This is a genomic window from Streptomyces sp. NPDC001093, assembly GCF_040298985.1.
Taxonomy (GTDB): Bacteria; Actinomycetota; Actinomycetes; order Streptomycetales; family Streptomycetaceae; genus Streptomyces.
Window position 1 is genome coordinate 57,672 of sequence record NZ_JBEPBF010000007.1, and the last position, 85,700, is coordinate 143,371.

The following is an 85,700-nucleotide window of genomic DNA, read 5'->3' on the forward strand; positions in this document are numbered from 1 at the left end:
CAAGGGCGCGAAGTCGTCCTCTTCGACGGCGAGTTGGAGACTGCGCCAGCGCCACAGCTGGGCGATCCCGTGCAGATTGGCCCACAGGGCGCCCGCGACCCGTCGGGCGTCGGCCCCGGGCCGGACCTCGCCGACGAGCCCGGTGAGCACGCGGAACAGGGGAAGACTCGTCTCCCGCAACCCCAGGTGCCCGCTTTCCAGCAGATCATGGCGGAACATCAGCTCGTACATGCCGGGGTTGTCGAGGGCGAACTCCAGATACGTCCGCGCCAGCGCCGTCACCCGCGCGCGCGGACCGGCGGAGCCGGGTGTGAGCGTCGCCCGGACCCGCTCGGCCAGGTCGGCGAAGCCCCGGCGCGCGATGGCCGACAGCAGTTCCAGATGGGTGGGGAAGTAGCGGCGCGGGGCCCCGTGCGAGACGCCGGCGCGCCGGGCGATCTCCCGCAGGGTCAGCGCCTGCAGCCCCTCGACGGCCAGCAGCTCCACACCCGCGTCGATCAGACGCTCCCGCAACCCGAGGTCGGACTCAGTCATAGACAGTGTCTACCAGGTTCCCGTAGACACTGTCTACCGCCAGCTCGGAACGCGGGAATGCGCTCGGAGTGCGGGAATGCCGCCACGGCTCCGGCGAGTTGACCCTGTCATGAGCGAAGACCCCACCTTGGACCCCACGCAGGACGCGCTGCTCGCACTGCTCGCCGAGGGCGACGCCGGCGTCCTGGTCACCCTCAAACGCGACGGCCGCCCCCAGTTGTCCAACGTCAACCACGCCTACTATCCCGGCGAGCGCGTCATCCGGATCTCCGTCACCGACGACCGCGCCAAGGCCCGCAACCTGCGCCGCGACCCCCGCGCCTCCTACCACGTCACCAGCGCCGACCGCTGGGCGTACACCGTCGCCGAGGGCACGGCCGAACTCTCCCCGGTCGCGCAGGACCCGCACGACGACACCGTCGAGGAACTGATCCGCCTGTACCGGGACGTCCAGGGCGAGCATCCGGACTGGGACGACTACCGGGCGGCGATGGTCCGCGACCGCCGTCTGGTGGTGCGGCTGCACGTCGACCGGGCGTACGGTATCCCGAAGCGCTGACCCGCCCCGGTTCCCGGCTACGACGCGCCGGCGGTCCGCGTCTCGATCGCTCGCAGTACGGCGACCATGTCCTCGTCGCCGTACCCCTGGGCCACCGTCTCCTCGAACAGGGTGTGGCACACGTCGAGGAGCGGTGAGGCCAGGTGCGCCCTGCGGGCCGCCTCGGCGATGAGCCGGTTGTTCTTCAGGACGTCCAGCGCGGCCGCCTGCACCGCGAAGTCCCGGTCGAACAGCTTGGGCGCCTTCATCCGGGAGACGCCGCTGGCCATGGGGCCCGCGTCCAGGACGTCCAGGAAGAGCCGCCGGTCCAGGCCCTGGCGCTCGGCGAAGTGGTACGCCTCGGTCAGCCCGGTCACCAGGGTGATCAGGAAGAGGTTCACGGACAGCTTCATCAGCAGCGCACCGGGGGCGGGTCCGCACACGAACGTCTCCCGGCACAACGGCGCGAGCAGCGGCCGTACGGTGTCCACGGCCTCCCGCTCCCCGGCGAGCATGGCCACCAGCCGACCCTCCTCCGCCGGGACCCGCGAACCGGAGACGGGTGCCTCGACATAGCGGCCGCCGGCGGCGCGGATGTCGGACTCCAGGGCGTGGGAGTACTCGGGGGAGGTGGTGCCCATGTGGACGACCGTGCGCCCGGCGACCCGGGCCGACAGGGCGGGGGTGCCCCGGCCGAGGACGGCGTCGACCGCGGCCTCGTCGGCGAGCATCAGCAGCACGACGTCCGCCTTGGCGAACACCTCGTCGGCGTCCGCGGCGACCGTGGCGCCGGCCGCGCGCAGGGATGCGGTGCGTTCGGGGGTCCGGTTCCAGACCACCAGGGGAGTGCCGGCGGACACCAGGCGCTGTGCCATGGGCCGGCCCATCACTCCCAGACCGATGAAACCGACGTTCACGGCGACCGTCCCTCACTCGGCTTGCCGACTATGACCGCTGTCATAGTAGCCGTCGTTATGACGCCGGTCATAGGGTGGGAGTGGGCAAGGATCGGGAGGCCGGCAAATGGGTGAGTCGCGACATGGGCCGCGGGAGCGGATGGTCTTCAGCGCGGCTCAGCTCATACGGCGCGACGGGGTCGCCGCGACCGGCATGCGGGAGGTCGCCGCGCACGCGGGCGCACCGCGCGGCTCGCTCCAGCACTACTTCCCGGGCGGAAAGGAACAGCTGGTCAACGAGGCGGTCGGCTGGGCCGGCCGGTATGCGGGCAAGCGCATCGCGCGGTTCCTCGAGGGGCTGGAGGAGCCGACGCCGAGCGGTCTGTTCGCGGCGATGGTCGCCCAGTGGACCGACGAGTACGCGGCGCGCGGCTTCGCGGCGGGCTGCCCGGTCGCCGCCGCCACCGTCGACTGCGTCTCGGCCGACGGCTCGACCCGCGAGGCCGTGGCCGCCGCGTTCACTACCTGGCGGACCCCCCTCGCCGAGGCCCTGACCGGCATGGGCGTCCCCGCGGCGCGTGCCGAGTCCCTGGCCACGCTGATGATCAGCACCCTGGAGGGCGCGATCCTGATGTCCCGCGCAGAACAGGACGCACGCCCGCTGACCACAGCCGTAACCGAACTCGGGCCCCTGCTCGACGGGGCGGTGACCCCGGCGGGGTGAGCGCGACGGGGGTTACTGGCCGGGTGAGCGCGACAGGGGCGAACGGTCCCGGTGGGCGCGGCCGGGGGGGAGTGCGACGGTGGCCATCGGTGCCGGTGAGCGTGGGCGGGGTGGCGGGTTGTGGGCGGTCGGCACGACGGGGAGTGGCTGCGGTGGAAGCTCGTGCCGGGGAATGCGGCCGGTTGCACCCGGGTGCTGCGCCGACTGGGGCGAGTGTGGCCCTTTTGGCGGGGCGGCGCCGGTGGTCGGTGCGGTCGGCGTGACCGCGGCAGGTGCCGCCGGAGCGGCAGGACAGCGGGTGCACCCGGTCTGGCCAGGCGGCGGGCGCGGCCGGTGTGGCAGGGCGGCGGTGGCGGTCCGGTGCGGGTCCTGTGGTCGGTGCGGCAGGACACCGCGTGCGGTCGGCTCGGTGGATGCGGTGGATGCGGTGGATGCGGTGGATGCGGCGGGCGTGCGGTGGCTCGCGTGCGGTCGGTGCTTGTGTGGTCTCGTCCGCCGCACTAGCCTCCGCGCGTGATCAACGGTGCACATGTGGTGCTCTACAGCCGGGACGCGGAGGCGGACCGGGCCTTTCTGCGGGATGTCCTCGGCTGGGCGCACGTCGACGCGGGCCACGGATGGCTGATCTTCCAGGCTCCGCCCACCGAGGTGGCCTGTCACCCCACCGACGGCGAACCCGCGCACGAACTGATGCTGATGTGCGACGACCTCGACGCCACGCGGCGCCAACTCGCCGAGCACGGCGTGGAGTTCACCCGCCCGGTGGAGGAAGCCCGCTGGGGCCGGGTGACCGCCCTGCGCCTGCCGGGCGGCGGCGAACTCGCCCTGTACGAGCCGCGCCATCCGCAGCCGTAGCGGCCCCCGGTCCCTAAGCCGCTCACCTCAGGCCGTGACCCGCTCGGCCCCCGCCGGCTGCCGCCCCTCGCGCTCCCCGAGCAGTTCCGTGGGAACCCGGTGCGTCTCACGGGCGGTGAGCGCGGCCAGGGTCGGCGGGAGGCACAGCGCCGCCGTGAACAGGGCCACCGCCGACCAGTCATCGCCGCCCGGACCGGCGATCTCGGCGGCGAAGGTGACCGCGAACCCAGCCACCGCGAAGCCGATCTGCGTGCCGATGGCCACGCCCGACAGTCGCACCCGGGTCGCGAACATCTCGCCGTAGAAGGCGGGCCACACACCGTTCGCGGCGCTGTAGACGAGCCCGAAGGCGACGACACCGAGGATCAGGGTCAGCGGGCGCGAGCCCGTGGAGATCGCCCACAGATAGCCGGCCATCGCGGCCGCGCTGCCCACCGCGCCGACCAGGAACACCGGCCGGCGCCCGATCCGGTCCGAGAGGGTGGCCCACAGCGGGATCACGGCCAGCGCGGCGAGGTTGGCCAGAGCCCCCACCCACAGCATGAACGTACGGGACATCCCGACCCGGTCACTGGTGGCGTACGCCAGCGCCCACACCGTGAAGATCGTGCTGACCGAGGCGATGAGGGCGCCCGCGATCACCCGGAGCACATCCGCCCAGTGCTCACGCAGCAGCACCGCGAGCGGCAGCCGGACCACGCCCTCGGTCGCCGCCTGCCGGGCGAAGGCCGGGGTCTCGCGCAGCCGGCGCCGGATGACGTAACCGGTGACGGCGACCACCACGCTCAGCCAGAACGGCACCCGCCAGCCCCACGACAGCAGTTGGTCCTCGGGAAGCCTGGACACGGGGACGAAGACGAGCGTGGCGACGAGCTGGCCGCCCTGGGTGCCGCTGAGCGTGAAGCTGGTGAAGAACCCGCGCCGGCCCGGCGGCGCGTGCTCCAGGCTCATGGAACTCGCGCTCGCCTGCTCGCCGGCCGCCGATATGCCCTGCAGCACGCGGCACAGCACGAGCAGCACCGGGGCGAGCGAGCCGGCCTGGGCACGCGTGGGCAGACAGCCGATCAGGAAGGTCGACAGACCCATCAGGATCAGCGTGAACACCATGATCTTCTTGCGGCCGAGCCGGTCGCCGACGTGCCCGAGGACCAGCGCGCCGAGCGGCCGGGCGGCGTAGGCGACGCCGAAGGTGGCGAGCGACAGCAGGGTCGCGGTCGCCGGGTCGGAGGAGTCGAAGAACACCTTCGGGAAGATCAGTGCGGCGGCGCTGCCGTAGACGAAGAAGTCGTAGTACTCCAGCGCGCTGCCGATCCAGGCGGCCGTCGCCGCCTTCCAGGGCTGGCCGGGAGGGGCGTCGGCGGCGGGCGCGGGGGAGGGGACGGACACGGCGGTGCTCCTTCGGGGGGACTCCACCCTGCGGAAGGGCGGAGTGAGCGACGAGGGGAGGGAGCGGGCGAGGGGCCGGAGCGCGGCTGCTAATTAACCCACTGGATAGTTAGTCGTGGTGGGTGGGATGTTGCGCCGGTGTTTCCCCACTGTCAAGAGTCCGAACGACGGTCCGTGCGAGGGCGTGGGCCGGCCGGGGTCAGCCGGCCGCGCGCTCCGCCGTCAGGTAGGCGATCACCATGTCGCCGAGCATGCTCCGGTAGTGCTCCCGCTGGGCGGGGTCCACCAGGTCCCGGCCGAACAGGGCGCCGAAGGTGTGCCGGTTGGCGACCCGGAAGAAGCAGAACGAGCTGATCATCGCGTGCAGGTCGACCGCGTCGACGTCGGCCGTGAACAGCCCCGACTCCTGCCCCGCGGTGAGGATCCGGCGGATCACCTCCAGCGCCGGGGAACCGATCTTCCCGAGCTTCTCGGAGGCCGCGATGTGCTCGGCGCCGTGGATGTTCTCGATGCTGACCAGGCGGATGAAGTCCGGGTGCCGCTCATGGTGGTCGAAGGTCAGCTCGGCCAGGCGCCGGATCGCGGCGACCGGGTCCAGGTGCTCGACGTCCAGCTCCTGCTCGGCCTCGCGGATCACCCCGTACGCCCGCTCCAGCACGGCCGTGAACAGCTGCTCCTTGCCGCCGAAGTAGTAGTAGATCATCCGCTTGGTGGTGCGGGTGCGGGCCGCTATCTCGTCGACCCGCGCGCCGTCGTAGCCGGCCCGCGCGAACTCCTGCGTGGCCACGTCGAGGATCTCGGCCCGGGTGCGGGCCGCGTCGCGCACCCGTCCCCCGGGTCGTACGGGTTCTTCGACGCTGGTCATCGCTGTCCTTCGGGCCGGTGGACGCCTGGGCGGCGGGCTCGCTGTGTGCGTGCCGGTGATTGTAGAAGCAGGGGCCCCGAAGTCGCCCGGCTCTTCCCCACGGCCCCCTCGGCTGATATAGCTAACGTACTGGTTCGTACATTAGTGCCGCCTCGGGAGGGCCGCATGGCCAAGGACGCGTATCTCGTCGGGCTGATCGGGGCCGGCATCGGCCCCTCGCTCAGCCCCGCCCTGCACCACCGGGAGGCGGACCGGCAGGGCCTGCGCTACCTCTACCGGCTCCTCGACATCGACGTCCTCGGCCGGGCGCCGGAGACGGTCGGCGACCTGGTCCGCGCCGCCCGCGACCTCGGCTACGACGGGCTGAACATCACCCACCCCTGCAAGCAGCTGGTCCTCGACCACCTCGACGCCCTCGACCCGCGGGCCGAGGCGCTCGGCGCGGTCAACACCGTGGTCTTCGCCGACGGCCGGGCCGTCGGCCACAACACCGACGTGACCGGTTTCGCCGCCTCCTTCGCGCGCGGCCTGCCGGACGCCCCGCTGGAGCGGGTCGTGCAGCTCGGCGCGGGCGGCGCGGGCGCGGCCGTCGCACACGCGGTGCTCACCCTGGGCGCCGGGCGGGTCACCGTCGTCGACGCGCTGCCCGAGCGGGCCGCCGCGCTCGCGGACTCGCTGGTGCGGCACTTCGGCCCCGGCCGGGCGGGAGCGGCCACGGCCGACCGGCTTCCGGCGCTGCTCGGTGAGGCCCGCGGCTGTGGGGGGCTCGTCCATGCCACGCCCACCGGTATGGCGGCGCATCCCGGACTGCCCCTGCCCGCCGAGCTGTTGCATCCCGGTCTGTGGGTCGCGGAGGTCGTCTACCGGCCGCTTCGGACCGAGCTGCTGCGGGTCGCTCACGCGCGTGGCTGCGCCGTCCTGGCCGGGGGCGGGATGGCCGTGTTCCAGGCCGCCGACGCGTTCCGGCTGATCACGGGGCGGTCGCCGGACGGTGGGCGGATGCTGGCCGACTTCGAGGAACTGGTGGGCGTCGAGCGCTCGGGGAGCGCCGTCGGATGACGAGGAGCACCGGCATGCACACGTCCATGGCCACCGTCTCCCTGAGCGGCACCCTCACCGAGAAGCTCGCCGCCGTCGCGCGGGCCGGGTTCGGCGGGGTGGAAATCTTCGAGAACGATCTCCTCGCCTGCCCGCTCGCCCCCGAGGAGATCCGCGCGCGCTGCGCCGACCTCGGGCTGAGCATCGATCTGTACCAGCCGATGCGGGACATCGAGGGCGTGCCCGACGAGGTCTTCGTGCACAATCTGCGGCGCGCCCGGCACAAGTTCGAGCTGATGAACCGGCTCGGCGCCGACACCGTCCTCGTGTGCTCCAGTGTGTCGCCCAACGCCGTGGACGACGACGCGCGAGCGGCCGGTCAACTCGCCCAACTGGCTGATCTCGCCGGGGAGTTCGGCATACGAGTGGCGTACGAGGCGCTCGCCTGGGGGCGGCACGTGAACACCTACGGGCACGCCTGGCGGATCGTCGAGGCCGCCGACCACCCGGCGCTCGGCGTCTGCCTGGACAGTTTCCACATCCTCTCCCGAGGCTCGGAACCGGAGGACCTCGAGGGAATCGCGGACATCCCCGGCGAGAAGATCTTCTTCCTGCAGCTCGCCGACGCCCCGCTGCTCGCGATGGACGTACTGCAGTGGAGCCGCCACTACCGCTGTTTCCCCGGACAGGGCGGCTTCGACGTCACCGGGCTGCTGCGGCGCGTCCTCGCCGCCGGGTACCGCGGGCCGCTGTCCCTGGAGGTCTTCAACGACGTCTTCCGGCAGGCCGACGCCGGCCCCACCGCCGTCGACGCCCACCGCTCCCTGCTCCTGCTGCGCGAGGCCGCCGGCGCCGCCGAACTGCCGCCGCCCGTCGTGCCCACCGGGGTGGCCTTCGCCGAACTCCTCACCCCGGACGCCGAACCCGTCACCGCGCTGCTGACCGCGCTCGGCTTCACCCGCGCCGCCCGGCACCGCGGCAAGCCCGTCGACCTGTGGCAGCGCGGCGAAGCCCGCCTCCTGGTCAACACCGCCGCCACCGCCCGCCGCGACGGCACCCGGCTCGCCGCGATCGGCCTGGAGTCCCCGGACCCCGCCGCTGCCGCCCGCCGCGCCGAAGCCCTGCTCGCCCCCGTCCTGCCCCGCCGGCGCGCCCCCGGGGACGCCCCGCTCGACGCCGTCGCGGCCCCCGACGGCACGGAACTGTTCTTCTGCGCCACCGGCGACCCCGAACTGCCCGACTGGCGGGCCGACTTCGCCGACCTGCCGGACACCCCGGCGCCCTCCGCGATGCGCATCGACCACCTCGCCCTCACCCAGCCCTGGCACCACTTCGACGAGGCCACGCTCTTCCACCGCAGCGTCCTCGGCCTCACCGCCCAGGAGAGCGTCGACGTCGCCGACCCCTACGGCCTGATGCGCAGCCGCGCCGTCACCAACGCCGACGGGAGCGTCCGTATCGCCCTCGGCGTCGGCGCGGCACCCACGGACGACACCGTGCACGCGGCCCACATCGCGCTGGCCACCGACGACGTGGTCGCCGCGGCCCGCGCCTTCCGCGCCGCGGGCGGCCGGCTGCTGCCCGTGCCGGCCAACTACCACGACGACCTCGCCGCCCGGTACGACCTCGCCGACGACGAGTTGGAGACCTACCGGGCTCTCGGCATCCTGTACGACCGGGACGCGGGCGGCGCCTTCCGGCACTGCTACACCGAGACGGTCGGCCGGGTCTTCTTCGAACTCGTCCAACGCGATGACGGCTACCGTGGTTACGGCGCCGCGAACGCCCCGGTCCGTCTGGCGGCCCAACACGCGGGACGATTCTTGCGCTGATCCGACCAGGCTCTTACCAGGTCCCCGGCAGGGGTGAGAGACCGGTGAGACCTCCACCGGGTTCAGCTCCGCTTCAGGTTCCGTACATCTCCGGGCGCGGATACTCCGCAAGATCCGGTATGCGCGCTGCGCCCGGATCACTCCGTTTCCGGGAGCCTGAAAGGCCGTCCATGCTGAGCACCCCCACCGAGTCGGCGGTCCGTGACGACGGGCCGACGTCCGTCGCTCCGCCCCGCCCGCGCGCCAGCCGGTACGAGCGTCCCGCGCTGCTCGCCATAGCCGCGCTCGCTGCCCTGTTGTCCCTGTGGGGCCTCAACCACAGCTCGTACCACGGTTTCTACGCCGCCGCGGTGCGCAGCATGACGGACAACCCGGTCGCGTTCTTCTACGGCTCCTTCGACCCGGGCAACACCCTCACCATCGACAAGCTGCCCGGATTCCTGTGGCCGCAGGCCCTGTCGGCGCTGGTTCTCGGTTTCCACCCGTGGGCGCTGGTCCTGCCGCAGGCGCTCGAAGGGGTGGCCTCGGTGGTCCTGCTCCACGTGCTGGTGCGCCGCTGGGCGGGCGTGCCGGCCGGGCTGCTGGCGGCCGCCTTCCTCGCCCTCACCCCGGTGATCGTCGGGCTCGGACGCTCCGTCACCGAGGACGCGCCGTTCGTCCTGCTGCTGATGCTGGCCGCCGAGGCCGCCTGGCGGGCGACCGAGCGGGGCCGGCTGGGCCCGCTGCTGCTCGCCGGCTTCTGGGTCGGCGTGGCCTTCCAGTGCAAGATGCTGGAGGCCTGGGCGGTGCTGCCCGCACTCACCGCCCTCTACCTCGTCGCCGCTCCGGTGAGCCTGCGCCGCCGGCTGCGCGACCTCGCTGCGGCCGCCGCCGTGATGTTCGCCGTGTCGGTGTCGTGGATGCTGGTGGCCGCCCTCACCCCGGGCTCCGACCGCCCGTGGCTCGACGGCACCACCGACAACTCGCCCTTCGGCCTGGTCGTCGGCTACAACTTCCTGACCCGCTTCCACGGGGTCGGCATCGACGCGGCCGGCGCCGGCAGTGTCGCGCCCAACGCGAGTCTGCGGGCCGCCGGGACGGGTCCCGGCATGGGCGACAGCGTCTGGAAGATGTTCAGCCCCGGGCTCGCCACCCAGACGGGCTGGCTCTACCCGCTGGCGGCACTCGGACTCGTCGGCGGCGCGCTGGCCCTGTGGCGGCGGCGTGCGCCCCGCACCGACCGCGTGCTCGCGGGCCAGGTGCTGTGGGGGGTCTGGCTGGCCACGTTCTTCCTCGTCTTCAGTTTCGGCAGCGTGACCGGACACACCTACTACATGGGTGTGGTCGCGGTGCCCCTCGCCGCGTTCTCCGCCGCCGGTGTCGTACGGGCCTGGCGGGCGGGACTGCGGGGCGGCCGACGGGCCTGGGTGCTGCCGGCGGCGCTGGCCGGGAACGCCGCCTGGTGCGTGGCGCTGACCCTGTGGTACCCGCACTTCCTGCCGTGGTCGGCTCCGACCGCCACCGCCCTCGCCGTCGTCGCGCTGGTGCTGACCGCGCTGCGCCGCCGTCCGCGTGCCGTCAGCGCCGGTCTGGCCCTGGGCCTGGCCGCGGCCCTGCTCGTGCCCGCCACCTGGTCGGCGTCGGCGATGTCGTTGCGCTACAACCAGCCTGGTTCCCTGGCCCGAGTCGGCCCCACCAACCACCGGCAGGGCAACCCGCTGGCGAAGCTCACCCCCGCCCAGCGGCGGCTGCTGGCCTACCTCACCGCCCACCGGGCCGGCGCCGAGTACCTGGCCGCGGTCCCCGGCTGGTGGGCGGCCGCGCCCTATGTCATCTCGGCCGACGCGCGCATCCTGCCGATGGGCGGCTTCACCGGAAGGGTCCCGTACCCCACGGCCGCCCGCTTCCACCAGCTGATCGACTCCGGCCGGCTGCGTTACGTCGTGCTGCCCGGCAGCGATGCCCGGGCCGCCCGCCGGCACCGGCCGAGCACCCTCGTCGGCCGGCTGGAGCGGTGGACCGTGGGGCACTGCACCCAGGTTCCGGCCATCGCGTACGGCTCCCGGGACGCGACGCATCTCCTCTACGACTGCGGCCCGGCCCACCAGAGGTGAACCGGGCCGCGGACGACGGGGCGTGCGGACGAAGAGCCGTTACGGCCGTCTGTTCCACTCGGCGATCACGGGCCGCCCGTGCTCGGTCGACAGCCGGCTGACCGTGCCCGTGGCCAGCTGGAACAGCCGGCCCTCGGCCGGCGGCAGGCCCAGCCGGCGGGCGGTGAGCACGCGCAGGAAGTGGGCGTGGGCGACGAGGACCACGTCCCCCTCGGCCAGGGCCGGGGACAGCCGGGCCAGCACCCGGTCGGCTCGGGCGCCGACCTGCTCGGGCGACTCGCCCGGGTGCCCCTCGCGGCCCGGCGGCACACCGTCGGTCCACAGGTCCCAGTCGGGGCGCGTCCGGTGGATGTCGACCGTGGTGACACCCTCGTAGCCGCCGTAGTCCCACTCGTGCAGGTCGGGGTCGGGCACGGCCCCGACGAGGCCCGCCAGTTCGGCGGTGCGCAACGCGCGGCCCAGCGGGCTGGAGAGCGCGAGAGCGTGGGTCCGGCCGGTGAGGAGCGGGGCGAGGGACTTGGCCTGTTGCTCGCCGTCCTCGGTCAGGGGCAGGTCGGTCCAGCTGGTGTGCTGTCCCGACCGGCTCCACTCCGTCTCACCGTGGCGGACCAGCAGAAGGTCCCCCACGGCGGGTCAGTCCTTCTTCTCGACCGCGTGGCCGCCGAACTGGTTGCGCAGCGCCGCGATCATCTTCATCTGCGGCGAGTCGTCCTGCCGGGAGGCGAACCGGGCGAACAGGGAGGCGGTGATCGCGGGCAGTGGTACGGCGTTGTCGATGGCCGCCTCGACGGTCCAGCGGCCCTCGCCGGAGTCCTCCGCGTAGCCGCGCAGCTTCTCCAGGTGCTCGTCCTCGTCCAGGGCGTTGACCGCGAGGTCCAGCAGCCAGGAACGGATGACGGTGCCCTCCTGCCAGGAGCGGAACACCTCGCGGACGTTCTCCACCGAGTGCACCTTCTCCAGCAGCTCCCAGCCCTCGGCGTAGGCCTGCATCATGGCGTACTCGATGCCGTTGTGGACCATCTTGGAGAAGTGCCCGGCGCCGACCCGGCCCGCGTGGACATAGCCGTACGGACCGTCCGGCTTGAGCGCCTCGAAGACCGGCTTCAGCGGCTCCACGTGCTGCGCGTCGCCGCCGACCATGAGGGCGTAGCCGTTCTCCAGGCCCCACACACCGCCGGAGACCCCGGCGTCGACGAAGCCGATGCCCTTGATGCCGAGGGCGGCGGCGTGCTTCTCGTCGTCCGTCCAGCGGGAGTTGCCGCCGTCGATCACCGTGTCGCCGGCCTCCAGCAGGTCGCCGAGCTCGTCGATGACGGTCTGCGTGGCGGTGCCGGCCGGGACCATCACCCACACATGGCGGGGCGCGTCCAGCTTCTCGACCAGTTCGGCGAGGGACTTGACGTCGGAGACCTCGGGGTTGCGGTCGTAGCCGATGACGGTGTGGCCGGCGCGGCGGATCCGCTCGCGCATGTTGCCGCCCATCTTGCCGAGACCGATGAGACCGAGCTGCATGATCAGTTCACTTCCTGAGCGTTCTTGAGAGTGCGGTAGGCGGCGACGAGGGCTGTGGTGGACGGGTCGAGACCGGGCACGTCGGCGCCCTCGGTGAGGGCGGGTTCGACCCGCTTGGCGAGGACCTTGCCCAGCTCCACGCCCCACTGGTCGAAGGAGTCGATGTGCCACACCGCGCCCTGCACGAACACCTTGTGCTCGTAGAGGGCGATCAGCTGGCCGAGCACGGACGGGGTCAGCGAGCCTGCGAGGATCGTGGTGGTGGGGTGGCCGCCGCGGAAGGTGCGGTGGGTGACCTGCTCCTCCGGCACGCCCTCCGCGCGGACCTCCTCGGCACTCTTGCCGAAGGCCAGCGCCTGGGTCTGGGCGAAGAAGTTGGCCATCAACAGGTCGTGCTGCGCCTTGAGTTCACCGCTCAGCTCGCCGACGGGCCGGGCGAAGCCGATGAAGTCCGCCGGGATCAGCTTGGTGCCCTGGTGGATCAGCTGGTAGTAGGCGTGCTGCCCGTTGGTGCCCGGCGTGCCCCACACGACCGGCCCGGTCTGCCACTCCACCGGCCGCCCGTCGCGCTGCACCGACTTGCCGTTGGACTCCATGTCCAGCTGCTGGAGGTAGGCGGTGAACTTCGACAGGTAGTGGCTGTACGGCAGCACCGCGTGCGACTGGGCGTCGTGGAAGTTGCCGTACCAGATGCCCAGCAGGCCCAGCAGCAACGGGGCGTTGGCCTCGGCCGGCGCGGTGCGGAAGTGGTCGTCGACCAGCCGGAAGCCGTCGAGCATCTCCCGGAACCGGTCGGGGCCGATCGCGATCATCAGGGACAGGCCGATCGCGGAGTCGTACGAGTACCGGCCGCCGACCCAGTCCCAGAACTCGAACATGTTGTCCGGGTCGATGCCGAACCCGGTCACCTTCTCGGTGTTCGTGGACAGCGCCACGAAGTGCCGGGCCACGGCCTTCTCGTCGCCCTCGAAGGCCTTCAGCAGCCAGGAGCGCGCCGAGGTCGCGTTGGTGATCGTCTCGATCGTCGTGAACGTCTTGGACGCGACGATGAACAGGGTCTCCGTCGGGTCCAGGTCGCGGGTGGCCTCGTGCAGGTCGGCGCCGTCGACGTTCGACACGAACCGGAACGTCAACTCCCGTGCGGTGTACGGCCGCAGCACCTCGTAGGCCATCGCCGGGCCGAGGTCGGAGCCGCCGATGCCGATGTTGACGACGTTCCTGATGCGCCGGCCGGTGTGGCCGGTCCACTCGCCCGAGCGGACCTTGCCGGCGAAGTCGGCCATCTTGTCGAGGACGGCGTGCACCTTCGGGACGACGTTCTCGCCGTCGACCTCGATCACCGCCTCCCGAGGGGCGCGCAGCGCGGTGTGCAGCACGGCCCGGTTCTCGGTGACGTTGATCTTCTCGCCGCGGAACATGGCGTCCCTGAGCGCGAACACGCCGGTGGCGGTGGCGAGTTCCTGCAGCAGGGCCAGGGTCTCGTCGGTGATCAGATGCTTGCTGTAGTCGATGTACAGGTCGCCGACCCGTACCACGTACCGCTCGGCGCGGCCGGGGTCCGCCGCGAACAGCTCGCGCAGGTGCGGCTGCCCCTCGGCGCGGTGGTCGGCGAGGGCCGTCCACTCGGGCCGGTTGGTGAGCTTCGGGAACTCGGACTGGGCCATCTCAGGCGTTCTCCTTGGCGGCCTCGCCCTTGAGGGCGATGGCGTACATCTCGTCGGCGTCGAGGCGGCGCAGCTCCTCGGCGATGAGTTCGGAGGTGGGGCGGACCTTCAGGGCCAGGGTGCGCGGCGGCTGGCCGGGCAGGGACAGCGTGGCGAGGGGGCCCTCGGGGCGGTCGATGCGGATCTCACCGTTCTGGGTGCCCAGCCGCACGGCGGTGACGACCGGTCCGGCGGTGACCACGCGCTCCACGGACACCCGCAGCCGGGCCTCCAGCCAGCGGGCCAGCAGCTCGGCGCTGGGGTTGTTGGCCTCGGCCTCGACGGCCGCCGACGTGATCCGCACGCGCGCCTGGTCCAGGGCGGCGGCCAGCATCGACCGCCACAGGGTGAGCCGGGTCCAGGCGAGGTCGGTGTCGCCGGGGGCGTAGTTGCGGGCGCGGGTCTCCAGGACCTCCATCGGCCGCTCGAACGCGTACAGGTCGGTGATCCTGCGCTGCGCGAGCGCACCGAGCGGGTCCTCGGAGGGGGTGTCGGGGGCGTCCACCGGCCACCACACGACGACGGGCGCGTCCGGCAGCAGCAGGGGCAGCACGACCGAGTCGGCGTGGTCGGACACCTCGCCGTAGGTGCGCAGCACGACCGTCTCGCCGGTGCCGGCCTCGGAGCCCACCCGGACCTCGGCGTCCAGCCGCGAGTGGGTGCGGTCGCGCAGGGTGCGGACGTGCCGCTTGATGACGACCAGGGTCCGCATGGGGTGCTCGTGCGAGGCGTCCTCGGCGGCCTTGATCGAGTCGTAGGCGTTCTCCTCGTCCGTGACGATGACCATCGTCAGGACCATGCCCACGGCCGGGGTGCCGATGGCGCGGCGGCCCTGCACCAGCGCCTTGTTGATCTTGCTTGCCGTGGTGTCGGTCAGGTCGATCTTCATGGCCTGCGCCAGCTCCGTCCGTCTCGTGCGAGCATCTCGTCCGCTTCCCTCGGTCCCCAGCTGCCCGACGCGTACTGCGCCGGCCGGCCGTGCGCCGCCCAGTACTCCTCGATCGGGTCGAGGATCTTCCAGGACTCTTCCACTTCCTGGTGACGGGGGAACAAATTCGCGTCGCCGAGCAGCACGTCCAGGATGAGCCGCTCGTACGCCTCCGGGCTGGACTCGGTGAACGACTCGCCGTAGGCGAAGTCCATCGACACGTCCCGGATCTCCATCGAGGTGCCGGGCACCTTCGAGCCGAACCGCACGGTCATGCCCTCGTCCGGCTGGACGCGGATCACGATCGCGTTCTGCCCGAGTTCCTCGGTGGCGGTGGAGTCGAAGGGGGAGTGCGGGGCCCGCTTGAACACCACCGCGATCTCGGTGACCCGGCGGCCGAGCCGCTTGCCGGTGCGCAGGTAGAAGGGGATGCCCGCCCAGCGGCGGTTGTCGATGCCCAGCTTGATCGCGGCGAAGGTGTCGGTCTTCGACTTCGGGTCGATGCCCTCCTCCTCGAGGTAGCCGACGACCTTCTCGCCGCCCTGCCAGCCGCCCGCGTACTGCGCCCGCACGGTGTGCCTGCCGAGGTCCTCCGGCAGCCGCACCGACTTGAGCACCTTCAGCTTCTCGGTGAGCAGCGCCTCCGCGTCGAACGCGATCGGCTCCTCCATGGCGGTGAGCGCCATCAGCTGCAGCAGGTGGTTCTGGATGACGTCACGGGCGGCGCCGATGCCGTCGTAGTAGCCGGCCCGGCCGCCGATGCCGATGTCCTCGGCCATCGTGATCTGCACGTGGTCGACGTAACTGCGGTTCCAGATCGGCTCGTACATCTGGTTGGCGAAGCGCAGCGCCAGGATGTTCTGGACGGTCTCCTTGCCGAGGTAGTGGTCGATGCGGAACACCTGGTCCGGCTCGAACACCTCGTGCACGATCGCGTTGAGCTCGCGGGCGCTGGCCAGGTCGTGGCCGAACGGCTTCTCGATGACCGCGCGCCGCCAGGAACCCTTCGGCGGGCTCGCCAGGCCGTGCTTCTTCAGCTGCTGCACGACCTTCGGGAAGAACTTCGGCGGCACCGAGAGGTAGAACGCGAAGTTGCCGCCGGTGCCGCGGGAGGCGTCCAGCTCCTCCACGGCGTTCTTCAGCTGCTTGAACGCGGTGTCGTCGTCGAAGTCGCCGGGGATGAACCGCATGCCCTCGGCGAGCTGCTGCCACACCTCCTCGCGGAACGGGGTGCGGGCGTGCTCCTTCACGGCGTCGTGCACGAGCTCCGCGAAGTCCTGGTCCTCCCACTCCCGGCGGGCGAACCCGACGAGGGAGAAGCCCGGGGGCAGCAGGCCGCGGTTGGCGAGGTCGTACACGGCCGGCATCAGCTTCTTGCGGGACAGGTCACCGGTCACACCGAAGATGACCAGGCCGGAAGGACCGGCGATGCGGGGGAGACGGCGGTCGCGGGTGTCCCGCAGCGCGTTCTCCCAGTCGGCGGCCGGGGCCACCGGGACCTGCACCGCCTCGGGTGCGGGCGCCTGCGGTGCGGGCGCCTCGGCCGTGGGGGCGTTCTCGGTCATCGGGCGTCAACTCCCTTGCTCTTCAGGGACGTGGCCACGGCGTCCAGCAGTTCCTGCCAGGCCGCGTCGAACTTGGCGACGCCCTCGTCCTCCAGCTGCTGGACGACCTCGTCGTAGGAGATGCCCAGCCGCTCCACGGCGGCCAGGTCGGCGTGAGCCTGTGCGTAGCCGCCGGTCACCGTGTCGCCGGTGATCTCGCCGTGGTCGGCGACGGCGTTCAGGGTGGCCTCGGGCATCGTGTTGACGGTGCCCGGCGCGACCAGCTCGTCCACGTACAGGGTGTCCTTGTAGGCGGGGTCCTTCACACCGGTGGAGGCCCACAGCGGACGCTGCCTGTTGGCCCTGTCCCCGGCGAGCGCGACCCAGCGGTCGGAGGCGAAGACCTCCTCGTACGCCTCGTAGGCGAGGCGGGCGTTGGCGAGGGCCGCGCGGCCCTTGAGGGCCAGGGCCTCGTCGGTGCCGAGGGCGGTCAGCCGCTTGTCGATCTCGGAGTCCACGCGGGAGACGAAGAAGGACGCCACCGAGTGGATCGTGGCGAGGTCGATGCCGCGCTCGCGGGCCTTCTCCAGGCCGGCCAGGTAGGCGGCCATGACCTCGCGGTAGCGCTCCAGCGAGAAGATCAGGGTCACGTTGACGCTGATGCCCAGCCCGATGACCTCGGTGATCGCCGGCAGGCCCGCCCTCGTGGCCGGGATCTTGATCATCACGTTGGGGCGGTCGACCAGCCAGAAGAGCTGCTTGGCCTCGGCGACGGTCGCCGCCGTGTCGTGCGCCAGGCGCGGGTCGACCTCGATGGAGACCCGGCCGTCCCGGCCGCCGGAGGCGTCGTACACCTCGCGCAGGATGTCGGCGGCGTCGCGCACGTCGGCGGTCGTCATCATCCGCACCGCCTCGTCCACGGTCACACCGCGTACGGCGAGGTCGGTGAGCTGCTCCTCGTAGCCCTCGCCGGAGCCGATGGCGGCCTGGAAGATCGAGGGGTTCGTGGTGACACCGACGGCGCTTCCGCTCGCCACCAGCTCGGCGAGGCTGCCCGAGGTGATCCGCTTCCGCGACAGGTCGTCGAGCCAGATCGACACGCCCTCGTCGGCGAGGCGCTTGAGGGCTCCCGGGGTCGCGATTGCTTCGGTCACAGTGATCGTTCTTCTTTCGGGTCGTATCGGGCGTCGGTGTCAGGCGCGCGCGGCGGCGAGCGACTCGCGGGCCGCCGCGGCGACGTTCTCGGGGGTGAAGCCGAACTCGGCGAACAGGGTGCCGGCGTCCGCGGAGGCGCCGAAGTGCTCGAGGGAGACGATCCGGCCGGCGTCGCCCACGTACCGGTACCAGGTCAGACCGATCCCGGCCTCCACGGCGACGCGCGCCTTCACGGCCGGCGGCAGCACCCGCTCGCGGTATTCGCGCGACTGCTCCTCGAACCACTCCACGGACGGCATCGACACCACGCGCGTGCCGATGCCCTCGGCCTCAAGACGTTCGCGTGCGGCCACGGCCAGCTGCACCTCGGAGCCCGTCGCGATGATGATCACCTCCGGGACCTGGGTCGAGGACTCGCGCAGCACATAGCCGCCCTTGGCCGCGTCCTCGTTCGGCGCGTACACCGGCACGCCCTGGCGGGTGAGCGCGAGCCCGTGCGGGGCGGGGTTCACGGCGTGCCTCTTCAGGATCTCGGCCCAGGCCACGGCGGTCTCGTTGGCGTCGGCCGGGCGGACGACGTTCAGGCCCGGGATCGCGCGCAGCGAGGCCAGGTGCTCGACCGGCTGGTGGGTGGGTCCGTCCTCGCCGAGGCCGATGGAGTCGTGCGTCCACACGTACGTCACCGGCAGCTGCATCAGCGCCGCCATGCGGACGGCGTTGCGCATGTAGTCGGAGAACACCAGGAAGGTGCCGCCGTAGATCCGGGTGTTGCCGTGCAGGGCGATGCCGTTCATCTCCGCGGCCATGGAGAACTCGCGGATGCCGAAGTGCACGGTACGGCCGTACGGGTCGGCCTCGGGCAGCGGGTTGCCCTCAGGCAGGAAGGAGCTGGTCCTGTCGATGGTGGTGTTGTTGGACCCGGCGAGGTCGGCGGAGCCGCCCCACAGCTCGGGGAGGACGGGGCCGAGCGCCTGCAGCACCTTGCCGGAGGCGGCGCGGGTCGCGACCGACTTGCCCTCCTCGAACACCGGCAGCGCGTCCTGCCAGCCCTCGGGCAGCTCGCCCTTGCTGACCCGGTCGAACAGCTCGGCCCGCTCCGGCTGTGCGGCGCGCCACTCGGCGATCCGCTTGTCCCAGGCGGCGTGCGCCTCGGCGCCCCGGTCCAGGGCCCGCCGGGTGTGCTTCAGGACCTCGTCCTCGACCTGGAAGGTCTGCTCCGGGTCGAAGCCGAGGACGCGCTTGGTCGCGGCGATCTCCTCCTCGCCGAGCGCGGAGCCGTGGGAGGCCTCGGTGTTCTGCGCGTTCGGGGCGGGCCAGGCGATGATCGTGCGCATCGCGATGATCGAGGGCCGCTCGGTCTCGGCCTGCGCGGCCTTCAGCGCCGCGTACAGGGCGGGGACGTCGACGTCGCCGTCGGCGGTGGGCTCGATGCGCTGGGTGTGCCAGCCGTAGGCCTCGTACCGCTTGAGGACGTCCTCGGAGAAGGCGGTGGCGGTGTCGCCCTCGATGGAGATGTGGTTGTCGTCGTAGAGGAAGACCAGGTTGCCGAGCTTCTGGTGACCGGCGAGCGAGGAGGCCTCGGCGGAGATGCCCTCCTCCAGGTCGCCGTCGGAGACGATCGCCCAGACGGTGTGGTCGAACGGGGAGGTGCCGGCGGGGGCCTGCGGGTCGAACAGGCCGCGCTCGTAACGGGCCGCCATCGCCATGCCGACGGCGTTGGCGACGCCCTGGCCGAGCGGGCCGGTGGTGGTCTCGACGCCCGCGGTGTGCCCGTACTCGGGGTGCCCCGGCGTCTTGGAGCCGTGCGTGCGGAACGCCTTGAGGTCGTCCAGCTCCAGCTCGTACCCGGAGAGGAACAGCTGCGTGTACAGGGTCAGCGAGGTGTGGCCGGGGGAGAGCACGAAACGGTCCCGGCCGGCCCACTCGGGATCGGCGGGATCGTGACGCATCACCTTCTGAAAGATCGTGTACGCGGCAGGTGCCAGGCTCATCGCCGTGCCCGGGTGGCCGTTCCCCACCTTCTGCACCGCATCGGCCGCCAGCAGACGGGCGGTGTCAACGGCACGCCGGTCGAGGTCGGTCCACTCGAAGCCGTCGGAAGTCTGCGTGGTCATCTTCAAGAAGTCCTCGTTCAGTGCGGAAGTGCTGGCCTGACGCGTTCAAACTTAAAAGTCTGACTTTTTCGAGGGAAGGTCGGGGTGTGTCAGCCTGTGGTGAATCTGGGACAGTGATCGCGCGACAGGGACGGCACGAAGAGGACATGGCTGACAGAACGCCCCAAGGCGAGGGATCAGGTGCGGACGGCGAGGGCATCAAGACCTTCCCCTTCCCGGCCGAACTGGCCGTCGGCGGCGTCGGCATGCAGATCGGCCCCATGGGCACCGACCGGACCTGGCACGCCGACGCCCCCCTGCACCGCGTTCACCGCATCGACTTCCACGTCGTCATGCTGTTCACCGACGGCCCCGTACGGCACATGGTCGACTTCGCCGAGTACGAGGCCGGCGCCGGCGATCTGCTGTGGATCCGCCCCGGGCAGGTCCACCGCTTCTCCCGCGAGGACGTGTACCGCGGAACCGTGCTCACCATGCAGCCCGGCTTCCTGCCGCGCGCCACCGTCGAGGCCACCGGCCTGTACCGCTACGACCTCCCGCCCCTGCTGCACCCCGACCCGGACCGGCTCGCCGCGCTCCAGGCATCCCTCGACCAGCTGCGCCGCGAGTACGAGGACACCGCCACGCTCCCGCTGAGCCTGCACACCGCCGTCCTCCGCCACACCCTGACCGCGTTCCTGCTGCGCCTCGCCCACCTCGCGGCCAGTTCCGCGGAGGCCGACCGGCAAACGACGGACAGCACCTTCACCCGCTTCCGGGACGCCGTCGAGCAGGGCTTCGCCACCAACCACAGCGTCAGCGCCTACGCCGACGCCCTCGGCTACTCCCGCCGCACCCTCGTCCGCGCCGTCCGCGCGGCCACCGGCGAGACGCCCAAGGGCTTCATCGACAAACGCGTCGTCCTGGAGGCCAAGCGCCTCCTCGCCCACACCGACCTGCCGATCGGCCGCGTCGGGGCGGCCGTGGGTTTCCCCGACGCGGCGAACTTCACCAAGTTCTTCCATCTGCACGCCGGGCAGACACCGGTCGCGTTCCGGGCGGAACTGCGCAGTCCATGACGTGGCGGCACTTTGGTGGTGCTGTGTCACGTCTGTGACAGGGAATGGGTGAATCCGGCGAAAACGATCAATAAGTTCGATCGGGCAAGACGCCGATTCTCATGGCCCCCGCACACGAGGAGACAGGCGACCTGCGGTTCACACCCCCTACGACTCTTCACCAAGGAGACCCGCATGTCGACATGGAAGACGCCCCGCCGCGCTGTCGTTCGCGCCCTCACCGGCGCTCTTCTGACGGCCGCTCTGGTGGCGCCCGCCGCAACCGCCCTCGCCGCCACACCGGCCGCACACCGGTCCGGGGTCACGGTGACGGCCGCATCCGTGACGGCGTCGCCCTGGCGCACCGTGAAGCTGGTGGACGGCAGCACCGGGAAGATCTACAGGCTCGGGGCCCATCACTACCGCATGGAGATCGTCTACCGGGGTGCTGTCTACGCCAGGCTGGAGGCGAACCGGCACGACGCCGGCGTGGACGCCAACGACATGTTCGTCGTGCTCACCTTCGACGGGCAGGTCCACTCCTGGATCGGCGGCGCCCACCTGGGTCCGGGTACCTTCCGGCTCCCCGACGGTTCGACCGCCAAGGTCACGCGGCTGGGGGACCGCTCACGCGCGCAGATCGTCCACCGGGGCAAGGTCTACGCCACGCTGGAGGCGAAGCAGCACGACGCCGGCCTGGACGCCAACGGCATGTTCGTGGTGCTCACCTTCGACGGGCAGATCAGCGCGTCCATCCGGTGACGAGCCGGGGGTCGGCCCCATGAGCGCGGGCCGACCCCCGTTCGCCGGGTGATCAGTGCCCGAAGTCGAACCAGTTGACGTTCACGAAGTCGGACGGCTGGCCGCTGCTGAAGGTCAGATAGACGTCGTGGGTGCCGGTCACGGAGCTGATGTTGGCCGGAACCGTCTTCCATGTCTGCCAGCCCCCGGTGTTGCCGATGGCGAAGCTGCCGATGGGGGCGTTGCCACGGCTGTCCAGGCGCACCTCGACCAGTCCGCTGACGCCGTCGGCCGCGCCGCTCGCCACCCGGGCGTAGAACTGCGTGGCCGGTGTCGAACCGAAGTTCACGCCCTTGTACAGCGCCCAGTCGCCGTTCGCGATCCAGCCGATGTCCTGGCCGCCGCCGGTGTCGGTGGTGGTCTCGGTGCTGATGCCGGACTGGCCGTCGTAGGACTCGGCCTGGACGGCGCTATAGGCGTCGCGGTTGCCGGGCGGCGGGGGAGTGGTGCCGCCGCCGGTGCCCGAGGACTGCAGGACCTGCACGTAGTCGACGACCATCGGGTGGCCGGGCTCCGTGGCGCCGGTCGGGCCGCCGCCGAAGGCACCGGGGAAGCCGCCGCCCATGGCCACGTTCAGGATGACGAAGAAGCCGTGGTTCGTGGCGTTGGCCCAGGTGGTCGCGTCCATCTGGTTCGCCGTGACCGTCTGGTAGTTGACGCCGTCGACGTAGAAGCGGATCGCCTCCGGGCTCACCGAGCGGTCCCACTCCATCGTGTAGGTGTGGAAGCCCGACTGGCAGGTGGTGTTGGGGCACGCCGTGGAGTTGCCGAGGCCCGAGGTCTCGTTGCAGGGGCCGCCCGGGTTGGTGCCGCAGTGCATGGTGGCCCAGGTCTTGTTCAGGCCCTGGACGTTCTCCATGATGTCCAGCTCGCCGACGCTCGGCCAGTTCTGGTAGTTGCCGCGGAACGGCGCGCCCAGCATCCAGAAGGCGGGCCAGTAGCCGGCGGCCGCGTTCCCGGTGACGTCGGGCATCTGGATGCGGGCCTCCACGCGCAGCTTGCCGCCGGCCGGGGGCTGGAAGTCGGTCCGGGTGGTCTCGATGCGGCCGGAGGTCCAGTTGCCGGAGGCGTCGCGGCGCGGGGTGATGAGCAGGTCGCCGCTGCCGTCGAGGGCGACGTTGTTCGTGCTGGAGGTCATCGACTCGACCTCGCCGGTGCCCCAGTTGCCGGCTCCGCCCGGATACGAAGTCCCGGTGTCGTACTGCCAGTTGGAGGTGTTGACGCCGGAGCCCGCAGCGCCGTCGAAGTCGTCCAGGAAGACCTGGGTCCAGCCCGAGGGAGGGGCGGGGGCGGTGGCGCCGGCGGGTGCGGTGGCGGCCGTGGCGAGCGCCGCCGCCAGGCCGAGTGTGGCGACGGCGGCGACGAACGCGCGCCGCAGGGGGCGGGGTCTGGGTATGCCGGAGGTATCGCTCATGGGGGGCCTCTCGGTGGGTACGGGGAGTGTGCGGGGCGGGGTGAGAGCGCTCCCACACTGATTCTGAGAGCGCTCTCAAGGTGCCGCCAATGTGCTCCCCGCCCCTGCGGTCGTCAAGATGTGAAACAAAGAAAGTCGTTGATCCGCAGGGGAGTTCAGGGGGTGAAGCCGCCCGTACCGGCTCAGACCGCGCTGCCCGCCCTCCGGTCGGCCCAGGACGGGTTCCATCCGTTGAGCCCGCCAGGGCCGCCGCGGCGGGTGCCGCGCCGAGCGCGGCGAGCAGACCGCGCCGGGACCATCCCCGCGGCTGCCGTCCGGACCGGTCCGCTATGTGCGGCACTGACACGACACGCCTTCCTGAGTTCTCCCGACGGTGCCCGGCATCCTGCGAGGCTTGTCTGGGATGCTCCTCATCCGGGAGGTGCAGGTGTTCTTCGGCGGACGGGTGTGAACGGCACTCCGCCTGCCCACGTGATCCGGCCCGCCTACGTCGTGCCGCCCGCCCCCGTCATCCTGACCGCCGCTCCGGCCGCCAGCCCAGCGCCCGCGAGATCCCCCGGGCCGCCAGCCGTACCGCCGGGGCCAGCGCCGGAACCTGGGCGCCCGCCCGCGGCACGACCACCGACACCGCCGCCACCACGTCCCCGCCCGGCCCGTGCACCGCCGCCGCCACCGACAGCGCGTCCTCGGTCACCTGACGCTCACTCACCGCCGCACCGGAACGGCGCACTTCGGCGAGGGTGCGGCGCAACCGCCGCGGATCGGTGATCGTGTACGGCGTGAAGGCGGCCAGCGGCCCGGTGCAGTACTCCTCCTGCAGGTCCGGGCCGGCGTGGGCGAGGAGGACGAGCCCGACGCCGGTGGCGTGCAACGGCCAGCGCGCACCGACCCGGATGTGCACGCCCACCGCCGAACGGCCCGACAGCCACTCGATGTAGACGACCTCCGTGCCGTCCCGCACGGCCAACTGCACGTTCTCGTGCGTCGCCTCGTACAGGTCCTCCAGATACGGCAGCGCCAGCTGCCTGAGGCCCAGGCCGCGCGGTGCGAGCGCGGCCACCTCCCACAGCCGCAGCCCCACGTGGTACGTCCCGGACGCATCGCGCTCCAGCGCGCCCCACGCGGTCAGGGCTCCCGCCAGCCGGTGCGCGGTGGTCAGGCTGAGCCCGGCCCGGCGGCTGATGTCCGTCAGGGACAGGGCGGGGTGCTCGTGGTCGAACGCGGCGAGCACGGCGAGCAGCCGCTCGGCCGCGGACCGCTCGCTCACGCAGCACCTCACCCGGTCGCCGTACGTCGTGGCCCGGATCGTAACCGACGCCGTCGGCTCCGGGCGGGCGGGCGCCGCCCGGTCACGTCGGTCACGGATCCTCCGGCGTGGTCAGTGCGTCATGAAGGAGGTGACGGGCAGGGGCCGGGAGACGATCCGGACGTCGCCGAGGCGTCCGTGCAGGATCTGGTCGATCTTGTCGGCGTACTCGTAGCCGCCGAGCAGCCAGGGGCGCCCGGACGAGGCGATGCCGATCGCGGGGGCGTGCGGGTTGCGCGCCACGGGGCAGCCCTGGACGTACATGATCGTGTGCCGGCCGTCGTTGACCACGGCCAGGTGCCACCAGGTCTCGCGGGCGGTCTCGTCGCCCCAGTTGGTGGCGAGCCGCTGCTGGTTGAGCGGGTGCACCGCCCACTGCGGGCCCGGGCCGTCGGAGAGGGACAGCGTGGCCAGCGGTTCGTCCGGGTCGTCCGTGACCGTGCCCACGGAGCCGTTGCGGCCGGTGCGGCTCACGAGACCGGACCAGGCGTTGTGCGAGGCGTCCCAGTCGGCGGGCAGCCAGTAGAACGCCTCGATGGTGTAGCCGTGCTCGAAGGTGGCCGAGTTGAGCGGGGCGCCGTCGACCGTCCGCAGATACGCGCCCTTCAGCGGCGACTTGTAGCCCTGGAACTCCAGGCTGCCGTGGCCCGGCTGGTCGGGGTGGTGGTCCGCCGACCAGCCGAGCGTGCCGCCGCCCACCGAGACCACGGTGAGGTCGTTGCCACGGCCGGAGAGGTCGCGGACGGTGCCGGAGACGGGCGACTCGAAACGCCAGTAGGCGACCGTGCCCGGTATCAGCATCTTCGACGCCGGCCGCGCCGGGCGGGCCGGCACCGGATCGAAGCCGGAGAAGCGGGCGGCGAAGTCGATCTCCACCGAGAAGCGGTCCGCGTCGCCGCTGAGCTCGATCTCCTGCCGCTCCAGCTCGTTGAGGCCCTTCCTGGCCCGGCCGAGGATCCACGGCGAGACCGTTTCCACGTCGATGACGTTCCGGTCCAGGTCGAAGTGGTAGAGGCGGATCATCGCCGCACCGCCGAAGTAGCGGTTCTGGTAGTTCGTGAGGTGCAGATGCACCTCGTTGCCGGCGGCGTTCTTGCGGGTCGCGCGGCCGGCGGGCCAGTAGTGGCCGTTCAGGGTCAGGAAGATCTGGTCGTGGTCCTCGATCAGCTGGTCCCACAGCTGCTGCCCGTAGGCCGACAACTGCTCGTCCCCGACGACCAGTTCGTGCGTGGTGAGCACGACCGGCGTCCTCGGGTGCCGGGCGAGCACGTCCTTCGCCCAGGCGTACCCCTGTGCCGACAGCCGCCAGTCCAGTGCGAGCACCATCCACTCGCGGCCGCCGGCCTTGAACAGGTGGTAGGTGTTGTAGCCGTCCGGAGAGGCGCCCCCGAACGTCGGCTTGTCCCGGAAGCGCCGCGGCCCGAAGGTGTCCAGGTACGGCGTCGAGCCGCGCTGGTCGTCCGTGGCCGACCTGATGTCGTGGTTGCCGGCCAGCACGCTGTAGCCGACGCCCCGGCGGTCCAGGATCCCGAACGCCTCGCCGATCGCGGCGAACTCGTCCTCGGCGCCGTTCTGGGTGAGGTCGCCGAGGTGGGTCAGGAAGACGATGTTGTCGTCCTCGCCGTGCTCCAGGAGATAGCGCAGCGAGGCTTCCAGCGGCGCCGGGTAGATGCTCGGGCCGTCGAACAGGTACTGGGTGTCGGGCATCACCGCGAGCGTGAACCGGCGGCTGTCCGCGTCCGGCCGCCGGCCGCCCCGCTCGGCCGCCTCGGCGACGCCCGGAACCGCAAGGGCCGGTACGGTGGCCCCGGCCGTGGCCGCAGCGCCGAGCAGCGCGGTGGCCCTGAGGAAGCTCCGTCGTCCGGCACCGGCCTGCACGGCCTCGCCCTGGCTGTGGTCATGCGACGTACACACGTGTGCTCCGTGAGGGTGAGAGGTTTTGCGGGGGAGTCGTGCCGGGGGGAGAGGGGGCCAGGGAGTTACGGAAGGACGGGCTCGTGGTGCGCCGGCGCGACCTTCCGTACGAGGGCGTCGAGCCTCGGCTCGTCGTCGGCGGGCGGCCGGGCCAGGGTGAGCACCGGCGCCGCCGCCCGCAGGCGGATCCGCGGCGCGCACACCTCGGTACCGCGCGGCACCGACGGCTCGGCCTCGGCCGTCACCACCCGCAGCGTCAGCCACGCCTCACCGCCGTCCTCCAGCAGGGTGAAGGGCAGTGGTACGGCCGCCGTCTCGCCGGGCCGCAGATCGGGCAGCTCGGCCGGAGCGGTCAGGGTGGGGCCGTGGGTCGGCGCCAGCTCCCAGGTCGCCGCCAGCCCGGCAAGACCCGGGAAACGCCGGTGGTTGGCGACGACGATCCCCTCGTGCCGGTAGCACCGGATGCGGACCGGTGCCTCGATCTCCCGACGGTGGTGCGGGCCTGGCTGCGGGATGCGGTCGCTGCGGAGGGGAAAGACCACCACTTCGGCCCCTTGGGCCTCGACCGCCTCGTCCGCCCCGTCCGCGGTGGATGGGCTGTCGTGGTCACCGCCGTACGCCCGGCGCCGGCCGGGTGCCGTGACACCGTTGTCGTACCGCCCGGCACCCGCGCGCCCGGCCCGTCTTCCGTCGCTCACGCGCCGCAGGATTGCGTGGCCCCAGAACTCCCGGATGAAGCCGCCCTGAAGGCCCGGCGTGGACTGGGTGGCCGCCCAGTGGTCCGCGCGCTCGGAAATGATGGGATGCCGGTGGACCCGGCCACCACCCGGTCCACCCTCCAGGGGCCGGGGCCGAGGTGGCCGTGGCGGGAGTTCGGGGAAGGGTGCAGACGTGAAACTGACGATTCTGGGCGGCGGCGGGTTCCGGGTGCCGCTCGTCCACGGTGCGCTGCTGACCGACCACGCCGAAGGGCGGGTCACCGAGGTCGTCCTGCACGACCTGGACGAGCACCGGCTGCGTGCGGTGACGCGTGTCCTGGCCGAACAGGCCGCCGGCGTCCCCGACGCGCCCCGCGTCACCGCCACCACCGGCCTCGACGAGGCGCTCGCCGGCGCCGACTTCGTCTTCTCCGCGATCCGCGTCGGCGGCCTGCAGGGCCGGGCGGACGACGAGCGCGTGGCGCTCGCCGAGGGCGTGCTCGGCCAGGAGACCGTGGGCGCGGGCGGCATCGCCTACGGTCTGCGGACGGTGCCCGTCGCCGTCGACATCGCCCGGCGCGTGGCCCGCCTCGCCCCGGACGCCTGGGTCATCAACTTCACCAATCCGGCCGGCCTGGTCACGGAGGCCATGTCCCGGCACCTCGGCGACCGCGTCATCGGCATCTGCGACTCGCCCGTCGGCCTCGGCCGCCGCATCGCCCGCGTCCTCGGTGCCGACCCGCAGGAGGCCCTCGTCGACTACGTCGGCCTCAACCACCTCGGCTGGGTGCGCGGCCTGCGGGTCGCCGGACGCGACGAGCTGCCGCGCCTGCTCGCCGACCCCGCCCTGCTCGGTTCCTTCGAGGAGGGCAGGCTGTTCGGCGCCGACTGGCTGCAGTCGCTCGGTGCGATCCCCAACGAGTATCTGCACTACTACTACTTCAACCGGGAGGCCGTGCGCGCCTACCAGCGGGCCGGGCAGACCCGGGGCGCCTTCCTGCGCGACCAGCAGGCCCGTTTCTACACGGAGGCCCTGCGCACCGACCGGTCCGCGCTGGAGGTGTGGGACCGCACGCGCGCCGAGCGGGAGGCCACCTACATGGCCGAGAACCGGGAGAGCGCCGGCGCGGGCGAGCGCGAGGCCGAGGACCTGTCCGGCGGCTACGAGAAGGTCGCGCTCGCCCTGATGCGGGCCGTCGCCCGCGACGAGCCGACCACACTGATCCTCAACGTGCGCAACGGAGACTCGCTCTCCGTGCTCGACGGCGACGCCGTGATCGAGGTCCCCTGCCGGGTCGACGCGGGCGGCGCCCACCCGGTCGCCGTCGCCCCGCTGCCCGATCACGCCACCGGACTGGTCTGCTCGGTGAAGGCCGTCGAGCGGGAGGTGCTCGCCGCCGCCGAGTCGGGTTCCCGGCAGGCGGCCGTGAAGGCGTTCGCGCTGCATCCGCTGGTCGATTCGGTCAACGTGGCCCGCAGGCTGGTCGAGGGCTACCTCGAGGTCCATCCTGGCCTGGCGTACCTTAAGTGAGCAGTCGGTAAGCGCTTTCCCTCGTTTCGCTCGCCGCTCCCTCCTGGAGATCTCCATGCACGACGAACGCCGCAGGATCGAGGACCGCGTCGAACGCCTCCACAGCCAGCGCATCAAGCCCGCGATCTACGCGGCACGTGTCCCCCTGGAGGTGGAGGCCTGGCAGGCCCCGGGGGAACCGGTCTCCTTCGAGGAGGCCGCGGCCGCCCCGTACACACCGTTCACGACGAACACCCCCCTGGGGTCCGCCCTGGGGGACGACCTGGTTCCGGATGCGTGGCCGGGTCCCCGCCGAGTGGGCCGGGCGGCGGGTGGAGTCGGTCATCGACCTCGGGTTCGTCGGCGACTGGCCCGGCAACCAGGCCGAGGCGCTCGTCCACCGCACCGACGGCACCCCGCTGAAGGCGGTCAACCCGCTCAACCAGTACGTGCCGGTCGCCCACCCGGCGGCGGGCGGCGAGGTGGTCGAGTACCTGGTGGAGGCGGCCTCCAACCCGGACATCCTGGCCAACGGCTTCGCCGGACCGACGCCGCTCGGCGATGTACGGACGGCGGGCGACCGCCCGCTGTACACCTTCCGCCGCGCCGACCTCGCCGTCCTGGACGAACAGGTCTGGCACCTCGACCTCGACCTCCAGGTGCTGCGCGAACTGATGCTGGAGCTCGGCGAGCACGAACCGCGCCGGCACGAGATCATGCACGCCCTCGACCGCGCCATGGACCTGCTCGACCTGGACGACATCTCCGCCTCGGCCCCCGCGGTACGGGAGTCCCTGCGCCCGGCGCTGGCCAGGCCCGCCCACGCCAGCGCGCACATCCTCTCCGGCGTCGGCCACGCGCACATCGACACCGCCTGGCTGTGGCCGATCCGTGAGACCAGGCGCAAGACGTCCCGGACCTTCGCCAACGTCACCGCGCTCGCCGACGAGTACGAGGAGTTCGTGTTCGCCTGCTCCCAGGCCCAGCAGTACGAGTGGGTGCGCGAGCACTACCCGCACGTGTGGGAGCGGATCAAGAAGTCGGTGGCGAAGGGCCAGTGGGCGCCGGTCGGCGGGATGTGGGTGGAGGCCGACGGCAACCTGCCCGGCGGCGAGGCCCTGGCCCGCCAACTGGTCCACGGCAAACGGTTCTTCATGGAGCACTTCGGCATCGAGACCAAGGGTGTCTGGCTGCCGGACTCCTTCGGCTACACCGCGGCCTACCCCCAGCTGGCCAGGCTCGCCGGCAACGAGTGGTTCCTCACCCAGAAGATCTCCTGGAACCAGACCAACGCCTTCCCCCACCACACCTTCTGGTGGGAGGGCATCGACGGCACCCGGATCTTCACCCACTTCCCGCCCATCGACACCTACAACGCCCGCTTCAGCGGCGCCGAGATGGCCCGGGCGGTCCGCAACTACGCCGAGAAGGGCGGCGCCACCCGCTCCCTCGCCCCCTTCGGCTGGGGCGACGGCGGAGGCGGCCCCACCCGCGAGATCATGGAACGCGCCCGCCGCCTGAAGGACCTGGAGGGCTCCGCCAGGGTCGAGATCGAACACCCCGACGCGTTCTTCGCCAAGGCCCGCGAGGAGTACCCGGACGCCCCGGTCTGGGCGGGCGAGCTGTACCTGGAGCTGCACCGCGCCACCTACACCACCCAGGCCCGCACCAAGCAGGGCAACCGCCGCTGCGAACACCTGCTGCGCGAGGCCGAGTTGTGGGCCACGACGGCCGCCCTGCACGCACCCGGCTACGCCTACCCGTACGAGAAGCTCGACCGCCTGTGGAAGACGGTCCTGCTGCACCAGTTCCACGACATCCTGCCCGGCTCGTCCATCGCCTGGGTGCACCGCGAGGCCGAGGCCGAATACGCCCGCGTGGCCGGGGAGCTGACGGCGCTCACGGGCGAGGCGATCGCCGCCCTGGGCACCGGCGGGCCCCGCGTGTTCAACACCGCCCCCCGCGACCGCGCCGAGGTGGTCCGCACCCCCGAGGGCGCACCGATGTACGTAGAGGTGCCCGCGAACGGCTCCGCGTCCCTCACGCCCGCCGAACCCCCGCACCCGGTCACGGTCGAGGGGCGCACCCTGGACAACGGGATCGTCCGGGTAGAGGTGGCCGCAGACGGCACACTGTCGTCCGTACGCGATCTACGGGCCGGCCGCGAAGTCCTCGCCGGCCCGGGCAACCTGCTCCGCCTCCACACGGACCTGCCCAACTGCTGGGACGCCTGGGACATCGACAAGCACTACCGGAACCGCTACACCGACCTGCTGGAACCCGACTCGGTCACCGTGGTCGAGGAGGACGCCCTGGCGGGCGCGATCCGGGTGGTCCGCTCCTTCGGCAAGGGCTCCCGCATCACCCAGACGATCACCGTCCGCGCGGGAAGCGCCCGCATCGACATCGAGACGGACCTCGACTGGCACGAGACGGAGAAGATCCTCAAGGCGGGTTTCCCCGTCGATCTGCGCGCCCCGCACTCCTCCGCCGAGATCCAGTTCGGCCACGTCCAGCGGCCCACCCACACCAACACCAGCTGGGAGGCCGCCCGTTTCGAGGTCTCCGGCCACCGCTGGGTGCACATCGCCGAAACCGGTTACGGCGTCGCCGTCATCAACGACTCCACCTACGGCCACGACGTCTCCCGCACCGTCCGCGAGGACGGGGGCACGACCACCACGGTCCGCCTCAGCCTGGTCCGCGCCCCGCGCGTCCCCGACCCCGAGGCGGACCAGGGCCGGCACCGCTTCACCTACGCCCTGCTGCCCGGCGCGAGCATCGAGGACGCGGTCGCCGAGGGCCACGCCCTCAACCTGCCGCTGCGAGTGGCCGATTCGGCGGGCGAGCCCGGGCCGGTGGTCTCCACCCAGGGCGAGGGCGTGACCGTGGAGGCGGTCAAGCTCGCCGACGACGGCTCCGGGGACGTGGTGGTCCGGCTGTACGAGTCCCGGGGCGGCCGGGCCGCCGGGGTGCTGCGCACCGGGTTCCCGCTGGCCGGAGCCGACGTCACCGACCTGCTGGAACGCCCGCTCGGCCCGGCCGAGGCCGACGGGAACGCCGTACCCCTGCACCTGCGCCCGTTCGAGGTGCGCACCCTGCGCCTGGCCGTGGGGCGCTGAGACGGCACGCGGCGCAGGGCCACTCCGCCGAGCGGCCCTGCGCCGTATCGCAAGCGACCGTCAGCCGGTGAACCCGGCCGTGATCGAGGTGAACTGCCAGGTGTTCTGGCTGATGCCGGAGCAGTTGCTCACCACGCCGCCGCCCGCGCACGGCCGGTCGCGGTTGACCGACCAGAAGGCGAGCCGCGCGATGTGGTGGGAGTTCGCCCAGTCGCGGATCTGGGTCCAGATCGCCGGGGTGGTCGTCTCCTGCTGGTCCGACAGGCCGTTCATGCCCGAGATGCCGATGTGGGCGTAGGCGGTCGCGTCGTCCCAGCCGAAGGTCGACTTCAGCTTGGCCTTCAGGCCCTCCGCGGCGTTGACGGTGTTGCCGTACATGTCCGAGCCGCCGCCGAAGTCGAACGGCATGATGGTGAACACGTCGATGTTCGCGCCGAGCGACTGCGCCTGCTCGATCAGCCGGTTTCCGTAGTACGTCGGCCCGGTGGTCGAGGTGCCGAAGGTGACGAGGGTCCTCAGGCCGGGGTTGTCGGCCTTGACCGTCTTCAGCGCGGTGAGGATCTTCGCCTGCACGGCCTCGTTCTCGAACTCGTCGGTGTTCTCGATGTCCATGTCGACGGCCTTCAGGCCGTAGGCGTCGATCACCTTCTGGATGGCGCCGGCGAGCGCGGCCGCGGAGGAGCAGTTGGCGCCGAGCTTGCTGCCCTGCCAGCCCCCGAAGGACGGTACGACATCACCGCCGGCGGACCGGACGGCGTTGATCGCGCTCTGGTCGGCGCCGCCGGTGAGCGGCCGACTGCCGTCCCAGGCCGGGGTGCAGCCGCCGGAGTCCAGCACGAACGCCATGGTGAACGACTTGATCCCGGTAGCGCTCATCACCGTCGCCGGGCTCGGGGGATCGCCCCAGCCCTCGTACAGATACGGCGCGGCCTGCGTGAACCCGGTGCCGCCGCCGCTGCCCGCGTTCGTGGTCACGGAGACGGCGTTGGAGGCGGCCGAGACGTTCCCGGCCGCGTCGTGCGCCTTCACCGTGAAGGTGTACGACGTGCTGGGCGAGAGCCCGCTGACCGTGGCGGACGTGCCGGAGACGGTCAGCACCTGGTTGGCGCCGCTGTAGATGTCGTAACCGGTCACTCCCACGTTGTCCGTGGCGGCGTTCCACGACAGCGAGACGCTGGACGACGTCTTGCCGGTGGAGGTCAGGCCCGTCGGCGCGGTCGGCGCCTGTGTGTCCCCGCCGCCCCCGCCGCCGCCCGGGCCGTCCAGGCCGATGTCGTCGGCCCAGTAGGTGCCCTGGGCGTACCAGCCGTGGACATAGATGGTGGCGCTGGTCTGTGAGGCACCGGTGGTGAACGAGACACTGAGCGGGCTGTACGCCGTCGGCGAGGTCGTCCAGGTCGAGGCGCCGCCGTTCACGCCCAGGTACACATAGCTGCCGCGTACCCAGCCGCTGAGGGTGTACGTCGTGTTCGGCTGGACGGCGACGGTCTGGCTGCACTGCGCGTCGTCGCTGTCGGTCACCGCGCCCTGCAGCGCCTTCGAGCCGCTGTGCACGGGGGAGGAGACGACCGAGCCGAGATTGCCGGTGCAGGTCCAGGGGGAGAGGCCGCCGGACTCGAAGCCGGGGTTGGTGAGGATGTTGGCCGCCTGAGCGGTACCCGGAAGGGCGATGGCCCCGCCGACCGCGAGGGCGACGGAACCGAGGAGAGCGAGAAGCCGACGTCTGTGACGTCCGAGTGGATTGCGCACGCGATCTCCCTGTGGGGATGGGGTGTTCGGGAGTGCACGGCTGTGCGGAGGTGCGCCCATGAATTTGGTATGGACCAATCCGGCTGTCAAGGACGGCGGCAGAATTGGTCCATACCGACGGCCTAGAGCGGCAGGACCTCCACCGCCGAAGCCGCCTGCGCGGGCACCACCGGAAGGGCGATCTCCGCCTCCCTCTGCCGCGGAAGCGCCGCAGGCACAGGCAGCAGCGATCGCGGCCCCGAGACCACCGTGTAGTCCTGCCCCAGGAACGGCGGCTCGATCACCCCGGGATCCTCACCCAGAGCCAACTGCACGGCGGCCCAGGGCACGTTCACCCCGCACAAGGACACCTGGTGCAGGCCCCCGGAGGGCCTCGTGTTGACATCCAGCAGCACCGGCCGGTCGCCGAGCATGCGGAACTGGATGTTGGACAGGTGGTGCAGCCCGAAGCCCTCCGCGATCAGCCGGGCCGGCTCCAGCCACCGCTCGTCGAGCGTGAAGCCCCTGCGGCGGCCGTTCTTGGTGCGGCCCACCGCGAACCGCAGCCGGTTGTCGGGCCCGGTCAGGCAGTCGACCGACACCTCGGGCTGCTCCAGGCGCGGCATCACCAGCCAGTCCACCGGCCGCCCGGACCGCCGCAGCGCCTCGAGGACCAGGTCGAGCTGGACGTACGGGCCCGGGAACCCCTCGAGATGGGCGAGCGAGAACGGGGCGCGGGTGATCACCCGGAAGCCGACCCCGCCGGCACCGGCGGCCGGTTTGAAGCACGCCTTGTGCCCGGCCGCCTCCAACTCCTCCACGGCGGCGAGGAGTTCCTCGGCCGTGCGTACCCGCCACCACGGCGGCACCGGGACGCCCACCGAGCGGACCGCCTCGTACGCGGTCGCCTTGTCCTCGAACACGGCCACCGCCTCGGGCGTCGGCGCCAGCAGGGCCGTACCCGCCGCCGCGAACTCCGCACGGTGCCGCACGATCGCCGCCTGGTGCAGCCGGGGCACGAACACGTCGATGCCGCGCCGGGCGCACTGGTCGAGCGCGTACTCGACGTAGGCGGCCGGGGACAGGCCCTCCGGTTCCAGGTCGGCGGTGTCGGCGGCGGCCAGGACGGGGGAGTCGGGGTCTGCGTGCGTGGCATGGATCTCCACCGCGCGATCGCTGGGATTTCTGCGCAGCTGATCCATGAAGAACACGTTCTCCGCGTACGTGCGGTTGAGCCAGACGCGTACGCGAGAGAGCATGCAGGCCGCCTTTCACGGTTTTCGGGCAGGGCTCAGCGGCCCGTGCCCGGGCAGGAGGGAGGAAGGGACACCAAACAACCCCTGCGAAAAGGGAGGTTGGGGTGATGGTGTCGGGGCGATCATACGGCTTTCAAGAGCCCGCGCGTGCAACGCGGATGTTACGGATTTCCGGGACCCGTCCAGGAGGCTCGCCGGTCCCTTCCGGCCGGCTTCCGGCCCGCTGCCGGACCCCCGTGACACGGCGGCCGGGGATCCTCTTGTCTGGTTGTCCGGGAATGTGATCTCGTGGTCCCGGCGGAGGAAGATCGGAAGGGGTGTCGGGTGGAGTCTGTGGCCGGGGCCGGGCAGCTGCTGGCCATCAGCGACCTGCACATCGGCTATCCGGAGAACCGCGCCCTGGTCGAGGACATGCGGCCCGCCGGTGACGAGGACTGGCTGATCGTGGCCGGGGACATCGCCGAGACGGTGGCCGACATCCGGTGGACCCTGGAGCAGCTCGCCGGCCGTTTCCGCAAGGTGCTGTGGGTCCCCGGCAACCACGAACTGTGGACGCACCCGAAGGATCCGGTCACCCTGCGCGGCGTCGCCCGCTACGAGCACCTGGTCGGCCTGTGCCGCGAGCTGGGCGTCGTCACCCCCGAGGACCCCTACCCGGTGTGGCACGGCCCCGGCGGCCCGGTGGTCGTCGCCCCGCTGTTCCTGCTCTACGACTACTCGTTCCTGCCGCCCGGCTGCGCCACCAAGGCCGAGGGCCTGGCCTACGCCGAGAGCACGGGCGTGGTCTGCAACGACGAGTACCTGCTGCACCCCGATCCCTACCCGACCCGTGACGCCTGGTGCAGGGCGCGGGTCGCCGAGACCGAGCGCAGGCTCGCCGAGCTGCCCCCGGACCTGCCGGTCGTACCGGTCAACCACTATCCGCTGCACCGGCATCCCACCGAGGTGCTGTGGTACCCGGAGTTCGCCATGTGGTGCGGCACCCTGCTGACCGCCGACTGGCACCGCCGGTTCCGCGTGGCGACCATGGTCTACGGCCATCTGCACATCCCGCGCACCACCTGGCACGACGGAGTCCGCTTCGAGGAGGTCTCCGTAGGATATCCCCGTGAATGGCGCAAGCGCCCGGAGCCGCCGGGACGGCTGCGCCGCATCCTGCCGATGGAGGTCGGAACCGGTGATCGAGGAGCTGCTCCCGGAGTCGGTCGTGGCCGTGGAGGCACACGGTGACGACCCGCTGTGGGACGCCCCGCTCCACCCCGGGGAGGAAGCGCTCGTCGCACGGGCCCTGACCAAGCGCCGCCGCGAGTTCGCCGCCGCACGCGGCTGTGCCCGGCGCGCCATGGAGAAGCTCGGCGTGCCCGCGCAGTCCGTCCTCAGAGGCGAGCGGGGCGCGCCGCGCTGGCCGGCCGGCCTGATCGGCAGCATCACCCACTGCGAAGGCTACTGCGCCGCCGCGCTGGCCCGGGCCGGCGATCTGGCCTCCCTCGGCATCGACGCCGAACCGCACGGGCCGCTCCCGGAGGAGGTCCGCCCAGCCGTCCACCTGCCCGCCGAGGCCGAGCGGTTCGCCCGGCTCTCGGACCGGCGGCCCGGCGTGCACTGGGACACGATCCTGTTCAGCGCCAAGGAGTCCGTCTACAAGGCGTGGTTCCCCCTGGCCCGCACCTGGCTGGACTTCTCCGAGGCCGACATCTTCCTCGACCCCGGCCCCGGCGACGAGCCGCACGGTACCCTGCGTGCCGAACTCCTCGTCCCCGGGCCCCGGGTCGGCGGCCGCCGGGTCCAGGTCTTCGACGGCCGGTGGGCCGTACGCGACGGAGTGGTCACCACCGCCGTGGTCGTCCCGCACTCCTGAGCCCCGGCGGCGGCGCGCAGCGCCCGGCCCGCTCAGGCCGGCGGGCACCAGTCGCGCAGCAGCCGGAAGAACCGCTCCTCGTTGCCCGTGAGGCCCGCGCGCTCCAGGGCCTGTTCCGCCTCGGCCAGCACGACGGGCGGCACCACGGCGGGCCGGCCGCCGTCCGGTGGCCCGTCGAAGACGGCGCGCACGGTGTGCAACAACCGCAGATAGGCCTGTACGGCGGTGCGCTCACGGTCGGTCAGTACGGCGGTGGGCATCGGTCGGCTCTCCCCGAGTAGGCGTCACGGTCGCGCGCGCTGCGGCGCACCTCTCCAGCTTGCCGCCCACCACTGACAACGCCGTCCGGCCGCGTCCCGGTTCGCCCGCTCAGCCGAGGCCGAATCCTTTCACCCCTGCGCCGCACGGCGGCCCCGGGCCCATCCTGTGGCCCGGACCGGCGTCAGCCCTGCGGTCCCGGATACCCCAGGGACGCTTCGATGCGCCCGGCCACGTCGTCGCGCTGCACCGGGCCGCGCAGAGCCGAACCTGCGAGCCAGGTGCGGCACTTGCTGGCCAGCAGCAGACCGAAGGTCTCGGCGTCCCGCTCCTCGGCGAGGTCGAAACGGGTCCGGGCCGCGACGCGCTGCACCGTGGCCTGGAGGGCCTCCTGGTCGGTGTCGTCGTGCAGCAGCCGCGTGGCCACGCCCACGCCGTCGACGTGGTGTCCGCGGTGGTCGGCCTGCATGTGCCACAGTTCGTGGCCCAGGATCACCAACTGGTGGTCCGGCGCGGTGCGTTCCTCCACGACGACGAGATCGCGGTCGGTCAGGTCCAGCCACAGGCCGCTCGCCGTGCCCGTCGGGAAGGCGGCGGCACGGAAGTGCACCGGGCGGCCCCGGCGGCGGCTCATCGCCTCGCACAGCGCGCCGTACAGCTCCCGCGGCGGCACCGGCGCGGGCAGCGCAAGACCGCCCACCAGCTCGTTGCACAGCCGGCGCATGTCCCTGCCGATGCCCACAGTCCTCCCCCGGCTCACGACTCGGGCCGTTTGACGCTCTCCAGGAGCATGTCGAGCCACTCCGCGACCTTGTCCCGGTGCTGGTCGGTGGGCAACTGCGCGGCCCGCCAGGCTATTCCGCGCACCCCGTGGTCCTGCAGCAGCCGCTCCAGCGGATCCTCCTCGGCCCCGGCGGCGGCCCGCTCCCGGTCGGCGAGCTTCGTCAGCAGCTCCTGCTCGGTGCGCTGCAGCGCGCCCGCCAGCGCCTCGGGGTCCTCCGCGGTGAGGAAGCCGGCGTGCACCCGGAAGAAACGCTGCAACGCGTCGCAGTGCTCCATGGTCGGCCGCCGGTCGCCGTTGATGAGGGCGCCGGCCTGCTGCCGGGACATGCCCGCGCCGTCGGCGATCTCCTGCTGGGTGTACTTGCGGCCGTTGGGTTTCAGCCGGGTGCGCCGCAACAGGTCCAGGCGCTGCAGAAAGCGGGCCTGTACGTCCGGTTCGCCGGCGGGCCGGCCGGTGAGCAGGGCCTTGACCACCGGCTCCGGGACCCCGCAGGCCACGGAGAGCCGCCCGATGTCGAAGACCTCGGCGCGTGCCACGCCGAGCCGGTCGGCGAGTGCGGTGACGCGGGCGACGACGGCCGGCAGCTGGGCGGTCGCCGTGGCGCCCGGATCCTCGTAGCCATCCGTCACCGACAGAACTCCTACGTCTCTCGAGGGCTTCAGATGCGTCCGTGCTTCTGACGAGCGATCGCCGTGGACTTCCCGGAGACTAGCGGGTGTCTCGAACTCACATCCAGGTGTCGCCACAACTGTGGCGAATTTCAGCCGTCAACGAGCACAAAATGCCACGATAGTTGACACGGTCTTGTCGCGGGCCGCAGGATCACAGGGCCGCGTGAAGGCCGCAGAGGCAAGAGGGGTGACCTCCCGATGGCGCATCAGGCAGGAGGGCAGCGGCCGGCACCGCGGCCCGTCCCCGAGACCTTCGAGACCCAGGCGTATCTCCAGGACTACGCCCTACTGCTGGAGTCCCTCGCTTGCCCGTCCCTGGTCGTCGACCACCGCTGGGACGTCGTCATGGCCAACGGCGCGTTCGAGTCACTTTTCCGTGGCATGCGCCGGCAGGCGACGGCCATGCCCGGGGACAACTTCCTGCGGTTCGTCCTGTTCCATCCGGACGCGGCCGACGTCCTCGGCGAGCACGAACAGGGCTGGTGCCTGCCGATGCTGGCCCACTTCAAGGCCGCCCTCGAGGCATACGGTCACGATCACGAACTCCAGGCCGTCCGCCGGGACATCGCCCAGGACCCGCTCATGGAGGCCGCCTACCGCCAGGGCCTGCCGCACTGGATCCACGCCGTCGGCGAGCGCGCGACCCGGCTCGACGGGGCCGTCCGGCTGCTGCTCCACCCCGACCCGCGGCGCGGCCCCATCGAGTGCCGCATCGTCGAGGAGACACCGGAGGTCCTGCGCGACCTCGGCTACCGGCGCCTTTCGATGGTCCTGCGGGAGAACCGCCGGCCCGCCGCACCGGCCCGCCGTCCGCGCCGGTCCCGGGGCGCGGCGGCCCGTCTGACGGTCGTCCCGGCCCCCGAGAACTGACCCGGCACCGCCGGCGTTCAGGTCGCCGGCGGCGCCGGGTCGAAAGTGCCTACGGCCCCGCATCCAGGCTTGAGGCATTCTTACGCAAGCCGCTTGCATGACTTGCGCTAGGCTTGCGCACATGACACGACGACTTGCGGAAGTGGCGAAGAAGGTCGGCGTCAGCGAAGCGACCGTCAGCCGGGTGCTCAACGGCAAACCCGGGGTCTCCGACGCGACCCGGCAGGCGGTGCTGACGGCGCTGGACGTCCTCGGTTACGAGCGCCCCACCCAGCTGCGCGGCGAACGCGCCCGGCTCGTCGGCCTGGTGCTGCCGGAGCTGCAGAACCCCATCTTCCCGGCGTTCGCCGAGGTCATCGGTGGCGCGCTGGCCCAGCTCGGCCTCACCCCGGTGCTGTGCACACAGACCAAGGGCGGCGTCTCGGAGGCGGACTACGTCGAACTGCTGCTGCAGCAGCAGGTCTCCGGCGTCGTCTTCGCCGGCGGCCTCTACGCGCAGGCGGACGCCCCGCACGACCACTACCGGCTGCTCGCCGAGCGCAACATCCCCGTCGTGCTGGTCAACGCGGCCATCGAACACCTCGGCTTCCCGGGCGTGTCCTGTGACGACGCCGTCGCCGTCGAGCAGGCGTGGCGGCATCTGGCCTCGCTCGGCCACGAGCGCATCGGGCTGGTCCTCGGCCCCGGTGACCACGTGCCCTCGGCGCGCAAACTGGCCGCCGCGCGGGCGATCGCCGGAGACCTGCCGGAGGAGTTCGTCGCCCGGGCCATCTTCTCCATCGAGGGCGGTCACGCCGCCGCGTCCCGGCTGATCGACCGGGGTGTCACCGGCATCATCTGCGCCAGCGACCCGCTCGCGCTCGGCGCGGTCAGGGCCGCACGCCGCAAGGGGTACGGCGTGCCGGGGCGGATCTCGGTCGTCGGCTACGACGACTCGGCGTTCATGAACTGCACCGAGCCCCCGCTCACCACCGTCCGCCAGCCCATCGAGGCCATGGGGCGCGCGGCCGTCGAGTTGCTGAACGCGCAGATCGGCGGCACCGCCGTACCCGCCGAGGAGCTGCTGTTCGAGCCCGAGCTGGTGGTGCGCGGATCCACTGCGCAAGCCCCGCGCGACTGAGTTCCTGGCCGGGATCTCGAAGATCCACGACTCTGTCAAACAATTGCAGACTTCGCGCGACATCTTGCGTTCCGATGTCGGCGGTGCTTGAGTGTGCGGCGCCCACCGCTCCTGCCATGAGTTCCATCAGGGGGTCCACCGATGACAAGCACCGGGTTCCGCCGTACCTTCGTCGCGATCGGCGTCTGTTCCTCGCTCGCCCTGGCCGCCACCGCCTGCGGGTCGGGTGGCGGCGACTCGGCGAGCGGCAAGACCCGCATCACCGTCAACTGCGAACCGCCGAAAAGCGCCAAGGTCGACCGGACGTTCTTCGAGGAGGACCTCGCCTCCTTCGCGAAGCAGAACCCGGACACCGACGTCGTCGCGCACGACGCCTTCCCCTGCCAGGACCCGAAGACCTTCGACGCCAAGCTCGCCGGCGGTCAGATGGAGGACGTCTTCTACACGTACTTCACCGACGCCAGGCACGTCGTGGACATAGGCCAGGCGGCCGATCTCACGCCGTACCTGAAGGAGTTGAAGTCCTACGGCACCCTCCAGAAGCAGCTGCGGGACATCTACACCGTGGACGGAAAGGTCTACGGCATCCCGCGCACCGGATACAGCATGGGGTTGATCTACAACCGCAAGCTCTTCCAGAAGGCCGGCCTCGACCCGGACAAGCCCCCCGCCACCTGGGACGAGGTCCGCGCCGACGCCAAGAAGATCGCCGCCCTCGGAGGCGGCACCGTCGGGTACGCCGACTACAGCGCCCAGAACCAGGGCGGCTGGCACTTCACCGCCGAGCTGTACTCACAAGGAGGCGACGTCGTCGGCGCCGACGGCAAGAAGGCCACCATCGACACCCCCGAGGGCCACGCCGTCCTGCAGAACCTGCACGACATGCGGTGGACCGACGCCTCCATGGGCAGCAAGCAGCTCCTCGTCATCAACGACGTGCAGCAGATGATGGGGTCGGGCAAGCTCGGCATGTATCTCTCCGCCCCCGACAACATCCCGATCCTGGTCAAGGAGAAGGGCGCGAACTACGACGACATCGCCATCGGCCCGATGCCCGGCGGCAAGGCCACGCTCATCGGCGGCGACGGCTACATGTTCAACAAGCACGACACGCCCGCCCAGATCCGGGCCGGCCTGAAATGGCTCGACCACATGTTCCTCACCCCCGGATCGGGCTTCCTCGGCGACTACGCCCGCGCCAAGCAGCACGACGCCCCGGTCGGCCTGCCCGAGCCGCGTCTGTTCACCGGCGCCGCCGACGCCAAGGACCAGCAGGTCAAGAAGGCCAACGCCAATGTCCCGGTGGAGAACTACCAGGCCTTCCTCGACGGCAACCAGCAGCTGACGATGAAGATCGAGCCGCCCGACGCCCAGCAGATCTACTCCGTCCTCGACTCGGCCGTCTCCGCCGTCCTCACCAACAAGGACGCCGACATCGACCAGCTCCTCAAGGACGCGTCCGGCAAGATCGACGGCATCCTGGCCCGGAGCTGACCGCCATGACGAAGACGGCCGAACGGCGGCCCGTGACGAAGGCCGCCGTCCACCCGGTCCCGGCGCCGCCCCCGGCAGGGGGCCGCAGGCGGCGCCGCCTCCTCGACCAGGCCCGCGCCTACGCCTTCCTGCTCGGCGGCCTGGTCTGCTTCGCCCTGTTCTCCTGGTACCCGGCGATCCGCGCGGTCGTCATCGCCTTCCAGAAGTACACGCCGGGCTCGAGGCCCGAGTGGGTCGGCACCGCCAACTTCACCCGCGTCCTGCACGACCCCGAGTTCAGCGCGGCCTGGCGCAACACCCTCACCTTCACCCTGCTGGCCCTGCTGATCGGCTTCGCGATCCCCTTCCTCCTCGCCCTCGTTCTCAACGAACTCCGGCACGCCAAGGCGTTCTTCCGGGTGGTCGTCTATCTGCCGGTGATGATCCCGCCGGTGGTCAGCGCCCTGCTGTGGAAGTGGTTCTACGACCCCGGAGCCGGCCTCGCCAACGAGGCGCTGCGCTTCCTGCACCTGCCGACGTCCAACTGGTCCAACGGCACCGACACCGCCCTGGTCTCCCTGGTGATCGTGGCCACCTGGGCCAACATGGGCGGCACCGTCCTCATCTACCTCGCCGCCCTCCAGTCCATCCCGGGCGAGCTGTACGAGGCCGCCGAACTGGATGGCGCCACCCTGCGCCAGCGCGTCCGCCACGTCACGGTCCCGCAGACCCGGTTCGTGATCCTGATGCTGATGCTCCTTCAGATCATCGCCACCATGCAGGTGTTCACCGAGCCGTTCGTCATCACCGGCGGCGGCCCGGAGAACGCCACGGTGACCGTGCTCTACCTCATCTACAAGTACGCCTTCCTCTACGACGACTTCGGCGGCGCCTGCGCCCTCAGCGTCATGCTCCTGGTCCTGCTCGGCGTCTTCTCCGCCGTCTACCTGCGGTTCACCCGCACCGAGGGGGACGGCGCATGAGCACCCGCACCCTGGTCTCCCCGGCCGCCCTCGCCCGCCCGCGCGGCAAGGCGGTCTACTGGACGGTGTTCACGGCCGTCGTCGTCCTCTTCGCGCTCGCGTTCCTCTTCCCGGTCTACTGGATGGTGACCGGCGCGATGAAGTCCCCGGACGAGGTGGCCCGGACCCCGCCGACGCTGATCCCCGAGCACTGGCATCTCGGCGGTTACACCGACGCCTGGGACCTGATGCAGCTGCCGCAGCACCTGTGGAACACGGTGGTGCAGGCGGCCGGCGCCTGGGCGTTCCAGCTGGTGTTCTGCACGGCCGCCGCCTACGCCCTGTCCAAGCTGAGACCGGCCTTCGGCAAGGTGATCCTGGGCGGCATCCTGGCCACCCTCATGGTCCCGGCGCAGGCCCTGGTCGTACCGAAGTACCTCACGGTCGCCGACCTGCCGCTGATCCACACCAGCCTGCTCAACGACCCCCTCGGCATCTGGCTGCCGGCCGTCGCCAACGCCTTCAACCTCTATCTGCTCAAACGGTTCTTCGACCAGCTGCCGCGCGATGTGCTGGAAGCCGCCGAGATCGACGGCGCCGGCAGGCTGCGCATCCTGTGGTCGGTGGTGCTGCCCATGTCCCGGCCGGTGCTCGGCGTGGTGTCGATCTTCGCGCTGGTCGCCGTCTGGCAGGACTTCCTGTGGCCGCTGATGGTCTTCTCCGACACCGACAAGCAGCCCATCAGCGTGGCCCTGGTCCAGCTGTCGCAGAACATCCAGCTCACCGTGCTCATCGCCGCGATGGTGATCGCCAGCATCCCGATGGTGGCGCTGTTCCTCGTCTTCCAGCGGCACATCATCGCCGGGATCAGCGCGGGCAGCACCAAGGGCTGACGCGCCGCACCGCCTCACCGAAGGCGCCGCACCGCCTCACAGAAAGGTCAAGCTCCGTGGGACAGCCCACCCATGCCCTGAAGGACCGCGACTGGTGGCGCTCGGCCGTCATCTACCAGGTGTACGTCCGCAGCTTCGCGGACGGCGACGGCGACGGCACCGGTGACCTCGCGGGCGTCCGCGCCCGGCTGCCGTACCTCGCCGAACTCGGCGTGGACGCCCTGTGGTTCACCCCCTGGTACCTGTCGCCGCTGAAGGACGGCGGCTACGACGTCGCCGACTACCGGACCATCGACCCGGCCTTCGGCACCCTCGCCGAGGCGGAGAAGCTCATCGCGGAAGCACGAGAGCTGGGCATCCGGACCATCGTCGACATCGTGCCCAACCACGTCTCCGACCAGCACCCCTGGTTCCGCGCCGCGCTCGCCGCCGGGCCCGGCAGCCCGGAACGCGAGCTGTTCCACTTCCGCCCCGGACGTGGCGCACACGGCGAACTCCCGCCCAACGACTGGCCGTCGCAGTTCGTCGGCTCCACCGAACCGGTGTGGACCCGCCTGCCCGACGGCGACTGGTACCTGCACCTGTTCACACCCGAGCAACCGGACCTCAACTGGGCCCACCCGGCGGTCCGCCAGGAGCACGAGGACATCCTGCGGTTCTGGTTCGAGCGGGGCGCCGCCGGCGTCCGCATCGACTCCGCCGCCCTGCTCGCCAAGGACCCGGCCCTGCCCGACCTCGCCTCCCACCCCGACCCGCACCCCTTCGTCGACCGCGACGAACTCCACGACGTCTACCGTTCCTGGCGGCGGGTTGCGGACGAGTACGACGGCGTCTTCGTCGGCGAGGTCTGGCTCCCCGACCCCGAACGCTTCGCCCGCTACCTGCGCCCCGACGAACTCCACACCGCCTTCAACTTCTCCTTCCTGTCCTGCCCCTGGGACCCCGGCCGGCTGCGCGCCTCGATCGACACCACCCTCGCCGAGCACGCCCCCGTCGGCGCCCCGGCCACCTGGGTGCTGTGCAACCACGACGTCACGCGCACGGTCACCCGCTACGGCCGCGAGGACACCGGGTTCGACTTCGCCGCCAAGGCCTTCGGCACGCCGACCGACCTGGCGCTCGGGACCCGGCGGGCCCGCGCGGCCGCCCTGCTGTCGCTGGCCCTGCCCGGCGCGGTGTACCTCTACCAGGGGGAGGAGCTGGGGCTGCCGGAGGCCGGGATACCGGTCGAGCGGATACAGGACCCGATGTACTTCCGGTCGCAGGGAGCCGACCCCGGCCGGGACGGCTGCCGGGTACCGCTGCCGTGGGCCGCCGACATGCCGTACGCGGGGTTCGGTTCACAGCAGGAGCCGTGGCTGCCGCAGCCGGTCGACTGGAGCTCGTACGCGGTCGACCGGCAACAGCGTGACCCGGACTCCATGCTCACCCTCTACCGCCAGGCCATCGCGGCCCGCCCCCTCTTCGGCGGCGGCCCGCTGACCTGGCTGCCCACCCCCGGCGGCGTCCTCGCCTTCACCCGCGCCGAGGCCATGACCTGCATGGTCAACCTCGCGCCCACCCCTGCCGAGCTTCCCCGACACTCCCACCTCATGCTCGCCAGCGGCCCGTTGGACGACAAGGGCCGACTGCCGCAGGACACGGCGGTCTGGCTGCGGAGCTGAGCCGCCGACGCACCGCGCCATCCCCCCACCCCCACTCCGAAGGGATCAGCACATGCCAAGCATCACGGTCAGATCTGTCAGGAGCATGCCAGTCATTGCGGTCGCTGTGGCTCTCGCCGCCGGCATGCTCGTCGCCGTCGCGCCCGCCGCCCACGCGGCCGCCGGCGCCGCCCTCCCCTTCACCTCGGTGGAGGCGGAGTCGGCGACCACCACCGGCACCAGGATCGGCCCCGACTACACCCAGGGCACGCTCGCCTCCGAGGCCTCGGGACGGCAGGCCGTGCGCCTCACCTCCGGACAGCGCGTCGAGTTCACGGCGCCCCAGGCCGCCAACGCCGTGAACCTCGCCTACAGCGTCCCCGACGGCCAGTCCGGCACGCTCAACGTGTACGTCAACGGGGTCAGGCTCGCGAAGACCCTGACCGTCACCTCCCGGTACTCCTACATCGACACCGGCTGGATCCCCGGCGCCAAGCAGCATCACTTCTTCGACGACGCGCGCCTGATGCTCGGCCAGAACATCCAGGCGGGCGACAAGGTCGCCTTCGAGTCGACCGGCACCCAGGTCACCGTCGACGTGGCCGACTTCGAGCAGGTCGCCGCGCCCGCCGCCCAGCCCGCCGGCTCGGTGTCCGTGGTCTCCAAGGGCGCCGACCCCAGCGGCAACGGCGACTCCACCCAGGCCTTCCGCGACGCCATCGCCGCCGCCCAGGGCGGAACGGTGTGGATCCCACCGGGGGACTACAGGATCACCTCGTCCCTCAGCGGAGTGCAGAACGTGACGCTCCAGGGCGCCGGCAGCTGGTACTCGGTGGTGCACACCTCCCGGTTCATCGACCAGTCCAGCTCCTCCGGAAACGTCCACATCAAGGACTTCGCGGTCATCGGCGAGGTCACCGAGCGCGTCGACTCCAGTCCCGACAACTTCGTCAACGGCTCCCTCGGCCCGAACTCCTCCGTCTCCGGCATGTGGATCCAGCACATGAAGTGCGGCATGTGGCTGATGGGCAACGACGACAACCTGGTGGTGGAGAACAACCGCATCCTCGACACCACCGCCGACGGCATCAACCTCAACGGCACCGCCAGGGGCGTCGTCGTCCGCGACAACTTCCTGCGCAACCAGGGTGACGACGCGCTCGCCATGTGGTCGCTGTACTCGCCGGACACCGACTCCAGCTTCGAGAACAACACGATCTCGCAGCCCAACCTCGCCAACGGCATCGCGATCTACGGCGGCACCGACATCTCGGTGAAGAACAACCTGATCTCCGACACCAACGCCCTCGGCAGCGGTATCGCGATCTCCGACCAGAAGTTCATGGACCCCTTCTCTCCGTTGTCGGGCACCATCACGGTCGACGGCAACACGCTGGTGCGCACCGGCGCGATGAACCCCAACTGGAACCATCCGATGGGCGCGCTGCGCGTCGACTCCTACGACAGCGCGATCGACGCCACCGTGAACATCACGAACACCACGATCACCGACAGCCCCTACAGCGCCTTCGAGTTCGTCTCCGGCGGCGGACACGGCTACCCGGTCCGGAACGTCAACGTGACGGGCGCGACCGTGCGGAACACCGGGACGGTCGTCGTCCAGGCCGAGGCGCAGGGCGCGGCCACCTTCAGGAACGTCACCGCCACCCAGGTCGGCGCCGCCGGCATCTACAACTGCCCCTATCCGGCGAACTCCGGCTCGTTCACGCTCACCGACGGCGGCGGCAACTCCGGCTGGTCGAGCACCTGGTCGGACTGCTCCACCTGGCCCCAGCCCGGCCAGGGCAACCCCGACCCCGACCCGAACCGCAACCTGGCCAAGGGCCGGCCGGCCTCCGCGACCGGCTCCCAGGACGTCTACACGCCCGGCAAGGCGGTCGACGGTGACGCGAGCTCCTACTGGGAGTCCACCAACAACGCCTTCCCGCAGTCCTGGACGGTCGACCTCGGCTCGTCCTACGCCGTACGCCGCCTGGTGCTGAAGCTGCCGCCGTCCTCGGCCTGGGGTGCCCGCACCCAGACCATCACCGTGCTCGGCAGCACCGACGGCTCCACCTATTCCACCGTCGTCGGCGCGCAGGGCTACCGCTTCGACCCGGCCACCGGCAACACGGCCACCGTGTCCCTGCCGAGCAGCACGAACCTGCGGTACCTCCGCCTCACCGTCAGCGCCAACACGGGCTGGCCCGCCGGGCAGTTCAGTGAGGTGGAGGCGTACCTGACGTCCTGATCCAGGACCGGGTCACAGATCCAGCACCAGACGGGCGCCCCGGCACCGGGACACGCAGATCATCATCGTGTCGCCCGCCGACCGCTCCTCCTCGGTGAGGACCGAGTCCCGGTGGTCCGGGGCGCCCTCCAGCACATCGGTCTCGCAGGTGCCGCACGTCCCCTCCGTGCAGGAGTACAGCACCTCGACCCCGGCGCCGCGCACGGCGTCCAGCACGGACACCTCCGGCGGCACGGTGAGGGTCCGGCCGCTGCGGGCGAGCACGACCTCGAACTCCTCAGGGCCGCCTGCCGGTTGCTCCTTCGGCCGGAACCGCTCCACCCGCAGCACCCCGGCCGGGCAGCGCCCCTCGACGGCGTCCAGCAGGGGCCCAGGACCGCAGCAGTACACCAGGGTGCCCGCGGGCAGGTCGTCCAGCGCCGGGCCCAGGTCCAGCAGGCCGGTCTCGTCCTGCGGGGCGAGGGTCACCCGGTCGCCGTAGCGTGTCAGCTCGCCCGTGAAGGCCATGGACGAGCGGGTGCGTCCGCCGTAGAGCAGCGTCCAGTCGGCGCCCGCCCGTTCGGCCGCCGCGAGCATCGGCAGGATCGGGGTGATGCCGATACCGCCGGCGATGAACCGGTAGCGGGGCGCGGGCTCCAGCCGGAAGCGGTTGCGCGGCCCGCGCACCCGTACCTTGGTGCCCTCGCCGACCTGCTCATGCACCTGGGCCGACCCTCCCCGCCCGGCGGGTTCGCGCAGCACCGCGATCCGCCACGCCGACCGGTCCGCCGGATCCCCGCACAGCGAGTACTGCCGCTCCAGCCCCGGCCCGAGCAGCAGATCCACATGGGCGCCGGGTTCCCAGCCGGGCAGCTCACGGCCGAGCGGATCCCGCAAGGTCAGGGCAAGCACTCCTGTGGCGGCGAACTCCCTTGCGGTTACGGTGAGTTCGAGTTCGGTCATCGTACGGCCGCTTCGCTGTCGTGCCCTTCGGGATGCCGGGGCATCCACTCCCGGATCCCGGGGCTCACCGGACCTCCTCGACGGGCTTGTCGCCCTCCTCGACCAGACGGGCCAGGATGCGGCGCGCGGCCAGACCGCCGGTGTCGATGTCGATGCTCAGCTCCTGGTAGCCGGTGCGCTCGGTGCCGAGGGTGCGCTGCAGCAGATTGAGCGCGTCCACGTCCTGCATGACGACGGTGTGGTTGTTGGCCCGCAGGAACTCGGTGACCTCGGCGTCCTCGGTCGCCCAGTCCCGGGACACCGCCCAGAAGTCGTACACCGTGCCGTCGGCCGACGGCGTGATCGCGTAGGTGATCTCGGTGTGGAAGCCCTGCGGGTCGCTGCCGTCCGGCTCCGGTACGACGCCCACCGGGGCGATCCGGCTGTGCAGCAGATACAGGCAGGGCGCGTGGTACTCGACGTCCTGCCAGCGGGTGATCCGGCCCTCGATGCCGGTCGAACGGGCGTAGAACGAGGGGCACTCGGCGTCGTCCATGTGCCGGCTCACCCGGACCACGCCCGCGCCCTGGTCCACCTCGGTGGTGATGGGGGTCTCGGCGACCTCGGGGGTGCCGATGTAACCGCCGTGCAGATACGTCTCGTGGGACAGGTCGAGGAGGTTGTCGACGAGCAGGCCGTAGTCGGCGTCGATCGGCTCCATGCCGCGCACGGTGGTCCAGCCGGGGGAGTCCAGGTGCCGGGCCCGGGGGATGGTCTGCGGGTCGGCGAGTGCCGGGTCGCCGATCCACACCCAGATGAGCGAGTCCTGTTCCACCACCGGGTAGGAGGCGACGCGTGCCGTGCGCGGGATGCGTTTCTGGCCCGGTACGTACACGCAGGCGCCGGTGCGGTCGTAGGTGAAACCGTGGTAACCGCAGACGATCCGGTCGCCGTCCAGGCCGCTCGAGGAGAGCGGGTAGCGGCGGTGGACGCACCGGTCGTGCAGGGCGACCGGGGTGCCGTTCTCCTCGGCGCGGTAGAGGACGAGCGGCTCACCGAGGATCGTCCGGCCGAGCAACTCGCGCCCGATCTCCTCGCCGTAGGCGGCGACGTACCACTGGTTCCGCGCGAAAGCGGTCATGTGCGGCATGGCTGCGGCTCCCGTCTGTGGGTGGTGGCCACATCGTCGGGAGGCGCCGCGCGCCGCACAATGCCGGCTTCCGCCTGACGGAAGCCTTCTTCGACGGCGCTGAGCTCCAGGCCCGCCCGGGTCGTCCGTGTGTGGCCGATTCGGCACCACACGGACCGCCGACCTTCACACGGGCGCCACCAGACCCTTCCCTGACGTTTGTTGCTCTTGGAACACTCGCTCCGCGCAGATTCCGTCATTCGAGCGGCATCACGTACGTCAGGACGAGAGGACCCTCAGACCCATGGCCGAAGTCAACCGGCGCCGTTTCCTCCAACTCGCGGGCGCCACCACGGCGTTCACCGCGCTGTCCAGCAGCATCCAGCGCGCCGCCGCCCTGCCCGCGCTGCATCGCACCGGGACGGTCAAGGACGTCGAGCACATCGTCGTCCTCATGCAGGAGAACCGTTCCTTCGACCACTACTTCGGCACGCTCCGCGGCGTCCGCGGCTTCGGCGACCCCCGTTCCGTCTCCCAGAACGGCAAGTCCGTCTGGAAGCAGTCCGACGGCACCAAGGACATCCTGCCCTTCCACCCGGACGCCGACGACCTGGGCCTCGCGTTCATCCAGGACCTCCCGCACGGCTGGCAGGACACGCACGCCGCCTTCAACGGGGGCAAGTACGACAAGTGGGTGCCGGCCAAGGGCACCACGACCATGGCGCACCTGACCCGCGACGACATACCGTTCCACTACGCCCTCGCGGACGCCTTCACCATCTGCGACGCCTACCACTGCTCGTTCATGGGCTCGACCGACCCGAACCGCTACTACATGTGGACCGGGTACGTCGGCAACGACGGCCAGGGCGGCGGCCCGGTGCTCGGCAACGACGAGAAGGGCTACGGCTGGACGACGTACCCCGAGCGCCTGGAGAAGGCCGGGGTCTCCTGGAAGATCTACCAGGACGTCGGCGACGGCCTCGACGCGAACGGCGGCTGGGGCTGGATCCAGGACGCCTACCGCGGCAACTACGGCGACAACGCCCTGCTGTACTTCAACCAGTACCGCGACGCCAAGCCCGGCGACCCGCTGTACGACAAGGCCCGCACCGGCACCGACGCACGCAAGGGGGAGGGCTTCTTCGACCAGCTGAAGGCCGACGTCAAGGCGGGCAGGCTGCCGCAGGTCTCCTACGTCGTCGCCCCCGAGGCCTTCACCGAGCACCCCAACTGGCCCGCCAACTACGGCGCCTGGTACGTCTCGCAGGTCCTCGACGCCCTCACCTCCAACCCCGAGGTCTGGGGCAGGACCGCGCTGTTCATCACCTACGACGAGAACGACGGCTTCTTCGACCACGTCATACCGCCCTTCCCGCCGGCCTCCGGCGCCCAGGGCAAGTCGACCGTGGACCCCTCCCTCGACCTGTACAAGGGCGACGCGAGCCACGTCGCCGGCCCGTACGGGCTCGGCCAGCGGGTGCCGATGCTGGTCGTCTCCCCGTGGAGCAAGGGCGGTTACGTCTGCTCCGAGACCTTCGACCACACCTCGATCATCCGGTTCATCGAGCGCCGCTTCGGTGTACAGGAGCCGAACATCTCCCCCTGGCGCCGCGCCGTCGTCGGCGACCTGACCAGCGCCTTCGACTTCTCCCGCAAGGACACCAAGCCGGTCGCGCTGCCGTCCACGGCCGCCTATGAGCCGCCGGACCACAACCGGCACCCCGACTACGTGCCCAAGCCCCCCGCCCGCCCCGCCCTGCCCAAGCAGGAGCGCGGCCACCGGCCCACCCGTCCGCTGAAGTACGTCCCGGTGGTGGACGGTTCCGCGGACACCGCGGCCGGTACCCTCACGCTCACGTTCGCCTCGGGGGCACACGCGGGCGCCTCCTTCCTGGTGACCTCCGGCAACCGCACCGACGGCCCCTGGACCTACACCACCGCCGCCGGCAAGTCCCTGACCGACACCTGGAACTCGGCCTACTCCGGCGGTGTGCACGACCTCGCCGTGCACGGCCCCAACGGGTTCCTCCGCGTCTTCAAGGGCAGGGGCAAGGCCGCGGGACCGGAGGCGACCGCGCGGCACGTGGGCGACGACCTGGAACTCACCTTCACCAACAAGGCGTCCGGCACGGTGAAGCTGAAGGTCGTGAGCGGTTATGGCGGGGCCCCGGCGACGGTGACCGTACGGCCCGGCGCGACCGTGAAGCACACCGTGGACCTCACGGCGAGCAAGCGCTGGTACGACGTGACGGTCACCTGCGACGCCGACCCGGCCTTCCTGCGCGGCTTCGCCGGCCACGTCGAGAACGGTCACCCCGGCGTCAGCGACCCGGCGATCGCCGCGGAGTGAACGGGCGATGAACACCGCTCCGTGCGGACTGGTCAGGTACCGGTCATATCAGGGTAGTGTGCCCCGGTGACCACGCAATCGAACACTCCGGCAGGCTGGTACCCGGATCCGCACGGAGCACCGCAGACGCTCCGCTACTGGGACGGCGCGCAGTGGACCCAGCACACCAACCCGGCACAGCAGCCCGCCGGTCAGGTTCCGCAGCAGCAGGCCGTCCCCCAGCAGCAGGCCGCTCCGCAGCAGTTCGGGGCCCCGCAGGCGCAGGCCGTCGACCCCAAGGTGCAGCGCCAGGTGCAGCAGCAGGCCGGGGTCGCGGCCGGCGGTCCCGGCGGCGGCACCCTCTTCACCGAGCCGGTCCTGGTCGTGAACCAGAAGGCCAAGCTGATCGAGGTGACCAACGAGTACAAGGTCATGGATCAGAACGGCCGGGACATCGGCTCGGTCACCGAGGTCGGGCAGGGCGTACTGCGGAAGATCTTCCGCTTCGTCTCCAACTGGGACCAGTTCCTGACCCACAAGCTGGAGATCCGCGACGCCTACGGCCAGCCGCAGCTGCTGCTGACCCGGCCCGCGAAGATCTTCAAGTCCCGGGTGATCGTGACGCGGCCGGACGGCTCGCCCGTCGGTGAGATCGTCCAGCAGAACATGATCGGGAAGATCAACTTCGCGATGAACGCGAACGGCCAGCAGGTCGGCGCGATCAAGGCGGAGAACTGGCGGGCGTGGAACTTCGCGATCGTCGACCACGCGGACAACGAGGTCGCCCGGATCACCAAGACCTGGGAGGGCCTCGCCAAGACGCTCTTCACGACCGCGGACAACTATGTCCTGCAGATCCACTACCAGCTGCCCGAGCCACTGCTGAGCCTCGTGTTGGCGACGGCCCTGACCGTCGACACCGCCCTCAAGCAGGACTCGCGGGGCTGGAACTGAACAGGGCCCCGACGGGGGAGAAGAGGCACGGGGAGCACGGCAACGGCGGCCGGTGCGCGCGAGGTTCGCGGGCACCGGCCGCCGCTGTGTGTCCTCACAGTGCCGTGAGCTGTCCGGGCTGTTCCGGCTGCCGCGGCACCAGGGCCGGTTCGGCGGTCGCCGTACCGGGCCGCAGAGCCAGTACGGCGGCCATGGGACGGTCGTGGTCCTCGGGCACCGGCCCGGGCGTGACCCGGGTGAGCAGGACCACGCCCCAGGAGGCCAGGCCCGCTCCGGCGAGGGCCAGCAGCACGCCGGCCGGGCCGCCCTGGAGGCCCTGGCCGAGCAAGGTGAGGCCGATGACCGCGGCGGCCACCGGGTTGGCGAGGGTGACCACGGCCAGCGGCGCGCCGAGGCCGCCGCGGTAGGCGGTCTGGGACAGCAGAAGCCCGCCGACGGCGAACGCGGCGACGAGTACGGCGACCACGAGGACCTCCGTGCTCAGGACCGGGGCCGTGCGGTCCGTGGCCGCCACGGTCACCGTCTGGGTCAGCGCCGAGGCGACACCGGAGGCGAAGCCGGACGCCGTGGCGTGCCGGAGGCCCGGCCGGGCGCCGGGCCAGGAGAGCACGCCGATCGCGGCGGCGGTCGTACCGGCGACGGCCAGTGCCTCGGTCAGCGACAGCACCCGCGCGGGCGCCGGACCGGAGGCGGTGACGAGCAGCGCGGCGAGCCCGAGCAGCGTCAGCGCCGTACCGCGCCACTCCACCGCGCTGACCCGGCGCCCGGCCGCCCGCGCGCCGAGCGGTACGGCCGCCACCAGGGTGAGTGCGCCGAGCGGCTGGACGAGGGTGAGCGGGCCGTACTTGAGGGCGATGACGTGCAGCAGGGCGGCGCCCGCGTTCAGGCCGACCGCCGACCACCAGGCGCCGGTGCCGAGCAGTCGCAGCAGGCCGGTGCCGGTGGTACGGGCGGCGAGGCGTTCCTGGGCGACGGCGGCCAGCGCGTAGGCGATCGCAGAGACGAGGGAGAGGGCGACGGCGATCACCGCGGCCGCGCTCATCGGCCCGCTCCCGCCAGGACGTGCTCGCGCGGCACGGGCCTTGCGGCGCCGCGCCGCGCCGTGCCGGCGGTGCCGGCCGTCCGGTGCGGCGGACGGATCGCGGCGAGGGCGATGCCGAGCATGGCCGTCGCGACGATCGCGTCGAGCCAGTAGTGGTTCGCCGTGCCCACGATCACCAGCAGGGTGATCACCGGGTGCAGCAGCCACAGCCAGCGCCACCGCGACCGCGTGGCCACGATCAGCCCGACCGCCACCATCAGCGCCCAGCCGAAGTGCAGCGACGGCATCGCCGCGAACTGGTTGGACAGGTGGTCGCTGGACGGCGGGCCGTACACGGACGGGCCGTACCGGCGGGCGGTGTCCACCAGGCCGGTACCGGTCAGCATCCGCGGCGGGGCCAGCGGGAACGTGAACGGCAGCACCAGCGCGGCCGCGGTCACGACCGCGAGGACCCGGCGGGCCCACACGTAGTGCGCGGGCCGTCTGAGGTACAGCCAGACGAGGAAGGCCAGCGTCGCCGGGAAGTGGACGCTGGCGTAGTAGGCGTTCGCCAGGTGGACGAGGGTGTCGCCGTGCAGCAGTGCGGACTGCACGTCGTTCTCGTGGGGGAGATCCAGCGCCCGCTCCAGGTCCCACACGCGGTGGGCGTTGCGGAAGGCGTTCGCGGTGTGTCCGGTGGCCAGCTGCCGGCCGAGCTTGTAGACGAGGAAGAGCCCTGCGACCAGCAGAAGCTCACGTATGAGTGCCGGGCGCGCTGTCGCGTCCGGCGGCTCCGCTGCTGCCTCTGCAGGCTCGGTTCGGGCATTCATCCCCCGGCCCCTTCGCTGACGGTGGTGCGTGTGGTGGTGCGGTCGAGTCCCGCCCCCGGGCCGGAACTGATCGATACGTCATCGTACCGATACGTCAGTGTACCGATACGGTCGAGTACCGGTACACTTGCGTATCGGTTGATGTACGACACACTGGAGACAGGGTCCGACGGGCCGCTATAGCGAGACCTGAACGGGGCATGTGCCCAGGACCCAGCCGGACACGAGTGAGGGGAAGGACCGCATGACGTCGCAGGCCGCGGACGAACCGGAGACGGTCGCCGCCTCGCGCCGCTCCAAGATCACGCCCGAGCGTGAGCGGGAGTTCTTCGACGCCGTGCTGGACCAGATCCGCGAATGCGGCTACGAGTCCGTCACCATGGAGGGCGTCGCCGCCAGCACCCGGTGCAGCAAGTCCACGCTCTACCGGCAGTGGAAGACCAAACCCCAGTTCGTCGCGGCCGCACTGCGCGCCAGCCGCCGGGTGCGGTTCGCCGGCATCGACACCGGATCGCTCGCCGAGGACCTGCGCCAGGCAGCGCGGGCCGCGGGGGACTGGTCGGGCAAGGACACCAAGCTGCTGCAGGCGCTGGGGCACGCGGTGACGGCGGACCACGAGCTGGCCCAGGCGCTGCGCGAGGCGCTCGTGTATCCGGAGATCGCCGCGCTGCAGGAGATGCTCGCGCGGGGCGTCGCCCGGGGCGAGGTCCGGGCCGACCACCCGGCGCTGGAGTACATCCCGGCCATGATGTTCGGCGTACTGCGCGTGCGGCCGGTGCTCAGCGGCCAGTACGCCGACGGCGACTATCTCACCCGGTTCGTGGAGGCCACCGTGCTGCCCGCGCTCGGGCTGACATGAGACCCAGGCCGCCGTTCACGGGATGACTGAACGGCGACCTGCCGGCGCCGCACCGTGGGGACGGGGGCGGCGCGCACCCCCGGCCGGGTGGGGCTCCTCTTGAGCGGAGGGGAGCCCCACCCGGCCGCACTCGTGTCCCGGCGGCCGTGGACCGGATCACGGCCCGGCGGCCGCGGATCAGACGTCCTGGCCGTTCCCGCTGCCGGTCGACACCTTGATCCCCTTGAGGATCTCGTCGATGACGGCCGTCTTCTGCCCGACGTCGATGCCGAAGCGCACCACCACGATCTGCTTGGTGTCGTCGGGCGAGGGGAAGGCGACCGACTCGACATACCCGTCGGCGCCCTTGCTGGTGACCGCCTTCCAGCGCACCATGTACCCCTTCTGCCCGGCCACCGTGACCGCGCCCGAGCCCAGCTCCTGGTGCGAGGTGATGCTGCCGTAGGTGGTGCCGCCGTAGGACTGCTTGGCGTTGGCCGCGATGTCCGCCTTGGCGACCTGCTCGGCCGTGTCGCCCTTGAGGCCGAGAGCCTGGGCGGGAGCCGAGTAGGCGCCGCCCGAGGTGCAGTTCTGGGCGGAGTTGCCCGGACATTTGTAGGAGTCGTCGGAGGTGACCTGCGCGCCGACGCTGATCGTCTGCCCGGTCCAGCCCTGCGGCACCGGCAGGCTGATGCCGTTGACCGGGTCCGGCACCGTGCCGCCGCCCTTGACCTTGGGTGCCTCGGACTGGCCCGGCGACGGCGAGTCCCCACCGGACCCGCCCTGACCGCCGGAGCCGCCGCCCGGCCCGCCCTGGCCGCCGTCCTGTCCGCCCGTGGCGCCCTGCTGCGACCCGGCCCGGTCGGTGGTGCTGCCGACGGGATTCCTGGCCAGGGCCCACACGCCGACCCCGATGCTCGCCAGGACCACGGTCGCCGCGGCGACGGCTATACCCGTGCGCAGGGCGCGCCGGGACCGGGCCTGAGGCGGGGCGGGGTAGCCCGGATACGCCGGATACCCGGGCTGCGCGCCGTAGGCGGGGGGAGTCGCGGGCGCCGCCGGGTACACCGGCTGCGGGCCGCCGGCCGGCGGCGGCTGCGTCGGGGGACCCCACGTGGCGGCCGTCCCGGCGGGGCGGGTCTGGTCCGTCCAGGCCTTGCCGTCCCACCAGCGCTCGGTGGGCGGACCGTCGTTCGTCTGCCCGGGGTCGGGGTACCACCCGGGGGGAGTCACCTGCGTCATGACCCCACCGTATGAGGCGACAGTGAAAGTGTGATGAGAGGATCCGCCGCCAATCGACCGGACCGGACATTTCGCCGCCGGGATTTTTCTCACCCCCTCGGTACGGCCACCGCTCACCGCCCTGTCACGACGCCCGGCCCGCGCACCGCCGCCGCCGGCGGCACGGCCCGGCCGGTCTCGAAGTCCGTCCCGTCCCATGCGGCCGGGCAGGAGATGCCGCCGACGTCCGTGTGGGCGCGCGCACGTCGGCAACCGGTAGGCCACCAGCCGATGTTGACGCCCCGTCCGCTGCTGACCGGCTGTTCGGGCCGGGTGCGCGTCGCCTGCCCGCACCCACGTTCACCCGCCGGGGCAACAGGTGCCCCGACCGGCCACCACACGCCCCACCGGACGGCTACGCTCAAGGTCTGTACGTCATTCGGGCGACCTGGGGAGGTAACGGGATGACGGAGGGACGGCCGCCGACGGCCGCCTCGGCTTCCCTGTGGGAGCGGGACGCGGAGATCGCCACCGTCGCACAGGCACTCGAGCTCCTGTGCGCCGACCAGTCGACCGCGGGGAGTCTGCTGGTCTTCCGCGGCGAGGCGGGATTCGGCAAGACCGCGCTGCTGGCCGAGACACGCCGCATGGCCGAACGCCGGGGCTGCAACGTGTGGTCCACGCGCGGCGCGGAGACCCTGAGGTCCGTCCCGTTCAACGTGGTACGGCAACTGCTCCAGCCCGCCCTGCTGTCGTTACTGCCGGAGGAGGCCCGCGAGTACCTCGGCGACTGGTACGACATCGCCGGACCCGCCCTCGGCATAGTCGACCCGCAGGAGGGCAGCGCCGACCCGCAGTACGTGTGCGACGGACTCGTCGCCGCGGTGCGCCGGCTCGCCCGCCGCGAATGGCCGCTGGTGCTGCTGATCGACGACGCGCACTGGGCCGACCAGGAGACCCTGCGCTGGCTCGCCGCGTTCGCCGAGCGCCTGGACGACCTCTCCGTCCTCGTCGTGGTCGCCCGCCGCCCCGGCGAGGTGAGCGGCGACAGCGCCCGCCACCTCGACGCGGTGGCCGCCGCCGCGGGCCGCCCCGTCAACAACCTCAGGGCCCTCACGCCCGACGCCGCGGCAGGGCTCACCCGGGCCGCCCTCGGCCGCCACGCCGACGACGCCTTCTGCCGCGAGGTCTGGGCCGTCACCGCGGGCAACCCCTACGAGACCACCGAACTCCTCGCCAAGGTGCAGGACAGCGAACTGCAGCCGGTCGAGTCCCGGGCCGGGGAACTGCGCGCCCTCAACCGCGCCGCCCGCGGCGGCGGACTGGTCGACCGGCTCAAGGGGCTCGGCCTGGAGGCCACCCAGTTCGCCTGGGCGGCCGCCATCCTCGGCACCGGCATCACCGTCGACATGGTCGCCCGCCTCGCCACCATGGACGACGCCATCGCCCGGCACTGCGCCGAACTGCTCTGCACCCAGCGCATCCTCGCCCAACCCGACCCCGGGGGCGGCAGCGAACGCGACGCGGGCGAGCTGGAGTTCGTCCACCCGCTCATCGCCAGCGCCGTCTACAACTCCATCCCCTCCGGGGTGCGCACCGCCATGCACGGCGTCGCCGCGCAGATCATCACCGAGCTGGAACGCGGCGCCTCCCAGGCCGCCCGGCACCTGCTGAAGGTGCACCCGGACGGCGACGAGGAACTCGTCGAGCAGCTGCGCGAGGCGGCCCGCGAACACCTCGCCGTCGGCGCCCCGGACGCGGCCCGCACCTGCCTCGAACGCGCCCTGCAGGAGCCCCCGCTCCCCGAGGTCCACGCCCACGTCCTGTACGAACTGGGCTGCGCCACCCTGCTCACCGCACCCGCCGTCACCATCGAACACCTCCAGTTCGCGCTCGGCATGCCCGGCCTCGACGGCGAGCGGCGGGTCGACGCGGTGGTCCGGCTCTCCCAGGCGCTGATCCACAACGACCAGCTGGAGGAGGCCGTCCGCACGGTCGAGGCCGAGGCCGCCCGGCACGAACCCGGCCCCGTGAAGATGCGGCTGCAGGCCGTGCAGTTCATGTGGGAGGGCATCCACGGCGAGACCGTCTCCCCGGCCCGCTCCCGGCGCCTCGCCGGACTCGCGAGCACCTGTACCGGCCGCGACAACGCCGAACGGGCCCTGCTCATCCTGCGCGGCTTCGACGCCATGACCCACGGCGAGAGCGCCGACGAGGTGCTCGAACTGTGCGACCGCGCCCTCGTCAACGGCCGCCTCGCCCCCGGCCTCGGCTGGACCGACCCCGAGTGGGGCATCGAACTGCTGATGATGCTCGGCAGCGCGTACGCCTACGCCGACCGGCTCGACCGCGCCGAGAGCCTGTTCGCCGAGGCCCTGCGCGTCTACACCGGGGCCGGCTGGCGCGGCGGTCACCTCTCCCTGGCCAACGCCTTCCTCGGGCTGGCCTACCGCAGGCAGGGCCGGCTGCGCGACGCCGAGTCCACCCTGCGCGAGGCCCTCGTCCTCGCCGAACGCGTCGGCCGCCGCCTGCCGCTGTACTGGTCGGCGACCTGCGGACTGGTCGACACCCTGCTGGCCCGCGGCCGCGTCGACGAGGCCTGGTCGATCGCCGAGCAGTACGGCTTCGCGCCGCCCTACCCCTCCACGATCGTGCTGCCCGACATCCGCTGCGTCCGCGGCCGGCTGCTGCTCGCCGTCGGCCGCAGCGAGGAGGGCGTCCACGAACTGGAGGCCGCCGAGAAGATCGCCGCCTCGCGCGGCGGACACAACCCGGTCCTCTCGCCCTGGTCCATCGACCTCGCCAAGGCCCTCGCCGACCGGGACCCGGCACGCGCCGCTCAGCTCGCCGCCGACGCCCGCCGGCAGGCCGAACGCTTCGGCACGGACACCGCCATCGGCGAGGCCCTGCGCTGCGCCGCCGCCCTGGAGACGGGCGGGCGTGCGGTGCAGCTCGCCGCCCAGGCCGTCACCTACCTGGAAGCCTCACCCTGCCAGTACGAACACGCGGCGGCCCGCGTCGAGTACGGCATCGCCGCCCGCTCCGTCGCGGAACTGAACCGGGGTCTGGACCTCGCCCGGGCCTGCGGCGCGGAAGGACTCGTGGCCCAGGCGAGGGAGGTGCTGGAGTCGGGACGGGGGTTGCGGTAGCGCCCTTCGGCAGCCTCACACCGTGAGCAACTGCTCCGTGACCGCCGCCAGACGCTTGCGTACCTCCGGGTCGTACGTCTTCTCGTGGGCCCGGGCCCGCCGGGTGCCGTCGAAGTAGCCGCCGCTGCCCAACTCCTGCGTGGCCAGGGCCAGTACGCCCGGAGCACCGTCGGCGACCGAGTTCCACGGGGTGATGTCGCTCTCGCGGACCATCGCCGTGTCCATGAAGGTGGCGGGGTGCAGGACGTTCACCGACACCCCGCTGCCGGCGAGTTCCTCGGCGAGTGTGAAGGTGTGCGCGGCGAGGGCGAACTTGCTGCGGCAGTACGCCGACATCCCGCTGTAGTCGCGGGTGAGTTCCGGGTCGGTGAAGTCGAGGGGTTCCTGGCCGGCCGAGCCGACGTTCACGATCCGGGCCGGCGCGTTGGCCCGCAGCACCGGCAGCAGGGACCGGGTGAGGACGACGGGCGCGAGATAGTTCACGGCGAGCCGCAGCTCGTGCCCGTCGGCGCTCAGCTCCCGCCCGGAGCCGGGTGTGCCGCCGCCCGCCCCCGCGTTGTTGATCAGCACGTCGAGGCCCGGATGCGCCTCGGCGACCCGGGCGCCCAGTTCCCGCACCTCGCAGAGGCGGGCCAGGTCGGCGACGAAGCCCTCGGCCTCGCCCTCGGCGCGCAGCTCCGCCACCAGGTGCGCGGTGCGGTCCCGGTCGCGGCCGTGGGCGAGGACGACATGGCCGGAGCGGACCAGTTCGAAGGCCACGTACCGGCCGAGTCCGGAGGTGGCGCCGGTGATCAGAATGGTGGACATGCTTCCACCCTAGGCACGGTCCGGCGCCGCGAGGGAGGTGCTGTCGAAGCTACGACCGGCAGGATCACCCTCGCCCCTGGCCCTCCCCGTCGTCCTCCCCGTCGTCCTCCTCGGCGAGGACGCGCTGGGCGGTCGCGAACGCGGAGTTGGCGGCCGGCACCCCGCAGTACACGGCGGTCTGCAGCAGCACCGCGGCGATCTCCTGAGGCGTCAGCCCGTTGCGGCGCGCCGCCCGGACGTGCATCGCCAGCTCGTCGTGGTGACCGTGGGCGACCAGCGCGGTCAGTGTGATCATGCTGCGCTCGCGCCGGGACAGCGTCGGATCCGTCCAGATCTCGCCCCAGGCATACCGGGAGATGAAGTCCTGGAACCGGGCGCTGAACGGGCTCTGCCGGGCCTGCGCCCGGTCCACGTGCGCATCGCCAAGCACTTCCCGGCGCACCGCCATGCCGCTCTGCGGCGGCCCGTCGAGGTGGGTGCGCAGCGCCGTCAGCACGGCCCGCGGGACCTGCGCGGGCGCCAGATGGGAGGCGCCCGGCAGCTCCACCAGCGTCGAGCCGGGCACCGCGTCGGCGATCTCGCGCAGATGCGCGGGCGGCGTCGCGGGGTCCTGCCGGCCCGCCACCAGGAGTGTCGGTACGGCGATGTCGCCGAGCCGGTCGCGCAGGTCGAACGCGGCGAGCGCGTCGCAGCAGGCGGCGTACGCCTCCCGATCGGCCGTCCGGTGGTCCTGGAGGAGCCTCGGGACCGTGAAGCCCGGAGTGAACCAGCGCGCGTCGGCGCTCTCCACCAGCCACTCCAAGCCCTCGCGGCGCACCCGCTGCGCCCGCTCCCGCCAGGCCGTGCCGTCGCCGAAGTGGGCGGAGGAGCACAGCACGGCCAGGGAGGCCAGCCGTTCGGGATGGTGCACGGCCAGGTGGAGGCCGACGGCGCCGCCGAGGGAGACGCCCGCGTAGGCGAACCGGTCGATGCCGAGCGCGTCGGCGAGGGCCAGCACCAGCGCGGCGAGGTCGCCGACGGTCGTCCCCGGCCCGATGAGCTCCGGCGCCGACCCGCCGTGGCCGGGGAGGTCCCAGCGCACCACGCGGTGGGCGGCCGACAGCTCGGGCGCGACCTCGTCCCACAGGGCGTACGAGGTGCCGAGCGAGGGCCCCAGCAGCAGCGGGGGCGCCGAGGCCGGGCCTTCAGCCAGGTGGTTGAGGAGTTGCTCGGTCAACGTCGCTCCAGGGCACGGTCGGTGAGAGTTCCGGCGTAGCCGGTGTAGTGGGCGGGGGCGCAGAGATCGTCCAAGTCGAGGGACTTCAACTCCTCCTGCTCTTCGAGGAGTTCACGTAGTGAGCGGTTCTCGGTGTGGGCGCGGCGGGCCAGTTCGGTCAGCAGCTCCTTGGCGCGCGCACGACCGAGAACGGGGCTGAGGGCGGCGGACAGCCGTTCGGACACGATCAGGCCCCGCGTGAGGCCGAGGTTCCGGCGCATTGCGGCGGGGTGCACGCGCAGCCCCTCCGCCAGCTCGGCCGCGTGGGCTGCCGAGCCGCCCACCAGCCGGAGCAGGTCGCGCAGCGGCTCCCACTCGGCATGCCAGGCGCCGGACGGCCGCTCGTCCTCGGCGGCGACGGAGCCGTACAGCGTGGCCGCGAGCTGGGGGGCACGCCGGGCGGCGGCCAGAACGAGCGTGGAACGCACCGGATTGGCCTTGTGCGGCATGGCCGACGAGCCGCCGCCGCTGCCCTCGCTCACCTCGCCGATCTCGGTGCGCGACAGCGTCAGCACGTCCACGGCGAGCTTGCCCAGGGCACCTGCCGTGAAGGCCAGACATCCCGCCAGGTCGGCGATCGGCGTGCGCAGCGTGTGCCAGGGCAAGGCCGGTACGGCAAGGCCTACCTCGCGGGCGTAGGCCGCCGTCAGCGCGGTGGCGTCCAGGGCGCCGTACGCCTCGAAGGCCGCCAAGGTACCGGCCGCGCCGCCGAGTTGGGCGGGGAGCGAGTCCCGCACCCGGGTGACGCGGTCCGTTGCGTCCAGGACCAGCGAGCGCCAGCCGGCCGCCTTCAGCCCGAACGTGGTCGGTACCGCGTGCTGGGTGAGCGTCCGTCCCGGCATCGCCGTGTCCCGGTGCTCGGCGGCGAGCCCGGCCAGCGCCCGCTCGGTGCGGCCCAGGTCGGCCAGGACCGGGCCGAGGGTGCGCACGGCGACCAGCATCGTCGCCGTGTCCATGATGTCCTGGCTGGTGGCGCCCCGGTGGACACAGGGGCCGTACTGCCCGCCGACCTCCCTGGTCAGGTCGGCGACCAGCGGGATGACCGGGTTGCCGCCGGCCTCGGCCCGCTCGGCCAGGTCACGGATGCCGAACCGCTCCGGCACCGCCGCCTCGGTCACCGCCGCCGCTGCCTCGGCCGGGGCGAGTCCCAGCGCGGCCTGCGCCCGGGTCAGCGCGGCCTCGGCGTCGAGCAGCGCCCGCAGATACGCGTGGTCACTGGTCTCGGACGCGGCGCCCGACAGACCCCGTCCGGGTGCGAGCAGGCCGGTGTCGGCGTAGGGAGGGGACGCAGATGTCACTGGAACTCCAGGAAGACCGTCTCGCCTTCGCCCTGAAGGCGGATGTCGAAACGGTAGGTCCCCGGGCCCTCCTCGGCGGCGATCAGCGTGTCGCGCCGGTCGCCCACCCGGGTGAGCAGCGGGTCGGCGGCGAGCGCGGCCTCGTCGCCCGGCAGGTAGATCCGGGTGAACAGGTGCACGAGCAGGCCACGCGCGAAGACGCAGACGCTCAGGCAGGGCGCGTTGCCGCCGCGTGCGCCGGGACGCAGCGTGCGCGCGTACCAGTGGCCGTTCGCGTCGGTCTGGATACGCCCCCAGCCGGTGAACTCCACGCCGTTACGGCCCAGATGACCGCCGGTGGCCGGGTCGCGCCGGATGGAGCCGTCCACCCGCGGCACCGTTCCGTCGGGGTGCGGTCCCCACAACTCGACGAGCGCGTCCGGCAGCGGCCTGCCCGCGCCGTCGAGGACGTGGCCGTGCACGGTGATCGCATCCGGATGGCCGAGCGGGGCGATCTCCTCGCCGCCACGGAAGGGCAGGGCATAGCCGTAGAAGGGGCCGACCGTGTGGGACGGGGTGGGCAGCACCTGCTCCGGGCGGCTCGTGTCGATCTTCGTCATGGCGGTCAGCGCCCTTCCTCGATCCAGGTGGCGGCCGGGCCGTCCAGCACGATGTCCCAGTGGTAGCCGAGCGAGAACTCCGGCACCGACAGGCTGTGGTCGTAGGTGGCGACCAGCCGCTGCCGGGCCGCGTCGTCCGTCACCGACTGCAGGATCGGGTCGTACGGGAACAGCGGGTCGTTCGGGAAGTACATCTGTGTCACCAGCCGCTGGGCGAACGCCGTGCCGAACACCGAGAAGTGGATGTGGGCCGGGCGCCAGGCGCCCACGTGGTTGCGCCAGGGGTAGGGGCCGGGCTGGATGGTGGTGAAGTGGTAGCGGCCCTCGCCGTCGGTGAGGGTGCGGCCGACGCCGGTGAAGTTCGGGTCGAGCGGCGCGTCGTGCTGTTCGCGCCGGTGGGCGTAGCGGCCGGCCGAGTTGGCCTGCCAGATCTCGACGAGCTGGCCGCGCACGGGGCGTCCGGCGCGGTCCAGCAGCCGCCCGGAGACGGTGATCCGCTCACCGATCGGCTCGCCCCGGTGGTGCCGGGTGAGGTCGTTGTCGGTCTCGGTGATGTCGCGCTCCCCGAAGGCGGGGGAGTGCAGTTCCACCAGTTCCGGGTCCTGGGCGGTGTCGATGGCGACCAGGGGCTGCTTGGGGTGGCGGAGCACGGAGGAGCGGTAGGGCGCGTAGGCGCGGCGCGGGTGGTGTTCTACGGGGGCGCCGTCGGCGACGCGTTTCTCGTACGCGGCGTGCTCGGCGGCGATTTCGAGGTCGATGTCGGCTTGGCTGAGAGTCATGGGGCGTCCAGGGGGTCAGAGTTCGAGGACCGGGTCCAGCTCCGGTGGCCGGCCGAGGAGCGCCCGGATCGTGTGGGCGGCGCGGTCGTCCGGGCGTACGGAGGTCAGGGCGCCGTTGTGGCGGCCGATGGGCGTGCGGACGGCCTCGACGAGGTAAACCGAAGCGAGGCTGTTGACGGCGTTCACAACAGGTTGTCCGCGATGGTGAGTTCGGCGTCGGTCCGGGCGACGACGTCGTCAACGGTCGCACCCGGCGCGGTCTCCACGAGGGCCAGGCCCTGCTCGGTGACGTCCAACACCGCGAGGTCGGTGATGACTCGGTTCACACAGGACTTGCCGGTGAGTGGCAGCGTGCACTCCTTGAGGATCTTCGGGGAGCCGTCCTTCGCGGTGTGGGTCATCACCACGATCACCTGACGGGCGCCGTGCACCAGGTCCATCGCGCCGCCGATCCCGGTGACCAGCTTGCCCGGCACGGCCCAGTTGGCCAGGTCGCCGCGGGCGGAGACCTGCATCGCGCCGAGCACGGCCACGTCGATGTGCCCGCCGCGGATCATCGCGAAGGACAGCGCCGAGTCGAAGAAGGAGGCGCCCGGCAGGACCGTCACGGTCTCCTTGCCCGCGTTGATCAGATCCGGGTCGACCTGGTCGTCGGTCGGGTACGGGCCCGTGCCCAGAATGCCGTTCTCCGACTCCAGGACGACCTCGACACCCGGGGGGAGGTGGTTCGGGATCAGCGTCGGCAGACCGATGCCGAGATTGACGTACTGGCCGTCGCGCAGCTCCCGCGCCGCCCGCGCGGCGACCTCCTCGCGTGTCCAGGCCATCAGCTGCTCACCGTCCGCCGCTCGATCCTCTTGTCCGCCGCCTGCTCCGGGGTCAGGGCCACGACCCGCTGCACGAAGACGCCCGGCAGGTGCACGGCGTCCGGCTCGATCTCGCCTGGCTCGACCAGCTCCTCCACCTCGGCGATGGCGACCTTCCCCGCCATGGCCGCGAGGGGGTTGAAGTTGCGGGAGGACCTGTTGAAGACCAGGTTTCCGTGCCGGTCGCCCTTCGCGGCCCTGACCAGCGCGAAGTCGGTGCGGATGGCGCGCTCCAGGACGTACGCCGCGCCGTCGAACTCCCGCACCTCCTTGGGCGGCGAGGCCAGCGCGACCCCGCCCTCGCCGTCGTAGCGCCAGGGCAGTCCGCCCTCGGCGACCTGGGTACCGACCCCGGCCGGGGTGTAGAAGGCGGGGATGCCGGCCCCGCCCGCGCGCAGCCGCTCGGCGAGGGTGCCCTGCGGAATCAGCTCCAGCTCCAGCTCACCGCCCAGGTACTGGCGGGCGAACTCCTTGTTGCCGCCGATGTAGGAGCCGGTCACCCGGCCGATCCGCCCTGCGGCCAGCAGTACCGCGAGACCGGACTCCATCGCCCCGCAGTTGTTGGAGACGACCGAGAGACCGCCTACCCCGCGCTCGTACAACGCCTGGATCAGCACGTTCGGCACACCGCTCAGCCCGAACCCGCCGACCGCGAGGGACGCGCCGTCCGGTACATCGGCCACCGCCTCCAGAGCCGTGGCGACCACCTTGTCCATCCGTGAAGCCTCATCTCTTCGCTATTAATCAGCGCACTGAGTATTTCAGCGAGGTGTGCCACACGCTGCCACCGGAGGCGATGTCCGTCAAGATACGGGTCAGCTGCACTACCGGGCGGGAGACAGGTGGTCCGGTCGCCGGGTATTGTTCAGTGCACCAACGAAATGATCAGGGAGCGCACATGGCCGCGGTGGACCTCACCACCCATCCCGGGCACCTGGCCCGGCGGCTGCAGCAGGCGCACTACCTGCTGTGGAACACGATGGTCTCCGAGGAGATCACCTCGCCGCAGTTCGCGGTCATGAACGCGCTCGTCGCCGAGCCGGGCCTCGACCAGCGGACCGTGGGGGAGCGGGTGGGCCTGGACCGCTCGACCATCGCCGAGGTCATCAGCCGGCTCGGCCGCCGGGAGTTGCTGACCAAGGTGCGCGACCCGGAGGACGGCCGGCGCTTCCTGCTCCGCCTGACCGACGAGGGCCGGCGCACCCACCGCAAGCTGACCGTGCGCACCGCCCGGATGAACCAGGTCTTCCTGGCGCCGCTGTCCGCCGAGGAGCAGACCGTGTTGTTCGACCTGATCCGCCGGGTCACGGACGCGGCGGAGGGCCTGCGCAACCCGGCCGAACCGCTGGCCGCGCGGGGCTGACCGGGCCGGTACGGGCGTCGACCCGGCCGGTACGGGCGTTCACGGCGCCGGTGCGAACACGACCCACACCTGGCCGTCGGCGAAGTCCATCCGGCCGCCGTCCGCCGCGGTGAACGTCGTACCGTCCGCCGCGCCCGGCCGTGACCAGGAGGCGTCGAAGGACCGGCCGTCGCGCAGCACCTGCGCCTTTCCCGAGCCGACCGTCTCGGTGTACGGCGTGTGGTTGCCGAGCCGGTCGTGATAACGGGAGGTCCGGATCTTCACGTACTGCACGACGACCGTCGCCGGTGCCACCTGCGCGCCGTCCGTCGTCACCGTCGGCGTGCCGTCCGTCGCGAGCAGCCAGCGGTGCCGCCCGGCGGACCAGGTGAAGGTGAAGCGGGCGGCCGGGTAGCGGACGGTGCGTGTGGCCGTGGGGGTGCCGCCGGACGGGGCCGGGCCGTAGCTGAAGCCGGTCGTCAGCGCGGCCTTGCCCGGGGCGGACGGCAGCAGCTTGGCGGGGCGCAGAAAGAGGTTGTGCGGGGCGGCCTTGGCGGTGCCCCGGTAGTAGGCGGCGGGGGCCTGGTCGGGGGACTCCGGCCGCAGCGGCGCCCTGTCGATCAGCGGGAGCAGCTTGTGCTGGGCGCCGGAGAAGGCCAGCGTCGGCCGGTGGAACTGGCCGAGCAGCTCCAGATCGGACTCGCGGGCGCTGCGCACCGGTCCGACGGCCTGCGGGAGCCTGGTCGCGTACAGCGCCATCAGCCGGCTCAGACCGCCCTCCACCTGCTCGGCGTACACCACGTCCGCCGCGTCGAGCCCGGTCTGGGGGCGGGCCGCGGGCACGTTGTCGATCTTCACGGCGAGTGGTGAACCGGCCGCCGTGTCCGAGGGCTTGGGTGTCGGTGCCGACGGTGCCGACGGTGCCGACGGTGCCGTGGGTGCCGGGGTGTGCTGCGGGGAGCGGTCGTCGTCCCGGCCGTGATGGGTGCAGCCGGCCGTGAGGGACGCGGTCAGTGAGACCGCCAGCGCGGCCGCCGTCACCGTCCCGCGTCGTCTGTGCGCCCTGGATCTCATGCCCACTGTGGCCACCCCGTTCATTTGTCCGATTGTGCGTTCATAGGGTCATCGCTGGCCATACCCGAACGCTTACGGTCATGCGCGGTGCGTGGGCCGTTCGGGCTCCGGAAACGACCCTGGCGGGGGGAGGAGGGTGGCAGGCCGGGCCCCAGCGAGGGATTCGGTGCTGGTGGGCGCGGGTACCCGGGCGCCACCGCGAATCGCCCACGCGACCGAGGGAGCGCGACCCCATGAAGGCAGTCACCTGGCAGGGCAGGCGGGACGTCCGGGTCGAGGACGTCCCCGACCCGCGGATCGAAGAGCCCACCGACGCCGTCATCCGCATCACGTCCACCGGACTGTGCGGCTCGGACCTGCATCTGTACGAGGTGCTCACCCCGTTCATGACACCGGGGGACATCCTCGGGCACGAGCCGATGGGCATCGTCGAGGAGGTCGGCCCCGGCGTGCCGGACCTCAAGGCCGGGGACCGGGTCGTGGTGCCGTTCCAGATCGCCTGCGGCAACTGCTGGATGTGCCTGACCGGGCTGCCGACCCAGTGCGAGACGACCCAGGTCACCGGCGAGGGAATGGGCGCCGCCCTGTTCGGCTACACCCGCCTGTACGGGGCCGTGCCCGGCGCCCAGGCCGAGTACCTGCGGGTGCCGCAGGCGCAGTTCGGGCCGATGAAGGTGCCCGAGGGCCCGCCGGACGACCGCTTCGTCTACCTCTCCGACGTGCTGCCCACCGCCTGGCAGGCCGTCGAGTACGCCGCCGTCCCGCCCGGCGGCACCCTCGCCGTCCTCGGCCTCGGCCCGATCGGCGACATGGCCTGCCGGATCGCCAGGGCACGGGGCGCGGAGCGCGTGTTCGGTATCGACCTGGTGCCGGAACGGCTGGCGCGCGCCGACCGGGACGGCGTCCAGACATACGACCTCAGGGCCTTCGACGACGAGAAGGCGCTGGTCAACGCCATCCGCGACGAGACCGGGGGCCGGGGGCCGGACGCCGTGATCGACGCCGTCGGCACCGAGGCCCACGGCAGCGCCGCCGCCAGGCTCGCGCAGACGGCCACCGGGCTGCTGCCCCGCAAACTCGGCGTGCCCCTCGCGGAACGCTTCAGCGTCGACCGGCTCGGCGCCCTCCACATGGCGATCGACCTGGTGCGGCGCGGCGGCACCCTCTCGCTGAGCGGCGTGTACGGCGGCATGGCCGACCCGATGCCGATGCTCACCCTGTTCGACAAGCAGATCCAGCTGCGCATGGGCCAGGCCAACGTCCGCCGCTGGGCCGACCGGATCATGCCGTATCTGACGGACGAGGACCCCCTCGGTGTCGACGACTTCGCCACCCACCGGCTCCCGCTCACCGAGGCACCGCACGCCTACGACATGTTCCAGCACAAGCAGGACGGCGCCATCAAGATCCTCATGAAGCCGTAGACCGGCCGTCAGTCCCGGTCCCTCTCGCCCAGGATCTCCGCCAGGTCGTAGCGCACCGGCTCCTCCAGCTGGGCGTAGGTGCAGCTCTCCGGTGTACGGTCCGGACGCCAACGGCGGAAGCGGGCGGTGTGCCGGAAGCGCTGCCCGTTCTCCATGTGGTCGTAGGCCACCTCGGCGACCCGCTCCGGCCGCAGCGGCACCCAGGACAGGTCCTTCTTGCCGGACCAGCGGCTCGGCGCGCCCGGCAGCCGGGCCGTCTCATGGGCGGCCTCGTCCGACCAGGCCGCCCACGGGTGCCCGGCGACGTCGTCCATGCGCAGCGGCTCCAGCTCCTCGACCAGTTCGGCCCGCTTCTTCATGGGGAAGGCGGCCGACACCCCCACGTGCTGGAGCCGCCCTCGGTCGTCGTGCAGACCCAGCAGCAGCGAGCCGACCACCGGGCCGCTCTTGTGGAACCGGTACCCGGCCACGACGACATCAGCCGTCCGCTCGTGCTTGATCTTGAACATGACCCGCTCGTCCTGCCGGTATCGCAGGTCGAGCGGCTTGGCGACGACTCCGTCGAGGCCGGCGCCCTCGTACTGCTCGAACCAGTGCCGCGCCACCTCCACGTCGGTCGTCGCGGGCGCCACGTGCACCGGCGGTGTGGCGTCGGCCAGCGCCCGTTCCAGCAGGGCCCGGCGGTCGGTCAGCGGGACGTCCAGCAGGGACTCGTCGTCCAGGGCGAGCAGATCGAAGGCCACGAAGGACGCCGGGGTCTTCTCCGCCAGCATCCGCACCCGGGAGTCGGCCGGATGGATGCGCTCGGTCAGCGCGTCGAAGTCGAGATGCCCCTCCCGCGCGATCACGATCTCCCCGTCCAGCACGCACCGCTCGGGCACCCGCTCCTTCAGCGCCGCCACCAGCTCGGGAAAATACCTGGTCAACGGCTTGCCGGTACGACTGCCCAACTCGACGTCCGCGCCGTCCCGGAACACGATCGAACGAAACCCGTCCCACTTCGCCTCGTAGTGCATCCCCGGCGGGATCTTCGCCACCGACTTGGCGAGCATGGGCTTCACAGGCGGCATGACGGGCAGATCCATGCAACCGATTCTGCTCGCACACCTCCCGCACCGCCCGGTATGCGCGCTGTACGGGGTGCGCCTACCGTGGCCGCATGGGTGCTGCGGTGGAACTGGAGGTGGACGGCCGGACCGTACGGCTGTCCAGCCCGGACAAGGTCTTCTTCCCGGAGCGGGGCTTCACCAAGCTGGACCTCGCGCAGTACTACGTCGCCGTCGGCCCCGGCATCCTGCGCGCGCTGCGCAACCGCCCCACCACCCTGGAACGCCACCCCGACGGCGTGGGCGGCGAGTGGTTCTTCCAGAAGCGGGCCCCGAAGGGCATGCCCGACTGGATCCCGACCGCCCACATCACCTTCCCGAGCGGCCGCAGCGCCGACGAGATGTGCCCCACGGAGCAGGCCGCCGTCGTCTGGGCCGCCCAGTACGGCACGCTCACCTTCCACCCGTGGCCGGTGCGCGCCACGGACGTCGACCGCCCCGACGAACTCCGCATCGACCTCGACCCGCAGCCCGGCACCGACTACGGCGACGCGGTCCGCGCCGCCCATGAACTGCGTGCGGTCCTGGACGAGTTCGGCGGACTGGGCGGCTGGCCCAAGACCTCCGGCGGCCGGGGCCTGCACGTCTTCGTCCCGATCGAACCGCGCTGGACCTTCACCCAGGTGCGCCGCGCCGCGATCGCCATCGGCCGGGAGATGGAACGCCGGATGCCCGAGCAGGTGACGATCAAGTGGTGGAAGGAGGAGCGGGGCAGCCGTATTTTCCTGGACTACAACCAGACGGCCCGCGACCGTACCATCGCCTCCGCATACTCCGTACGTCCAAGCCCGAACGCCACCGTCTCGGCACCCCTGCGCTGGGGGGAGGTCGGCGCGGCCCACCCCGCCGACTTCGACCTCGCCACCATGCCGGCCCGCTTCGCCGAACTCGGCGACGTACACGCCGACATGGACGACCACGCCTACTCCCTGGACGCGCTGCTCGAGCTGGCCCGCCGTGACGAACACGACCACGGCCTGGGCGATCTGCCGTACCCGCCGGAGTACCCGAAGATGCCCGGCGAACCCAAACGCGTCCAGCCGAGCCGGGCCCGGCGGGAGCAGACGTCCTGAGGACAGCCGGCGGACGACCGTGTCGGCCGGACCACGGCCGCCGCACGTTCAGCCCGACGACCGCTCGCCGCACGCGGCCAGGACGCGCCGGCAGTCGGCGAGCAGGGCCTCGTCCGAGGCGACGTCGTAGCGGATGTTCCCCCGGCGGGGGCGGTCGTTGGAGTGGCGGCGGGGAGAGGACAGTTCCGCGCGTATCAGCGGCAGGGCGGGGGCCGCCGCCGGACCCATCCCGGCCAGGCACGCGGCCATGTCGGGGCGCCGTGCCGGAGTGGTCCGCCACTGTTCGAGCAGGACGGGAAGTGCCTCCTCCGTTTCGCCGGTGACCTGCCACAGGGCGGCGGCGGCCTGGAACCCGGTGTGGCCTTCGGCGATCGCGGCGCGCAGGTCCGGTGCGAGTACGGCACCGGAGCGGCCGAGCGCACCGGCCAGCTCCAGCGCCGGCCGCCACCGCAGCCAGTGGTCCGACCGCAGGTTCTCCCGGATCACCGGCAGCACCGCCTCGGTGTCCCCGGTCAGCGACCACAGCGCCCGGGCGACGAGGACGCGGTCCTGGTCCCGCAGTGTGCCGTCCTCCCACATCCGCCGCACCACCGGCAGCGCCTCGGCCGCCGCGGGACCGCAATGGGCGAAGGCACCCAGCACGGCTGCCCGCGTGCGGCCGTACTCCGCGTGGTCCAGGAGCCGGGCGAGCAGGGGCAGCGACGGGGTGTGCCGCAGCACGCCCAGGGCGGCGGCGAGCCGGTCCGCGTCCTCGTCCTGGGAGCCGGGGTCCAGCGCGGCGAGCCGGTCGTGGAGCACCGGGGCCAGCGGGGCCGCCGCCTCCGGGCCCAGCGCCTCGATCCAGCGGACCAGTTGCTCGGGGATCGCCACCACCGTCAGCAGATGGCCGAGCGCGGGCACGATCCGGCTGTCGCCCTGAAGTGTCAGCAGCTCATAGGCCATGCCGAGGGCCATGCGCCGGAAGGGGGTGTCCTCTTCGAGGGGGCGGTCGTCCCAACTCTGGATGTACGCCACGACCTCCTCGGAGGCACACCGGGCGGCCGGCCCGAGGTGGCACAGCTCGGACAGCACGCTCTTCTGCAGACTCAGCTCGTCGTCGCGCAGCAACCGGGCCAACGCCATCACCGGTTCGTCGTCCGGCACCCGCCAGCCGCTCAGCAGCATTCCGGCCATCGTCACCGCATGGGAGCGCCGGTTGCGGTCGGGGCTGTCCAGCATGCCGACGAGGAGCGGGAGGCGGATGTCGATGCGGTCGCCCAGCTGAGTGTGCAACTCCTCCAGGAGCTCGTCGGCCTCCTCGAGGCCCAGGGCACGACGGTGCTCTTCCTTCAGCTCTCGCAGGTAGGAGATCATGGTGTCGGTGCGCGGGGCCGGGACCTTCGGGGGCTCCTCCGCCCGGGCCGCCTCCTGCGAGACGCGCATCACGTCCAGCGCCGTCCGGGCCGTGTCCTCCGGCAGTGCGCCGGGCGCGCACCGCGCCAGATGGGCGAGGGCCGTCATGCGCAGCCCCGGGTCCGTGGTCTCGGAGAGGACCGATCGCAGCAACTGCGCTGCGGCGGCCTCCAGCCGGCTCGGCTCCCGTACGGCTGCCGTCGCCAGGGCACCGACCACGGACCGTGCTGCCGACGGGTCGCTCTCGGCGGGCAGGCGGTCGCGCAGGGCGGCGAACGCCCGTACCGGGTCAGGGTGCAACCGGGCCAGCGCCGTGGACGCCGCCGCACGCACCCCGGGATCCGGATCGCCCAACAGGTCCAGGAAATCCCCGGCCCGGGCGCGGATCAGATCCCGGGCGACGAAGAAGTGCCGCTCCCAGTCCTCGTGCAGCTCCTCGTCGAACCCGGACCAGTACTCCGTGTCCTCCGGGTCTCCCGGGTCCTCGTCCGAGAAGGGATCGGCGATGCTGTGCAGCAGGCCGACGACGGCACCCCGACCGGCCACCGCACGGTTCGCCGCCAGTTCGAAGAGGAACGGCACGCACGCCACCGTGCTGTCGTACACCGTGCCCTGGTGGAGCACCGCGCCGTACATGCCGTCGAGGGCGATCTCACGGCGCTCCGAGTCGTCCGACGCCAGCCCCCACAGCAGATCCGGCACATCCGTCGCCGACTCCGTGTACGCATGTCCCAAAGACGCCCAGTCGACGTCCTCGATCCCCCTGAACACACTGTCCTCCCCCTGGTGCATGGCGCCCGTCCGCCACTGATCACAGCATGCACCACGGCACTGACAACGGCCCCGCGCCAGGGGATCATGCCGGGATGACCCGTGTCCTGACCCGAAGCGACCTCGAGGCCGTGCTGGAGCCCGCGGCCTGTCTCGCCGCCCTCCGCGAAGGCTTCCGCGCGGCCGGCACCGCCGCCGTACCCGGCCAACGGGTCCGTACCGACCTGCCGTTCCCCGGCACCGCCACCGCGCTCATTCCCGGCCTGCTGCCCGGCATCGAGGCGTACACCGTGAAGGTCAACGCCAAGTTCCCCGGAGCCCGGCCCGCCCTGCGCGGAGTGATCTGCCTGCACGGCGGCGCGGACGGCGAACTGCTCGCCCTGCTGGACTCGGCGACCGTCACGGCCTGGCGGACGGGCCTGGCCGCCGCCCTCGGCACCGCGCTCCTGGCCCCGGCCGGGTACGAGGTGCTCGGCGTGATCGGAGCCGGGGCGCAGGCCGAGTTGACGCTGCGCGGCCTGGCGAGCGAGCGCCCGCCCGGTCGACTCGTGGTGCACGACACCGACCCCGACCGTGCCGCCGCGTTCGCCGCCCGGTACGGCGGACGCGTGCTGGACTCGGCCGGCGCGGTGGCCGAAGCGGCGGACACCGTCCTGCTCGCGACCTGGTCCCGGGCCCCGCTGCTCGCCCTCGCGGACACTCGTGCCGGACAGCACTTCACGAGCCTGGGCACCGACGAGCCCGGCAAGCGGGAACTCGCCCCGGACCTGCTGGATGCCGCGCTCCTCGTCGTCGACGACAGGGAACTGGCCGCGCGCATGGGCGCGTTGGCGGCACCCGGGCTCGCCCGGACCACCGCAGACGCCACCCTCACGGACGTCCTGCGCGGCACACACCCCGGCCGCGCCTCGGCCCGGCAGCGCACGGTGTACGCCCCCGTCGGACTGCCCTGGCAGGATCTCGCCCTCACCTGGCTCGCCTGGCGGGAGGCGGAACGCCGGGGCGTGGGCACGAGGATCGACCTGCTGAAGTGAGCCACGGTGCCCGCGCCGGGCGACGCCCCGGGGTCACAAGCGGCCGAGAACCCACCGCTCGGTGCAGGCCCCGTCCTGGGCGTCGTCACATCCGGCCGTCGCACGGTGACCGTCGCCGGGCCCGCCGCTCCGGACGCAAGCCGTTCGTCCGGCTCGGGCCCGGCAAGGCCATGCCTCCGTCGCGGCACCGGCGGGGCCCGGACCGCGCGGTTATCCTGACCGGCAGCCGCCGATGAGGAGTCCCGCAGTGACCGAGGCAGTGTCGCGTCCCACGCTGGAGGCCGTGGCCGCGCGGGCCGGTGTGTCCCGGGCCACCGTGTCCCGGGTGGTCAACGGCGGCGACGGGGTGCGCGCACCCTTGGCCGAGCGGGTCCGGCAGGCCGTGGCAGAGCTGGGTTACGTACCCAACCAGGCTGCGCGCAGCCTCGTCACCAAGCGGCACGACGCCGTGGCGGTCGTCATCGCCGAGCCCGAGACCCGGGTCTTCGCCGACCCCTTCTTCGCGCTGCAGCTGCGCGGCATCAGCAAGGAACTGACCGCGCACGACAACCAGTTGGTGCTGCTGCTCACCGAGGGCCGTGACGATCACGCGCGCGTGGCCCGGTACCTCTCCGGAGGCCATGTCGACGGTGCGCTCGTCTTCTCCCTGCACCTCGACGACCCGCTGCCCGGCCTCATCCAGGACGCCGGCGTGCCCACCGTGTTCGGCGGGCGGCCCGGCTGGGACGACGGAGCCCGCGCGGCCGGCCCCGCTCGTCCTGTGCCGAAAGCCCCGGGCGTGGTCTACGTCGACTGCGACAACCGGGGCGGGGCACGCGCCGCCGTACGGCATCTCGTGGGCCTCGGCCGCAGACGCATCGCGCATCTCACCGGCGTCCTGGACCAGACGTCGGCGGTGGACCGGCTCGACGGCTACCGGGACGTCATGGGCGAGGTGCCGGGCGGGAACGATCCCCGGCTGGTGGTGGAGAGCGACTTCACCCCGGCCGGCGGCGAACGCGCCATGCGCGAACTCCTTGGCCGCTGCCCGGACGTGGACGCCGTGTTCGCTGCCAACGACCTGACCGCCCTCGGTGCCCTGCGCGTGCTGCGCGCGAGCGGCCGGCGGGTGCCGGAGGACGTGGCCGTCATCGGCTTCGACGACATGCTGCCCGTCGCCGAGGAGGCCGACCCACCGCTGACGACGGTCCGTCAGGACATCGAGGGAATGGGCCGCCTGATGGCCCGCCTGCTGCTGCGCGGACTCTCCGACGGCCGCGACCGGACGGACGACCGAGACCGGGCCGGAACCACGGTGGACGGGCCGCACGCTGGCGGCGTGATCCTCCCGACCACGCTGATACGACGGGCGTCCGCCTAGCCGCCGCGCGAGGCGGCCCCGGCCCGGTCGGCCGACCGGAATCACTCCTGAGGCGACTCGCTCTTGATCACCGCGAAGCGGGCGCCGTACGGGTCGGTGAGCCTGGCCATGCGGCCGACGCCCTCCATGGTCGTCGCCGGCACGCGCACCTCTCCGCCGAGCTGCTGCGCCTTCTCGACCACCGCGTCGGTGTCCTCGACCTCGAAGTACGGCAGCCAGTACGGGCTGCCCGGGGCCTCGGCCGGGTCGTCGGCCAGGGGCACGATCCCGCCGAACATCGCGTCCTCCCCGCCGTCGGCCGGATTGACGCACGTGTACGTCCCGCCGGGGAAGGGCACGGCGGAGGTCTCGAGGCCCAGCACCTGGTGGTAGAAGGCGGCGGCCGCCGCGATGTCCGGGGTGTACAGCTCGACCCAGCACAGCGAGCCCGGCTCGCTCGCCATGTCGACGCCCTTGGTCCGGCCCGGCTGCCAGATCCCGAAGGGCACGTGCGCCTGGTCGGCGAGGACCGCCATGTGTCCCTCGCCCATGACGTCCATCGGCTGGAACAGCACGCTGCCGTGGTGCTGTTCGGCCGCCTTGGCGGTGGCCTGTGCGTCCGCGCTCTGGAAGTACACCGTCCAGGCCGGCGGGCCCTGATCGGGGCCGGACTGCATGCCGCCCGCGACGGTCCTGCCGCTCAGCTGGAAGAAGCCGTAGCCTCCCGCGTCCGGCCCCGCCGACTGGAACTGCCAGCCGAAGAGACCGCCGTAGAAGGACACGGCGCCGTCGATGTCGGGGGTGCTGATGTCGAGCCAGTTCGGGGCGCCGTCGACGAAACGGGTGGTGAGCATCTTCGCCCTCCTCGAAAGGGGTCCCGTCCTCTGCACTGCAGAGTCTGGCACCCCTCACTGACAATCGCCGCCGGAGCGCCGCGACGCGCCGGGCGGATCCGCGCTCACCCCGGGTGGTGGCGCGCGCTCTGCGGGTTTTCGCCGCGCCCCGCGCGCCGCCGTGCGCCGGTACGGTCCGGGAGAGCATCATCAGGGTGGCCGGAGGCCCTGCCGGAGGCGTTGACCCGGCGTTGATCGAACGTTTTTCGCCGCGCGGCACGATCCTGGTCATGCCCTTCGAAACAATCACTCCGGCCGACGACACCTGGCAGGCGCAGGCCCTGTGCGCGCAGACCGGGCCGGACTTCTTCTTCCCCGAGCCCGGCAGCTCGGTACGCGAGGCGAAGCGCATCTGCGCCATGTGCGAGCTGCGCCCGGCCTGTCTGGACTACGCGCTGGCCAACGACGAGCGCTTCGGTGTCTGGGGCGGACTGTCCGAGAAAGAGCGCCTCGCCCTGCGCCGCACGTCCCACTGACGCCGTCCGCCGACGCCCGCCTGGTGCGCCGTCCTCCCGGGCGGCGCCGGCGAGCGTCGGGCACCAGTGCGCGGTCAGTGACCGGCGTGCGTCAGACTGCGGCCCGTGCCGCCATCCGGGCCTTGCGGGCGGCCAGCTTCTCGTCGAACTTGGCGGCCTCCGCGTCCAGGCCGCCCATGAACAGGCCGAGTTCCTCCTGCGCCCTGCGTCCCTCCGGGCCGAGGCCGTCGATGTCCAGGACCTTCAGGAAGCGCAGTACGGGCTGCAGCACGTCGTCGTGGTGGATGCGCAGGTTGTAGACCTCGCCGATGGCCATCTGCGCGGCGGCCCGCTCGAAGCCGGGCATGCCGTGGCCGGGCATGCGGAAGTTCACCACGACGTCCCGGACCGCCTGCATGGTCAGGTCGGGGGCCAGCTCGAAGGCGGCCTTCAGCAGGTTGCGGTAGAAGACCATGTGCAGGTTCTCGTCGGTCGCGATGCGGGACAGCATGCGGTCGCAGACCGGGTCGCCCGACTGGTGGCCGGTGTTGCGGTGCGAGATCCGGGTGGCCAGCTCCTGGAAGGCGACGTAGGCGATCGAGTGCAGCATCGAGTGCCGGTTGTCGGACTCGAAGCCCTCGCTCATGTGCGCCATGCGGAACTGTTCCAGCTTGTCGGGGTCCACCGCGCGCGAGGCGAGCAGATAGTCGCGCATCACGATGCCGTGCCGCCCCTCCTCGGCCGTCCAGCGGTGCACCCAGGTGCCCCAGGCGCCGTCGCGGCCGAAGAGCGTGGCGATCTCGTGGTGGTAGCTCGGCAGGTTGTCCTCGGTGAGCAGGTTGACCACGAGGGCGATACGGCCGATCTCGGTCACCTTGGACTGCTCCTTGTCCCAGGCCTCCCCGTCCTCGAACAGGCCGGGGAAGTTGCGGGCGTCGCTCCACGGCACGTACTCGTGCGGCATCCAGTCCTTGGCGACCTTCAGATGCCGGTTCAGTTCCTGCTCGACCACTTCCTCCAGCGCGAACAGCAGCCGCGCGTCGGTCCATGCGGACGGGCTGCCGAGGTGAGGGGAGGTGATCGTCACGAGAACTCCAGGGGACGCCGAACAACGGGGGAGACGAACGGGGCGGTCCGGCGAGCGGTGCCGGAAACCTACGAGATCGTAGGCTACGAAGCCGTAGGTTACGAAGCCGTAGGTTAAGGCCGCTGTAAAGATCGCTGATCAGTAGGGCCGGACTGACCCTCCCGCCGTGTTGGGCATGTTCCGGGCGCGGCGGTCAGACGTACAGCTCCCGGAGCCGTACCGAGAGGCACGTCACACAGCCCTCGAGCTTCTCGAACTCGCTGATGTCCACCGTGACCACCTCGTGGCCGAGATCGGTCAGCAGCTCCGCGGTCTTCGGCGCGCTCGCCGCCATCAGCAGCTTGTGCCCGCCGAGCAGCACCACGTGCGAGCCGGACTCCTCCGGTACCGACAGGAAGCCGGGGAACAGCGACGGCCGGTCGACCTTCGGTATGTGCCCGATCACCGTGCCGTCGGGCAGCGCGGTCACCGCGGACTTCAGGTGCAGCACCTTGCTCACGGGAACGGCCACCACCCGCGCGCCCAGCGGCTCGAACGCGGCCCGCACCTGTTGCACACCGGCCGCGTTGGTGCGCCCGCCGCGGCCGACGTACACCGTGTCGCCGACCTTCAGGACGTCGCCGCCGTCCAGCGTGCCCGGCTCCCAGATCCAGTTCACCGAGCAGCCCAGGCGGGCCACCGCCTCCTCCACACCGACGGTCTCCGCGCGCCGGGACTCCGCGCCGGGCCGGGTGATCAACGCCACGTTCTTGTACATGACGACGGTGTCCTCGACGAACACCGAGTCCGGGCAGTCGTCCTCCGGGTCGACCTCGATCGTCTCCCAGCCGTGCGTGCCCAGGGCCTCGACGTAGGCCTCCCACTGCTCGACGGCGAGCCCGACATCGACCTTCTCCCGCTCGACGTGCGTCACCAGGCCTTCGGCGAGGCGGGGGCTGGGGCGGCGGACGAGGGCCTTCTTGCTGGGCACGAGGGACCTTTCGAATCGATGGTGCGGTTGTCCGGTGCCCGTGAGAGGGCACCGGTCCGCCATCATGCAGGGCGCTCCGGCCTGCACAAAACCCTCGGTGTCAGGCTGTGGCCCTCCTGAGACGTCGGGTCCTAGGCCGAGGCGCCGATGTCCTCCGGCGCGATCTCCCTCAACTCTCCCTCCTCCATCAGCAGCCAGCGGGTGATGCCGATCGACTCGAGGAACGGCAGGTCGTGGCTGGCCACGAGCAGTGCGCCCTCGTACGACTCCAGAGCCGAGGTCAGCTGCCGCACGCTCGCCATGTCGAGGTTGTTGGTCGGCTCGTCGAGCAGCAGCAGCTGGGGTGCCGGCTCGGCGAGCATCAGCGCGGCCAGGGCCGCCCGGAACCGCTCGCCGCCCGACAGGGTGGCCGCCTTCTGGTCGGCCCGCGCGCCCCGGAACAGGAAGCGGGCGAGCCGCGCCCGGATCCGGTTGTTCGTGGTGTCCGGCGCGAACCGGGCCACGTTCTCGGCGACCGTCAGCGCGTCGTCCAGCACGTCCAGCCGCTGGGGCAGGAAACGCAGCGGGACATGCGCCCGCGCCTCGCCGGCCATCGGTGCCAGCTCCCCTGCGACGGTCCGCAGCAGCGTCGTCTTGCCGGAGCCGTTGCGGCCGACCAGCGCGATGCGCTCCGGGCCGCGCAGATCGAGGACGCCTTCCACGCGCGCGTGGAATGCCGATGCCAGGGTGACCCCGGTTAGCACAGGCCCTCCGGGCGGTACGGCGGTGTACGGCAGGTCGACGCGGATCTCGTCGTCGTCCCGTACCGCCTCCACCGCCTCGTCCAGGCGCTCCCGGGCCTCGGCGAGCCGCTCCTCGTGCATGATGCGGTGCTTGCCCGCCGACTCCTGGGCGGCGCGTTTGCGGGCACCCATGACGATCTTCGGCTCGCGCTTGGAGTCCCACATCTTCTGCCCGTACCGCTTGCGCCGGGCCAGTTTCACGTGGGCGTCGGCCAGTTCGCGCTTCTGCTTGCGCACGTCGGCCTCGGCGACGCGCACCATCCGCTCCGCCGCCTCCTGTTCGACGGCCAGAGCCTCTTCGTATGCCGAGAAGTTGCCGCCGTACCAGGTGACCTCCCCGGAGCGCAGTTCCGCGATCTGGTCGACCAGGTCGAGCAGTTCCCGGTCGTGGCTGACCACGACCAGTACGCCCGGCCATGCGGAGACGGCCTGGTACAGCCGTCGGCGCGCATACAGGTCGAGGTTGTTGGTGGGCTCGTCCAGCAGCAGCACGTCGGGGCGGCGCAGCAGCAGCGCGGCCAGCCGCAACAGCACCGACTCGCCACCGGAGACCTCGCCGACCGTGCGGTCCAGGCCGATGTGGCCGAGACCGAGTTCGCCGAGCGTGACGAGGGCGCGTTCCTCGACGTCCCAGTCGTCGCCGAGCGTCTCGAAGTGCTCCTCGGCGACGTCGCCCGCCTCGATGGCGTGCAGCGCGGCCCGCCGTTCGGCGATGCCGAGGGCCTGGTCGACGCGGAGCGTGGTGTCGAGGGTGACGTTCTGCGGGAGGTGACCGACCTCGCCGGACACCTTGACGGTGCCGTCGGCCGGGGTGAGTTCACCGGCGAGCAGCTTCAACAGGGTTGTCTTCCCCGATCCGTTCACGCCTACGAGACCGGTCCGGCCGGGCCCGAAGGCGATGTCGAGGCCTTCGAAGACGGCGGTGCCGTCGGCCCAGGTGAAGGACAGGGACGTACAGGTGAGGGAAGATGACATGAGGGCCTCGCGAGGGATTCGGTGCGATCGGTGGGCGCATGTCGAGACACCGCGAGGCGGGAACCGAATGGTCGTGGGGCACGAAGAGGCCACGAAAAAGGGCCTGTGCCCGAGGACGGCTCGGACGCCGAGGTCGTACGCCGCGCACACACCTCAACCGGTGCGACGCGATGCCTCAGGACCTCAGACGAGCAACGTCCTTCTCCAATCGACGGCAACAGGACCGATGTACACGGTAGGAGGGGGCCTGAGGGCTGTCAACGCAATTACGGACGGCCCCGGCCTGGCACAACGAGGACGCCCGGCACGAGGTGGGCGTGCCGTTGTTCGTCAACGCGCGGATCGACACGTTCCTGCGCGGTGCCGGGGAAGTGCCGTGCCACCCTGTTCGTCCCCGGGGCCGTCGACCCGGGGACGGTGAAGGAGCTGGTCGCGGGCGTCGAGCAGGCCGCCCTCGATGTCGCCGGGGTCGGCGCGGGCTCCGGACTCGCCCAGGCCGCCCACGCCCCGGTCCGCCGCGCCGCCCGGGAGCTGTTGGAGGCGCTGGGGGCGGGGACGTACGGGGGCCCTGGCGGGAGGGTACGACCACGGTGATGAACACCCTGCTCACGCTTCACGCGCGCGTGGCGGTCGGCCTCACGCGCGCGGAGCGCTCAGCAGGCGTCCCGCATCAGTTCGGCCAGGTCGTGGTCCAGGTCGAGCTGGAGGTGCTCGAGGCCGACGGGCACGAGCGCGTTGGTCGCCTCCAGGAAGCGACGGATCTCGCCCGAGCGGACGTGCACGATCGCGGTGCCCTCGGGGGCGTGGAACTCCAGCACGGTGCGGTCGTAGCCGTACGGCCGCACCCGGACGTCCCCGTGCCCCTCGGGCTGCTGCAGCCCGGCCGTGAGCAGCTCGCGGGAGAAGGTCCAGCACACCTCGACCCCTTCGAGGGTGGCCGGGGCCGGGAAGGTCATGACGACGGCGAACGGATCGCCTCGGTCGTAGCGCAGCGTGGCGGGAATGCTCGGCATGCGCGGTGCGGCGGCGACGAGACGGGCCTCTACGGGCTGCTCGATGACGGTGGACAACGCCTTGCTCCCTCGTGACGGCTGGACTGCGCCCGGGTGTGCACCCGGCACCGGAAGAGACGACGGATCCGGCCGATCCGTGCACAGGAATCACGAGTGACCTCGGTCACCGCGTTCATGCACGGCGCGGGCCCGTTCGTTTCCGCCTGCGGCGAAGGGCAGTTGGCCTCTGGACGGCGCCGGACCGGTGGGCTAGCTTCGCCCGCCATGAGGCGCTTGGGGAGCACGCGACGCAGAGGACGTACGAGCAGGCTGGTGGCGGCGGGGGTGGCGTGCGGGGCGGCGTTGGCCGCGCTGACCGTGCCCGCCGCCGAGGCAGGGCCCCTCGGGCAGGGGAGTCTCCACTGGGCGCCGAAGGATCCGGGCACCCCGCAGGTCCGCTTCCGGGGCCTCGCGGCCGTCGACCGGCGCACCGCCTGGCTGGCCGGTACCGGCGGCACGGTGCTGCGCACCACCGACGGCGGAGCGAACTGGCGGAACGTCTCTCCGCCGGGCGCGGCCGATCTGCAGTTCCGGGACGTCGAGGCGTTCGACGCGCGGCGCGCCGTGGTGCTGGCCATCGGCGAGGGCGAGGCGTCACGCGTGTACCGCACCGAGGACGGCGGGGCGACCTGGACGGAGTCCTTCCGCAACACCGACCCGAAGGCGTTCTACGACTGCCTGGCCTTCTTCGACCGCCGGCACGGCCTCGCGATGAGCGACCCCGTCGACGGAAGGTTCCGCATCCTGTCCACGAGCGACGGAGGCCGCTCCTGGCGGGTGCTGCCCTCCGCGGGCATGCCGCCCGCCCTGGACGGTGAGGCGGGCTTCGCCGCGAGCGGTCAGTGCCTGGTCACCTCGGGCCCGAAGGACGTCTGGCTGGCCACCGGCGGTGGCGCCCACGCGCGCGTGCTGCACTCCGCCGACCGCGGGCTGACCTGGACGGCCGCCGAGACGCCGGTGCCGGCCGGAGACCCCGCCAAGGGCGTCTTCGCGCTGGCCTTCCGCGACCGCGGCCACGGTCTCGCCGTCGGCGGCGACTACCGCCCCGACCAGGCCTCGCCACAGGCCGCCGCGGTCACCGCCGACGGCGGCCGCACCTGGACCCCGGCCGCCACGCCCCCGCCCGCCTACCGCTCCGGGGCCGCCTGGCTGCCGCACAGCCGCACCGCCGCACTCGCCGTCGGCCCCACCGGGACCGACCTCACCACCGACGCGGGCCGCACCTGGCGCACGATCGACACCGGCTCCTACGACACCGTGGACTGCACGCCCGACCTCAGCTGCTGGGCGGCCGGTGAGCAGGGGAGGGTCGCGCGGCTGGAACGCTGAAATGGGCGGCCGGAACCGGGTACTCGGGTCGCACGGGAACCGCGACGAAGGGAGCCATCATGCCCGCCGGTTCCAGCTCCAAGCGCGAACGTCAGTACGAGCACATCAAGAAGAGCGCGCAGGACCGGGGCGAGAGCACCGGGCGCGCCAAGGAGATCGCCGCGCGGACCGTGAACAAGGAACGCGCCCGCTCCGGCGAGTCCAGGACTGCGAGCCGCAGCTCGACGCAGGACATGTCGTCCAGCAGGCGTGGCGGTCAGCGGTCGGGCAACCGGGTCGGCTCCCAGGGCCCGACCCGCGACCAGCTGTACAACGAGGCGAAGCAGCGTGGCATCGAGGGCCGTTCGCACATGAACAAGGACCAGCTGCAGCGCGCGCTGAACGCCAAGAAGGGATGACCGGCGGCGGTCAGCCCAGTGTCTGCCGGTGGCGGGCCAGTTCCGGGGCCGTCTTGGTGGCGATGAACTCCGTGATGCGATACGTGCACACGCCACCGACGGCGAACGGGTCGCCCGCCACGAGCTCCTCGATGCGGGCGCGGTCCTCGGCGACGGCGAGGATCACCCCGCCGTCGCGGGGGTCCTTGCGCCCGGAGGCCAGGAAGAAGCCCTTCTCGTACTGCTCCTCGAGCCACGCCACATGGTCCGGCAGCAGCGCGTCCACGGCGTCGAGAGGTGCGGTGTAGGTCAGCTCCAGTACGAACATGATCGCGAGCGTACCCCCGGCTCCGGCAACGGGCCCCGGGACCGTACAGTTCAGGTCACATGACGACCGTTGGCGTACCCGCGGGCTGGCCCGCGACCGAGGAAGAGGCCCGCGCGGTGCAGGACGAGCTGCGCGGGCGGGTGGTGCTCGACCAGCGCGGACCCGAGCCCGGCACGGGCCGGGTCACCGGGGTCGACGTCGCCTACGACGACGAGCTCGACCTCGTCGCCGCGGCGGCCGTCGTGCTGGATGCCGTCACCCTGGACGTGGTGGCCGAGGCGACGGCCGTCGGCCGGGTCTCCTTCCCGTATGTGCCCGGCCTCCTCGCCTTCCGCGAGATCCCGACCGTCCGGGCCGCCCTCGACCGGCTGCCGTGCCCGCCCGGCCTGGTCGTGTGCGACGGCTACGGCCTGGCCCATCCGCGGCGCTTCGGCCTCGCGAGTCACCTCGGCGTGCTCACCGGCCTGCCGGTCATCGGCGTCGCCAAGAACCCGTTCACCTTCACGTACGACGATCCGGACCCGGCGCGGGGCGCTGTGGCTCCGCTGCTCGCCGGGGACGAGGAGGTCGGGCGCGCGCTGCGCACCCGAGAGGGCGTCAAACCGGTCTTCGTCTCCGTCGGCCACCGGGTGAGCCTGGACAACGCCGTGGCCCACACGCTGGCCCTGACCCCGCGCTACCGGCTGCCGGAGACCACGCGCCGGGCGGACGCCCTGTGCCGCCGTGCGCTGCGGGAGGCGGCGCAGAGCGCCGGAGGCGACGCTCAGGAGGCGACGACGCGCCAGGCGCCCACCTCCTGATACGCCGAGTCGTAGACGGCAGAGCCGTCTCCGGGTTCGAGGGCGTAGTGGTGGAGGTTCCCGCCCCAGTAGCGCAGGATGCGCCCCAGCTCACCGGCGCGGTCCCGCGCCGGCGCGGCCTCGTCCACGGTCACTTCGAGCACGAACTTCATGTCTCTCCCGCCTCCTTCGGCCCTGCGGCCCATGCCTCCATCGTTTCATTGAACCGTCCTGTGAGACTTTCGCGGCGACGGCCGCAGGAGGCCGGGGAAGTCGGCTGCAAAAGTCTCAAACGGGGGAGGAGGCGCCCGGACCGGTGGCCGCGACCCGGAAGGTGATCCCGGCGGCGCGCAGCCGCTCGGTCAGGGCGTGACCCATCGCCTGCGCCGTGGTGACCTGCCCGGCCGTCGGCGGGAGGTCGTCGAAGGCCAGGCTGAGGGCCGCCTCGGCGAACATCTTCGCCGTCTCGTCGTAGCCGGGGTCGCCGCCCGAGACCTCCGTGAACACGCGCCGCCCGCCGCCCTCGCCGACGAAGCGCACCGCGAACCGGCTCCGCGCCCGCCGCTCCGCGCTCGGACCGTCCCCCGGCTGCAGCCGGCCCGACAACCAGCGCCGCGCGGGCGGCAGTTGGGCGGCGGCCAGCGCCGCGCCGACGGCGGCGACCCCGCCGAGGGCGACCGGCAGGTGCCGCACCGCCGCGTAGTGCCGGTAGCGGAAGTCGGGGCCGTACCGGTCGAGCGCCTTCGCCGAGCGGCGCACGATCTGCGGGTCGACGGTCGGCAGCGGCAGTGCCCACGCGCCGACCTCCTTGGCGAACCGGGGCGCGCCCGTCG

The 85,700-nt window shown here is 72.0% G+C and carries 74 protein-coding genes and 3 pseudogenes (1 of these 77 only partly in view); 33 read left to right on the forward strand and 44 right to left on the reverse strand.

Going from position 1 to position 85,700, the window contains the following annotated elements:
• On the reverse strand, nucleotides 1-534 hold the 5' portion of the coding sequence (locus ABT288_RS05915) for a TetR/AcrR family transcriptional regulator (protein ID WP_351603182.1). It extends 48 nt beyond the left edge of the window; 534 of the gene's 582 nt are visible here — the first part of the coding sequence; it begins with the start codon at nucleotides 532-534; its stop codon lies beyond the left edge, outside the window.
• 109 nt (nucleotides 535-643) lie between these two features.
• On the opposite strand from ABT288_RS05915, the gene ABT288_RS05920 reads away from it, so the two are divergent.
• Nucleotides 644-1,093 (forward strand): PPOX class F420-dependent oxidoreductase, encoded by a 450-nt coding sequence (locus ABT288_RS05920; protein ID WP_351603184.1) that lies wholly within the window; start codon nucleotides 644-646, stop codon nucleotides 1,091-1,093.
• A 17-nt stretch (nucleotides 1,094-1,110) separates the two neighbouring features.
• Here the strand turns inward: ABT288_RS05920 and ABT288_RS05925 are convergent, their stop codons facing one another.
• On the reverse strand, nucleotides 1,111-1,989 hold the full coding sequence (locus ABT288_RS05925) for an NAD(P)-dependent oxidoreductase (RefSeq protein WP_351603186.1): 879 nt from the start codon (nucleotides 1,987-1,989) through the stop codon (nucleotides 1,111-1,113).
• 106 nt (nucleotides 1,990-2,095) lie between these two features.
• Here ABT288_RS05925 and ABT288_RS05930 point away from each other — a divergent pair, with 106 nt between their 5' ends.
• On the forward strand, nucleotides 2,096-2,692 hold the full coding sequence (locus tag ABT288_RS05930; RefSeq protein ID WP_351603188.1) for a TetR/AcrR family transcriptional regulator: 597 nt from the start codon (nucleotides 2,096-2,098) through the stop codon (nucleotides 2,690-2,692).
• Between the two features lie 513 nt (nucleotides 2,693-3,205).
• Nucleotides 3,206-3,547: a VOC family protein gene (locus ABT288_RS05935; RefSeq protein WP_351603190.1), complete on the forward strand. Its 342-nt coding sequence runs from the start codon at nucleotides 3,206-3,208 to the stop codon at nucleotides 3,545-3,547.
• A gap of 27 nt (nucleotides 3,548-3,574) precedes the next feature.
• Here ABT288_RS05935 and ABT288_RS05940 read toward each other — a convergent pair whose 3' ends face one another.
• Both ABT288_RS05940 and ABT288_RS05945 read right to left on the reverse strand, forming a co-directional pair.
• Nucleotides 3,575-4,933, reverse strand: a complete 1,359-nt coding sequence (locus tag ABT288_RS05940; protein ID WP_351603192.1) for an MFS transporter — start codon at nucleotides 4,931-4,933, stop codon at nucleotides 3,575-3,577.
• A gap of 199 nt (nucleotides 4,934-5,132) precedes the next feature.
• Nucleotides 5,133-5,798: a TetR family transcriptional regulator gene (locus tag ABT288_RS05945; RefSeq protein WP_351603194.1), complete on the reverse strand. Its 666-nt coding sequence runs from the start codon at nucleotides 5,796-5,798 to the stop codon at nucleotides 5,133-5,135.
• A gap of 165 nt (nucleotides 5,799-5,963) precedes the next feature.
• Here ABT288_RS05945 and ABT288_RS05950 point away from each other — a divergent pair, with 165 nt between their 5' ends.
• From ABT288_RS05950 to ABT288_RS05960, 3 genes are all read left to right on the forward strand, one after another.
• Nucleotides 5,964-6,857, forward strand: a complete 894-nt coding sequence (locus ABT288_RS05950) for a shikimate dehydrogenase (RefSeq protein ID WP_351603196.1) — start codon at nucleotides 5,964-5,966, stop codon at nucleotides 6,855-6,857.
• Between the two features lie 14 nt (nucleotides 6,858-6,871).
• Nucleotides 6,872-8,668 (forward strand): bifunctional sugar phosphate isomerase/epimerase/4-hydroxyphenylpyruvate dioxygenase family protein, encoded by a 1,797-nt coding sequence (locus ABT288_RS05955; protein ID WP_351603198.1) that lies wholly within the window; start codon nucleotides 6,872-6,874, stop codon nucleotides 8,666-8,668.
• A 170-nt stretch (nucleotides 8,669-8,838) separates the two neighbouring features.
• Complete coding sequence (locus ABT288_RS05960; protein WP_351603200.1) at nucleotides 8,839-10,761, forward strand: ArnT family glycosyltransferase; 1,923 nt, start codon at nucleotides 8,839-8,841, stop codon at nucleotides 10,759-10,761.
• A gap of 39 nt (nucleotides 10,762-10,800) precedes the next feature.
• Here the strand turns inward: ABT288_RS05960 and ABT288_RS05965 are convergent, their stop codons facing one another.
• From ABT288_RS05965 to tkt, 7 genes are read right to left on the reverse strand one after another with little or no spacing between them, the layout of a single operon-like run.
• Complete coding sequence (locus ABT288_RS05965; protein WP_351603202.1) at nucleotides 10,801-11,388, reverse strand: histidine phosphatase family protein; 588 nt, start codon at nucleotides 11,386-11,388, stop codon at nucleotides 10,801-10,803.
• Nucleotides 11,389-11,394: 6 nt separating this feature from the next.
• Nucleotides 11,395-12,273 carry a phosphogluconate dehydrogenase (NAD(+)-dependent, decarboxylating) gene (gene gnd / locus ABT288_RS05970; protein WP_351603204.1) on the reverse strand — a complete coding sequence of 293 codons (879 nt, stop codon included), beginning with the start codon at nucleotides 12,271-12,273 and terminating at the stop codon, nucleotides 11,395-11,397.
• Nucleotides 12,274-12,275: 2 nt separating this feature from the next.
• Entirely contained in the window at nucleotides 12,276-13,937 is a 1,662-nt protein-coding gene (gene pgi, locus ABT288_RS05975; RefSeq protein WP_351603206.1) for a glucose-6-phosphate isomerase, read from the reverse strand.
• Nucleotide 13,938: 1 nt separating this feature from the next.
• Complete coding sequence (gene opcA, locus ABT288_RS05980; RefSeq protein ID WP_351603208.1) at nucleotides 13,939-14,865, reverse strand: glucose-6-phosphate dehydrogenase assembly protein OpcA; 927 nt, start codon at nucleotides 14,863-14,865, stop codon at nucleotides 13,939-13,941.
• Complete coding sequence (zwf, locus tag ABT288_RS05985; RefSeq protein ID WP_351603210.1) at nucleotides 14,862-16,469, reverse strand: glucose-6-phosphate dehydrogenase; 1,608 nt, start codon at nucleotides 16,467-16,469, stop codon at nucleotides 14,862-14,864. Before zwf ends, opcA begins: the two co-directional genes overlap by 4 nt.
• Complete coding sequence (gene tal, locus ABT288_RS05990; protein ID WP_351603326.1) at nucleotides 16,466-17,608, reverse strand: transaldolase; 1,143 nt, start codon at nucleotides 17,606-17,608, stop codon at nucleotides 16,466-16,468. The genes zwf and tal overlap by 4 nt, the downstream gene beginning before the upstream one ends.
• Nucleotides 17,609-17,641: 33 nt before the next feature.
• Nucleotides 17,642-19,717, reverse strand: coding sequence for a transketolase (gene tkt, locus ABT288_RS05995; protein WP_351603212.1), 2,076 nt, complete (start codon nucleotides 19,715-19,717; stop codon nucleotides 17,642-17,644).
• A gap of 146 nt (nucleotides 19,718-19,863) precedes the next feature.
• On the opposite strand from tkt, the gene ABT288_RS06000 reads away from it, so the two are divergent.
• A complete protein-coding gene (locus ABT288_RS06000; RefSeq protein WP_351603214.1) occupies nucleotides 19,864-20,775 on the forward strand; it encodes a helix-turn-helix domain-containing protein in 912 nt (303 codons plus the stop codon).
• Nucleotides 20,776-20,949: 174 nt separating this feature from the next.
• Nucleotides 20,950-21,516: a hypothetical protein gene (locus ABT288_RS06005; RefSeq protein ID WP_351603216.1), complete on the forward strand. Its 567-nt coding sequence runs from the start codon at nucleotides 20,950-20,952 to the stop codon at nucleotides 21,514-21,516.
• A 52-nt stretch (nucleotides 21,517-21,568) separates the two neighbouring features.
• Here ABT288_RS06005 and ABT288_RS06010 read toward each other — a convergent pair whose 3' ends face one another.
• The 4 genes and pseudogenes from ABT288_RS06010 to ABT288_RS06025 all read right to left on the reverse strand — a co-directional run.
• Nucleotides 21,569-22,969 carry a glycoside hydrolase family 16 protein gene (locus tag ABT288_RS06010; protein ID WP_351603218.1) on the reverse strand — a complete coding sequence of 467 codons (1,401 nt, stop codon included), beginning with the start codon at nucleotides 22,967-22,969 and terminating at the stop codon, nucleotides 21,569-21,571.
• Nucleotides 22,970-23,477: 508 nt separating this feature from the next.
• Entirely contained in the window at nucleotides 23,478-24,236 is a 759-nt protein-coding gene (locus ABT288_RS06015; RefSeq protein ID WP_351603220.1) for an IclR family transcriptional regulator, read from the reverse strand.
• 111 nt (nucleotides 24,237-24,347) lie between these two features.
• Complete coding sequence (locus ABT288_RS06020; protein ID WP_351603222.1) at nucleotides 24,348-26,189, reverse strand: LamG-like jellyroll fold domain-containing protein; 1,842 nt, start codon at nucleotides 26,187-26,189, stop codon at nucleotides 24,348-24,350.
• Nucleotides 26,190-26,269: 80 nt separating this feature from the next.
• Nucleotides 26,270-26,974, reverse strand: a pseudogene (locus ABT288_RS06025) (DUF4981 domain-containing protein); the annotation flags it as partial.
• Between the two features lie 106 nt (nucleotides 26,975-27,080).
• On the opposite strand from ABT288_RS06025, the gene ABT288_RS06030 reads away from it, so the two are divergent.
• Both ABT288_RS06030 and ABT288_RS06035 read left to right on the forward strand, forming a co-directional pair.
• On the forward strand, nucleotides 27,081-28,418 hold the full coding sequence (locus ABT288_RS06030) for a 6-phospho-beta-glucosidase (protein ID WP_351603223.1): 1,338 nt from the start codon (nucleotides 27,081-27,083) through the stop codon (nucleotides 28,416-28,418).
• Between the two features lie 55 nt (nucleotides 28,419-28,473).
• Nucleotides 28,474-31,519, forward strand: a pseudogene (locus ABT288_RS06035) (alpha-mannosidase).
• 60 nt (nucleotides 31,520-31,579) lie between these two features.
• Here the strand turns inward: ABT288_RS06035 and ABT288_RS06040 are convergent.
• Both ABT288_RS06040 and ABT288_RS06045 read right to left on the reverse strand, forming a co-directional pair.
• Entirely contained in the window at nucleotides 31,580-33,268 is a 1,689-nt protein-coding gene (locus tag ABT288_RS06040; protein WP_351603225.1) for a carbohydrate binding domain-containing protein, read from the reverse strand.
• Nucleotides 33,269-33,390: 122 nt separating this feature from the next.
• Entirely contained in the window at nucleotides 33,391-34,506 is a 1,116-nt protein-coding gene (locus ABT288_RS06045) for an ATP-grasp domain-containing protein (protein WP_351603227.1), read from the reverse strand.
• Nucleotides 34,507-34,827: 321 nt separating this feature from the next.
• Here ABT288_RS06045 and ABT288_RS06050 point away from each other — a divergent pair, with 321 nt between their 5' ends.
• Nucleotides 34,828-35,733 carry a metallophosphoesterase family protein gene (locus ABT288_RS06050; protein ID WP_351603229.1) on the forward strand — a complete coding sequence of 302 codons (906 nt, stop codon included), beginning with the start codon at nucleotides 34,828-34,830 and terminating at the stop codon, nucleotides 35,731-35,733.
• On the forward strand, nucleotides 35,681-36,361 hold the full coding sequence (locus ABT288_RS06055) for a 4'-phosphopantetheinyl transferase family protein (protein WP_351603231.1): 681 nt from the start codon (nucleotides 35,681-35,683) through the stop codon (nucleotides 36,359-36,361). The genes ABT288_RS06050 and ABT288_RS06055 overlap by 53 nt, the downstream gene beginning before the upstream one ends.
• 32 nt (nucleotides 36,362-36,393) lie before the next feature.
• On the opposite strand, the gene ABT288_RS06060 is transcribed toward ABT288_RS06055, so the two are convergent.
• The 3 genes from ABT288_RS06060 to ABT288_RS06070 form a co-directional block, all read right to left on the reverse strand.
• Entirely contained in the window at nucleotides 36,394-36,621 is a 228-nt protein-coding gene (locus tag ABT288_RS06060; RefSeq protein ID WP_351603232.1) for a hypothetical protein, read from the reverse strand.
• 182 nt (nucleotides 36,622-36,803) lie between these two features.
• The gene (locus ABT288_RS06065) at nucleotides 36,804-37,361 is read right to left on the reverse strand and encodes a toxin-antitoxin system, toxin component (protein ID WP_351603233.1); all 558 of its coding nucleotides are present in this window, start codon (nucleotides 37,359-37,361) and stop codon (nucleotides 36,804-36,806) included.
• Nucleotides 37,362-37,375: 14 nt separating this feature from the next.
• Entirely contained in the window at nucleotides 37,376-38,032 is a 657-nt protein-coding gene (locus ABT288_RS06070) for a helix-turn-helix domain-containing protein (protein WP_351603235.1), read from the reverse strand.
• Nucleotides 38,033-38,272: 240 nt separating this feature from the next.
• On the opposite strand from ABT288_RS06070, the gene ABT288_RS06075 reads away from it, so the two are divergent.
• From ABT288_RS06075 to ABT288_RS06105, 7 genes are all read left to right on the forward strand, one after another.
• Entirely contained in the window at nucleotides 38,273-38,944 is a 672-nt protein-coding gene (locus ABT288_RS06075; protein ID WP_351603237.1) for an MmyB family transcriptional regulator, read from the forward strand.
• Nucleotides 38,945-39,065: 121 nt separating this feature from the next.
• On the forward strand, nucleotides 39,066-40,064 hold the full coding sequence (locus ABT288_RS06080; protein WP_351603239.1) for a LacI family DNA-binding transcriptional regulator: 999 nt from the start codon (nucleotides 39,066-39,068) through the stop codon (nucleotides 40,062-40,064).
• A gap of 141 nt (nucleotides 40,065-40,205) precedes the next feature.
• Nucleotides 40,206-41,558, forward strand: coding sequence for an ABC transporter substrate-binding protein (locus ABT288_RS06085; protein ID WP_351603241.1), 1,353 nt, complete (start codon nucleotides 40,206-40,208; stop codon nucleotides 41,556-41,558).
• A 5-nt stretch (nucleotides 41,559-41,563) separates the two neighbouring features.
• Nucleotides 41,564-42,520 (forward strand): carbohydrate ABC transporter permease, encoded by a 957-nt coding sequence (locus tag ABT288_RS06090; protein ID WP_351603243.1) that lies wholly within the window; start codon nucleotides 41,564-41,566, stop codon nucleotides 42,518-42,520.
• Complete coding sequence (locus ABT288_RS06095) at nucleotides 42,517-43,392, forward strand: carbohydrate ABC transporter permease (protein ID WP_351603245.1); 876 nt, start codon at nucleotides 42,517-42,519, stop codon at nucleotides 43,390-43,392. The genes ABT288_RS06090 and ABT288_RS06095 overlap by 4 nt, the downstream gene beginning before the upstream one ends.
• A gap of 56 nt (nucleotides 43,393-43,448) precedes the next feature.
• Nucleotides 43,449-45,056 carry a glycoside hydrolase family 13 protein gene (locus tag ABT288_RS06100; protein ID WP_351603247.1) on the forward strand — a complete coding sequence of 536 codons (1,608 nt, stop codon included), beginning with the start codon at nucleotides 43,449-43,451 and terminating at the stop codon, nucleotides 45,054-45,056.
• A 52-nt stretch (nucleotides 45,057-45,108) separates the two neighbouring features.
• Nucleotides 45,109-47,286 carry a discoidin domain-containing protein gene (locus ABT288_RS06105; RefSeq protein WP_502972729.1) on the forward strand — a complete coding sequence of 726 codons (2,178 nt, stop codon included), beginning with the start codon at nucleotides 45,109-45,111 and terminating at the stop codon, nucleotides 47,284-47,286.
• A gap of 12 nt (nucleotides 47,287-47,298) precedes the next feature.
• Here ABT288_RS06105 and ABT288_RS06110 read toward each other — a convergent pair whose 3' ends face one another.
• A complete protein-coding gene (locus ABT288_RS06110; RefSeq protein WP_351603251.1) occupies nucleotides 47,299-48,228 on the reverse strand; it encodes a PDR/VanB family oxidoreductase in 930 nt (309 codons plus the stop codon).
• Between the two features lie 64 nt (nucleotides 48,229-48,292).
• Nucleotides 48,293-49,357: a Rieske 2Fe-2S domain-containing protein gene (locus ABT288_RS06115; protein WP_351603252.1), complete on the reverse strand. Its 1,065-nt coding sequence runs from the start codon at nucleotides 49,355-49,357 to the stop codon at nucleotides 48,293-48,295.
• A 283-nt stretch (nucleotides 49,358-49,640) separates the two neighbouring features.
• On the opposite strand from ABT288_RS06115, the gene ABT288_RS06120 reads away from it, so the two are divergent.
• Both ABT288_RS06120 and ABT288_RS06125 read left to right on the forward strand, forming a co-directional pair.
• Nucleotides 49,641-51,689: a phosphocholine-specific phospholipase C gene (locus ABT288_RS06120; protein WP_351603253.1), complete on the forward strand. Its 2,049-nt coding sequence runs from the start codon at nucleotides 49,641-49,643 to the stop codon at nucleotides 51,687-51,689.
• 66 nt (nucleotides 51,690-51,755) lie between these two features.
• Nucleotides 51,756-52,622, forward strand: a complete 867-nt coding sequence (locus ABT288_RS06125; protein ID WP_351603254.1) for an LURP-one-related family protein — start codon at nucleotides 51,756-51,758, stop codon at nucleotides 52,620-52,622.
• 94 nt (nucleotides 52,623-52,716) lie between these two features.
• Here ABT288_RS06125 and ABT288_RS06130 read toward each other — a convergent pair whose 3' ends face one another.
• Together ABT288_RS06130 and ABT288_RS06135 are read right to left on the reverse strand one after the other, a co-directional pair.
• A complete protein-coding gene (locus ABT288_RS06130; RefSeq protein ID WP_351603256.1) occupies nucleotides 52,717-53,664 on the reverse strand; it encodes a DMT family protein in 948 nt (315 codons plus the stop codon).
• Entirely contained in the window at nucleotides 53,661-54,473 is an 813-nt protein-coding gene (locus tag ABT288_RS06135) for a phosphatase PAP2 family protein (protein ID WP_351603258.1), read from the reverse strand. The genes ABT288_RS06130 and ABT288_RS06135 overlap by 4 nt, the downstream gene beginning before the upstream one ends.
• Before the next feature lie 244 nt (nucleotides 54,474-54,717).
• On the opposite strand from ABT288_RS06135, the gene ABT288_RS06140 reads away from it, so the two are divergent.
• On the forward strand, nucleotides 54,718-55,332 hold the full coding sequence (locus ABT288_RS06140; RefSeq protein ID WP_351603260.1) for a TetR/AcrR family transcriptional regulator: 615 nt from the start codon (nucleotides 54,718-54,720) through the stop codon (nucleotides 55,330-55,332).
• Between the two features lie 177 nt (nucleotides 55,333-55,509).
• Here the strand turns inward: ABT288_RS06140 and ABT288_RS06145 are convergent, their stop codons facing one another.
• Nucleotides 55,510-56,553, reverse strand: a complete 1,044-nt coding sequence (locus ABT288_RS06145; protein ID WP_351603262.1) for a DUF2510 domain-containing protein — start codon at nucleotides 56,551-56,553, stop codon at nucleotides 55,510-55,512.
• A 443-nt stretch (nucleotides 56,554-56,996) separates the two neighbouring features.
• Between ABT288_RS06145 and ABT288_RS06150 the strand changes: the two genes are divergently transcribed.
• Nucleotides 56,997-59,681 carry an ATP-binding protein gene (locus tag ABT288_RS06150; RefSeq protein WP_351603264.1) on the forward strand — a complete coding sequence of 895 codons (2,685 nt, stop codon included), beginning with the start codon at nucleotides 56,997-56,999 and terminating at the stop codon, nucleotides 59,679-59,681.
• A 15-nt stretch (nucleotides 59,682-59,696) separates the two neighbouring features.
• On the opposite strand, the gene ABT288_RS06155 is transcribed toward ABT288_RS06150, so the two are convergent.
• The 8 genes and pseudogenes from ABT288_RS06155 to ABT288_RS06190 form a co-directional block, all read right to left on the reverse strand.
• Nucleotides 59,697-60,488, reverse strand: coding sequence for an SDR family NAD(P)-dependent oxidoreductase (locus tag ABT288_RS06155; protein WP_351603266.1), 792 nt, complete (start codon nucleotides 60,486-60,488; stop codon nucleotides 59,697-59,699).
• A 64-nt stretch (nucleotides 60,489-60,552) separates the two neighbouring features.
• Nucleotides 60,553-61,704, reverse strand: a complete 1,152-nt coding sequence (gene pcaDC / locus ABT288_RS06160; RefSeq protein ID WP_351603268.1) for a bifunctional 3-oxoadipate enol-lactonase/4-carboxymuconolactone decarboxylase PcaDC — start codon at nucleotides 61,702-61,704, stop codon at nucleotides 60,553-60,555.
• Entirely contained in the window at nucleotides 61,701-63,041 is a 1,341-nt protein-coding gene (gene pcaB / locus ABT288_RS06165; RefSeq protein ID WP_351603270.1) for a 3-carboxy-cis,cis-muconate cycloisomerase, read from the reverse strand. The genes pcaDC and pcaB overlap by 4 nt, the downstream gene beginning before the upstream one ends.
• On the reverse strand, nucleotides 63,038-63,640 hold the full coding sequence (pcaG, locus tag ABT288_RS06170; RefSeq protein WP_351603272.1) for a protocatechuate 3,4-dioxygenase subunit alpha: 603 nt from the start codon (nucleotides 63,638-63,640) through the stop codon (nucleotides 63,038-63,040). Before pcaG ends, pcaB begins: the two co-directional genes overlap by 4 nt.
• Before the next feature lie 5 nt (nucleotides 63,641-63,645).
• Nucleotides 63,646-64,419: a protocatechuate 3,4-dioxygenase subunit beta gene (gene pcaH, locus ABT288_RS06175; RefSeq protein ID WP_351603274.1), complete on the reverse strand. Its 774-nt coding sequence runs from the start codon at nucleotides 64,417-64,419 to the stop codon at nucleotides 63,646-63,648.
• 30 nt (nucleotides 64,420-64,449) lie between these two features.
• Nucleotides 64,450-64,605, reverse strand: a pseudogene (locus ABT288_RS06180) (3-oxoadipyl-CoA thiolase); the annotation flags it as partial.
• Entirely contained in the window at nucleotides 64,602-65,246 is a 645-nt protein-coding gene (locus ABT288_RS06185; RefSeq protein WP_351603276.1) for a CoA transferase subunit B, read from the reverse strand. The pseudogene ABT288_RS06180 and the gene ABT288_RS06185, both read right to left, overlap by 4 nt.
• On the reverse strand, nucleotides 65,246-66,001 hold the full coding sequence (locus ABT288_RS06190; RefSeq protein WP_351603278.1) for a CoA transferase subunit A: 756 nt from the start codon (nucleotides 65,999-66,001) through the stop codon (nucleotides 65,246-65,248). The genes ABT288_RS06185 and ABT288_RS06190 overlap by 1 nt, the downstream gene beginning before the upstream one ends.
• Nucleotides 66,002-66,183: 182 nt before the next feature.
• Between ABT288_RS06190 and ABT288_RS06195 the strand changes: the two genes are divergently transcribed.
• The gene (locus ABT288_RS06195; RefSeq protein WP_351603280.1) at nucleotides 66,184-66,648 is read left to right on the forward strand and encodes a MarR family winged helix-turn-helix transcriptional regulator; all 465 of its coding nucleotides are present in this window, start codon (nucleotides 66,184-66,186) and stop codon (nucleotides 66,646-66,648) included.
• Between the two features lie 39 nt (nucleotides 66,649-66,687).
• Here the strand turns inward: ABT288_RS06195 and ABT288_RS06200 are convergent, their stop codons facing one another.
• Nucleotides 66,688-67,725 carry a DUF3048 domain-containing protein gene (locus ABT288_RS06200; RefSeq protein WP_351603282.1) on the reverse strand — a complete coding sequence of 346 codons (1,038 nt, stop codon included), beginning with the start codon at nucleotides 67,723-67,725 and terminating at the stop codon, nucleotides 66,688-66,690.
• A 209-nt stretch (nucleotides 67,726-67,934) separates the two neighbouring features.
• Between ABT288_RS06200 and ABT288_RS06205 the strand changes: the two genes are divergently transcribed.
• Entirely contained in the window at nucleotides 67,935-69,125 is a 1,191-nt protein-coding gene (locus ABT288_RS06205; RefSeq protein ID WP_351603284.1) for a zinc-dependent alcohol dehydrogenase, read from the forward strand.
• A gap of 8 nt (nucleotides 69,126-69,133) precedes the next feature.
• Here the strand turns inward: ABT288_RS06205 and ABT288_RS06210 are convergent, their stop codons facing one another.
• Entirely contained in the window at nucleotides 69,134-70,210 is a 1,077-nt protein-coding gene (locus ABT288_RS06210; RefSeq protein ID WP_351603286.1) for an ATP-dependent DNA ligase, read from the reverse strand.
• 74 nt (nucleotides 70,211-70,284) lie between these two features.
• Between ABT288_RS06210 and ligD the strand changes: the two genes are divergently transcribed.
• A complete protein-coding gene (ligD, locus tag ABT288_RS06215; RefSeq protein ID WP_351603288.1) occupies nucleotides 70,285-71,304 on the forward strand; it encodes a non-homologous end-joining DNA ligase in 1,020 nt (339 codons plus the stop codon).
• 48 nt (nucleotides 71,305-71,352) lie between these two features.
• Here ligD and ABT288_RS06220 read toward each other — a convergent pair whose 3' ends face one another.
• A complete protein-coding gene (locus ABT288_RS06220) occupies nucleotides 71,353-73,467 on the reverse strand; it encodes a HEAT repeat domain-containing protein (RefSeq protein ID WP_351603290.1) in 2,115 nt (704 codons plus the stop codon).
• Nucleotides 73,468-73,562: 95 nt separating this feature from the next.
• On the opposite strand from ABT288_RS06220, the gene ABT288_RS06225 reads away from it, so the two are divergent.
• Both ABT288_RS06225 and ABT288_RS06230 read left to right on the forward strand, forming a co-directional pair.
• Nucleotides 73,563-74,501, forward strand: a complete 939-nt coding sequence (locus tag ABT288_RS06225; protein ID WP_351603292.1) for an ornithine cyclodeaminase family protein — start codon at nucleotides 73,563-73,565, stop codon at nucleotides 74,499-74,501.
• Nucleotides 74,502-74,748: 247 nt separating this feature from the next.
• Complete coding sequence (locus ABT288_RS06230) at nucleotides 74,749-75,861, forward strand: LacI family DNA-binding transcriptional regulator (RefSeq protein ID WP_351603294.1); 1,113 nt, start codon at nucleotides 74,749-74,751, stop codon at nucleotides 75,859-75,861.
• A 41-nt stretch (nucleotides 75,862-75,902) separates the two neighbouring features.
• Here ABT288_RS06230 and ABT288_RS06235 read toward each other — a convergent pair whose 3' ends face one another.
• Nucleotides 75,903-76,694 carry a VOC family protein gene (locus ABT288_RS06235; protein WP_351603296.1) on the reverse strand — a complete coding sequence of 264 codons (792 nt, stop codon included), beginning with the start codon at nucleotides 76,692-76,694 and terminating at the stop codon, nucleotides 75,903-75,905.
• A gap of 269 nt (nucleotides 76,695-76,963) precedes the next feature.
• On the opposite strand from ABT288_RS06235, the gene ABT288_RS06240 reads away from it, so the two are divergent.
• A complete protein-coding gene (locus ABT288_RS06240; RefSeq protein WP_055709873.1) occupies nucleotides 76,964-77,209 on the forward strand; it encodes a WhiB family transcriptional regulator in 246 nt (81 codons plus the stop codon).
• Between the two features lie 91 nt (nucleotides 77,210-77,300).
• Here the strand turns inward: ABT288_RS06240 and ABT288_RS06245 are convergent, their stop codons facing one another.
• From ABT288_RS06245 to ABT288_RS06255, 3 genes are all read right to left on the reverse strand, one after another.
• Nucleotides 77,301-78,275 (reverse strand): acyl-ACP desaturase, encoded by a 975-nt coding sequence (locus ABT288_RS06245; RefSeq protein ID WP_351603299.1) that lies wholly within the window; start codon nucleotides 78,273-78,275, stop codon nucleotides 77,301-77,303.
• Nucleotides 78,276-78,468: 193 nt separating this feature from the next.
• The gene (gene ddaH, locus ABT288_RS06250; RefSeq protein ID WP_351603301.1) at nucleotides 78,469-79,245 is read right to left on the reverse strand and encodes a dimethylargininase; all 777 of its coding nucleotides are present in this window, start codon (nucleotides 79,243-79,245) and stop codon (nucleotides 78,469-78,471) included.
• Nucleotides 79,246-79,376: 131 nt separating this feature from the next.
• Nucleotides 79,377-81,002, reverse strand: coding sequence for an ABC-F family ATP-binding cassette domain-containing protein (locus tag ABT288_RS06255; RefSeq protein ID WP_351603303.1), 1,626 nt, complete (start codon nucleotides 81,000-81,002; stop codon nucleotides 79,377-79,379).
• 360 nt (nucleotides 81,003-81,362) lie between these two features.
• Here ABT288_RS06255 and ABT288_RS06260 point away from each other — a divergent pair, with 360 nt between their 5' ends.
• Nucleotides 81,363-81,596 (forward strand): beta/alpha barrel domain-containing protein, encoded by a 234-nt coding sequence (locus ABT288_RS06260; protein WP_351603305.1) that lies wholly within the window; start codon nucleotides 81,363-81,365, stop codon nucleotides 81,594-81,596.
• 59 nt (nucleotides 81,597-81,655) lie between these two features.
• On the opposite strand, the gene ssgD is transcribed toward ABT288_RS06260, so the two are convergent.
• Nucleotides 81,656-82,072, reverse strand: a complete 417-nt coding sequence (gene ssgD / locus ABT288_RS06265; RefSeq protein ID WP_351603307.1) for a spore wall synthesis regulator SsgD — start codon at nucleotides 82,070-82,072, stop codon at nucleotides 81,656-81,658.
• Between the two features lie 207 nt (nucleotides 82,073-82,279).
• Between ssgD and ABT288_RS06270 the strand changes: the two genes are divergently transcribed.
• The gene (locus ABT288_RS06270) at nucleotides 82,280-83,383 is read left to right on the forward strand and encodes a WD40/YVTN/BNR-like repeat-containing protein (protein ID WP_351603309.1); all 1,104 of its coding nucleotides are present in this window, start codon (nucleotides 82,280-82,282) and stop codon (nucleotides 83,381-83,383) included.
• 59 nt (nucleotides 83,384-83,442) lie between these two features.
• Nucleotides 83,443-83,781, forward strand: a complete 339-nt coding sequence (locus ABT288_RS06275) for a plasmid stabilization protein (protein ID WP_351603310.1) — start codon at nucleotides 83,443-83,445, stop codon at nucleotides 83,779-83,781.
• 10 nt (nucleotides 83,782-83,791) lie between these two features.
• On the opposite strand, the gene ABT288_RS06280 is transcribed toward ABT288_RS06275, so the two are convergent.
• Nucleotides 83,792-84,088, reverse strand: coding sequence for a YciI family protein (locus ABT288_RS06280; protein ID WP_351603312.1), 297 nt, complete (start codon nucleotides 84,086-84,088; stop codon nucleotides 83,792-83,794).
• Nucleotides 84,089-84,147: 59 nt separating this feature from the next.
• Here ABT288_RS06280 and ABT288_RS06285 point away from each other — a divergent pair, with 59 nt between their 5' ends.
• Entirely contained in the window at nucleotides 84,148-84,888 is a 741-nt protein-coding gene (locus ABT288_RS06285) for an endonuclease V (RefSeq protein WP_351603314.1), read from the forward strand.
• Here the strand turns inward: ABT288_RS06285 and ABT288_RS06290 are convergent.
• On the reverse strand, nucleotides 84,852-85,040 hold the full coding sequence (locus tag ABT288_RS06290; protein ID WP_351603316.1) for a hypothetical protein: 189 nt from the start codon (nucleotides 85,038-85,040) through the stop codon (nucleotides 84,852-84,854). The two genes, ABT288_RS06285 and ABT288_RS06290, sit on opposite strands and share 37 nt — an antisense overlap.
• A gap of 115 nt (nucleotides 85,041-85,155) precedes the next feature.
• Nucleotides 85,156-85,700 (reverse strand): saccharopine dehydrogenase family protein (locus ABT288_RS06295; protein WP_502972730.1); only part of this gene is annotated, 545 nt, incomplete at its 5' end.

What these genes read in the sequence shown, in the direction of transcription:
- ABT288_RS06280 (WP_351603312.1), bottom strand. Translation starts at nt 84,088, where the DNA reads ATGTTCGTACTGGAGCTGACCTACACCGCACCTCTCGACGCCGTGGAC.
- ABT288_RS06140 (WP_351603260.1), top strand. Translation starts at nt 54,718, where the DNA reads ATGACGTCGCAGGCCGCGGACGAACCGGAGACGGTCGCCGCCTCGCGC.
- ABT288_RS06005 (WP_351603216.1), top strand. Translation starts at nt 20,950, where the DNA reads ATGTCGACATGGAAGACGCCCCGCCGCGCTGTCGTTCGCGCCCTCACC.
- ABT288_RS06255 (WP_351603303.1), bottom strand. Translation starts at nt 81,002, where the DNA reads ATGTCATCTTCCCTCACCTGTACGTCCCTGTCCTTCACCTGGGCCGAC.
- ABT288_RS06085 (WP_351603241.1), top strand. Translation starts at nt 40,206, where the DNA reads ATGACAAGCACCGGGTTCCGCCGTACCTTCGTCGCGATCGGCGTCTGT.
- ABT288_RS06130 (WP_351603256.1), bottom strand. Translation starts at nt 53,664, where the DNA reads ATGAGCGCGGCCGCGGTGATCGCCGTCGCCCTCTCCCTCGTCTCTGCG.
- ABT288_RS06210 (WP_351603286.1), bottom strand. Translation starts at nt 70,210, where the DNA reads ATGGATCTGCCCGTCATGCCGCCTGTGAAGCCCATGCTCGCCAAGTCG.
- ABT288_RS06195 (WP_351603280.1), top strand. Translation starts at nt 66,184, where the DNA reads ATGGCCGCGGTGGACCTCACCACCCATCCCGGGCACCTGGCCCGGCGG.
- ABT288_RS05955 (WP_351603198.1), top strand. Translation starts at nt 6,872, where the DNA reads ATGCACACGTCCATGGCCACCGTCTCCCTGAGCGGCACCCTCACCGAG.
- ABT288_RS06095 (WP_351603245.1), top strand. Translation starts at nt 42,517, where the DNA reads ATGAGCACCCGCACCCTGGTCTCCCCGGCCGCCCTCGCCCGCCCGCGC.
- ABT288_RS06000 (WP_351603214.1), top strand. Translation starts at nt 19,864, where the DNA reads ATGGCTGACAGAACGCCCCAAGGCGAGGGATCAGGTGCGGACGGCGAG.
- ABT288_RS06090 (WP_351603243.1), top strand. Translation starts at nt 41,564, where the DNA reads ATGACGAAGACGGCCGAACGGCGGCCCGTGACGAAGGCCGCCGTCCAC.
- ABT288_RS05920 (WP_351603184.1), top strand. Translation starts at nt 644, where the DNA reads ATGAGCGAAGACCCCACCTTGGACCCCACGCAGGACGCGCTGCTCGCA.
- ABT288_RS06225 (WP_351603292.1), top strand. Translation starts at nt 73,563, where the DNA reads ATGACCCGTGTCCTGACCCGAAGCGACCTCGAGGCCGTGCTGGAGCCC.
- ligD (WP_351603288.1), top strand. Translation starts at nt 70,285, where the DNA reads ATGGGTGCTGCGGTGGAACTGGAGGTGGACGGCCGGACCGTACGGCTG.
- zwf (WP_351603210.1), bottom strand. Translation starts at nt 16,469, where the DNA reads ATGACCGAGAACGCCCCCACGGCCGAGGCGCCCGCACCGCAGGCGCCC.
- ABT288_RS06150 (WP_351603264.1), top strand. Translation starts at nt 56,997, where the DNA reads ATGACGGAGGGACGGCCGCCGACGGCCGCCTCGGCTTCCCTGTGGGAG.
- ABT288_RS06285 (WP_351603314.1), top strand. Translation starts at nt 84,148, where the DNA reads ATGACGACCGTTGGCGTACCCGCGGGCTGGCCCGCGACCGAGGAAGAG.
- ABT288_RS05960 (WP_351603200.1), top strand. Translation starts at nt 8,839, where the DNA reads ATGCTGAGCACCCCCACCGAGTCGGCGGTCCGTGACGACGGGCCGACG.
- pcaG (WP_351603272.1), bottom strand. Translation starts at nt 63,640, where the DNA reads ATGACGAAGATCGACACGAGCCGCCCGGAGCAGGTGCTGCCCACCCCG.
- ABT288_RS06110 (WP_351603251.1), bottom strand. Translation starts at nt 48,228, where the DNA reads ATGACCGAACTCGAACTCACCGTAACCGCAAGGGAGTTCGCCGCCACA.
- ABT288_RS06060 (WP_351603232.1), bottom strand. Translation starts at nt 36,621, where the DNA reads ATGCCCACCGCCGTACTGACCGACCGTGAGCGCACCGCCGTACAGGCC.
- tkt (WP_351603212.1), bottom strand. Translation starts at nt 19,717, where the DNA reads ATGACCACGCAGACTTCCGACGGCTTCGAGTGGACCGACCTCGACCGG.
- ABT288_RS06205 (WP_351603284.1), top strand. Translation starts at nt 67,935, where the DNA reads ATGAAGGCAGTCACCTGGCAGGGCAGGCGGGACGTCCGGGTCGAGGAC.
- opcA (WP_351603208.1), bottom strand. Translation starts at nt 14,865, where the DNA reads ATGAAGATCGACCTGACCGACACCACGGCAAGCAAGATCAACAAGGCG.
- ABT288_RS06075 (WP_351603237.1), top strand. Translation starts at nt 38,273, where the DNA reads ATGGCGCATCAGGCAGGAGGGCAGCGGCCGGCACCGCGGCCCGTCCCC.
- pgi (WP_351603206.1), bottom strand. Translation starts at nt 13,937, where the DNA reads ATGGCCCAGTCCGAGTTCCCGAAGCTCACCAACCGGCCCGAGTGGACG.
- ABT288_RS06080 (WP_351603239.1), top strand. Translation starts at nt 39,066, where the DNA reads ATGACACGACGACTTGCGGAAGTGGCGAAGAAGGTCGGCGTCAGCGAA.
- ABT288_RS06190 (WP_351603278.1), bottom strand. Translation starts at nt 66,001, where the DNA reads ATGGACAAGGTGGTCGCCACGGCTCTGGAGGCGGTGGCCGATGTACCG.
- ABT288_RS06290 (WP_351603316.1), bottom strand. Translation starts at nt 85,040, where the DNA reads ATGAAGTTCGTGCTCGAAGTGACCGTGGACGAGGCCGCGCCGGCGCGG.
- ABT288_RS06045 (WP_351603227.1), bottom strand. Translation starts at nt 34,506, where the DNA reads ATGCTCTCTCGCGTACGCGTCTGGCTCAACCGCACGTACGCGGAGAAC.
- ABT288_RS06200 (WP_351603282.1), bottom strand. Translation starts at nt 67,725, where the DNA reads ATGAACGGGGTGGCCACAGTGGGCATGAGATCCAGGGCGCACAGACGA.
- ABT288_RS06115 (WP_351603252.1), bottom strand. Translation starts at nt 49,357, where the DNA reads ATGCCGCACATGACCGCTTTCGCGCGGAACCAGTGGTACGTCGCCGCC.
- ABT288_RS06135 (WP_351603258.1), bottom strand. Translation starts at nt 54,473, where the DNA reads ATGAATGCCCGAACCGAGCCTGCAGAGGCAGCAGCGGAGCCGCCGGAC.
- ABT288_RS05930 (WP_351603188.1), top strand. Translation starts at nt 2,096, where the DNA reads ATGGGTGAGTCGCGACATGGGCCGCGGGAGCGGATGGTCTTCAGCGCG.
- ABT288_RS06235 (WP_351603296.1), bottom strand. Translation starts at nt 76,694, where the DNA reads ATGCTCACCACCCGTTTCGTCGACGGCGCCCCGAACTGGCTCGACATC.
- ABT288_RS05950 (WP_351603196.1), top strand. Translation starts at nt 5,964, where the DNA reads ATGGCCAAGGACGCGTATCTCGTCGGGCTGATCGGGGCCGGCATCGGC.
- ABT288_RS06155 (WP_351603266.1), bottom strand. Translation starts at nt 60,488, where the DNA reads ATGTCCACCATTCTGATCACCGGCGCCACCTCCGGACTCGGCCGGTAC.
- ABT288_RS06010 (WP_351603218.1), bottom strand. Translation starts at nt 22,969, where the DNA reads ATGAGCGATACCTCCGGCATACCCAGACCCCGCCCCCTGCGGCGCGCG.
- ABT288_RS06105 (WP_502972729.1), top strand. Translation starts at nt 45,109, where the DNA reads ATGCCAAGCATCACGGTCAGATCTGTCAGGAGCATGCCAGTCATTGCG.
- gnd (WP_351603204.1), bottom strand. Translation starts at nt 12,273, where the DNA reads ATGCAGCTCGGTCTCATCGGTCTCGGCAAGATGGGCGGCAACATGCGC.
- pcaH (WP_351603274.1), bottom strand. Translation starts at nt 64,419, where the DNA reads ATGACTCTCAGCCAAGCCGACATCGACCTCGAAATCGCCGCCGAGCAC.
- ABT288_RS06120 (WP_351603253.1), top strand. Translation starts at nt 49,641, where the DNA reads ATGGCCGAAGTCAACCGGCGCCGTTTCCTCCAACTCGCGGGCGCCACC.
- ABT288_RS05945 (WP_351603194.1), bottom strand. Translation starts at nt 5,798, where the DNA reads ATGACCAGCGTCGAAGAACCCGTACGACCCGGGGGACGGGTGCGCGAC.
- ABT288_RS06270 (WP_351603309.1), top strand. Translation starts at nt 82,280, where the DNA reads ATGAGGCGCTTGGGGAGCACGCGACGCAGAGGACGTACGAGCAGGCTG.
- ABT288_RS06240 (WP_055709873.1), top strand. Translation starts at nt 76,964, where the DNA reads ATGCCCTTCGAAACAATCACTCCGGCCGACGACACCTGGCAGGCGCAG.
- ABT288_RS06145 (WP_351603262.1), bottom strand. Translation starts at nt 56,553, where the DNA reads ATGACGCAGGTGACTCCCCCCGGGTGGTACCCCGACCCCGGGCAGACG.
- ABT288_RS06275 (WP_351603310.1), top strand. Translation starts at nt 83,443, where the DNA reads ATGCCCGCCGGTTCCAGCTCCAAGCGCGAACGTCAGTACGAGCACATC.
- ABT288_RS06185 (WP_351603276.1), bottom strand. Translation starts at nt 65,246, where the DNA reads ATGGCCTGGACACGCGAGGAGGTCGCCGCGCGGGCGGCGCGGGAGCTG.